This window comes from Bdellovibrio sp. CKG001 (assembly GCF_055397465.1).
This window is the reverse complement of sequence record NZ_AP029173.1, coordinates 1087467-1202485: the sequence shown is the minus strand read 5'-3', so window position 1 is coordinate 1202485 and position 115019 is coordinate 1087467. Positions and strand designations below refer to the sequence as shown.

The following is a 115019-nucleotide window of genomic DNA, read 5'->3' as shown; positions in this document are numbered from 1 at the left end:
TTTCTGCCTTGGACGGATGTTTTCTGCCCCTTCAAAAATGTCCAGGGGTTTTACCACATAGGCAAACACCGGAGAGTTCTCGATTGTAAAACTTCTGAAGTATTTTTCGGCCGCGTTCTTAATACTTTGCAGATCATCCACCACGATTTCGTTGGCAAAGATGCCCAGGGCCTCCGCACCCTGTCCACCGACAGAAACCACCTTCACTTCAACCGAACCAATCTTGTCCAGCTTGCGGATGAATTCTTTGTACTGAACATTGATATCTGCACCGAAGTTCAGTTTAGGAACTTTCAGTTTATTCTTTAGATCCAGGATCTTTTCTTTGACATCTTCGGTGCGGGAATTCTTCACATGGATCAGTACGACCACCTTCGAACGATGAATCTCTTCTGACACAAAGTGAGTGCCGCACCTTCTCATGACCTCCGCCCACCTGCCACTATCCAACAAGGATTGATATTCGGGCTTCAGGGATTCTTCTGTGAGGCCCTTTCGCCCGTAGGAAAATTCCGCCGTCAGCGCGAAGTTCAGACTGTTCTTGTTTTCAAGGAACTTATGAATCACACGATAGGAATTCTGACTGTCGATGTTCACAGCCTTGATTGTTCCCGCCGCATTCAGTTGAGTATCAAAATTCATTTTTCGTTCCAGCTCACTGGAGGTCTCAATCATACTAAGATCAAATGTTGTTGAAACAGGAGTATTTCCATCCAACCATTCTCGATCGGTGTTTTTAACACAATTGGCCTTGGCTTTATCAGGGTGGTCCATATCCACCCCAGCCCCCAGCCGCAAAGAACCATTTTCACTGTAACTGATGGTTTGCGCAAACGTTTGCACCGACACCAACAACATCACCAAAATAATTTTTTTCATAACTTCACCTGTCCCTTATGGAAGTTTCAGTCTGAGTATTTTTAAATTCTTTTCCGTTCCCAGCTCCGGCAGCTTGTCGAAGTAGTCGTCGGGAACCGATTTCACAAATTTGAATTTGGGATCAAGAATTTTGACCCCGGCCAAGCCGTCCTGTCCCAGGCGTCCTTGCGGACCCGCCAGTCCGGGCTTACCATCAAGGCCTCTTTTACCCTGACGACCGTTATCGCCTTCACAAGGTGGAATCTCGCAACGTGTGGTCACCAGAGCCGCCCCGGAGGACCCGCCTTTACCGCCGTCACCGCCTTTGCCACCCATACCACCTTCGCCTCCCATACCTGGCTGACCTCCTGGGCCTCCGCGATTGTCGAACTCATCCCCGGTCAGCTCCAGCGTGTTGAAGACTTCAGCAACATACAAAGCAATCTTCCCGCCGTTACCACCACGTCCCCCGTCACCCCCAGCACCGCCATTACCACCGTTACCGCCGTGTCCACCATCGCCACCGTCTCCGCCATCGCCCGAGCGATTCCAGATGGCGTACTTCTGATGACCCCCACGACCGCCTTCGCCGCCGACACCACCATTACCACCCTGCTGTCCCCGGCCACCTTTGCCGCCAGTGCCACCCTCGCCCCCGACAGCACGTAGGCGGAATCCGACCGTGCCTTCGATTCTGTTGATTTTCAGCACGAGATCCGAGGCATGACCACCAGGTTCCCCCGGAGCTCCATTGTTCCCATCACGGCCGTCCATGCCGTTATAGCCATTTTGCCCACGGCCCCCATCCTCTGGGGAATCCGTCAGGGTCCCGCCCCTTCCATTTCCACCCCGAACCCCGGCAGAACCATCATTGGCAAGCTCCAGAACCGCAGCGGCAAAGGCGCCCTGCTGTCCTTTGACTCCCCGAATGCTTTCCACATTCAAAAAGCCTGCGACAGAATCAGCGACGATCTGCAAATTTGATTGAGTCAGAATCCGTCCGCCGTTTTTGAATTCAATTCGCTTGCAGATCAAATCAACATTCAAAGGTTCTTTGCGAAGGTCCTCATTCTTGCGGGTGAATTCCACATCGCCGTTAATCACCAGAGTCTCATCCTGACCGCAAAGAAATTTTTGTTCTTCAAGCAGTACGCGGGTTTTTTCTGTAGGATCGCCCAGAATCCGGGCCCAGGCAGGAATTGCAAATGTCACAGCCGCAGCCAAAGGGATTAGTTTTTTGAAAGAATTTTTCATAGTCATTTTCCTCACTAAAATTGAAAGCTTTCGATAGAGACATCGTTTGAGATATAAATTTCCGCCTTGGTCACAAGTCCCTCGCGTCCCTCGACACCAGGACGGCCCTCTTGACCATCGTGACCATCTTGACCTGGCTGCCCCGCACTTCCGGCAAGACCCGAGTTGCCCCCGTGTTTGAAGATCGATCCATCGCCTCCGTCACCGCCTTCGCCAGCCAGACCGCCACGCCCACCTTTGCCTGCCAGCCCCTTGGCGCCACCTGGTCCGCCTTTGCCACCTGCCACCAGAACATTGATGTTGTCGTTCACTTTCACCATATCCAGAAAACGCGGTTTCACCACGACGACCACCAGGCCGCCGTCACCACCTTTGCCGCCATCACCGCCAAAGCCGCCGTTGCCTCCGTTGCCACCAGCGCCCCCATTGCCACCACGACCACCGCGACTGGCCTTGCGATCATACTTGGCACCGCCACCACGACCGCCTTTGCCACCATTGCCACCCTGCCCACCATCCTGAGCATTAAGACCTTTGAGGCCGTTTAAACCAGCACCTCCACTGGCAACGATTTCCACCCCACTGCAGAGGTCCACACTTTCAAACTGCATAAAAAGTTTGTGAGCATTGAGTCCCGCAACACCCGGAGCTCCATTGTCGCCGTTGCGACCATTGGCCCCGGTCCCTCCGGATGCTCCGGCACCACCATCAGAGCTGGGCGTGGATTGGGGAATTCCCCACTTTATTTTCCCGCCAGCATCGCGGCCATTGCCCCCCGCACCGCCATGACTTCCACTGGCTGCGGCAAGACCTGCACAGGCCATCAGATTGCACCTTTTAAACGGCTCCGCTTGATCGGGATTGTTCTTTAGTTCAGTCAGGGAAACCATCTGGTTGGCGTGATCGATTTCAGCGGAAAGATTCAGTGCCGCCACATCCAACAATTGCACACGCGAGGATTTCATCACCTCGCCAACAACCAGACGCACATTTTGCGCATAGAAAATCATCGCCTTGTTTTGAACAGCCAGTCTGCCGATTCTTGCCGGAGACTGAGACAGATTTTCAGGCAGCACCAGAAGTGTGTCTTCTTTGATCAGAAGATCCTCGCCTTGAAGACGAACCCACAAGGGCTTTGCTGCCTTGGCACGCTCCTTCAGGGATGGCAGTTGTTCGGCCAGAGTTTCGGACGTCCAATTTGTTTGGTATCGGTCGCTCAGACACAAAGACCTTGAGTGGGCTTGTACCTGGGCCAGAACCAACAACAAGAAGATCAGTTTGGAAAACTTCATGATAACTCCTCCTACGATTCATTTCGCATGAGAAGCTTTTTACAGAAGCGGGCGGAGTTCCGCGAAGTCCGGTTGGTTAAAATGGCCGGGATTCAGTTTACTTTTGGTAAAGTCAGTATTCGTACCAGTCGATATTAAGGCAATAGCCGACCTCGGGGCTTCCCTCGCGCGACAGATTGATGATTTCCTTAATGTTTGCACGCAGATAGTCCCGGATCTTCTCGGCCCCTGCGGCCGACAAGGACATGGGGCTTGTATAATGCACATGGGGGTCTTTGTAAAAATCCATCTTTGAAATGGCTCTCTGACGCCAGTTCTGGTGATGTCTTAAAATCATCGGGTGAGTGGAATCCAGGTGAGTAAATCCCTGCTTATAATAAAGCTGCCCGTTCTTTCTTTCACACAAACCCACTTCGATCAAAAACTGAATGGCTGTGTCCACTTTTTCCAAGGGCACACTCAGTTTTTCGGCGATGGTTTTTAGTTCTTTTCCGGCAGGGGTGGGCAACAGATTTCTGACACCGGTATAAAGCCACGACGAATAATAGGTGGCTTTATCCACATCACTCAGAACAACATCCTTTGGAACTCGAGCACTGATGGATTTAGCCTCGGACTGCAGCACCTGGATCTTACTTTTGAGGCGCGATTGCAACTTAACCGAGCCCGCCCGTCCCAGCTCGATCATCAGCATAAACATATCGGTTTCTTTATCGCCAAAGCCGAAAAAGGCGGCGGCCTCAAGCCCCTGCTCGGGAGAAAGATTCTTTTCACCTTTCAGGATCTGTGAGAACAACGAAGTGCTGATACGCATGGCTTCAACCAGTCGCCCGCGGTACTTCTTATCAACCCGCTCTTGAGACTGAAGAACATCCTTAAAGAAAAGCCTGTAGTCGTCGTAGTTGTAGATATCCAGCATGCCTTTAGTTTACTAACGGTAAACGAAGCCCGACCTGTTTTTTCGGTTTTCCAGCAAAAAATCAGGACCTTGTTCTTGTCTCAGACTGAGATTTCGGGACCTTTGATGAGGCATGGCACTTGCTCCTAAAGATGGCAGGAGTCGAATATGACCATGCAAGCACCGCGAAACAGATTCTTATTGAGCCTGGCCCCCTGGCTTCTTTGTGGCTTCATGACATTTATCGTCGCCTGTCAACCCAATGAGCACACCAGCTCCGGGCCCACAACCGCAACCAGTGGCGGGGGCGGAAACACCGGCGACGGCGGTGGTGGCACGGGCTTTAACTCTAAAATGTACGAGCAGTACATCACCAAACTTGAAACCCTTGGCATCTGGAAAACGGAAATCAGCAAAGTTCTGGAAAGAACCACTTCATTCAACCCGTCTTTACTTAATGTGCTCCAAAAGAAGACCTGGATTTTTGTGCCCCAGAAACTTAATCGTATTGATGCCGAAAAAATGGGGATGGAGTTCCGGGCAAATGACTATGAACAGTATGCCTTTCAGAGTGAAGGAGAAATCTGGATCGATTCCGCCGCCTTCAACACCCTGTCACCGGAAACTCAAGCTTATCTGATTTTCCACGAAACGATCATGGACCTCTTTGTGCTGTCCAAAGTTCGCCAAATCGGCGATAAGAATCCGGAAGATTTCGCACCCTACAAAGAGGCTTACTGCAAACGCCTGAAGGATCTTTTCCCGGAGCCTCAAGTCTGCTCAACCAAAACAACCGCCAAACCAAAATCCCTGTACTCGGCCCTGACCGCCGCTGACTATCCCAAAATCCGCGAAGCGACACACTTGCTGATGAATTCTAATTCAGGAAAGACATCTGACGATATTCTTGTGCATCTTATCGGGCTTGGCTTTGATGAACGAGTCGTGGGTTCCGCACTGCGAATGAATCCTCCAGAAGAAAGCGGAACCAAAGGTCTACAGGATCTCATCGGCTGGATTAAAAACAAAGACATCAAAGAAAACTGCGTCACTAAGGATTTGGAAACCAATCCAGGGAAAAATCAAAAATGCACCGTCACCTTGAGTGCCGACAAGAAAGCCATTGTCATCAACAACGGCGAGTCGTCGTTCCATTTTCAACTTCCTACGGACGAAAACACGTTTACAGTTCACACTCGACACCTGGTCACCCAAGAATCCACAGTGAAGATTTCCTATTGGGCGATGGAACCCGAAGACGCCAATGGCTGGAGTGCAGTCCCCTCTTTCGACATTCTGATCCATTACGCAGGAAACGGGCAACCAACTTCAGTCCGGCTTGAAACCACAAGCAACCTGACGCAGGAGAAAATCTGGATATTTTCAAACATATTCTCTCTAGCTCCAGGGATCGGCTTCAAGTTTTAAGTGACATTACGCAAAAGTGGTGGCGCCCATATGTCCCCTGAGTCTCTAACAACCCCACTCTTTTGTACCAATTCAAAACAACTGCCTTTTGTTTAAATTTAATTTTATTTATATCTGAAAAATGTCGATCAGTTCGCTATGCGATGGCTTCTACGAAAACTCTGGCAGCTCCTGGTGAACACGATTCTTTTCCTATTCACGTCGGTCTTTGCGATGTCGATGATCTTCATTTCAGGAACGAGCTTATTTTCAAGACTATTCTGGGTTGGTTTAGCCACAATCTCTGCATTCATCTTTATAATCTATCTCAAACGAAGTCTTTCAAAAGATGGATCTAAAGACCAACAAGGGTATATCATCCTTAAAGGGACCTACGAATACGAGCATAGATACATTGCCAAAAAAATCTTAAATCGTAATTTGTTCCCTAACGAAGTCGTCCATCACATTAATGGCAAAAGATATGACAACAGACTGATTAACCTGTGTGTGATGGACAGATATCAACACGAATTGTTCCATGCTTGGTTAGATTGGAAGAAAAAGAAAAGCGGTTGCTATCCAAGCTTTGAAGAGCAAAAGCGGCTGCTCAGAGAGAAGCACAACGGCATCCTTTTGGAAAATCCATCCGGCTTTAAAATGAACAATTCCACATTACCAGTCCGACATACTTTCTCGCTTAAAGAAGAAGAGATCCGTCATCCTGAGCAATCAGATGACTATTCTAAAAAACTTTTTCACGATCTGAGACAAGAAAGAAAAAGATTGGCTCTTGAAAGAAATATCCCCGTCTATCTGGTATTCAAAAATTTCACTCTGACAGAGATGGCCCGACGGATGCCGCAAGATGCCCAGACAATGGCAAGCATCACTGGAGTAACATCCGAAAAGCTTCGACTTTACGGGGATCATTTCCTGGAAGTTATCTGTAAATACAAATCAAATACAGAAGAGCTGAAAAGGCGAAATTCGGGCAGCCTCCGGTCTTAAGAGATTCCGGTGGGACCCAAGTCTTGAAATGAGCTTGTATACATTCCGCGTAATCCTGTAATGTGGCCTCATGTACAGACTGCGTGACTATCAACAACAAGCCGTTACGAATACCATCCGGTACTTCCAAAAAACAAGGGAACCGGCTGTCATCGTATTGCCGACGGGCGCGGGAAAAAGTTTGGTCATTGCCGAACTGGCCCGCATCGCCCGAGGCCGCATCCTGGTTCTGGCCCACGTCAAAGAACTGGTTGAACAAAACCATGACAAGTATAGAAGCTATGGCCTGGAAGCCGGTATCTTTTCCGCAAGCCTTGGAAAGAAAGATCACGACCAGAAAGCCATCTTCGGCAGCGTGCAATCTGTTGCCCGCGCCCCGGATGAGTTCTTCAACAATTTCTCACTGCTGATTATCGACGAATGCCACCGTGTCGCTGAAGAGGGCGCCACCCAATATCAGGAAGTCGTCAAAAAACTTCAGGATCGCAATCCCACTTTGTGTGTTCTGGGTCTGACAGCCACCCCTTACCGACTGGGACTGGGCTGGATCTATGAATACAATCAGGGTGGCGAGCTTAAAACTGAACAAAAGCGATTCTTCAAGCAGTGCGTGTACGAACTGCCTTTGTCCTATATGATCCGCCATGGTTATCTAACCATTCCGGTGAAAGTTGACATTCCGGTCACTTGTTATGACTTCTCAGACCTTCTTGGAAAAGACCGCGCCTTTACAACCGCCGAGGTTGAAGAGGTTCTTAAGAACCAAAAACGCCTGACGCCTTTGATTATCAATAACATCATCGACATCACCGAAAAGTACGACCGTCAGGGTGTGATGATTTTTGCCAGCACCATCAAACATGCTGAAGAGATCATGACCTATCTGCCCGCGGATCAGGCCCGGGTGGTCATTGGTGACACTGACATCAAAGAGCGCGCACAGATCATCCATGATTTTAAACAGAAAAAATTCAAGTACCTGGTGAATGTATCCGTTTTGACAACCGGATTTGATGCACCTCATGTCGACGTTATTGCAATCTTGCGTCCAACAGAATCCAACAGTCTTTATCAGCAGATCGTAGGCCGTGGCCTGCGACTGTCCGAGGATAAAAAAGACTGTTATGTTCTGGATTATACAGGCGTGGGCCATGACATCTATGCCCCGGAAATCAGCGACAAGCGGCCTGCAAAAGATACAGTCCCGGTCAAAGTGACTTGCCCCCAGTGTTCATTCGAAAATGATTTCTGGGGATACGCCGACGATGACGGCGTGGTCTTTGAGCATTTTGGCAGAAAGTGCAAAGGGGCTACTCAAGACCCAAATACTTTAAAAATCAAACCCTGCGGTTTCCGCTTCAGATTTAAGCTTTGTCATAACTGTTCTTGTGAAAACGACATCACCGCCAAGTCTTGTGAAAAATGCGAAGCCGTTTTGATTGACGCTGAAGCGAAGCTAAAACAGGCGAAACTTTCCAAGAATGCGCATGTCATGACCCCGGACCGAATTTCATTTGAAGAGCGCAAGGACAAAAACTCTAATCCATACCTGGAAATCCGCTATTACGATGTGGAATCCAATTATCTTAGCGAGGTCCACTTCTTCAACAACACGACGGCTGTTAAGAAGTTCAATATCAACTTCTTAAGGTCCCACCTCAGACGCCCCGAACTGGCCGTGGATTTGACAACCCCCCAGGAAGTCATCAGATTCCAGAAGCTTTTCCGTTCACCGATCTTTGTGATTGCCAGAAAGCAGGATAAGTTCTGGCGGGTCACCGAAAAGGTGTTTGCTGAGGAACTAACACCTTAACTCCTCCAAACTAAAAGGGACATTATGAAAATCAGAACCAGTCCTATCTTACCCTTTCTTCCCCTGCTCGCTTTCATAGCGGTTTTCCTGGGAAGTGGATTCTATTACATCTGGCAAGGCGTCGATTTCGCCTTCTATCAATTGCCCTCTCCTGTGGCGACTTTGCCCGCGGTGATCTTGGCTTTTGTTCTGATGAAAGGAACTTTTGACAAAAAGCTGACAACCTTCATTCAGGGCCTGGGAGATTACAATGTTCTGACCATGTGTATGATCTATCTGCTGGCTGGAGCCTTCGGCTCAGTTGTGAAAGCCATCGGTGGAGTGGACGCCACAGTATATTGGGGAATGAAAGTGATCCCCGACTCACTGATTGTGCCTGGGTTCTTCTTTTTGTCTGCGTTGATTTCGACTGCGATCGGCACTTCCATGGGCACAATCTCGGCATTGGGACCGATTGCTTTGGGTCTGGCGACCTCGGGTGGTCTGGATAAGACCGTGGTGTTTGGAGCCCTCGTCGGTGGCGCCATGTTTGGTGATAACTTGTCGTTTATTTCAGACACAACCATTGCGGCGACAAGATCCCAAGGGGCTTCTATGCGCGACAAGTTCCGCGTGAACTTTGGGCTGAGTCTGCCGGCCGCGATTATAACAATGACATTGCTTTACTTCACTGTTCAGTCAGGCTCTGCCGTGCCGGTTGCTCCGGGGGACTGGTACAAGGCACTTCCTTATTTGGTGGTTCTGATTCTGGCTTTGCTGGGAATGAATGTGTTTCTGGTATTGGTCCTGGGAATTCTTCTGGCGGGGGCACTGGGATTGTTCTTCGCGAATTACACCTTCCTGCGCCTGGGACAAGACATCTATGCAGGCTTCAAAGACATGCAGGAAATCTTCCTGCTTTCGATGATGATGGGCGGCCTGGGGCAGATGATGAAAGAACAAGGTGGCATCGACACTTTGAAATCCGTTCTGAAAAAGATGCGCTTTCGCAGCCCCCAGCTTGAAAAATTGTGGGCCGAATTCAGTATCGGTCTGTCGGTGATCATCGCCAATTTTGCCGTGGCCAATAACACCGTCGCGATCATCATCACCGGAGACTTGGCACGGGAAGTGGCCAAAGCCGAAGGCGTGCCTCCGGCGCGCAGTGCAAGTATTCTGGATATTTTCTCTTGTGTCGTCCAGGGAGTGATTCCCTATGGGGCACAGATTCTGTTGGCCAGCCAGATGGCAAAGCTTTCCCCGCTGGCCTTGGCTGGCAGTATTGAATACTGCTATATTTTGGGAGCGATCACATTTGCCTCCATGGTCTGGAGAAGCTGGCGTCAGCGCTGATCGTCAGGTGGACTTTACGTCGCTGCAAAGAGGGGCCGTATGGGACGAATTTAGAACTCAGTTATATTGCGAACTTCGAGAGCCCTTGAGCTTTTTATATTCCAACACAAACTGCTCCAGCTTGTCCGCATGCCCTTCTTTTTGTGCCCATCTTTTAATTTTATCCAGCGATATAGAATGCTTCTCGCATACCCATAATGCATGAATTAAACTGCGGCGATCATTCCAGTGAAACCAGGCGACAAGACGATCCATCACACATTGGGTTGGTGAAAACATCGTCACAGTTATTTTACCGACTTTCATTTGTCCTTCGGGTTTTACAGGAATTTGTTCCCCAATTGCAACGGGACCTGATGGAAACTCTACATACAGTTATGAATTTGGATGGTGAAAGTATCTGCCCTCTTTCTGAAAGCCTATTGCGGCAAGAGCCTTTGTAATGGCTTCATGAGAATAGGGCGAAATAAAATCAAGGTCGCGCGAAGCATGTTTTTCTTCAGTATAGATTGAAACGCAGGCTCCCCCAACCAACACACAAGAAATACCGTGCTTTTCAAGTTGCTGAACCACGGCCGCTGCAAATTGCTTGCGGTTCATTGATTTTGTTATCTTCATAAAGCCTTATTCTTTTTTCTGGGACGCATGCGCTTCATGAAATACTTTTCTTGTTGGTCCAATGGAATATTGGAAAGTGCCTTTTGCAGAAGTGCGTTGAGCTCTTTAGAAAGAAACCAGGTCTTATTAAGAGAATAGACGCGCGTTCTTCCCTTTTCTTGACCTATTAGAATATCGGCTTGCTCCAGCTTCAGAAGAGTTCTGGTCACCTGGGTTTTACTTATCTGAAAAGTATTGGCGATTTCCAGCGCATAGCTTTCACCTATGGCTGCGATAAATAGAAGACTCTTCTCTGTTGTTTGACTGCCAAAAAGCTCTGCGAGCATATTCACCCCTATTTAGGGCAATATAGTCCTAATTTAGGACTATATTAAGTCCAGCCACAGGGAAAGACCTAATTTAGGACCTTTTTGACCTATTTTAGGACTAAAACAATACCCTGGAAAATAGAACTTACCAGAATATGGTTGATATGAACCACTTTCTGACTCATCGAACTCTTAATTTTGCTCCTACCGATAACGAGCTGCTATGTTGCGATCCCCGCCCGATGGGAAAAACCAAGAAAATAATTTATTGTTTATTATTTAAACATAAAAAAACCGAAGACTTAGCTTCGGTGATTTTGGCCATGTTTTCAGAGAAAAAATGGCGGGGTGGACGGGACTCGAACCCGCGGCCTTCCGCGTGACAGGCGGACGTTATAACCAACTTAACTACCACCCCAGTGGCGTTTTGGAGAATCTTTTATAGCCAAGCTATCCGAGCAATACAACAAGATTTTTTAAAAATCTTGTAACCAGCCGCTTAATGCCTGCTTTTTATGCAAAAACCCACCTCCACCTCCCCAGTTTCACCTATTCAAGGCCCTAAAGTGGGTATAGTCTCAGGAAATATTAAGGAGTATCCCCATGAAAATGCTATTGGCAGCTACAGCCCTACTCTTCTCTCAGGCCGCTTTGGCCGAAACCATCACCTACAATGTGGAAGGCATGCACTGCGGTTCCTGTGCTCGTGCCATCAAAGCCCAGGTGTGCACGATGGAAGGCCTGGAAAAATGTGATGTTACCGTCGGTAAAGTTGTGATCTCCCCTAAAGCCGGAGTGAGTATTTCTCAAGATCAGATTCAGGCGGCGATTTCCAAGGCTGGTGAGTATAAGATCACCAACTCTACAAAAAGCAAATAAGCTCTTAAGCGAATCACACCTCCGAACACGGGGGTGTGATCAAGAAAAATTGACCACTCTTTCGCCTCTAGGACCATGACCCCAAGACCATTCTTTGTCATAATGGGGACATGCTTACGAACTCCTCCGCACCCATGAAGGGGCGCCTTCTTATCATCGACGACGAATCTGAACTTCTTGAGGTCCTTTCCGCCTTACTTGAAGACAGTGCTTCTGAAATTCATCGTGCCAACAACGGAATTGAAGGAATCGACCTTTTGAAGTCCCACCAGTTCGACGCTGTTCTGTCGGACGAAAAGATGCCGAAAAAATCCGGCTTGGACGTGCTGAAATGGATGCGTGAAAACGGCCTGCACATCCCGTTCATCATTCACACGGGCTACGGTCAAAAAGACATGGTCCTTGAAGCCCAGCGCCTGGGTGTTTATGCCTTTATCGACAAACCTTGGGATGAAAACGCCCTGATCACCACGGTGGAGCGCGCCCTGAAAGCTGGGATGGAGCAACAGAAGGCCTAAACCCCTTGTCTCCTGCTGGCCCCTTCCCTCATAATGAGAGCAGCCGAGCCATCAAGAATCTAGTGGCTCTAGAATAGGATACTCTCATGAATAAGCTCTTTTGGATCGACATGGAGATGACCGGTCTTGATGTCGAGAAGGAAGTGATCATCGAAGTGGCGGCCATCGTCACGGATCTAAACTTCAAAGAACTGGCCACTTTTGAAACCGTGGTCAAACAACCGCAAAAATATCTGGACAATATGGATGCCTGGAACACCGAGCACCATAAAAAATCCGGCCTGACAGCCAAGGTGCCGTTCGGTATGGAGCCAGATCAAGTCGAAGCCAAACTGGTGGACATGGTGAAAAAACACTTCCCGGATCCTAACGAGCGCCCCGTTCTTGCTGGGAACTCGATCATGCAGGATCGCCTGTTCATCAACAAGTACATGCCAGATCTGGCTGCCCGCCTGCACTACCGCATGGTGGATGTGTCTTCCTGGAAAGTGATCATCAACAACAAGTTCAAGTACGTCTATCAGAAGTCCAACAAGCACCGCGCCCTGGAAGACATTCGTGAAAGCATCCAGGAACTGCGTCATTATTGCGACAACCTGAAGTTCTAGAAAGTTCAGCGAGCCATGCCTCAGAAAAAATCCACTGAAAATGAATCTGCATTTAAAAACTGGATTAACGAGGCGCTGGTTCGCCGAATGGCCGCGCACATCCAACAGCACTATCCCCATTTCGACTCCAAAGGCTTTATCAAAGTCAGCCATGAACTGCCAAAGCTTGAGATGAAGCCGCGCATGCGCCTGATCTGTGACTTCCTGAAAACTCATCTGCCGGCAGAGTATCCCAAAGCTTTAAAGATTCTTTTGAAAGCAGCCACAAAACCCAAAACTGGCGTGGATCCCTTAAAAGGTTTTGATCTTTGGGCCTTCACTGAGTTTGTGCAGCGTTATGGGCTGGAGCACTTTGAAGAGTCCATGAATGCTCTGCACACGCTGACACAGAAATTCACGGCCGAGTTTGCTGTCCGACCCTTTATCATCCACGACCAGGAACGCACACTGAAGCAACTGATGTTATGGACCCAGGATCCCAGCGAACATGTGCGCCGCTGGGTTTCAGAAGGCACCCGTCCCCGTCTGCCTTGGGGCGAGCTGCTACGAAGCTTTATTAAGGACCCCAGCCCTGCCCTGGAGCTTTTGGAAGAGCTGAAATACGACGACTCCCTGTACGTCAGAAAATCCGTCGCCAATCACCTCAACGACATCACCAAGAGTCATCCCGAACTGGTGATTAAGACTTTGAAGCGCTGGCTGAAAGATTGCCCGAAAGAACATCAAGAGAAAATCAACTGGATCACTCGCCACTCCTTACGCACACAAGTCAAAGCGGGCAATCCCAAAGCTTTGCAACTTTTGGGTTATCACACAGAGGCCGCAGTGAAGCTGCACAACCTGACGCTGAGCCCGCAGACAGTTAAAACCGGCGGTCATCTGGAGATCAGCTTCGCCCTGTCCTGCGCGCAGAATGCAACCGTGGTTGTCGACTATGCGATTCACTATAAGAAATCCAATGGCAGCCATTCTGCCAAAGTCTTTAAGCTTTCAAACAAGGACTTAAAGGCGAAAGAGCGAATGGATTTCACCAAGAAACATTCCTTCCGCCCGGTGACAACGCGGGTCCTTTATCCCGGAGCCCACGTTCTTGAGATCTTCGTCAACGGAAAAAGTCTGGGGAAAGCCTCGTTCACGCTGAAGTAAAACGCGCCAAGGCACCCTTTCTTTAGAGGGACTTTTTCATTTCCTCTAAAGATTTCAGAAGATTTTTGTAGCGCTCCGTTTTAATTTCCGGATCGGCCAAAGCGACCTCGATGGTCTTTTTGGCTTGGTCTTTTTGTTTTAGCTCTTTGTGAATTTCAGCCAAAGTTTTTAGATTGTATAAACGCATGTCCGCGCCCAGCTCCACGGCTTTTTCTGCCTGTGGCAAAGCCTTGTCAAAGGCCTTTTGGCGAACATAGTAATTCGCAAGCTTCATATAAGGCACATAGCTGCTTGAATCTTCTTTGAGCAGCTTCAGCAGCCAGGCTTCTTCTTCAGCGGGCATTTCGGCAGTTCTGAAATAGTAAAGAACGGCCATCACTTCGCCGGGACGCTTTTCTGAAAGATTCATAGTGGCCATTTCTTTTTTCAGCTCACCTTGAGCCAGCATGGCCTCTTCTTTGTTTTCCAAAAGATCCGCCGCCGTCTTCCACATCGACAAAACCTCGGCGCGTTCCGCCGGGCTGATGGCGCTGACATCCCACGCGGCCACCCATTTGACGGTGTCCGACTTTGAAGACGCCAATTTTTTCAGAAATGCCATATTGGCCGTCAACTTTTCTTTTAAGTCTGCCGGAAGTTCCTTTTTATTTCTTTTAAGGTAACCACCCCAGTCGTTCGCTGCCGTCACAGCTGTGAATGTTTGAGGTTTCGCTTCAGACCATTTTTTCAGAACCGCCAAGTATTCAGCGTCTTTCTTTTCCGTTTCGGCCTTGTCCGCCCACAAACCCATCTCAGACATGGCGTAACGATCCGACTCTGCGCCAGCTGCCGCGTACCACTTCACAGCCTTTTCGTAATCCAGAGCATTTCGAGCCTGTTCCGCCAACGCCAGCATCGCGGCCTTATCCCCGACAGCAGCCAGCTTTTCAAGTTCTTCACTGGATTTCAGGTTCTTTTTGGCGGCTTGAAGTCTTTTTGCAAATTCATCTGCAGGAACAAAATCCAAAGAGCGGTAAAGTTCAGACCCGTCGGGTTTTAGAATCAGCACAGTGGGGATGGCCTTGATGCCGTACTTTTTACCGAACTCTTTATTCACCGCCATGTCGGCATTCAAAGCCACCAGAACATAGTCCTTGGCAGCAGCCTTAAACTTCTTCGTGCCAAATACTTCCGTTCCCAAACGCACGCAGGCCGGGCACCAAGGAGCACCATAATCCACCAGCAAGTTCTTCCTGGATTTCAGCGCCAAAGTTTTGGCGGCTTCCAGATCGTTCACGATAAAACCGTGATGATTTTTCTCAATCTTGCTTGAAGACTTCCCGGACACGACGGCTGCGACTTTGGCTGTTTCAACCTTCGCAGCTTCTTTGGCCGTTTTGAGTTTTCCGCCTGCGACGATATAAGCCACTTTATGTTCTTCACAGACAGTTTTTTTGTCATCGCAAACATAGAAGCCCAGCTCGAACACTTCATTTTCTTTAGCGGGTAAAGCAAAGACCAACTGCTGCTCTTCTTTGACCAGCGGAGCAATCTCAGCCCCCTTCATGGCAAAGCTGGCCGGAGCGTCCTTGTTGAAATGAAAGCCTTGTTGGATTGTTCCCAGAATCTTTCCACCTGACACTGCAAAAGAAACCTTGCCGTCAGAAAGACGCGCCCAGGACGCAAAAGAAAATAACATTGTGAAAACCAGCACAAGACTTTTCATAAGTTCTCCTTACCCGGAAAAACCTATCACGTCTTGCGCTCGTGACAATCCTAAAAGCTCCTCAAGATCACAAGAAGCAAAAACTCCAGCTTGGCGGGCAGAGCCTAGGACTTAAAATTGAGTTCCGCAGCACCTGAAAAAAACGGCGATAGCACACAAAGAACTGAAAAGAATAAAAAAAGGGAGCCATGAGAGGCTCCCTTTCACGTAGCGGGTGGATTAGTAGCGATAGTGTTCTGGTTTGAACGGACCCTGCGGGCTCATGTGCAAGTATTTAGCTTGCTTGCCAGTCAACTTCGTCAGCTTCACACCCAGTTTGTCCAAGTGCAATGCCGCCACTTTTTCGTCCAAGTGCTTAGGCAAACGGTAAACAGCGATCTCTTGGTATTTGTCGCGGTTGTTGAATAGTTCCATCTGCGCCAACACCTGATTTGTGAAGGAGTTGGACATAACGAAGCTTGGGTGACCAGTCGCACAGCCCAAGTTCACCAAACGGCCTTTAGCCAGGACGATCACTTGTTTGCCGTTTTTCAAAGTGTGGATGTCCACTTGTGGTTTCACTTCGCGGATTTTGGAATTCTTGTTCAACCAAGCCATATCGATTTCGATATCGAAGTGACCGATATTGCACACGATCGCGTTGTTCTTCATTTTAGTGAAGTGCTTTTCAGTGATGATATCGCAGCAGCCAGTTGCTGTTACGAAGATATCACCCAACGGAGCCGCATCTTCCATAGTGGTTACTTCGAAACCTTCCATTGCCGCCTGAAGCGCACAGATTGGATCGATTTCAGTCACAAGAACGCGGGCACCCAACCCACGCAAAGAGTGCGCAGAACCTTTACCCACATCGCCGTAACCTGCAACAACGCAGATTTTACCGGCAACCATCACGTCCGTTGCACGCTTGATACCGTCTGCCAAAGATTCACGGCAGCCGTACAAGTTGTCGAATTTGGATTTTGTCACAGAGTCATTGATATTGATCGCAGGAACTTTCAACTTACCTTGTTTCAAAAGAACTTCAAGGTTGTGAACGCCTGTCGTTGTCTCTTCAGAGATACCGATGATCTTCTTCATTTCTTTGGCGAAACGAGGCTCGTGCATCATGTTCGTCAAATCGCCACCGTCATCCAGGATCATGTTGAAGCCGTCTTTACCCCAACCAACAATCGTCTGTTCGATGCACCAGTTGAATTCTTCTTCAGTCAGACCTTTCCATGCAAAGACCGGGATGCCCGCAGCTGCAATAGCCGCCGCAGCGTGATCCTGAGTGGAGAAGATGTTGCAAGAAGACCAGCGGATTTCCGCCCCCAGCTCAACAAGCGTTTCGATCAAAACCGCTGTTTGGATTGTCATATGAAGGCAACCCGCAATACGCGCGCCTTTCAAAGGCTGCTGTTTTTTGTACTCTTTACGAAGAGCCATCAAACCCGGCATTTCTGTTTCAGCAATCTTGATTTCTTCACGACCCCATTTCGCAAGTTTTGCGAACACTTCAGGGTTTTCCATCGCCTCTTTGCTGACTCTGTAGTCAACAGTAGCGGCCTTAGCAATCGCAGGAGCTTTCATTTTCGCATTCTTCTTCATAGCGGTTTTTCCGTTCGTCGTAGTCAATGACATTGTTTGAAGTCCTTGTTTTAGTTTAAGTTTTTAATTTCAAATCTGCTTCAGCTTGCGTGCCTGTCTACACTCCGGCTTCGCCGGAGTAGTGGCACTCAATCTCTGCCTGCTAAGGCAGAGTCAAAATTTCGTATCCAGTATCTGTCACAAGCACCGTATGTTCAAACTGTGCCGACAATAGACCATCTGCGGTATTGTAGTACTTAATACTGGAGCCCGGAATGTCGAACTCGATGATCTCGTCCGTCCCTTGGTTCACCATCGGTTCGACGGTGATACAGTGGAAAGGCACCAGGCGCTCGCCCTTGCCCTTTTTACCATAGGATGGAACAAAGGGTTCTTCATGGAACTTGCGTCCCACACCGTGGCCACCGATCTCTTTCACGGCCACATATCCCTTGCGGGTCACCAGCTTGTTTGTTTCAAAGCCGATGTCTCCGGTATAGCCGTTGGGACGAATGGCTTCGATACCCACATCGCGGGCCATACGAGCCGTTTCCACCAAGTCCTTGGCTCCATCAGACACATTGCCGATCATGTACATCTTAGAGGTGTCGCCAAAAAAGCCATCAATCCAAGCTGTTACATCCACATTGATGATGTCGCCATCTTTCAGGATTGTTTTGTCATCAGGAACCCCGTGACAGACCACCTCGTTGATGGAGGTGCAAGTGTACTTAGGATAGCCGTGGTAACCCAAACAAGCCGATTTGGCCCCTTTGGTGGCCATAAAATCGAAGCAAAGCTGGTCGATCTCGTTCGTGGTCATGCCAATTTTAATGTATTTATCGAGGTAGGTCAGAGTGTCGGCTGCAATACGGCAGGCAACAGTCATCTTTTTGATTTCTTCCAAAGAAAGCGGCTTAATTCCCATAGGGGATGGTATAGCATAAGCCCCCCCCCTTGAACAGGCCGAAACGAAAAAACCCAGGATTTGAGCCCTGGGTTTTTTGGTGTTCAACTCAATTTGAGCCTAAGACCTATTTAAGGTGCTTAGAAACCAATTTAGTCATGTCGAACATAGAAACTTGAGTTTTGCCGCCGAAAACTTCTTTCAATTTAGCGTCAGCATTGATGTTTCTTTTGTTCTTAGTGTCTTGAAGGTTGTTCTTCTTGATGTAAGCCCAAAGTTTTTTAACAACTTCAGTGCGTGGAAGTGGAGAAGCACCAACAACTGCTGCCAAAGCTGCAGATGGAGTCAACGCCTTCATGAAAGCTGCGTTTGGTTTACGAGCAGTTTTAGCTTTTTTAGGAGCTGCTGCTTTTTTTGGAGCTGCTTTTTTAGCAGCTGCTTTAGGAGCCGCTTTTTTAGCTGCCTTTGGAGCTGCTTTTTTAGCTGCAGCTTTTTTTGGAGCTGCTTTCTTAGTAGTAGCTTTTTTAGTAGCTTTTGCTTTTGCCATTCGAAATTCCTCCGTTAGGTTTTTAGTCTTGTTTATCTCGAATGAACTTAGTGTGTATCTAAGTCGAGTCGTTTGTCCAAAGGAAAATGCATGGGAAATCATTTTTTTTGCGCTCAGAGAGCGGAAAAGACCCGATTTTACCCCCTTTTCCCCTCGGAGAACGACTTTCCCCCCTGGGAAAAGCCCCCCTCCCCCTCTGAAAAAGTCGGTTTTTTACAGGGAAAACACCTTCTGGACTGAGCCATTCCCCTCTCGTGCCGATAAGAAAAGCATGAGTTTTCAGGCAAGCTTTAAGCAAATTCTCAGAGAGAAAATGGGTTCCGAAACCTTCGTGAACGCCTCCGAAGCCAGCCTGCTCAGTGCCGACCCCTCTCACCTTGCGTACTTGATGGGTCAGATCGGCAAGCGCGAATTCAATACTCCACGCGGCCACTACCCACGTCCGACAGTGCGCCCCCAGCGCAAAGCCCACAGTTTTTCCCCTGCGCAAAAAGAGGCTTTTGATTTCCTAAAAAACTGGATCCTGGATCTGTCCGAAGGTTTCACTGCGAACGAATTGAAGAAAGCTTTCCGTCAGGCCGCGCTGGTTCTACACCCAGATCATGGCGGCAACACCCAGCAGTTCATGGCATTGAAAGAGCACTACAACTGCCTTCGCCCCCTTGTTTCACTCTGAAACAATAAACAAGATTACATTGTTGAAATTTCCTTTCGCCTAGAGTTCCTACGCCGATATGGCATAGTGAGAGCAACCAGGAAAAGCGGCATGCAGGATCTACGTTTCACATCCGAAGACGCCTACAAGAAGCGACTGACTTATTTTAAAGTCATCTACTTCCTAGGACTGGCTGTGACCCTCGTCTACCTGCTGAAGTTCAACTATCAGTACGGTGTGAGCCATTACAACGCCATCCTGATCCCGACCTGGGTGACCCTGCTCCTGCTCCCCCCCTTAAGTCTGAAGTTCAGCAAAAACTATCTGCTCTCCGCCTCTATATTATGCGTCATGGCTGCCTTTATCGTCTCGTACTTCCTCTACCTCTCCGGAGGTATAGACGCCCCGGGGATCTTCTGGCTGACGGCCATCCCACTCATCTGCGGAATTCTTATTGGAGTCTCTGGCGCAGTCCTGGGATATACCATCGTCATTCTGGTCCTGCTCTTCTTCTGGTATACACGTGTCAGTGGCTTTGGCCCCAACATCATCGCCCAGTACGGGGACTACAGCGAGGAGAAGCTTTTTAACATCATTCTGTTCCTGCTGTTCTCAGGGTTCAATACTCACTACTACATTCGCGGCGAGAAAAGTCTGATGAAGAATCTGGAAGAAAAGAACATGGACATTGAGAATCTGCTCCGCGTTCTGATCCACGATATCGCCAACACCCTTTCGACCATGACCTACAATCTGGTTAAAGCCAAAGAGGACCGCGAGGAACTCAGCCTGAGCTCTTTGGAACTGGATAAGATCGAGCGCGCCGTGGACGACATCGTCAACCTTTTGGCACAGGTCCGTCACCTGAAGTCTGTCAAAGACGGAAAAGCTGTTATGCCGCTAAGACCGTTGAATCTTACTTTGGTGCTACATGAGGTCTATGAAAACGCGGTCGCTACGGCCCAGCAAAAAGGCATCAAATTGCAATTGGACATTTCACGCGAGCGCATGCCAATCCAAGGAGAAAAGACCATCCTTAGCAATGTCGTGCTTTCCAATCTGATCAACAATGCCATTAAATTCTCCCACCCCGGGGACCGCATTGAACTGCGCGCGTTCCCCACCGAGTCTGAGGTGGTGATTGAAATCCGGGACTATGGCATCGGCATTCCAAAAGAAATTCTGGCCAACATCTTCAATCTGAATTCCCAAACCACCCGCCCTGGCACTCAAGGCGAAAAAGGCACTGGCTACGGGATGCCTTTGGTGCGGGAGTACCTGCAAATGATGGACGGGACCATCGAGGTCTTCTCCAGCGAAGAGACCAGCTCCTGCGCCTCCAGCGGGACGCGAGTCATCCTGAAACTTCCTCTGACCAAGGTCAGCAATTAAATCGTTTCAAACTAAGACAGCCTAGGCCTCATATTACCAAATAGTACTACTATGGGAGCGTAAACTTCCGATAAGTCTATTATGAAAATTCGGAACGTACTTGCATTCATCGCATTTCTTGCACCCCTATTTACCTTGGCCACCCCAGGCTCCCTGACCTATCAGGGCCGCATCAAGAACTCCCAAGGAGATGCCTTGGAAGTCAACGGGGTTCGCTTTGAATTCACCGTCATGAATCCGACGGGGACCTGCGCCCTTTACCGGGAAACTTCCAGTGCTATCGACATGCGAAACTCTGCCGGGGTTTTTGACGTACCCATCGGCACGGGCACAAAAAACTACCCTGCTGCAGCGGGCTTTAAGCTGCTCGACAGCTTTGACAACACCACCACATTACCCTGTGAAGGGGGCGGTAATTACACCCCCGTGGCCGATGACAAACGTCTTTTACGCGTGCAGTTTCACGACGGCACAGGGTGGAAGCTAATCACTCCCGATAACGAAATCCGCTCTGTCCCGTATGCAGGACATGCCAAAATAGCCCAAAGTGCTCAGCGATTGGGAACGAATGTCGCCGCTGACTTTATTGTTAAAGCATCACTCCCTTTCTGCTCGGCGGGTCAGTATCTGCGCCATATCGCTCCTGCTGGGACCTTTGAATGCACCACTCCGGCCGTTAGCGGCACCGATGTTACCGGAAATATTTCTGGCAGCGCCGCCGGCTTCACAGGAAACCTGAGCGGAGACGTCAGTGGCACTCAAGCTGCCACCAGCGTCGATAAAATCAAAGGTGTTGCCGTGGACATGAGTGGAATTGGTCCCGGCAAAGTGCTGAAGTACGATGGGGCCAAGTGGGCCCCTGCCGATGACCAGGGCACCTCGGGCGCCCTCACGGGTCTTTCTGGCGATGTCACTTCAAGTGGCTCCCCGACCGCAACGGTCACCTTGAGCAACGATGTTGTGACATCCGCAAAAATCGCTGATGGCACTATTATAGACGCTGACATCGCGGCAGGTGCTGCCATTGCTGACAGCAAGCTTGCCTCTATCACAACGGCTGGCAAGGTCTCTGGAAGTGCGATCACTTCAGGTACCATCGGCGGAAGCACCGCCATCAACACCAGTGGCCTGATTCAGACATCCAGCGGACTGCGGGTTTATTCAGGCACCAACTATGTGGAATTGAAAGCGCCGACGTTATCACAGAACACGAGTTACGCACTTCCCGCTGCAGATGGCACCAACGGTCAACTTTTAACCACCAACGGATCGGGCCAGTTGTCCTGGACGACAGTCACCACCAGCGGGGGCACCGTCACCGGCGTCACAGCGTCTGCTCCCCTGGCAAGTTCTGGGGGAACAGCCCCGGTAATTTCGCTCAATGATTCTGGTGTGACAGCGGGAACCTACAGCAAAGTGGTCGTGAATGCGAAAGGCTTGATCACCAGTGGTTCCAATGTCACCGCCACCGACCTTCCAAATCTGGCCGGAGATGTCACGTCCACAGCGGGGCTTAGTAATTCGAAAGTTGAAAAGATTCAAGGGGTCCCCGTGGCAAGCACCACTCCCTCCCTGGGGCAGGTGCTGCTTTATGATTCCAGCAAATGGAATGTTCAGTATCTTGGTTTTGGTGAGCTGCGCTCCACCGTCACTGGCAACACACAACTGCCAGCCTCCTGCTCCACGGCCAATAAAACTTTGAATTGGAGTGCCATCACAGACACCTTTACTTGCGCGGATATTGCCATTGCGAACACTCAAGTATCCGGACTCGGCACCGCAGCCACAAAAAACTTCGGGACGTCTGCTGGTAACTTAGTAGAACTGGATGGCACCGGAAAAATTCCCGCAGCCTTGCTTCCATCCGTAGGCGACAATCTGGGGAATCACACTGCCACAACTCACCTAAATATGGGTACTTACAACATCACCAGCGCCGGGAAAGTTTATCTTTCGGATGGTGCATGGAATGCTCCCTCTTTGTCTTTTACAAGCAGTCCTTCCACGGGGATTTCCAATTACGGCGGAATCATGAAGTTCACTTCCGGCGGAAATCTGGCCATGGATCTGAGCTCCACTTCATTGAGCTTGAATGGTTCTTTTGGCCCTCTCATGCGCTTGGGCGGAGGATCTTTTACCGCAGCCAATCCTTCCTATTCCTTTGGGGGTTACAGTAGCACTGGAATGTTCCCGGGCACCGGGATGTTGGGTTTTAGTGTCAATGGAACGGAACGCCTTCGTCTGGACAGCAACGGCCTGATTGGCATCGGCACCACCTCCCCCACCCGCAGAATTCACATTGTGGGGGATGGCACTGATTACGGAGATGACCTGTTCATGGAGGGCGTGAACTCCGAAACCGCCATCCCGCAGATCAATCTGGCCCGATCCCGTGGCACCACCACGACTCGCAATCCTGCTCTGGCCAATGACACCATCGGGATTCTGGCCTTCCGGGGTTATGACGGAGCCTCTCACTCTTACAGTGCACGTATTACGTCTTCGGCGGAAACAGACTTCAACACTGCTGTGAATGGCAATATCCGCTTCTTCACCGCAACCGCAGGAACCGACACTGAAAAGGTGCGTATCACCAGTAGCGGAAACGTGGGGATTGGCACTTCCACCCCTCTTTCCACCATACACTTGAAATCCCCGGACGCGGATCTGACGATGGATGGAGACACTCCCTTTGTCGTGCAGAGATCCACCACATACCCAACCAGTGGAACTGAAGTTGCCGGCGTCGCCTATAAGTCTGAGTCCTCGACTCCCTCAACGAACCTTTGGCCTCCACAGGCGAATATCAGCTTCAAGGCCACGGAAAATCACACCGCAGCAGCCCAGGGAACCGCCATCAGTTTTTCAACCACACCCAATGGAGCAACGGTTCGACAAGAGCGCATGAAGATTGATTCCGGCGGTGACGTTACTGTGATGGGAAAAATGTTTGGTGCCGTGAAGGACACTTCAGGAAACTCTCTGCGGGCCTGTGTCGGCGAGTCGCCTACCGGAGGCTGGGTCTTTTATACTTTAAATCCTCCAGGAGTCCCCGTCTGTGGTGCTTACAAGGATGTTTCCACGACTGCTTGCGGTTTTAGCTCCATCTTTAATTACTTCCCAACACTCAATGCTGGAGGAAGCCATTGGCTTTCAGCCGGGGTCACATCGATCTATGCCGCAACTCCCACCAGCTTTAGAGTCTACGTAGGTGTCTTCGGCACCTTTGACAGCACCACTTGCAATGCCTCAGCCCTAATTCACAACACTTCAAATTTTTCAGTCAAATGGATGGGCGTGGGACAGTGATAGGCTCACACTACAGAAGATGAATCCAGCCGAGCAGATGCAGAATTAAAAATAACATCGGTGGCGCCAAAGTCATCAAGGCTCGTTTCCGGAAGCCCGGGTTGGAAATCGCCGCTATGAGCGCAAACTTCGAGACGTAACTTGCCAGCAAAGAAGTCTCGATCAGACGCTCATATTGGGCTCCGTCGATTTTACCCGCGGCCAGAAGCTGGGACGTGGAAATCAATGAACCGTGCACCTCAAACAGCGAGATGATAAACGTCAGAAGCATCAATCCCTGACCTCCGGCCCACTCTTGCACAATTTTGGAGGCCGCCAGAATCAGCACGATGAAAACTGTGAGTTTTAGCGAGGATTTTACATCCAAAATGTCCTCGGTCCCAGCCATTGCAGGATGAGGCTGACGCGATTTGCGTCTCCACAACAGCGCAATCAACGCCACGGTGATCAAACCCAAGATGGCGAAGTGAAGTCCTACCAGCTCGAAGGCCTCCAGGCCCCCGGCACTGATCAACACCCCCGCTTGAATCAACATGGCCAGAATAGCACTTTGCAAGGCCGCCATCCGCAATGTTTGAGACCCGTTGGCTTCGTGACTTTCCTTCGCCAAATTCACCGTAGTGGCCGTACTGGAAAGTATACCGCCTAAAAATCCGGTCATGATGATTCCCGCTCTAGGTCCCACCCACAAAGTCAGCACCTCACCTGCAACCTGCAAGGCCGAAAGGGCAAAGAACATAAAAAGAATCTTCTGAGGACGGAAAAGTCCCCAGGGGTCTACCGGATGTGGTGGCACCAGTTTAGAGGCAACAAAAAGAAAGAGCAGGAATAACCCTGCTCTCACCCACTGATTTTTCATCAGGCCTTACACCATTTTGAAGCGAACACGTTTTGGACCGGCATTTTCGCCCAAACGGCGTTTGCGGTCTTCTTCGTATTCGGTGAAGTTGCCAGGGTAGAACTCAATTTTTGAATCCCCTTCAAAAGCCATGATGTGCGTACAGACGCGATCCAGGAACCAACGATCGTGCGAAATCACCACGGCAGATCCACCGAACTCAAGCAAGGCTTCTTCCAGCGCACGCATGGTGTTCACGTCAAGGTCATTCGTCGGCTCATCCAGAAGCAACAAGTTCGCACCTTGCTTCAGAATCTTAGCCATATTCACGCGGTTTCTTTCACCCCCGGACAACTGACCGACTTTTTTCTGCTGGTCAGAACCCGAGAAGTTGAACCAGGACACATACTGACGAGCATTGATTTCACGCGTGCCCAGCTGGATCACGTCGGCCCCACCGGAAAGCTCTTCATAGATCGTTTTGTTAGGATCCAGAGTTTCACGAGTTTGATCAACGTAAGCGATCTTCACAGTGTCACCGACTTTGAAAGTGCCCCCATCAGGCTGTTCTTTGCCCGTGATCATACGGAACAACGTGGATTTACCCACCCCATTCGGCCCGATCACACCCACGATAGCCCCTTTAGGAATCGTGAAGCTGACATCATCCAGAAGAACTTTGTGGTTGTACGCCTTGGTGATGTTTTTTGCTTCGACAACGATATCACCCAAACGAGGTCCTGGTGGGATGTAGATAGACATCTCCTGGATTTTCTCTGGAGAAGCTTCTTTCAACAGGTTTTCATAGTTGGAAATACGTGCCTTGGATTTCGCCTGACGAGCCTTCGCCCCCTGACGGATCCAGTCCAACTCGCGCTCCAAAGTGCGCGCTTTGCGAGCCTGATCTTTGGCTTCGTTCGCCTGGCGTTTGTCTTTTTGCTCAAGCCAGCTTGTGTAGTTCCCTTTCCAAGGGATACCTTCACCACGATCCAATTCAAGGATCCAGCCAGCCACGTTGTCCAGGAAGTAACGATCATGCGTCACCGCGATAACAGTTCCCGGGAACTTGGACAGGTATTGTTCAAGCCACGCCACGGATTCCGCATCCAGGTGATTCGTCGGCTCGTCCAGCAGAAGAATATCTGGTTCAGACATGATCAAACGGGCCAAAGCCACACGGCGCTTTTCACCACCGGAAAGGTTTGTCACCGGGGAATCCCCGTCTGGACAGCGAAGAGCGTCCATAACGATTTCGATCTTTTGATCGACGTCCCAAGCCCCCAAAGCCTCCAGTTTTTCCTGAAGCACACCCTGTTTTTCGATCAGTTTGTTCATTTCATCCGGATCCAGATCCGGGTCAGAGAACTTGTCGTTGATCGCGTTGTATTCTTTCATCACTTTCGGAAGTTCGCCCATGCCTGCGAAGATGTTTTCTTTCACAGTCAGGGTTTCATCCAATTGCGGTTCTTGCTCGAAGTAACCGACTTTCATTGTTTTGGAAGGAAACGCTTCACCCAGGAAGTCCTTGTCCACACCTGCCATAATTCTAAGCAAAGTGGATTTACCAGAACCGTTCAGACCCAAAACGCCGATCTTAGCGCCATAGAAGTAAGAAAGATAAATATCCTTCAACACATATCTTTGTGGAGGATATACTTTACTTACGCCCTTCATTGTGTAGATAATCTCTTGAGACATGATGTCACACTCCTAAAAAGACCGTTTTCGGCAATGGTATTGATATACGCGAAGTAATCTACCAGCCCAAAAACGCTTGTCAAATGGAGTTCCATTTATCAGACTATCGGCCCCAGTGCAGGACGCGCTTTCAGATAGAAAAATCGGATTTCCGGTTTAAAAAGTGAGCAAACAGCTTAAAATAACGGATAGAAACTAGCATTTAATGAGTGGCAGCAACCTAGAACGGCAGCAAAATTTGAATACTGACACGCCGAATTCACCGGAGAAACCGGAGAAGCGTGAGACGTCGTCCAAAAAGTCCCTGTTCGGAAATCTGAACTCAGAGCTGAAACACGCCCTCAATGCCTGGGAAACCCTGACCGAAGAAGCTGCTAATAAGATCTCTCCAGACGAAGAACAGCTGCAGGAAGTCAAACGTCTGTTGGGTGAGCTTAAATCCAAACTGAATCAGTTCGACGAATAACTCGCTTCCTTTTTTGGACCTTGTTTTCACGCAAACTCTAAATAATTTAGGGCCTCTCATCTGCAAATTGGTCAATACTTGTGCAAATTTCATAAGAAGGGATTTGTATGCGTATTGCACCGGCAGTTCTTTTTGTACTTTCCTTGATAGGCTCAACATCTCACGCAACGGTTGACGCCAATACCCGCGTGGCACTCGTCGTGCAAGATATTCAATCAGAAGGCTCTGAGCCTGATGCGTTCTTTATCGAGCGTGCACCTATTATCGGATGCTACGGGTTGCCCCAAGGGCCGGCTTTACAACAGTGGACAGCGGCATATAAAGTGCCAACAAATGTCGGCTGTGGCAGCCCCAACACTAAAGTAAATATCAACGCTTTAACTTGTGCCAAGGTCGTGAGTGCAAAAGAAGCCCCGGACTATCTGTCCTTCTCAGAAATCACTCTCGACATCTCCAGATGTCGCGCTAAAAACAATCCCGGCTTCATTAAAGCCATTCGCACATCAGCAAAAATCAACTTCCCCCAATCCAACAGAAAGAAGGTCGTGAAACTAACTCTAATCAAATAAGTCGAAGATTTCAGCCTGAGTCCAGCACATCATCATGCTTGGCAAGTTTTGGCTGGGGCTTGGGGATGTTTGAAGCGGCAGGGGCCTTTGCCGACGCCACGACGGCACGAACCGCCGAAGGCGGCGGCAACCGAGCCCGGAAGGCGCGCCCCAGAGCTTCAGACAGCCCCAAGACCCAGCCAAAACCGGCGCCCTAGGACCGACGATCGTGCTTGCTTCCGCCCAGGCATTCGGGACTGACGAAGTTCAAGGTGTCTTTTTGAGCTTCCCATTCTTTCGGAGTCAGGGCTTTTTGAGTCAGCGCATGCAGACCTGTCTGAAGTTCAGACTTTAAAAGTTCATTCACCAGCCTTTGACGGTCGATGCGGGATTTGCCTTCGAAGACCTCCGAAACCACCAAAACCTTAAAGTGAGTCTCACTGTTGGGTGGGACTGAGTGCATGTGACTTTCGTTTTCCACCCCCAGCTCCAGCGGAGCCAGGGATTGACTTAAGATATCACGAATTCTTTGTTCTCGAGATGACATGGACCTAGTGATTTCTTTTGTCGATTTTGGACTTGATCAGATCAATGCCCATTTTCGCCATGGCAAAGACACCTTTTTCTTCCAACTTCTTTTCCACGTCCTTGGCTTTGCGCAAAGCTTTTGCCGCAGCGACCTGCGCCAGAGGATTTCCCACCGGCAGACCTTCAAACTGCCCGTCTTTCACCCACTCATCGGCCACAGAGTCCGCCAATTCCATGACTTTGGGAGCCTTCTGACGGATCATCTCACTGCCGTAGAAATCCAGATGAATCTTCTGCGGTTCTTCCGATTTTGTATATTCCGGAGTTTCTTCCGCAAAGACCGGCGCTCCTTCAGAAATCATGTCCTTGGCTTCCAGAACAGTCTCTTGTGCCTTGACGCCTTCGTTCTGAGCTTCCGTGTTGATTTCCTGAGCTTCCTCCATCGTCACAGCAGCTTCGGCTTGAATTTCCTCGGCATCAGCCATGATCTCTTGCGTCTGCGCCTCATGATGAGGGCGACGTTTTTTGGAATGTTGGTGCTTCTTTTTTCCGTCGTAATCTTTGATCTCTGGCATGACACTTCCTTTTAAACAAATCCCAGCATTTCGCGGGTCACAAAATCATAATCGGATTTTACCGGAGATTTTCCGGCAAAAAGACTTTTTCCAGAACGCACGGTGTTTTTCACCTCGGAAGAAGTTCGAATATACCCCTTCATCAGAGAATCTTCAAAAGACTCAATGCACTTTTGTAAAAGCTCATGACTGAAGTTCTCACGACCGTCAAACTTGGTAAAGAGAACTTTCTTTTTAAACCCAAGACCGAAGTCCGCCTTAATATCCTCAAGCTCGCTTAAGTTCTTTTGCAACCCCAAAAACGCAAACTTATCCGGGTTCACCGGCAAAATGACCTCGTCCGAAGCCACGGTCACAGCGGTATTGGTGGCGCTCAGTGCGGGGGCGGTATCAATCAAAATCAAATCGTAGCGGTGTCTGATTTTTTCTAACGGGGCCTTCACAGCCTGAGCCCAGTTGCGATTGGAGTTCAAAAGGACACGATCCAGCACTGAGTTATTCAAACTAGACGGAATCAGATCGACGTGCGGCTCAACAAAGCGAACACACTCTTCGATGTTCTTTTTCTTTTCGACCACATCCACCCACACCGGAAGACTTTCGTCCTCAACTCCCAGGGCGAAACTCAGGTTTGCCTGCTGATCCAGATCAATGAACAACACACGTGCGCCGTACATAGCCGCACGCAAACCCATGTTCAGAACTGAAGTGGTCTTGGCCACCCCACCCTTCAGCATCTGGATGGAAATCACCTTCTGAGGATATTTATAACCCTCTGCCAACAGCAGAGTGCGGACCTCTTCCGGAAGAAGCCATGGGGATTTCAATTTCTTTTGCAGAACCACTTCAGCCTTGGCCTTCACTTGATTGGGAGCCAGCTCCATGAAGGAGGCTAAATCGCTGAGAGTGATGCAAAACTCTTGTTGCGCCAAAGTGGACATGAAAGACCTCCATCAGTCCCTCAAGCGTACAAGCGAGTTTTTGCCTTGAAAACACGCAGCGCACCAACCTGACCCTTCTCGTTATCGGGGTTCGGGAGCGCCCTCCAAATGCTGGGCTTCGTAGCGCAGAAGAGAGCGCATTTCTTCGATATCAAATTTGTAGGACCAAAGTAATTGCTCTCGCATTCGCTGAATTTGCAAGCGTTGCTCGGCACTTAGAGGACGCAGGGACTCGGCCATATGGACCAAGTGCAGATCCACCTCGCGCTTAAAGTCCCCATAATCCGTGTCATCTTCCTTGTCTAAAAACTCTAGAAATTCATCAATACTGGGGTTCATAGATCACCTCACCCCTCTCATTTTGCCAAAGCCGCCAGTCCCTGCACCACTTTGCTGCCCCATATTGCCAACAATCACCCCCCGGGCTAGACTGGCTCCCCAAGACACAAATACCTCCTGAAGGAGCTCCCGTGAATCTGCCGATTTTGGCACAAAGTCCGAAATGGATTGCAATTGATAAACCCGCCGGCGTCTCTGTTCACAACGAAGCCAATGATGTTTTGCACCTTCTGCATCGCCAGCTCGGTGTCCCCTTGGACAAATTGCACCTGGTTCATCGCCTGGACAAAGAAACCAGCGGCGTCCTCTTGGTCGCCAAGGACGCCACCACCGCCGGAAAAATGGCCGAGCAGTTTCAGAACCATCTGACTGAGAAAACTTATTACGCTGTTTTGCGCGGAAGTCTGCCCTTCAGCTCCGACTGGCTGGAATGGAATCAGCCTTTAAGTGACAAAGCCGAAGGGCGAAAGAACCCCCAGGGTATGAGCAAGGATCGTGTTCCCGCACAAACCCGGTATCGCATCACCCAAGCCAATATGTACTTTTCATTGGCGGAAGTTCGCCTGCTAACCGGACGCCAGCACCAGATTCGCAAGCACTCGGCCTTGGCCAAACACGCTATTCTTGGTGACTCCCGATATGGGGATCCAAAGTACAATGAACGCATGGCGGGAATATATCAGACCTCTCGCATGTTCCTGCATGCCGCAAAATTAGTGATCACTTTTGAGGGGGCCACCTTAACTTTTGAAGCCCCCTTGCCGGAAGAGTTCTTGAGACTAGTCCACCAGTGACGTCGGCAGGGCCCTGAAGATCGCACTGAGCATTTCAGCGCCCGCCTCTGGCACCACCTTATCCACTGTGTTGCGATGGGCAACGGGCGCCACTTTCAAATTCGACGTGTAATACCCCAGAGCCATGGCATGCGGCCCATAAATCGGCACGATCAGCTCTTGCAAGCCTGTGTCCGGTGGCAACACCGAAGCCGCCGACTCCACCAGTCAGTCCATCGGCGAGGCTTCCTCCGCAAATCTGTAACTGGGGGTTTTTAAAAAGCCTTCCCACAAACTGCGATGAGTCACCCCATCCAAGCCTTCGGGCACGGCGGGCATGCTAAGCCACTTCATATTCGGGAAAAGGCGTTGAACAGTCTTTGGATCATGACCTTGCCAAGGGTCCTCAGCCAAAGAGGAAATACCCTCTTTGGTCTCGGATCGCCCCGTCACCGTCAGTGTGGTTTTTACGAACCGTGGAATCAGACCTTTGCTTTCCATCACATAGTTCGCAACAAACGACGGACGAATCACTCCAGCCAGGGACACCATCAGCTTCACTTTTTCACGTTCTTGCAACGGCAGGGATTCACCGTGATTCAGGAAGAAGGTGATAAAATCAGCGACACCTTTACTCGCGGCCACCAACACAACTTTCTTCAGCCTTGGCAAGCGCTGCGCCAGCATCCGCTTTAGCATCACGGCATTGTAATCACTGCCAAGCTCAGCATCGACCCTCAGCATTTCAGATGCAAATCCCATCCGCCGCAGTTCTTCGGCGGCCCTTTGGATCAAAGCGGCGTTCTTGCTTTTTTCCCCACCAATGCCCAACACCAGATACACCCCAATGTCTTGGCGTTGATCTAGGGGGATGGTGGCCAAAGAATCAGGATATGTTCTATGAATGTCGCGAGTGGTTTCGATAATACGCTTACGCATCTCGCCCTTGGAAGCATCCCTGTCACGAATCAGATTTACAAAGACATCGCGGGAAACCGCCAGACCATTGTGATAGGCCACGTGGCGGGCATATTTTAACAAATCCAGTTCCCCTTCGCCGGAATAGTGTGTCGGTAGCGGCGAAACGACCTTCTTGCCGCAAGCTCCTCCACTGACGAAAATGCCCCAACATTGCCTTATTTCCCAAGGAGCATCGGCTCTGACAGAAATTTTATTCCAATCTATATTCACCACATGACTGTCCCGGGCCATCAGGCGGTTGACCCGAAACTGGCGCAGAAATTTAGATTCGGCATTGTATTCCAGATGAGAAGCTTTGCTGGTCAGATAAGGCTGAAAGACCGGGGGGATTTCATGCCAGCCTGTTTCCGGTAAGTTCAGCTGGGGCATCGCTGCACTCACGGTTTGACTTAATAACATCGTCGCCATCAATGTTTTCAGATTCCAAATCTTCATACTGCTTTACCAGAAAGAGCGTCTCACAATGAGACACTCTTTGCTACCGCCTCCATAGGGCTTTTAAAACTGCGAAGACGGTGCCAGACAAAATCCTGACGGCAATCAAATGAACGAGGTTTTACTGATGAAGACTTGTTGAACGCCTTGACAGCGGGACGTTTGCAGCGCCTGTTGTTTCAACGGCGCTTGCGAACGGTGATTTATTTTTTGGTGTTACTTCCAAGCTTGCTATCAAGTTTGGACAGGAAACTTGCCACAAGATCTTCGCGTTCTTGCCCCACCACAGGGCGTGCGCCCATGGGGAACTCGGTGTAAAGCTCTTTGGGAAGCTCTAACAGGAATCGCGACGGCGCCACAGGTTTTACAACCCCATTGCGCTTGCGCTGCTGACAGCGGGACATCACCAGACGTTTCTTGGCGCGAGTCACACCGACATAGAACAGCCGGCGCTCTTCATCGATGTCCGATCCCAGATTTTTATGCGGCAGAAGGTCTTCTTCCAGGCCGGCCAGAATCACCACCGGGAACTCCAGTCCCTTCGAGGCATGCAAGGTCATCAGTTGAACTTTATTTTCCAGCTCTTCTTCGGACAGATCATCACGCAGAAGCATTGAGTCCACAAAGGACTTGATGCATTCCACATCATAAGAACGACGACCCAGATAGGAATCCAGAATACGGCCTAAAATTTCGACCACCATCCATTTTTTTTCGGCACTGGTCGGATCCGCGGCCGTCCCATAAACGTACTCGCGATAACCGATATCCTGGAAGATCTGAACCATCTTGGCCCCCGGCGAAGACCCCACCTGAAAATCCAAAATATTCTTGGGAAGATTTTCAATGAACAACATCAGGTCTTCAATCGCAGCACCGGCTTTGTCCTGCACACCTGCTTCTTGCCAGAAACGGCACGCATCAACGAAATTGATGCGTTTTTTCAAAGCAAACTCACCGAGTTTTTCGATCGTCGTGTCACCGATTCCGCGTGAAGGGACATTGATGATACGACGAAGAGACACTTCATTCGGAGCCAGGGCCTGCTTCAGGTAAGCCATCAGATCCTTGATCTCACGACGGTCAAAGATCGAAGTTCCGCCCGAAATATGGTAAGGAATGTTCGCCCGGCGCAATGAGGATTCAATCAGCCCCCCTTGCGTGTTGGAACGATAAAGCACGGCCATGTCCTTGTAGGTATGGCCCTGCCTTTGGAAATTCAAAATTTCACTGACGACGAACTCACACTCGTCCTCTTCCCGCTCCAGAATAAACAGCTCTGGCTTCTGACCAGTGTCTTCTGCGACCTGCGGACGCAGGATTTTTCCGTGACGATTCTTGTTTTTGGAAATTGCGGCGTTAGCCACGGCCAGAATTTCTGCAGAAGAACGATAGTTACGCTCCAGTTTAATCACTTCACAGGGCGTGAATTCCTGCGGGAAGTTCAGAATATTCTTCACCTCCGCCCCACGCCAGCCGTAAATGGACTGATCATCGTCACCCACCACAGCAATGTTGTTGTGGCTTTTTACAATCTGAGCAATCAAATCCATCTGCAGGCGGTTGGTGTCCTGAAACTCATCAACCATGACCTGCGTGAACATCCCCTGCACTTTCTCCAGAATGTCGGGGTTTTCTTTAAACAAGGTGATGGGCTTGATCAGAAGGCCCTCAAAATCCACCACACCCAGATGTTCCAGGCGCTTGGTGAACTTCGGCGTCAGCACTTCGACCATCTCATGGTATTCATCAAAAGCTTCCGTCTGCGGGGCCATGCCCGTACGACGATCATTGATCATGTTCAAAATCTTGTCGGCATCAAACTTATCTTTGCCGGAATTTTTGATGTCTTTGATCAGGTCTTTAACAATGGAATTGCAATCGCTTTGATCGACAATGCCAAAATACGGAGAAAGTCCCGCATGCTTGTGGAACCGACGCAGAATCTGCAATCCGAAGGAGTGAAAAGTACCGGCCCACATACCCGTGCCGGAGCTGCCCAGTTTGGCCCCCACGCGATGCTTCAGCTCGCGCGCGGCTTTGTTGGTAAAAGTCAGCACGCAGATTTCCTGAGCCTGTGCCACACGCTCGGAAATCAGTCGCCCGGTTCTGGAAACCAGAACTGTTGTCTTGCCTGAACCGGCCCCCGCCAAAATTAACAAAGGCCCGAAGTTGTGCTTCACGGCCTTTTGTTGTTCGGGGTTGAGCCCCTTAAACCAATCCATTAATTTTTATTCTTTCAAAAACTACTGACGATTGTGGATCAAAGTACGAACTTCGTCTTCAAACACAACTTCAATTTTATCAGTCAATGCATCCTTGATGAAACCCATACCGAACTTAGGATGTTGAAGCTTGGTGTTCTTTTCGAACTTGCCCTTCATATTGTAAGTCGCGGTGGCTGCGTTTTCATTCGCCATCAGCATTTCGTATTCGTTGCGGTGGCTGGATTTACGTGAACTCATTGTCTGCTCGCGCTTTTTCGCAGCGGCACCAGTCAATGGCTTGCCTGTCTTCGTCTGAGCTTTAGGAAGAGAATACGTCTTTTGAGAGCCACAGATTTCGCATTTGATTTTTGCGGAAGTCGCTGAAGTGTGAGCCAAAACAACGTGGTATCTATCAGCATCACATTTTTTACAGAACGCAAAAAAGGATTTCGCGACGGGTGGCAGGGTATTCATCGACATGGTTTCTTCCTATCTAGTATTGTTGTTTCAAACTGTAAATCATCAACTGTTCATCAAGCTTCTTCTGGGCGATCTCTCCGGCGCTGAGATAGAACGGCCCTTCGTTGCGCTCAATGCGCTGCTGGAAGCTCAACATGCTCTCTTCCTTCTTCGGATCGATAAAGGTGCCGGTCGGTCCGTAGTTTTCCAAGAACGCCAGGTCCGGTTCCTTATTGAAGAACTTTTCCCAGCACTGAGTGTTTACCTGTACACGGTAAGTAATAGTTTTAGCATGAGAATGCACCGGAGCGTAAGCCCCAATTACTTCTAAATGGCCATAATGCGAGTGCAGCTTCAAAGCCGGACTTCCCCACTGAGTCATTCCGGAGCATTGCTCCACGTTCGCGTACCAAAGCCCGAAGGCCTTGGACAGGAAACCTAGACCATAAAACTGTTCTTCCTTTGGCAACAGGGAGTTTATAGAGCACAGGTTGTGGGCCACCCACTCGCCCTTGTGCATGGTCGGGATGATGATAAACAAGGACAACGGAATCCAGTCCATGTCATCCAGGGATTCCACCTCTTTCAAGACGCCAGAGGTTTTAATGGGCGACAACGACGCTGGGAACTTCTTAGGGTCCAGCGCCTCACGCGCCGCCTTGGAAAGTGCCGATGGACGAGCGGCAAAACCCGCCACGAACCCCGGCATCACCGCACAGTCGTAAAAAACCCAACGCGGCATGGCCATGTTCGAGGGCCCGAAAGCACGCTCTTCCAGGGAGTAAATACGGTCAGCAAAGGCGAGTTCTTTGACGTCCAGAGGGTTCTTGATGACCGGAGCCTGAGTAAACCAGTTCAGACGATGCACCGACCCCGGTTGAGCGATCTGATTTTCCGGACGTACAAAGACGTAAGGTCTGATGTCATCCTGATTCATCCAGTTCGCTTTGGCCAATAGTGGGTTCATATCTCTCCAGTTCTTAAGTTGCTTCAGCTTGCGCGCCTACCGGCGCTCCAGCTCTGCCGGCGGGGCCGAGCTTCAGCTCTGTCGGCTGCCGCCGATACCTACCGGCGCTCCGGCGGGGCCGAGCTCCAGGCTCTGCCGGCGGGGCCGAGCTTCAGCTCTGCCGGCTGGCGCCGAGCATGTCCTCTGGTTTTACTATGTTATCAAACTCTTCGCCAGAAAGGAGTCCAAGATTGATGGCTTCTTCGCGCAGTGTTGTGCCGTTTTTATGGGCAGTTTTGGCAATCTTGGCGGCATTGTCGTAACCAATGTGAGGATTCAGAGCTGTTACCAGCATTAAAGACTGCTCCAGGTGCTTCTGAATTTGTTTATGGTTGGCTTCAATGCCAGAAACGCAGTGATCGGTGAAGGATTCGCAGGCGTCTGCCAGCAGGCGAATCGAGTTGAGCACATTAAACACAATCAAAGGTTTAAAGACATTCAGCTCAAAGTGCCCGGTCGCCCCACCGATGCTGACAGCCACGTGATTTCCCATCACCTGGGCACAGACCATCGTCATGGCTTCACTTTGCGTCGGATTGACCTTCCCCGGCATGATGGAGCTTCCCGGTTCATTTTCTGGCAAATGCAGCTCCCCGATGCCGCAACGAGGGCCCGAGCCCAAAAGACGAATGTCATTGGCGACCTTCATCAAAGACACGGCAGCGGAGTTCAGCGCACCACTGACCTCCACCAACGCATCATGCGAGGCCAAAGCTTCAAATTTATTTTCCGCCGAGACAAAGGGAATTCCCGTTTCTTTGGCGATCTCTGCCGCCGCTTCCACGGCAAACTTCGGATGTGTGTTCAGCCCCGTACCCACAGCGGTGCCACCCAATGCCAATTCGTACAGATGAGGCAAAGTGTTCTTCACACGCTGAATGGTGTGCTTTAGTTGCGTGGCATAGCCAGAGAACTCCTGCCCCAAGGTCAAAGGTGTTGCATCCATCAAATGCGTGCGACCGATTTTAACAATGCTTTGGAACTCTTTTTGTTTGTGTTCCAGGGCTTTATGCAGTTTTTCAAGCATCGGCAACAGGCGATGATGAATCTGCTCGCCCACGGCAATGTGCATGGCTGTGGGGAAGGTGTCGTTGGAAGACTGACCTTTATTGACGTCATCATTGGGATGCACTTCCTTGCTGGGAAGTTTCACACCCATCATGTCCATCGCCCGATTGGCGATAACTTCGTTGGCATTCATGTTCGTCTGAGTGCCAGACCCCGTCTGCCACACCACCAGCGGGAAATGAGCATCCAGCTTCCCCTGAATCACTTCGTCAGCAGCCTTCACGATCAGGTCGGCTTTTTTTGTATCTAAGATCCCCAGTTTTTGATTGGTCAAAGCAGCTGATTTCTTCAAGATCCCCAGAGCACGGATCATTTCACGCGGAAAGCGATCCCCGCCGATACGGAAATTCTGCGTGGATCTTTGAGTCTGAGCCCCCCAGAACTTGTCTGCGGGAACCTGCACCTCACCCATGGTGTCTTTTTCAATTCTAAATCCGCTGCCTGACATACCTAAACTCCTTTGCGAGCGACCTGGCCGACATGGGCCTGATCGGTGGGATAAATCACAAGTTCCTGAATGTTCACATGGGCCGGCCGCGCCGCACACCACGCGATGGTTTCTGCAATGTCCTTGGCCATCAATGGCGTCATGCCTTCGTAGACCTTGTCGGCTTTGGCCTGATCTTTCAGTCTCACCACAGAAAATTCCGTGTTCACCATGCCCGGTTCAATATTCGTCACCCGAATTCTGGTGCCGAGCAAATCCATACGAAGTCCCTCGGATAAAGCACGCACCGCAAATTTGGTGGCGCAGTACACGCCCCCGCCCGGATAGGTCCAGCGGCCCGCGACCGAGCCTAAGTTTATAATATGGCCCGAGTTCTTTTTCACCATGTGTTCCACCACTCCGCGGGTCATGAAAAGCAACCCTTTAACGTTGGTGTCGATCATGGTTTCCCAGTCATCTAATGACGCTTCCTGCATTTTTTCGACTCCGCAGGCAAGACCGGCGTTGTTCACCAGAATTTCGACCTGAGGCAGGTCCGCCGCATGCGCCTTCATGAATTCACTGACTTCAAAACGATCTGAAACATCGAAACTGGCCAGCTTCACCTGTACTGCGGGAAATGCGATCTTTAATGCCTTTTGCAGCTCTTGCAATTTTTCGTAGCGACGCCCGGTCGCCAGAATAGAAAACCCCTGCTCTGCCAAAGAGTGAGCCGTGGCCCAGCCAATGCCCGAAGTTGCCCCGGTAATAAGTGCCCATTTTGTCATAATTCACCTCACCCCCCGACGATAGCAGGCAGTGAGGTCCTTGGGTATGCCACATGGTTTTCACAACCCCGCGCGACGCGGCGCCTTAGCAAAAGTTCCGGCGTACCTCTGAGGGGGAAATTCTGATAGTTTCGCGGACTATGAAATGTCCTTGTGGTTCTGAAAAAAATTATTCTGTGTGCTGTGGTGTTTATCATTCAGGTGAGGCTTTGGCCCCAACGGCGGAAGCACTGATGCGTTCGCGCTATTCTGCTTTTGCGAAAAATCAAATGCAGTATCTTCGTGATACGACCGATCCTCAGACTTTGGATCTGATCGACGATGAGGCCAATAAAGAATGGGCAGAGCGTGCCAAGTTTCTAAAGTTGGAAATCGTCAGCGCCGAAGAAAAAGGCACCAAGGGCCTTGTTGAATTTAAAGCCTATTACAGCATCGATGATGAAGAGTACATCCATCACGAAGTCAGCACGTTCCGCAAACAGGCTGGCGAATGGTTCTTTAAGTCCGGTAAAATCAAAGGGGAAAAAACCAAATGAAGTACTGGTTGATGAAGTCAGAGCCTGACGTTTTTTCTTTGGATCAGCTTAAAAAAGACAAAACCACGTGGTGGAATGGCGTGCGCAACTATCAGGCGCGCAATTTCATGATGAAAGACATGCAAGTGGGTGATGCGGTTTTGTTCTATCACTCCAATGCCACGCCCCCCGGAGTTGCGGGGTTGGCTCGTGTTTCCAAGTTGGCAGAGCCGGATCAGGAACAATTCGATAAAAAGTCCGAATACTTTGACCCAAAAGCCACCAAGGAGAAGCCCATCTGGTACTGTGTTCAGGTCGAATACGTCGCGCACTTTAAGAACTTCGTCAGTCTGCAGGACCTGCGCGACAATGAAAAGCTTTCTGAAATGCTGGTTCTGCAAAAAGGTTCTCGCCTTTCCATTCAGCCTGTTGATAAAAAGCACTTCGATATCGTCAAAAAAATGGGCGGTAGCACGCCGTAAAATTCATTTCTTCTTTGTCGCTGCGTCGTCGCCGTACAATAAGTACGACTTCCTCCTCGCTTCGCGAATAAATGAATGTTACAGCATGCTCTTAAGGCAGGAAAATGAAGTTGTTTTTAGCTCCGATGGAAGGTGTGGTGGACTGGGTGATGCGTGATACGCTGACCCGGATTGGTGGCATTGATCAATGTGTCACTGAATTCCTGCGCGTCACCGACCGTCTGCACCCTGAAAGCGTCTTTTATAAAAACTGCCCGGAACTTAAAACGGGTTCCCGTACTCGCTGGGGCACTCCGGTCTTTGTCCAACTTCTTGGCGGTCAGGCCGAGCCTTTGGCGCTCAATGCCCAGCGGGCTGTCAAACTGGGGGCTTTGGGTGTGGATCTGAACTTTGGCTGCCCGGCAAAGACCGTCAATCGCCATGATGGAGGCGCCAGTCTTTTGAAGTCCTGCGATCGGGTTTTTGACATCGTCAAAACAGTTCGCCAGGCCGTCCCCGCAGAAGTTCCCGTCACCGCGAAAATCCGTCTGGGTTTTGACGACCCGACAAAATGTCTGGAAATTGCCCAGGCAGTTGAAGAAGCCAATGCCAGTTGGTTGACGGTTCACTGCCGCACGAAAACCGATGGCTACAAACCACCGGCGTACTGGGACTGGATTCCGAAGATCAAAGAAAAGACCAAGATCAAACTGATTGCCAATGGCGAAATCTGGAACGTCAGTGACTTTAACCGCTGTGTGGAAGTCACCCAATGCGAAGACTACATGATCGGCCGCGGGGTGATGTCCAATCCATTCATCTTCCGCCAGATCAAACAAAGTCTGCAACAAGAACCCGTCGAGGAAATGAGCTGGGAACGTGCGCGCCCCCTGCTGCCACAGTTTTTTGACGCCAGCACCTTATACATCAACGACTACTTCGCTGTTTCACGCACCAAACAGTGGCTCAAAGCGCTGTCTTTGAAAAACCCGGAAGCCAAACAAGTCTTTGACGAAATCAAAGTCCTAAAAAAGCCCTCCGAATTCAAATCAAAACTAGAATCCATCTGCCTCTAGGAAAAGGAAAAGGTGCCTGGTTGTTTTTTCTGGCTACTACGCAGCAGCCACACAAAAAACAAAACAACCTCATCGCCCCTAGCACCGAGAGCACCCCCAGCACGCAAGGACGCCGCCTGATGCGTCGTAGCCAGAAAAAACAACCAGGCACCTTTTACGGAACGGCTTGGTAGGCAGAGGCTGTGCCCTTGGCGCGGGCGTCTTCGTTGAAGCGCTTGATGGCTTCTGCGAATTTCTTTTGAATCAGAGCGCGCTCACCACTGGTGAGTTTAAGATTCTGGGCCTCACCGATCAGCAACTGAACCTGGCCCTTGTTGAGCTCTTTGGTTTTCATATCCACGCCAAACACCAGCCCCTTCAATCGTCGTGGCTCCATGCTGGTGCTCAGAGTCTGGCGCAGAATCTTTTCCACCGACTCTCCATGATTGGCCAGAGCATTACGAGCTTCGGCCACCTTCACCCCGTCAGGGATAAAGGCCATACGGAAGGAACTTCCCATTTCATCATTGGCCATGAGGTTCTTTAAGATCTTTTTCTTTTCAGCCTCGGTCAGGGGCTTCGTGGCCACGGCCACACAATCATCCCCGGAGCAGACGGACTTGAGCTTTCCAGGATCCACCGAGTCCTTTAGAACTTCCTGGAAATACTTTTTCTGAGCGTCGAATCTTTTGGTGACCGCTTTTTCACCCTTGCGCACATTTTCCAAAGCACCATTTAAGTTCTTGGAATTTGCCAAAGCCTCGGCTGTTTCCTTCAAGTTGGCAGAACCCAAGCCAATCACGTCGGCCGACAGTCCACCATTTTGCGCCTTGTTCAGATGCGCAATTTCCCGCTTGCTGACGTGAATCCCCGGCGAAAACTCGTCCACGGACTTCACATACTTTTCCATCTTCTGAACTGTACTGGTGGAAAGCTCCGAAAGACCAAAACGGTTCTTCAAGCCAGCTTTGATCTGTTCAGTGTTCCCGCCCCCTTTACGGACGATATCATAGACATCCTGATGGAAGGTGTTGCCTTGAACCATCGAGGTCTTTGCAACTTCTGAACGCAACTGCGTGCGCTGAGTTTCCAGGGACTTCAAGCTTCCCTGCAAAGCCGTTTGAACAGTGCCATTTTTGAAACTCTGAAGATCGTTGGTACTGGTTTGTCGCGAATAGCGAGCCGCTATATTGGCCTGATCCGCCGACACACCCGTTCCACCGCGGAACCAGGTTTCAGCCTTATCACCGGCTTTCAGGACGCCGGACTCGCGCAGCTTCGACGTGTATTCACTGTTGGCCTCGGCAAAGACTTTCTTCAGTTGAGAATCCAGATCCGCAGGCACCTTTCCTGAAAAGGCAAAACGCGACGACTTAAAATCGGAATACTTATCAATCACCAATCCGGGATTGGCGGCTTCAAGCTTTTCGATTTTTTTGAACAGAATCTCTTTATGATAGTTCGTAAGACCCGTGACAAGGTTCTTATCCTTCAACGTGTCGTTCAAAGTCTTCATCTGGCTGTTTTCAATGTCCAGGAACGTGATCTTAGAGTTCGTCCCCTTTTCCGCCAGGCTGATCCATTTTTCATTCTGAGCCACCGTTGTGGGTGAATAGCTCAGGTACTTTCCCGTCAGCTCGGCGCGAGTGACCTTGCTTCCTGTCGCAGCGACGGCTGTCGCCGCGTGCACTTCACGTTCGGCCTTGCTCAGACGGCTTGCCGCCACAGCGACCCGGGCTCCTTTTACAAAGTAGCCCGCCACCAAGGTCGGATCCACGACAGTTCCGATGGCATAACATTGCAATTCTTCCCGCGCGACGGCGTTGTAACAGGAGTAACGCTGATACTGTTCTTTGATCTTATCACCCACGACACTCATCAGGCTTTTCAGTTTTGAGGCCTGTTCTTTGGTGAGTTCCACCTCGTCACGAACTCTTTCTGAAATCGGGACGTAGGGTTTGGGGCGCATGCGATCCAAAGAGGCCTGATAGGCCTTCATGTCTTGAGCTTGAGTATATAAAAACACCGCTGGCATTTTCGCCAATTTTTCGTCAGTGAAGTCTCGGTAGCGGTGATCGTCTTTCACCAAGTCTCGTTTGCAGGCAATGGACTTGTCACATTCCTTTAGGAAGGCGGCCCGTTCGCGTCGGTTCTTTTTAAAGTCTTCCCAGCTATTTTCAACAAAGCCCGCCAATGAAACGGACATATCCTTCAGGGAAACACCCAGATCAATCATCGCGTTTTTATAGCCACGCAAACAAGCCTGTGCCTGTTCTCGCCCCAGATCCATCTGCTCTTGGCACTGCGCCTGAAAGCTGCATTTGCGCATCAATGGCGCCCAGGTCGGATGCTGTTTGGCCAACTGCTCACAGTTCTGAGCCTTCATTTCAAGCTGGCAGTTCCATTCCTTTTGTTGGCGGAATTTTTTCTGCTGATCGTTGCATTCGCCCTTGATTGAACACTGGGAAAGCAGGACAAGATCCATCGAGGCCTGGACAGGCCCAAACAAAATCGTGACAAAGATAAACACTAAAACACGAGCAACCAAGACATATTCCTTTTACTTCTTTTCGGAATATGGCCTCTTGGTCAAAAGGCGATCAAAAAATTCTCATCTTGAGGCGGCAAGTTTTGTATCACCCGTTAAGGCTAAAACAATTTCTGAAAAATCCAGTAGGGACTTCGCATTTTCACTATTTGCAATTTATAGGTTTTGGCAAACCACTCCATGCTTTTTTCTGAGAAAAATACGACGTGTGTCGTATCCCGGCGATAATGCCAGTCATGGAAAGCGGCTTCTCCACGGTGGGCGGAAGTCATGACTCCCAAAAGGCCCCCGGGCTTCAGAAGACGCAACATTCGCTCGATTTCCTGTCTTGGAGCGTACAAATGCTCCCACACCTCGGTGCTGGTGACCAGGTGATAGGTGCGCCGAAGTTCATCCTGATTGGGATGATAATACAAATCATAATTGTGCGTTTTAAAACCACGCTCGGATAATAGACCGGACAAAACAGGCGAAGGACCACATCCGTAATCCAAAGAGGTCAACTGCGACGGACTGATGCCTGCGGCTTTAAAGTGTTCCTCTAATCCCTGCACCAGCGGCAAGAAGAAATCACGATGACCAGCATTGTTCGTGTTTTCATGCAGATCGTAGCGCTGTTTTTCTTCTTCGGGTCCCAGCCGTTCCGAGGGTTCCATAAAGATCAAATCACACTCTGCGCAATGGAAATAGCTGTGAACAGGCTTTTTATCCACTCTGAAAGGCGCAACATGAGGTGTGTGACACAATAAACAGTCCATAGCTAGTTGAACTTGTCTGCCCTTGCAGACAATGTCAAAATGAATCATGGCAAAAGTATTAATCTACAAGAAAAACCCTTGTCCTTACTGCGATCGCGCAATCAACTTCCTGACTGACAAAGGAATTGCCCACGATATCGTGGATTTGACGGACAAGCCTGAAGAAATTGACAGAATCAAAAACGAAACCGGCTGGAGAACCGTCCCCATCATCATGATCGATGGCAAACTGATCGGTGGCTATACTGATTTGAAAGCTTTGGACGAAGAAGGCAAATTGATGCCTCTGTTGAAGACGGAATAACGCGGCAGTTGGTGCTCACAATGCTTCTACTGACGAAGCTCCGTGCGTAAGCTCATTTCCACGGGGCCTTCGAAGAACTTCTGCACACCTTGGATCATTTCATCGGTTGTGCGTGCTTTGGCACAAACTCCCACCAGGAAATTTCCAAAAGGCAGCCACACGCTGGTGGTGCGCACATAGAAGCGCACTTTTCTCATCGCCAGATCTTCGCCAAAGTAATGACGACTGCGCTCGATCAACTTAATCAAAACACGCCCGTATTCAGCGCCTTCTTCTTCGGAAGTGCGCGGAGCTTTCTGCCCTTCTTTTCCGGCCGGGGCTGCAAAACCCAACTCTTCCCCCAACTGCCATAGCATCCAGGGGCGCGCCGCCAAACCACGGCCGGCCATCGCCATGTCGCAACCGGTTTCACGCAACATCAGAATCGCATCTTCCACGGTTTGCACATCGCCATTTCCAATGACCGGGAAATCCACAGCGCGATGAAGCTGTTTGATTTGTTCCCAGTCCGCACTGCCACGACGCTTTTGCGCGGCCGTGCGCGGATGCAGACACACCCAAGCCGCGCCGGAATTTCGTAAGCCTGAAACAAACGTCAAAAGTTCGTCGAATTCTTTGGTGCTTCCCACCGCCCGCAACTTCACACTGACCGGCACTGTGGAGTTTTTGACGGTCATACGCACCACTTCGGCGGCGTAGGTCGGATCGCCCATCAACGCCACACCATAATTGTGCTTCAGAGCTTTTTGCACGGGGCAACCCATATTGATATCGATGGCTTCAGCACCCCACTCGATAAGGCGCTTAACACTTTCTGCGATGGGTCCTTCTTCATTGCCAAGAATTTGCGGCACCAGTCCGTTTTCATTCGGACTGCGCATGGTTTCAGGAGTTGTTTCAAGATTTTCGCCGGGGACGCGGCGAGAGTTCAGCATTTCTGTGGGCCAGATTGTATAAGCGTCAGCAGGAAGATATTCCCGCATAACCTCACGCAAAGCCACATGAGTCAGCCCCACCATCGGGGCCAGACACAACGGGAAGTTTACTTTTCCACCCAGAACAGGGCGATGCAGACCCAGCTTCATGGCCCCTTCAAGATTTCAAAATTACTTTACGGCCGCTTGGCCAAGAAAATCCGGAGCCCACTTTTTGACAGCCTCGTAGGAACCGAATAACAAACCGGAGAAGAACAAATCACCATAGATTTGATTATCAAAGAATGGCAATCCCGCCACCAGACATTGGAACAATCCCGCTGGAGTGGGCGCATACATGGTTCCCATCACCCAAACACCAAAGTTGGAGATCAGGAAGAACAACGAACTGGTCACCAATGAAAGGCCGGCAATTTTCGCCGCGCCCTTTTGATCACGCAAGTTCCAACCCAAAATTACAACTATCGCGAAAGCCAGATACACAAAGACCATCGTGTTATGGAAGCCCAACACCAGATCACTTAGGAACAAAGCCGCCAAAGGAATCAACAAAGACTGCTTTTTGGATGGGAAGTAAGCCCCGCCAAACAACGCCATCGCACCAATCGCGGTGAAGTTCCAAGGGTGAGGAATCAATCGGCTGAAAGCCGCGCCAAGAACCATCAAGATCAAAGTCATTAATCGTGTATTCATGACGCGCAAGCTATCACCTATTCATACGATTGTCCACCAGTTCTTGAACCACCCCTGGCTCAGAAAGTGTTGTAATATCGCCTAGTTGATCCGGGTGGTTTTCAGCAATCTTGCGCAAAATACGACGCATGATCTTGCCCGAACGGGTTTTTGGCAATCGTGGTGCCCACTGAATCAAATCCGGTGTGGCAATGGGACCAATCTCTTTACGAACCGTTTGCACCAGTTCTTTGCGCAGATCTTCGCTCGGAGTTTCCCCCGTGCGCAAAGTCACAAAGGCATAAATCCCCTGCCCTTTGATGTCGTGCGGGTACCCAACCACTGCGGCCTCGGCCACTTTCGGATGAGCCACCAGAGCCGACTCAATTTCAGCCGTCCCCAGTCGGTGCCCAGACACATTGATCACATCATCCACGCGGCCCGTGATCCAGTAATATCCATCCTCATCACGACGACAGCCGTCTCCCGTAAAATAGAAGCCGGGATAGTTCGAAAAATAAGTGTCCTCAAAACGCTTATGATCGCCGAAGACCGTGCGCATTTGTCCTGGCCAGGAATCCGCAATCGCCAAAACGCCCTCTCCCGGGCCTTGGATTTCCTGCCCCTCATTCGTCAAAAGCTTCGGCTGAACACCGAAGAAGGGCAAGGTCGCAGAACCTGGCTTTTGCGCTATGGCTCCAGGAAGTGGCGTGATCAGGATGCCTCCGGTTTCTGTCTGCCACCAGGTATCCACCACCGGACAGCGCCCTTCCCCGACCACGTCATGATACCAGGCCCAGGCTTCGGGATTGATGGGTTCGCCGACCGAGCCCAACAAACGAAGTGTCTTGCGGGATGTGGATTTCACATGCGCATCCCCCTCACGCATCAAAGAACGAATTGCCGTCGGAGACGTATAGAAGATCGTCACCTTGTGTTTATCCACCACTTCCCAGAAACGGGACGGGGTTGGATAATTCGGCACGCCTTCAAAGAACAAGGTGGTGGCTCCGTTTGCCAGAGGTCCGTACACAATATAGCTGTGACCGGTGACCCAGCCCACGTCCGCTGAACACCAATAGATGTCATCTTCGTGATAATCAAAAACATACTTGTGAGTCACACTGGCATAGACCAGATAACCACCCGTCGTGTGCAACACCCCTTTGGGCTTTCCGGTCGAACCGGAGGTGTAAAGAATAAACAGCGGATCTTCCGCATCCATCGCCTCTGGTTCACACTGATCACTGACGGACTGCACTTGCTCATGATACCAAAGATCACGACCCGGTTTCATTTCAACATCATTGCCAGCATATTTTACGACCAGGACACTTTTTACATCCGGTGTCTTCAAAAGAGCTTTATCAATATTTTCTTTCAGCGAAATCACCTTGCTGCCGCGATAACCGGCGTCCCCAGTGATTACAAACTGACAGTGTCCATCCAAAATACGATCCGAAATTGAGTCCGGAGAGAAACCGGCAAAGACCACAGAGTGAACCGCTCCGATCCGTGTGCACGCCAGCATTGCGATGGCTGTTTCAGGAATCATTGGCATGTAGATAGTGACAACATCGCCTTTTTTTACGCCCATCTTTTTTAGGACATTGGCGAAGCGGCAAACTTCACGATGCAGTTCCTTATAAGTGATCGAGCGGGCTTTGACCGAAGGATTGTCCGGCTCCCACAACAGGGCCACTTTATCCCCGCGCGTTGCCAGGTGGCGATCAATGCAGTTGGCCGACACATTCAGCTTTCCCCCCTGAAACCACTTGATGTGCACAGGCTTCTTAAAGCTGACATCTTTGACTTTGTCCCACTTTTTGATCCAGTCCAAGCTCTCTGCCTGCTCTGCCCAAAAGGCTTCGTTATTCTTGACTGAGCGTTCGTACATTTCCTTGTACTTTGACTCATCAATCCAGGCCTTCTTTGCCACCTCAGCGTTTACGGGATAAATCTCTTTGTGCATAGTCACCTCAGTATCTATTTATCGTAAAACAAATGAGAATCAGGTCAAACACTAACGCTGAGGATAGTTGGTAAAAGCACTTCCGCTTTGAACTCAGCCTGAATATACTAAGCACAACCAAGGAAATTTCAGACGGGAGCACACGTGGCTTTGCAGATTCAACATTTCTTCGATCCTGGAACATCGACCCTGACTTATGTGGCCTATGACACGACATCGAAAGACGCAGTCATCATCGACCCCGTGTGGGACTTCGATGCAGCCTCAGGGCAGCTTTCAACCAAGTCTTTGGAAGCAGTCATGAGTTTTCTCACAAACAAGGATCTTCGTCCCCACTATGTGCTTGAGACCCATGCTCACGCGGACCATATTTCCAGCTCACAGCTTTTTAAAAAGCACTTTCCCCACATCAAGGTGGCCGTCGGCAAGAGGATCACCGAAGTGCAGGGTATTTTCAGCAAAACATTCAACATGAAAGACCTGGACACCACGGGCAAAGATTTTGATCGACTGTTATCGGAAAATGAGGAGTTTTCTGCTGGCACCTTAAATATTAAATACTTCCAGACACCCGGGCACACTCCGGCCTGTGGCTGTTATCTGATTGCGGATGCCGTCTTCACGGGGGATGCGATCTTTATGCCTGATTCTGGAACGGGCCGCTGCGATTTCCCCGGGGGAAGCGCCGAAAGCCTCTATGATTCTGTCACCCAGAAGATCTACAAGCTTCCAGATGAGACTCGCATCTTCGTTGGCCATGACTACCAACCTCAGGGACGCGAACTTCAGTTTCAAACAACTGTCGGAGATCAAAAAAGAAAGAACATTCAACTGACGGCTGAAACGGCCCGCGAGCAGTTTCTTAAGTTCCGCAAAGAGCGCGATGCCACGCTGAGTGCTCCGAAGCTTTTACTTCCCAGCATTCAAGTCAATATCAGAGCGGGTCACCTGCCCGCCCCTGAATCCAACGGGCAACGATATTTAAAAATTCCTGTCAGCTGATGTGCTGACAGGAATTTCCTAAGCCGTTTTACATTTTCTGAATTTGATCGATCAGGATAAATGTACCCATTAAAAGAACGAAGACGCCGAATCCTTTTTTCAGTGCGGTTTCAGAAACCTTCTTAGAAAGTTTCATACCGATAAACAGGCCGACGACTGCAATTCCAGCAACACTTAACAACAGTGTCCAATCAATCACGGTCCCCTGCTGCAAATCGCCGATGAATCCCAACAGGGATTTTGCGGCAATAATAAACAGGGAACTTCCCACGGCCAGCTTCATTGGCAGACCGACCAGCAGAACCAAGGCCGGAATGATCAAGAACCCCCCGCCAGCTCCGACGAATCCAGTCACACCACCAACCAACAAACCTTCCAAAGCGATCAGGCCAATTCTTGCCTTCAAGCTCATGTCAGATGCCGTCTTAGGCTTGCCCTTGGATCGAATCATGGAAACCGACGCAGCCACCATCAGCACGGCAAAGATCGCCATGATCAAAAGCGCCTTTGAAATTGTATGCTCTCCAATCGAAAACACCGGATCAGGCAGATTGGGCATAACAAAGGCCCTGGTCAGGTACACACCGACGAAGCTTGGCACAGCAAAGATCATCGCGGTTTTGAGATCCACCTCGCCGCGCTTCAAGTAGAAGGCACCGCCCACCAAGGCCGTCAAGCCCACGATGAAAAGTGAATAGGCCGTTGAAAGGACCGGATCCACGCCAAACAGGTAAACCAGAATCGGCACCGTCAGAATAGAGCCGCCGCCGCCAATCATGCCCAGACTCAACCCCATAAAGATAGACGCTATGTAGCCGAGGATTTCCATAACCAACCTCACTTCTGAAGCTTAAGCTTCTTATCAACCAGACGGAACAGATACATTCCGACCAGCATGCTGATGACAAAATAGACAACACGCGGTTCAAAACTTGCCAGTGATGTCACCGCTGGTCCCGGACAGAATCCCGCCAGGCCCCAACCCGCACCAAACAAAACAGCTCCCACCATCAACGCCGGCGTTAGTTCCGTTTTCGTCGGCACGTGCCATTTCGTATCCAACAAAGGAGTCGGTCTTCGGCGAATCAGTCGGTACGTCACAAAGTGCACGGCGATAGCCCCCGCCATGACAAACACCAAAGAAGGGTCCCAGTTACCAAAAAGATCCAGGAAGCCCACAACCTTTTGAGGCTGAGTCATCCCCGAAACACCAAGACCAATTGCAAACACAAAACCTACAACCAAAGCTGCCAACGCATTTTTCATGACAACACCCCCAAAGCTCTAAACAATGCCACTGCACCCATACCCGCCGCGATGAAAGCCAGCGTAGCCACCAAAGATCTTGGTGACAGACGACTGATTCCACACACACCGTGTCCGCTGGTGCAACCGCTGCCCATGACTGTTCCAAATCCGACTAACAAACCTGCAGCAACCACCGTCCAATCGGCCGTGGCCAGCTGCCCGGAAAAGACCTCTGGATGAGATACTTTCATCGCCAATCCACCCAGGAAAAGTCCTCCGACAAACATCACTCGCCATAAAGTGTCTCCCTTCAAGGGCGACAAGATCCCGTTGATGATGCCACTGATGCCCGTCACACGGCCATTCCAGTAAAGCATCAAGGAAACAGCCATCCCGATGATGCCTCCTCCAATAAGTGCGTTTATCCATTCTTGCTGCATATTTACTCTCCTTTATTTCTTTCAACTAAAAACTTTTTTTCATTCCAACGAATCATCCCACCGGTCATGTTCACTGTAAACCGATAGCCTAACTTTTGACTTTCAGCGGTTGCCTGCCCCGAGCGTCCGCCACTGCGACAGATGAAGACGATTTCTTCACTGCGATCCCCTTTTTCAAGGAATGCCGTCAGTTCAGGCCCCAGCGTCACCAGCTCCGCTCCGGCAATGTGACCATACTCCCCATTAAATTCATCGGGGCGTCGCACGTCGATCAAACGAACGTTGCCAGCCACCGCCGCTGGTAATTTGTTATGAACATCATCCACACTGACCTCTGGAATTCCATCTACCGTTTGTGGATGAAAGACCCTGTGATCCCGTGGAACCCCGCAAGCCAAATTGGCTGGCACCGCTTCATGGATCTTGCGAGGATTGGCCAGCTTCAGATCTGACATGATCTGCTGAAACTGCTCTTTGCTAATCCGCTCATTCAGGCGCGGGTTGTGCATCTTCTCGGTGCCAATCGTGGAAGAGGTCATTCCTCGATAGTCATGCCCGGGATAGACGATGGTTTCTGCCGGAAGCTGGTACAGCTTACCCGTCACACTGTCATACAATCTTTCAGAAGATCCTTGTTGGAAGTCCGTACGGCCACAGCCCCGGATCAACAGGGCATCTCCTGTAAAGGCCCGACCTTCAAATACGTAAGTCATACAGGTGTTGGTGTGACCTGGAGTTGCCAGTACGTGGATCTTTTTATCCCCCAACAGTAGCTCTTGTCCGTCTTCCAGCGGGATGTCCACGCAATCAACCTGGGCATCTTTGCTGACCGCCGTTTGCACACCGGTCCGACGGCGAATTTCACCCGCCCCCGTGATGTGATCCGCGTGAATGTGGGTGTCGAGCACATACATCAGACGAAGCCCCAGCTCTTCAATCAGCTTCAGATCACGATCGACAGTTTCCAGAACCGGGTCAATCAAAGCGGCTTCTTTGCTTTTTGGATCCGCAATCAGATACGTGTATGTGGAAGATTCGGCATCGAAAAGCTGATGAAAGATGATGTCGTTTTTCATGGCTTCTCCTTTATTTAAGTATTGTTCAACGATGGCCTCAACGCCATTTCCGGCCAGAGGCTTCTTCAATTGGGCCCATCTTTCGCACCGGGACAGCAGAACACAGTTCTCTGTTTCTCCACAGCGGCGTCCCAGTTCCTCCAGAAGATGTTCTGGAGCCACCAGCACCGCCAGTCGATTTCCCAGGGATCCCACTTCTTCTTCCAGGTGGGTCAGGGGCACCCATTGGGCTCCAGGAATATGTCCCTGCAGGAAAACTGCACGATCTCGAAGATCCAGAATCTTCAACAAGTGCGGCTCGGTCGCCCAGATGTTGTAAACTTGCTCACAGCTTATTTGGTTTAATGACTTCGTTTCCATGGGCTCATAATGGCATACCGATGTGTTCTGGAGTGATGTCCTAGGACATAATGAACCTTAAAAAAATCAGCCCCCGTCCCAGATCGAGATCCAGTCCAGGAATCCAGCAAATGACACACAACAATTATGTCCTAGGACATCACGACACGGGGCCGCTTCGGGATATAGTCGTTTTATAAAGATTCCGATCCTGAAAGGAGATACTCACATGAAACCAGCAGTAAAAGAATTCTTCGATAGCGCCACATGGACACTGACTTATGTTGTCTACGACACCGCATCTAAGGATGCTGTGATCATTGACCCTGTGTGGGACTATGATCCCGCAGCTTCGAAGATGAGCACCGCCTCGGCAGATGCTGTTTTGGAGTTTGTGAAAACCAACAATCTGAAGGTTCACTATATTCTGGAGACACACGCGCACGCCGACCACGTGTCAGGATCCCAGGTCCTGAAAAAACACATCCCCGGAGCGAAAGTGGGAATTGGCGCCAAAATCACAGATGTTCAGAAAGTCTTTAAAAATGTTTTTAATCTGGACAAAGATTTTCCAACGGATGGCAGTCAATTTGACCTGCTTCTTGAGGAAGGTAAAGCCCTGAACGCGGGGACTTTGAAAATTGAAACACTTTACACCCCCGGCCACACTCCGGCTTGTGCAAGCTATGTCATCGACGACAATGTCTTTACCGGAGATGCGCTTTTTATGCCTGACTATGGCACCGGTCGCTGTGACTTCCCCGCAGGAAGCGCCGACGCTCTTTACACCTCCGTCCACGAGAAGCTTTACACGCTGCCAGATCACTACAAAGTTTTCGTCGGACACGACTACCTTCCCAACGGCCGTGAACTTCAGTTCCAAAGCACCATCGGAGAAGAAAAGGAAAAGAACGTACAACTGGGCATGAAAACGACTCGTGAACAATTCGTTGAGTTTCGCAACAATCGCGACAAGAAACTGGCGGCCCCCCGCTTGCTTCTGCCCAGCGTTCAAGTGAATATCGATGCGGGCCATCTGCCTAAACCCGAAGACAACGGAACCCGCTACTTAAAAGTTCCTTTGAAGGAGTAACCATATGAAATCTTTTTTGGGCCTGCTCAGTTTGATTATCGGCACGAATACGGGAGCCGCTTCGGCTTCCCCAACAACGACAGTGGATCGAAGCAATGTTGTCATCATTGATGTCCGCACACCTCAGGAATACAACCAGGGACATGTCGATAAGTCTTTAAATATTGATTTTCTGAACGCGGATTTTAAAACGCAGATTGCAAAGCTTGATAAGAACAAACTTTATGGCCTGTACTGTCGCAGTGGAAACCGCTCTGGCCAGGCTTTGAAAGTGATGAAGCAGATGGGCTTCACCCAGGTGGAGAACCTGGGCAGTTTGGAACAGGCACGTCGTGCACTTACTTCGGGATGGCCTCGTTAAGCAGGTCATCCTTTTTCAGCAGAACAATCTCGCGCCCTTTTTGTTCGATCAAGCCTTCATCAGCAAAACGTGCCAGGGTGCGAATCACCGTCGGGGTCGTTGTCCCACAGAAATCGGCGATTTCCTGACGAGTCCATGAATAATCTGGATGCAGCTCTTTCAAGTACACCAAAGCCTCAGCAATGCGAGCCGGGGCGTCTTTTTCACTAAGAACCAACTGCTTGGCTTCAGCCTGACGCAGCTCCTTGGACAAGGTTTCCAGCAGCTTTTCCGCCAGATCACAGTTCCCCTTCATCAAAGTGCGCATTTCACTTTTGCTCATAAAACGAATTTTAGACTCATCAATAACGGTGGCTGTGGCGTGATACGGTTCATTGGCAAAAAGGCTGCGATGGCCAAAAATCTGTCCTGCCCGGAACAGACGGACCAGATGATCCTTGCCGGATTCACCCCACAAACCCAAACCCACCAGTCCAGATTCGACAAAGTAAAGATTCTGAGGGGTCTCCCCGGAGCGGTAGATCACATCCCCGCGGTGATAGGTCTTCCAGGCAGCCTGAGCAAAAAGATCTTTGAATTCCATGCCTGACAGCATAACACGGGCCCCGACCCCAAAAACAAACAAAAAAGGCCGGGTTTCTGACCCGGCCTTCTTCGTTTTTGACTATCTAAGTCTTAGTTGACGTCTTTGTAGTCAGCGTCGATCACATCGTCGCCGCCTTTGTTCGCAGAAGAGTCCCCTTCGGCTTGATCAGCCTGCTGTCCTTCAGCACCTGGTTGCGCGCCCTGCTTCTTATACAGATCAGAAGTCAGTTTGTGTGTCAGGTTCTGAAGTCTTTCGAAGGCCCCTTTCAACTCATCACCAGAAGCGGCTTTGTTTTCAAGGATCTTCTTGGCATCAGCCAGAGCTTCATTCGCAGATTTGACCTCAGCTTCAGGCAACTGAGAGCCGGAATCTTTGATCAATTTTTCAGTCTGGTAAACCAAGTTGTCCAGATTGTTTCTTTGCGTTGCCGCTTCTGCTTTACGTTTATCTTCTTCCGCATGGCCTTCAGCGTCCGCGACCGCACGTTTGATCTCGTCCTCAGACAAACCGGACTGAGCCGTGATCTTGATCTGCTGGGACTTGCCAGAAGACATGTCTTTCGCAGAGACGTGCAAGATACCGTTGGCGTCGATATCGAAGGTCACCTCAACCTGAGGCACACCACGTGGAGCTGGTGGAATACCTACCAACTCGAAGCGACCCAAAGTTTTGTTGTCGCTAGCCATCTTGCGCTCACCTTGAAGAACGTGGATATCAACTGCTGGTTGATTGTCGGCTGCTGTCGAGAACACCTGGGATTTCTTGGAAGGAATCGCCGTGTTTCTTTCGATCAGAGTCGTCATCACGCCACCCAAAGTCTCGATACCAAGGCTTAGTGGAGTCACGTCCAACAGAAGAACGTCTTTCACGTCACCGGCAAGAACGCCCCCTTGAACCGCAGCACCTACGGCCACAACCTCATCCGGATTCACAGAACGGTTCGGTTCTTTACCGAAGAATTCTTTAACCGCTTTCTGGATCGCCGGAATACGAGTGGAACCACCGACCAAGACAACTTCGTCGATTTCAGAAGCCTTCAGACCAGAGTCTGCCAAAGCCTTCTTACAAGGCTCCATGGAGCGTCTTACAAGGTCTTCTGTCATCTGATCAAACTTCGCGCGAGACAGTTTTGTCTGCAAGTGTTTAGGACCAGACTGATCAGCTGTGATGAACGGAAGATTGATCTCTGTTTCCTGAGCGGAAGAAAGTTCGATCTTCGCTTTCTCGGCAGCTTCTTTCAGACGTTGCAAGGCCATTTTGTCATTTTTAAGATCGATGCCCTGGTCTTTTTTGAACTCAGAGATCAACCATTCCAGGATCACTGTATCGAAGTTGTCACCACCCAGGTGAGTGTCACCGTTGGTTGCGCGAACTTCAACAACACCGTCCCCAACCTCAAGGATGGACACGTCGAACGTACCACCACCGAAGTCGTAGATAACGATTTTTTCGTCTTTTTTCTTATCCAAACCGTACGCCAATGCCGCCGCTGTCGGCTCATTGATGATACGTTTGATTTCCAGACCTGCGATACGACCGGCATCTTTTGTCGCCTGTCTTTGCGCATCGTTGAAATAAGCAGGAACGGTTACAACCGCTTCTGTTACCGGCTCACCCAAATAGTCTTCAGCGACTTTTTTAAGTTTAGCCAAAACTGCCGCACCAATTTCTTCCGGAGAAACATTTTTACCCTGAACCTTGAACGCGCAGTCGTTGCCTTTAGCAACCACAGTGTAAGGAACAAGTTTGATTTCTTCCTGAACCTCTTCAAATCTGCGGCCGATGAAACGTTTCGCAGAATAGATCGTGTTCTCTGGATTCGTCACAGCCTGACGTTTAGCGATTTGACCCACCAAACGGTCACCATCTTTGGTGTATGCGACGACGGAAGGAGTGGTACGAGCGCCCTCTTCATTCACGAGAACTTTGGGCTCACCGCCCTCCATGATCGCGACGCATGAGTTCGTCGTTCCTAAGTCGATACCAATAATTTTACCCATACCTTATCTCCTTAAAACAGCTGCTTGAGGACTTGCCCAACCAGCTAAAAATACTATCCAATTCAGTCATTTCTAATGTGGGTCCGGCTTTGAATTCGTCAAGGCGAGGGGCTCACTTTTTTATGACAATTATTTAATGAATAATTTCAATATCTTACAGGGTTTTAACTCGCTAAAAGAGTTGCTTCTGGGCATGATGTGACCTCGCTCCTCTCTTAAAACAAAACAAAAACAAAGCCCCTCTAGGCCCTGGCGTAACCCTTCTGCGCCGGGGCCGCAATTTTTGCGGGACCTTATTTCTTCTTGCTGAAGAAGCCACCTTCAGAGGTCACATTCAGACCTCTTGCCTTTGCAATTTCTCGCAAAAGTTTCTCTTCGTCTTTATGTAATTTCTCTGGGAACTGCACTTCCACATGGAAGTAGATATCCCCACGGCGATTGCCGCGTAAAGAAGGCAAACCCTCACCCACCAGCTTCACATTGTCGCCATTGTGAGTGCCCTTTGGCACCTCGAGCTTGGCTTTACCCGTGACTGTCGGAACTTCGATCTCGGCCCCGAGGAGCATTTGCACATAAGGCACGGAAAGCTCTGCCACCAGGTCATCCCCGCGGCGCTCAAAGTGATTGTGTGGTTTCACGCGAATTTCAACATACAGATCCCCTGGAGGACCCCCCATGTACCCGCCTTCACCTTCGGTCGCCACACGCAGACGCGTGCCGGTGTCCACCCCTGCCGGGATGTTCAGGCGGATTTTACGGTGTTCAGCCACACGGCCTTTGCCTTTACAAGGTTTGCACGGATTTTTGATCACAGTCCCCTGCCCATGGCATGTCGGGCACGTGGACGCCATGGCGAAGAAGCCCTGCTGACGCACCACCTGGCCAGAGCCACCGCAGGTGCCGCAAGTGCTGACTTGAGAGCCTTTTTCAGCTCCTGTCCCTTTACACTCTTCACAGTTCTTATCTGTGTCGAATTCGATTTCTTTTTCAAGACCCGTGATGACGTCTTTGAGTGTGATCTCTGCCACATAACGCAGATCCGATCCACGACGAGGCTCATTGCGATTGCGACGCTGTCTTTGCTGACCGCCCATGCCGCCACCGAAGAAGTCGCCAAAGATATCGCCGAAGTGAGAGAAGATATCTTCGACATCCGTGAAGCCTCCGGCACCGCCGCCGCCACCGCGCGTGAACGCATCGTGGCCGAAGCGGTCGTACTGCGCACGTTTTTGAGTGTCGCTCAAAACTTCGTAAGCTCCGGCAGCTTCCTTGAATTTTTCTTCGGCCTCTTTGTTGCCGGGATTTTTATCCGGATGGAACTGCATCGCCAGCTTGCGATAAGCTTTTTTGATGGTGTCCTGATCGGCGCCTTTTTCGACGCCCAGAATTTCGTAGTAATCTCTTTTGCCAGCCATAGTGTATGGAACCTAACGTTGTGCGCTATTTTTTGTGTCGAATATGACAAAATAGGGTGCCAAAACCGCTGCCGTCAAGGTCTCCTCGTAAATTCCTTATGCAATACGGCCACAGTGGTTTTCTTCCGGCGCGCGGGGCGTCGTCCAATCTTAGCCGGTCGTTTTCAGGCCCAGCTTTCTAAGTTTAGCTTTAACTGCGGAAAGTTTAACCATCGCCAACCCGCCAAACGCACAGAAAATCGCCATCGACGGCAACCAGGCGTCCCAGCCATACCAGTCGATCATACTGCCGACAAAGGGCATAGCGATCGCGGCTCCATAGTACTGGAAGGAGTCAATCACACCCGCGGCAAAGCCCGCCATTTTCTTACCACCAATATCCATTGGGGCCGCTGAACCGATGATCGAGTGAGTGGCATTCACCGGAAGTGCGATCATGAGCAGAATAAAGCCACTGAGCACAAGTGATCCGGAGAACCAGTGCATCAGGAAAGCCCCCACAACCATCACCCCTGCTGCCGAGAAGTACAACTTTGAGGCCACCGGCCCACGATGCCCGGAAAACATTTTATCTGAAATCCAGCCTGCGCCGAACGACCCCAGAACCCCCACAAAAGGCATCAACGTGAAGATCCACTTTAAGGTGCCGTCGCCTTTTGCATCCACTGACAGTTTTTCCACAAAGAACAAGGTCGCCAACTGATCCATACTGTGGCGCGCGGCCCCCGTACAGGCATAGGCCATCGCATAAAACCAGATCAAGGGATGATTGAAGATGGTCATGAAGCTTTCTTTCAGAGGAACGCGGACCCCGTTGGTGTCATCCACTTCATCGACGATGACTTCGGGGGCGTAACCCGCAAGTTCCGGCGATTCCTTTACCAAAAGGGCTGTGAGGATCATCATGACCCCCACGACAAGAGGTGGGACGCGGAACAACCACTGCCACTGATGTTCAGCAACGATGAAAGCCCCAATGGCAAACCCTGCCAACAAAAAGGGCGACAAATGGGCCGACACAACCTGCCCCAGCTGCACCATAAAACCAAACACACCGGCGAAGACTCCACGCTCAGAGCGTTTGAACCAGGCGGCGTTGATTTTAATCATTCCGGGGGCACCCCAGGACTGAAAGTAACCATTTAACAACAGGATGCTACTGAATGTTGAAAATGAGGAAATGATCGGACTGAAGCCGCAAATCAAGTTGACGATAACGGTACCAACGGCCCCAATCAGCATGGCGTTCTTCCCACCGATGCGATCGGTGAACAAACCGTTAATGAGCTGCCCCGTCCCGTAGGCGAAACTAAAGGCGGCCCACAAGGCAGAGATGTCGGACTTCGTGAACTGGAACTCTTCCACCAAAAAAGGGGTCGCTGCCCTGAAATTGTAGCGGGCAATATAATAAGCACTGTACATCAATCCCAAAGTTAACCAATTCAGCGTTCTTCTTTTACGAAAGCCTTTGGGGTACGGGTGCTGCATTGAAAATCCTTTGGTAATAGGAACGGGGTCAACCCAAAGGACAATGCCAGAACTACGGGCAAAGACATATGACGGGAATCATGCTTTTGCCACGATGTTTTACTGATTTTTCTTCAAACTTTGGATTTTATCCTGAAGGCGCTTGATAAGCACAGGATCCTGCTTGGTCTGGATCATGTCCTGAAGTACGGACTCTGCAAGTTCTAAATTTCCAGCATCGGAATACAATCGACCGGCGAGTGTGAATACCCAAGGAGGAGCGCCATTTTTTCCCGCTTGAATAAGCAGTTCGGCAGCTCGTTTGTTGTCCTTTACTTCATACATGTAGTGATAGGCGGCCCGGTACAAAATGGGCCAATCGTTGGGGAAAGCCTTCGCCCCCTTATCAAAAAATTTCGCAGCACCTTCTATGTCACTAACCAGCACAGACAAAGCCAATCCACCAGTTGCATAAGGCATCCGAAAATGTGGTGACAAATTGGTGATCGAATCGAGCATTCTATACAGCCACGAATTGTTTACACAGATTCTCTTTGAAATCTCTGCTTCGCAATAATCGAAGTCTTGCAGAGCCCTAATCCACATAGAGTCTGCTATCACTTCCGAATATCCAAAGGTCATATGGTCAAGCATCGCCGGAGGAGGCAGTAAAGTGCGCCGCTGATCAAGAACCTGCACATAGGATTGTTGTGCACTAACCAGCAGCGCCAAAGCAAAAATCCCCACTAATATAGTGGGGATTTTTCGCTTCAAACAAAAATTAAACTTTGTCAAAGTTAACATTGAACCTTAGTTGATACCTGGTGTTGGATTTGTCAGGTTTTTATTGTTATCAATTTGCCAAACATCCATCCCAGTTCCGTAGATATTAGCCTGAGCTCTCACTACAAATCCTGTAAGAGTCATCGATGTACCTGTTGGAGCCGCTGGAGCTGCACCACTCAAACCGTAAAGGATTGTACAACCGTTCGCGATTACACCATTCGCTCCACAGTATGAACCCGTGTTAATAGTATTTCCTGGAGCAGCTGTTGGCGGATTGTTGTAACCTTGAGCAGCACCAGCCTTCATGTTGGCAGCAATAGCAGCTCCAAATCCAGCATTATATCTCAACTTACCTTCTGGAGAGTACCCGATAGCACCAAACATATCATGGTAAGCGGAGTACTCAGCAAAGAATGCCTTTTCAGAAGTATAAATTGATGACAATGTCGTCTTAGCTTCAGACTGACGCGCTTTCGCGATGTATTTATTTACTTGTGGCACTGCGATAGACGCCAAAACACCAATGATCGCCACAACGACCATCAACTCAACAAGCGAGAAACCGCTTTGAGATTTTCTCTTAGATGAAAACATTTAAAGACCTCCATGGTTCTTTTTTAAACTGTTTACCCACATAAGTGTGTCAAATGTGATCTTGTATTGCAAGGTCCTGTATCGAATATGACTGCATAATTTGTTTCATGTTTATTTCGTAAGGGACCGATGATTTTCCCTCTGAGCAGGACCTATAACCAGCTTTTATGGCCCCGCTAGACTTGCCAATGCTGAAAGAGTGCTCAAATTGAGTCATAAGGTAGAATAAAACTCATGGGTAACAATAAAAAAGACAACAACAGCAACTATCCTTTTTCCTCGACAGAGGGGGAAGCAGGCGTCCAGCTCGTCCCGAAACTGGACACTCCGAAGATGTACAAGGTGATTCTTCTGAACGACGACTACACACCGATGGATTTCGTCGTCCTTGTATTGCGTCGTTTTTTCGCAAAAACAGAAGAGCAAGCCACTGAAATAATGTTAGATGTTCATAAGAAGGGTGCAGGAATTGCCGGGGTTTTCAGCCTTGAAATTGCCGAAATGAAAGTGATGCAGGTCAATCAGTTCGCGCAACTCAATCAATACCCCCTGAAAAGCACACTGGAGGAGGAAGCATGATGAGCCGTGAACTTGAGCGCAAGCTCGCCGAAGCCACTGAACTCGCCAAGCGCAATCGTCATGAGTTTGTCACTCTGGAGCACATCCTTTTGATCCTCACCGAGTCTCCAGTCATGGTCGAAATTCTTGAGGCCTGCGCCGTCAATGTGCAAAAACTAAAACAGGATTTACGCGATCATTTGAAAACCGGCATTCCTCAGATCACCGATGAACAACTTGGTTCCTATGGTGGTTTTGAATCCTGGACACCTGAATTCACACTGGCCTGCCATCGCCTGATTCAACGTGCGGCCATTCAAATGAAAAGCGCCGGTCGCAATCAAATCAGCGAAGGCAGTCTGCTGGTATCTTTGTTCTATGAACAAGACTCTCACGCGGCTTTCGCGCTGGCCCGACAGGGTCTTACTCAATTTGATATCATCAATTTTATTTCCCATGGGATCACAAAGGACGGACGAGATCACGACATCCCTCCAGCCTCCACTCCCCGCCCCGCAGATTATCAGGGCGATGGCAGCGAGGAAGTTCGAGGATCCCCCTTGGAAAGCTTCTGCATCAATCTGAATGAACGCGCCAAACAAGGAAAGTTAGATCCTTTGATTGGACGCGAAGATGTGATTGAAAGAACTATCCAGGTGCTTTGCCGTCGCACAAAAAACAATCCCCTGCTAATTGGTGAACCCGGCGTGGGTAAAACCGCCATCGCGGAAGGACTTGCACAAAAAATCGTCAACAATCAGGTTCCAGAAAAGCTGAAAAATGCGGTGATTTACTCATTGGATCTGGGGGGATTGCTGGCCGGAACAAAATTCCGCGGTGACTTTGAAGGTCGTTTAAAAGCCGTCGTCAAAGAGATCGAAAAGCATCCCAATGCCATCTTGTTCATTGACGAAATCCACACGATCGTCGGCGCTGGTGCCACCAGCGGCGGGTCGATGGATGCCTCTAACTTGCTAAAACCAGCCTTGGCAAACGGTGATATCAGCTGCATCGGTTCAACCACCCACAGCGAATATCGCCAGTACTTTGAAAAAGATCGCGCCTTGAATCGTCGCTTTCAAAAGATCGACATCCATGAGCCCAGCAAAGAAGACTGCGTCAAAATTCTCAAAGGATTGCGCAAGTCCTACGAAGAATTCCACCAGGTGCAGTTCTCGGATGAAGCGCTGCAAGCCGCCGTTGAACTTTCGCAAAAGCATATTCACGGCAAACTTCTTCCTGACAAGGCCATTGACGTTTTGGACGAAGCCGGAGCTTACTTCCGTCTGAAATATGAAAATGCGGAAGACATCAAGATCGACACGCCCGAGATCGAAGAGGTCATTGCAAAAATGACGGGGCTTCCTGTGGCCAATATTTCTTCAAGTGAAAAAACACAATTGCGTGATCTGGATAAGAAACTCAAAGCGCTGATCTTTGGACAAGACGAAGCCATTGACCGACTGGTGGCCAACATTAAGTATGCCCGAAGCGGCCTGGGTCGCCCGAACAAACCCATCGGAAGCTTCCTTTTCACCGGCCCCACAGGTGTCGGTAAAACCGAAGTCTGCCGCCAGCTTGCCAGCATCATGGGCGTTCATTTCGAACGCTTTGATATGAGTGAGTACATGGAGAAACACGCCGTGGCCCGCATGGTGGGGGCTCCTCCGGGTTATGTCGGTTACGAAGAAGGTGGTTTGCTGACAGAAGCGGTCACCAAAAATCCGTACTGTGTTCTTCTGCTGGATGAGATCGAAAAAGCTCACCCCGACATCACAAATATTCTGTTACAGGTGATGGATGCCGGAAGACTGACCGACAGCAACGGACGCGTGGCTGATTTTAAGAATGTGGTTCTGGTCATGACCTCCAACGCGGGTGCCCTGGAAACTTCGCGCGGCACCATCGGAATGGTCGACGAAAATCGCAGTTCCTTGTCTTTGGATGCGATCAAGAAGGCCTTCTCTCCGGAGTTCATCAACCGTCTTGATGCCGTGGTGTCCTTCCGCGACCTCACCGAAGACATGGTTATCCGCATTACTCAGAAATTTGTGGATGAACTGAAGATGACCTTGCTGGAAAAGAAAGTGGAACTGAACGTTTCTCAAGATGTAATTAAGTGGCTAATGAAAAAAGGCTACGACAAGGTTTACGGAGCGCGTCCTTTGGCCCGCTGTGTGGACGAACATCTTAAAAAAGCCTTGGTTGACGAACTTCTTTTCGGCCGATTGGTGGATGGTGGACGCGTAAATGTTGAACTTGAAAAGGATATGCTCAAGTTCCATTTTAGCACCACCCCCAACAATGGGGCGGGTCAAAAAAATCAAAAGCAACCTGTCACAACGTGATGGCATTGACATTCCTTTTAGAGTTATCATTATTAGTGGTGACTCTAAAAGGAGTGCATAAATGGCATTTTTAAAACGTATTGGTCTTTTTATTCTTACAAACGTTCTGGTGATCGTCACGATCGGTATCGTTTGGTCTATCGTCAGCCGCTTCCTGGGCTTGGCGGGACTTAACTCTTACATCCCGTTCTTGATGGCGTTTTGCGCCGTTTGGGGTATGGGGGGAGCGTTCATTTCCCTGTTCATGTCCAAATGGATGGCGAAGATGTTCCATGGCGTGAAAGTCATTGATTCTAACAATCCAAATCCTGAACTTCGAGCGTTGGTCACAAAAGTTCACGAACTGGCTCGCCGTGCGCAACTGCCTAAAATGCCAGAAGTTGGTATCTACGAATCCGTAGACATCAACGCCTTTGCGACTGGACCTTCCAAATCCAACTCTTTGGTGGCGGTCTCCACAGGTCTGTTGCAAAGAATGAACGACAAAGAAGTTGAAGGCGTTTTGGCACACGAAGTGGCTCACATCGCCAATGGTGACATGGTCACCATGACCTTGATCCAAGGTATCGTGAATGCGTTTGCCATGTTCTTCTCTCGTATCCTGGCAAACCTTGTGGCTTCCAACGTGGATGAAAAATTCCGCGAGATCGTTCGCTTCGCTGTCACAATCCTGGGCGACATTGCCTTCACGATGCTGGGCTCTATCGTGGTGAATTACTACTCACGCAAACGTGAATTCCGTGCGGATGCTGGTGGCGCGAAGTATTCTTCCCGCGAAAACATGATCGCAGCTTTGCAAAAACTGCGCTCTGTGTATGAATTGCCAATCCCACCGGAAGAAGGTGCGACAGCCACTTTGATGATCTCCAACCGCGACAAAGGTGGAATCGCCAAATTGTTCATGACTCACCCGCCTCTGGAAGTACGTATCGAAGCCCTGCAACGCGGCCGCGTTTAAGACCACTTGCAGCGGAAAGCCAACTTTAGAACGGCTTTCCGCTCTCGGGGTTGTTTCTTCACTGAAATGGGCATAACCTAACTGGGTTATGCCTCGTATAGTTCTTGCCCTCTCATTTTTCTCTGTTCTTTTGGGTTGCGCGACCACCTCGCGTTTTGACACGCGTATCGACAAGCGACTGACACCTCCCCTGCCAAGCTTTATGGCGAAGTGGAGATCTGCTCCTGTTTCAGATCTTGAAAAACTTGAAGTGGGCGCCAAAGAAAACAACATCCTTTGGTGGAAGACCTATATGGTGTCCATGGCGCATAAGGAAAAAAATCCCGCCGTGGCATGTGAAGGCTTCAGTCAGCTATCTGCCGTCATGGAATTCCCACTGCACGATCTGGCATTGCTCAGAGCTTATGAAACCTGCCCTGCAGACAAATTGCTGGCCAATCTGCCGGAAAGTGTCGCCCCTTGGTATCGCGATCTTTCCATCGACATCAATCTTAAAAAAGCATTGCAGACACCAGAACTTCAGGATGACCTGACGGCCTATGTTGAAAAAGCTCGTAGCGAAAGCAATAAAAAGAACAAGGAAGAATACTATCTTAAGGCCCTTTTGCTGGCACAAAAACTGGAACTTAAAGAAGACGCCGCCAGCATCCAGGCCCAGCTTTATAAAAATTCTCCGCGCCTGAATCCTGCGCCCGCCTATAAAGAGCTCAGCGCTGTGGCTTCGGACTATCGCTTCCATCGGGAGTTCGACAAAGCTCTTAAAACTTACAGACAAATCCTGGATGCCAAAGAGGCTACGGCCGACGAACAATTCCAGGCTTTGAAAAACATCCGCCAGACTTATAAGGTCGCCCAACGCCGCAACGATTATATCAACGCCACGGCCGATGTGGTGAACTGGGCCAAAAATCAGCTACAAAAAAATAAAAAGGACCGCCGCACAATCGCGCGTTTCCATGATTCGCAGGTTCTGTTTGCGAAAACCTTGTGGACGGAAGATCAAACTTCCCGTGCGGTGCAGGTGTTAAACGAAACCCATCGCCGCTTGCGTGGTGTTTATCCGATGGATGAAGTGTTCTTTATCCTGGGCCGCATAGACGAAGAAAAAGGCAACTTCAAGAAAGCCCTGGAATACTTTGAAGCCAGCTATCAACAGCCTGTCAGCTTTTCGGGCCTGCGCGATAAGATCTCGTGGTTGAAGTCCTGGAACTATTTCAAACTTGGCAAATGGGCGGAAGCCCGCACCAGCCTTGAGCAGATGAAAGAGCTGGTTAAAGACCCTTCCGATAAATCCCGTGCACGTTTCTGGCTGGCTAGAACACTTAAGAAACTAAATCTTGAGCCTGAAGCCCAAGCCGAACTGCAAACTCTGAGCAAAGAAGATCCGCTGGGATACTATGGGGTCATGGCCTATCGTGACCTGGGCTGGGAGTTCCCTCCCCTGTCCGTTGATGTCAACGAGCTGCAGGGCTTAAGTTTATTTTCCGTGGAGGAGCTATCCGTTTCCACCCGTTTGACGACTGAGTGGCTGATAGCCGTTAATGAAAAACCTTTTGCAGAAAAAATCTTGAACATCGCCGTTGATGACCTGAAAAAACGCAATGTCACAGCGGAGAAGACCTGGCTGGCGGTATCTTCTGGATACGCACGTGCGGGCCTATACTTGCCGCTATTCTCTGCCATTGGTGCTTTACAACCAGAGGTCAAAGACCGCTTGCTAAATGATCATCCCGATCTTTTGTTCCCACAGGCTTACGGCGATATCATCGCAGAAGCTTCCAAGAAAAGCGGAATCCCACAAGAGTTTATTTTCTCTATCATCCGCCAGGAATCCGCATTTAATCCCGAAGCCCGCAGCCCCGTGGATGCCTTCGGTTTGATGCAACTTCTGCCAAGTGTCGCCAAACAACTGGCAAAACAGAACAATCTACCCTATAGCGAAGCCAGTGACTTGTTTAAGCCCGAAATCAATGTCCCGCTGGGGGCCTTTGAGCTGAAGAACCTGATGCGCAAGTATAACAACCAATATATTTTGGCTGTGTCCGGTTACAACGCCAATGACAGTGCCATCCGCGGTTGGCTCAAGACCCGCTTCCGGGATGACTCTGTCGAGTTTATCGAGGAAGTTCCGTATGAAGAAACCCGGGCTTACATCAAGCTGACGATGCGAAACTACGTCTTCTATCAACGACTGCTTCATCAAGGCAAAGGTTCCCGCTTCCCGGAAGAACTGCTCAAGTTACAACGCTAGTCCCAAAGCAAAAAGCCACCTTCCCAAGGTGGCTTTTTTTATTTCAAAGATCCAACCCTAAACTGCGGTGAAATCGTTTACGACGTTCTAAATCAAAAATATATCTAAGCTCTACTAAAGAGCGAAAGCGTTCGTGAAAATGCATCCCCGTTATCACGAAACCCTCCTTTAATTTCGGGATCAAGACTCCGGGATTATTGGGGTGGTGCAGACTTGTGACCACTTGAAATTCTTCATGGCGCACTTTCTCCAGAACACAACTCAGAAGTTTTCCGTAAAGCCCCTTTCCTCGGAACTCCGCCAAAACTGCCGAATTTTGCATATAGTAGGTTTCTGCATCCGTGGCATGTCCAAAGTGCCAACCTATCATTCGATCCCGAGAGAAAACCCCCATGCGTAGAATAAATCTTTGTTCCGTTTTGCGGCGATCAGATAACTTCCCCTGACTCGGACCGTCGCCTGCCCCCGCCGCTTCTGCTTCTAATCTGTTGAAGAAAACCGAATCGAAATTTTCCGCCAAACAGGTGCGCAACTCCGATGCAGAGACCTCTCTTACGTAAAAACCATCGCCAATATCTTTGGAAAACATACGTCGTCCTATTTTAGAAGTTCAGGATAAATAAAAAAAATTCGTCTAACAAAATCCACACCAAGCCGATCTTCAAGCAACTTCATTTGAGAAATTATAACTTCACCGTCGTTGCCTGCCTCTTCCTTCTTTGTATCTTCCAAGGGAATTCCCACATCATGATGCAGATATTCACCAAACTCAGAAATACAAAAATCACAGTAAGCTTTAGTATGCAGAATAAAGTGGTGCCACATCTGATCCAGATATTCGATTTGATTCGTAAAAAGAAAGGGCCCTTGCAGAAAGCCTTCCTTTTGGGACTTATGAATAAAACGTAGCAAAGTCACAAGATCGTCATAGACCATTTCAAGCAGCACTGTCGATTTGGAGTTTGAAAATTCTTTTAAGTTCACAATTCTTGCAATGATATTTTTCATAAATCCCCCACTTAAACGTTACACAGGATCGCCATCACCACCATGCGAACCAGCACCACAGGTGCGATAGATGGAGCCATCCAAAGCTTTTTCCTGAAACTCTGCTTTTGATTTCTCGTAAGAACGAATCTCATTTCCTTGATTCCTCAAGGCCTCAATATCTTGATTGGATAGCTGAGATTCATCGACATTCAATGCCCGCAACACCCCTCTCACTGAGCTAATCTCAGAAGCACTCAACGAAGCCGCGTGAGCAAAGGGAGCCGTCGCCAGTACAATCGCCATAGCCAATAACTTATTAATTTTTTGCTTTTCCATTTCTTTCTCCTTTTCCGTAATTCGGATGCTGAGACGTATTGCGAATGCGATACCAGCGTCAGATCGAATATATTCGATCTCATGGGTGTAAATAGCTTTAGCGCCCTATAACCTGGTCCGAAATCCGAGAATCAAGATCCGGCTTCTGACCGTCCCATTCTGCGACATCCCCCATCAACAGTCCCTCTTTTCGTCTCATGCTGCCGGACTATTTGCCGATAAGTTCTTGTGGAGAAAGGGGAATACTTCATGTTTTCTCGCAAAGTGGTTATTGCAGCTAGTTGTGTCGGTTTGACTTTCTTTGGCGGTTTGGGGCTTTACCTTTACTCCACACAAGAAAGCTCCCCTTCCCGCACACAAAGCTCCAGCAAAAAGGACAGCAGCCTGCGTGCGCTGGAAAAGTCCTTCATCACATCACAAACTGACAAAGTTGTGGATGAGCCCAGTGCCCTTTTCAACGACCCGGCCATCAGTCAGGCCTGGGGCTTAAAGAAGTCTGATGCAGCCCGCGCCTGGTCTGTCACCAAAGGCAGCCGTGATATCGTCATCGCAGTGATCGATACCGGCATTGACATCAAACACGAAGACTTGGCCGGAAACCTTTGGCGCAATCCCGGAGAAACCGGTTTGGACTCTAAGGGACGAGACAAAGCCACCAACGGCATTGATGACGACGGCAATGGTTTTGTTGACGACGTCTATGGCTGGAACTTTGTTTCCAACAATCCGAAGCTTGATGACAATCACGGACACGGAACCCATATCGCAGGCATCATCGGTGCAGAAGCTGGAAACGGCAAAGGTATCACCGGGATTGCCCCGGAAGTCAGCCTGATGATTTTGAAGTACTACGATCCTAAAGTTCCAGGAACAGACAATCTCAAAAACACGGTGGCTTCCATTCGCTATGCCGTGAAGATGGGTGCGAACATCATCAACTACTCCGGCGGGGGCACAGAGTTCTCACAGGAAGAACATGACGCCATTGCCGAGGCCGAGAAGAAAGGCATTCTGTTTGTCGCAGCGGCTGGTAATGAAAGATCCAACTCGGATCAGCATCACTACTACCCGGCTGACTACAAACTTAAAAATATTATCTCTGTGACGGCCATTGACCCCTCTACCCAAGTGCTGGCGTCGTCCAACTATGGTGTTGAAACCGTGGATATCGCAGCCCCAGGACAAAACATCCTGTCCTGCCTTCCGGGGAACTCTTATGGTTATATGACCGGCACATCGCAAGCCACAGCCTTTGTCACTGGGGCCGCCGCTTTGGTGATGGCTCATAAGCAGTCTTTCCAGGCCGAAGATGTTAAGAAGTACATTCTTGCCACAGGGGATGCCCAGTCGCAGTTGGCTTCCAAAACCAGAACCTCCCGTCAGTTGAACCTTTATAAAGCTTTAACGATTCTGGATCAGGGCGTGGGAGCTTCCGGGGTGATTGCAGTGAACACTCAAAACATGAAAAGCTTCAGCGGTGATCCGAACGACAGAAGATCCCGTGCAGCGGAAGAAGGCCTAGATGCCACCGCCACCGAGATGAGCATGTTCGGCAAGTCCTTGATTGATGCCATGGGCTCAAAAGCTCGTCCAAGCAAGCTCGGTACAAAACAGGAAAACGAAGGTTTCTAGCAGGCCGGCGGCAATCCCCGCCTGCTCTTGATTTTCATTATCTTACAAATTATTAAGAGTTGTTTTTTAAATGTTAGTAAATGGCAGTTCTCGATATTATCACTGCCATGCGCTTTCATCCATTACTCCTCTCCGTTCTTTTCTGTTGGTGCCTGTGTGGGAAAGACGCTCTGGCAAGTGAAACTCTCACAATGGATGTGTGGGAACCCTACGCGCCCGAATGGGCCGTCGCTGATTTTAAGAAAATCATAAAGCAAAAATACAACAAAGAAATCAAGGTGGTGGTCAAATATGTTTACTCACCGAATGACTTCTTTGATCGCGTTCGTGGCAACGAAACCGATATTATTTCCCCTTCCCACAACCTCATCCACGACGATAGATTTTCATTTATCCAAAAGAAGCTTGTCATCCCCGTCAACAAAGAACTTCTCCCCCATCTCAAGGAGGTCGAGGACAGCTTTATCAACAATGACTTCATTGTTGATAAGAACCTTCTTTATGGAGTTCCATTTGCTTCTGGCGCCTACAGTCTTCTCTATAAAAAAGCGCATTTCAAAACAGCTCCCGACAGTTGGAAGATTTTGTGGGATTCGAGATATCGCCAGCAGTTTGCGATCTCCAAGGAGTTTTACGAGAGCAATATCTACATAACAGCCCTCTCTCTGGGCATACCCAAAGATAAAATTGCCGACGTTGAATCCCTTAAGTCCGAAGCATTTTCCAAAAGACTGAAACAGTTGTTAAAAAATGCGACCTACTGGCAAGGCGTCCCCCACGACAAAGAGGTTGAAAAAAGTGTTCTCACCACCGCATGGGGCTTTTCGCACTCTGTCCATGACGACCCAAAAAAAGAATGGGTCTTTGCCTTCCCCAAAGAGGGCATCACCATGTGGACAGACTACCTCCTAGTGACCCGGGCCGTAAAAAGATCCGCCTTTGCTGAGACTTTGGCGATGGAATGGCTGAATTTTTCCCTATCGCCGGAATTCCAAAGAAGATTAGTGATTGATCAGCTCAAATGCTATTCGGCCGTCCCCAGGGCTTATGTGGCAGAGGGGTACAAACCCCTGACGATTGCCCCCAAGGAAAAGGAATTTCTCTTTAAAAATGCCATCTACTGGCCGACCCTCTCCGCACGCAATCGCAATGGCATGAAGCTTATCTATGACAGGGTGGAGAAGGAAATTCAGAAAGAAAAAGCCGCCCGGAAATAACAGGGGTCGCGGCTGTCTAGATTCTCGACAGCCCTTTCCTTTTTCCCCAACGAGTGCCCTTACCTGGATAACTCCGCCTAGCTGTGGCACATTGCCCCCAATCCGTTCGGGGGACCTCACTTATGACAAAAATTCTGTCTTCATTGTTTGTACTATTGTTTTCAACTTCTGCTTTGGCAGACCTGGCGGCCAGTTTCGACAAAATCCGCAACCAAGCCCGCCACTATCGCGATCCAGGCGCCGTCTGTGAGGAAGTGGCCCGCGCTGAATTCTCTGAACAGTATCCCGCACCTCAGTATGAAGTGATTGTAGGCGTAGCCTATAACTTAAAAGGCCGCACCGTTGGCGAACTGGATATGGTGCTTCTGGATAAGAACACTCAAAAAGTCGCCATGGTGGGTGAAGTGAAATGCTACAGCAACCTGAAAAACGGCCTGACCAAAGCCAAACAACAACGCAAAAGATTCCTGACTCACCTGGGCTCCGGCCAGCCGTTGGAGTTTATCAACACCGCCACCGGAGAAAAGTACGCCTATGAGCAGTTCCAGTACGTGACACAGTTTATTTCTGTCTCCCAGCGTGGCGGCAAAGCCGTCGGATTTGATTATGAGTTAGAACACAATCTGGATGAAATGACCCAACTGCGGGACCAGATCATTCACTGTCAGAAAGAAAGACTCTGCCCAATTCCGTAAAAGGCTCTCCTGGCTTGCTATCCAGGTCCGGTAATGCCAGACTTGTTTGCAAAGGAAGGGGAACTTTTATGAAACCGGTACTATCTGTCTTCATATTTTTATTTGGCCTGAGCACTCAGGCCGACGTGGGCTTCAAAAACGGAAATCAAAAAACAGCGGTCCTAGCACAAGGACGTATCATCGTTCACTGCCAATCCAATTCTCCCGGGGGACCAACTTACGGCTCTTTTATCTGTCGTGAAGAGATTCTGACCTCGGGCGAATATGACTACTTCGTTGGTCCCACGGGTGTAAAAGGTGACTCCGTCACGCTGACAGCTCTACACCAAGATGGCTCGCAAAGAACCAAAACTATTGCCTATGACAGCACCAAAGGACAAAGCAAAAAATCCATCAATCTGTGGATCGCAACATTGCTGCAAAAACCTTTACTGGATCCGGGCAAAAACGTTGTGAGATACAAAATCACATTGAATGACAAAGTGACCGCTACAGGCGAGTTCCTAGCCGAAGTCAAAGATGGCGGCACCAAAACCTGCTCCAGAACGGGCACTTACTGGTCCAACATGCCATCGGACTGCCAGAACGGTTCGTCCATGTGCAACCGCTACTTTAACGAAAACAACTATTGCCTTTAAATGAAAAAGGCTCCCGGTCGGGAGCCTTTTTTAATCCAGAAAATCAGAGGCAGAGATCTTGCCTTTAATCATCACAATCAAGCCCGCCGTCATGCAAGCCAGCGCCACACCGACGCCAATCAAGTTGCGATGCCCTAGATTGATCATACCCAGCAAAATCAAGAGGGCACTTAGACCAAACGGCCCCCAATAAAGGTACTTGTTCCATTTCGGTTTAGCGGCCTCACCGGCCACCGGTTTTTGAGACAAACCGATCATCATCAAGGAATTGATTCGCGCGATCATCTCGTCACACTTCGGGTCACCCCCCTGTGCCGCTTTCAGATCCTCGTATTTTAGCACCGCAAAACGCAACGCATCCAACTGATGGCAGGAACGGATGAATTCATCATGCAGATCTTCGTTTTCGAAGTTTTCAACCAGGTTTTTCCATTTACGCACCAGACTTGGCTGCGCTTTCAAGGATGGATCCTTTGGCAGACCTTCCAGCTTTTCGAAAATCACATGGCAGGAATAACATTCCTTCGCGCGACGCCCGTTTAAGGCTCCACACTTCGGGCAGGATTTCATCTCTTGAGTGCCCGGCTCGACGACTGAATTAGCTTGGCGCTCAGCAGCAAGAACTCGTTCGCTCTTCTCCATGATCGCAGAAAGGGGCTCTTCCCGAGTCTCTTCCGGCTCCAACGAAACCTTAAAGCACATCACATTCAGAGGGTCCTGAGGAGGATATTCGAAACTGAATCTGCTTTCACAGGAAATGCACTGAAATAGAGGCGTTTCCGACTGGATATCGTCACTCTCAACTTCGTACAATTTCGCGCATGATGGGCATCTGATCTTCAATTTCACGTGGACTCACTCACTCTTTATGTTACTAATACCATGATGAAGAGATGGTTTCAATTTTTCAAGCATAAAGCCTACGATTTTCGTTGGGCGATTCTCTCTGGAATTCTCGTCGGCACAAGTTACATCCCCTTTCCTCCGTGGGCATTGATCTTTTGCTACACTCCGCTTTGGCTTTCTGCGACTGAGGAAAACAGTTCTGTTAAGAAATCTTTTTGGGCGGGCTGGGTCACACAATTCATTCTGACTTTGATTGGCTTTCACTGGATTGCCTACACCGCGCACGAGTTCGGGCAACTGCCGTGGGCCGTGTCCTATCTGGCATTGCTTCTTTTTTGTGCGTTTATGCATCTGTATATTCCTGTCGCCGTGGCCGCAGGAACGTGGTTGCGCCTGCGTTTTTCTTTAAGTGGCGGGCAAAGCCTGTTTGCCATCGCTTTGTTGCACGCGCTTTTGGAGCGCATCTGGCCGGTCATCTTTGAGTGGCATTTAGGATACACTTTCATCTGGTCGAAGATGCCGGGATATCACCTTGCCGACCTCGTGGGCTTCCATGGACTTTCCGCAGTGGCTTTGCTTTTCAATGCCTGGATGGGATACATCTGGCTGAAGCAAAGCTATATCAAAAAGGCCCTGACTCAGCTTTCTGTGCTCGCGATGACCTTTGCAGCCCTGATCGCTCTGGGGTACTGGCACGGCCAAAAGTGGAACCACTTTGACAGTGAAATCCGCGCCACTGTGGTTCAAGCAAACATCGGCAATCTGGAAAAGATCTATGCCGAACAAGGGCGTGGTTATCAGGAAGTCATCACACGTAAGTTCCTGGATCTATCCTTCGGGGCATTACAAAAGTTCCCGCAGACCGACATCCTGGTCTGGCCTGAAACCGCCTTCCCAGACTATCTGGACCAGCATCTGCTGGATCGCAAGAATACTCAGATTCTGATTTCCGGACTGGCTCCGCTGAAAACACCGCTGATCACCGGAGCTTATTCCAAAGATCCTAAAACGGATGAGAAAAAAGACACTTCCACCTACAATGCCCTGTTCCTGATTGATCCCAACGGAAACAACCTGGACAAGCCGTATCGTAAAACGGAACTGCTGGCCTTCGGCGAATATCTGCCTTTGAGCGAACAATTCCCCTTCATCCTGAAGCTTCTGCCGTTCATTTCAAATTTCGGGCGTGGCCATGGTCCCGAAGTCATGACCTGGGAGCGCCCGGAAGGAAAAATCCGCTGGGGCGGTCAGATTTGTTATGAGGGTCTTTATCCGAACTTTACACGCGGATTGTCCCAAAAAGGGGCCGACATTCTGGTCAACGTGACCAATGACTCCTGGTTCGGGAAAACATTTGAACCTCATCAGCACCTCTATATGACACTGGCCCGGGCGATTGAGGTGCGCCGCCCCTTGGTCCGTTCGACCAATACTGGCATCAGCACCGCCATTCTTGCCAATGGTGATGTTCTGCAAAAATCTCCGCTCCATGAAGAATGGAGCGGTCAATTTGTGATAAAGTATTTAAAAAATGCTCCCGTCACGTTCTATGTCCAATGGGGTCATTGGGACTGGATCGTGTTAATTCTGATTTTGGGAGCCATTATTGTCCGAGGAGCCCTCAATGCAAGATCTCGTCGTTCTTGATTGGATAGAAATTCTAGAAAAAATTAAGACTCACGCGACCAGCGATATGGGGCGTGAGGCCGTCATGCAAACCGGTCCGCTGAATTCCCGCGAAGAAGCTTATGCGAGCTTCCAGGAAATCAGCCATGCCACCGAAGTATTAAATCAGGGTGTGCGTCCGTTCATGACCAGCTTGGATTTATATTCGACCTGGATTTCGCGCCTGAAAAAACGGGCGGTTCTAAAAACATTGGAAATGAAAGACGTCCGCAGCTTCTGCCTTGAAGCCCTGGCGTTGAAAGAGGCCCTGCACCCGGTACAAAACGACTGGGCTCAGCGCCTTCACGGAAGCCTGATGAAGGCTGAAGAACCGATTTCAGCCATTGATCAGATCCTGACCCCCAGTGGAGACATCCGATCGGATGCCAGTGAAACACTTTTCCGTCTTTTCCGCGAAAAAGAAAGACTGGCGCGCGAGGTGCAAAGCACCCTGGATCGCCTGGTGCGCGATCATCAAATGGAAAATGTCCTGCAGGATAAATACGTCACCACTCGCGAAGGCCGCTGGGTTCTTCCCGTGCGCAGTGGGATGCAACACCATCTGCCAGGGGTGATCCACGGGTCGTCCCAAACCAAACAGACTGTTTTCATTGAACCCGAAAAAGTGATTCCGTCCAACAACCGTTTGCGCCAGATCGAGGTGGAGATTGAAGACGAGATTGAAAGGCTTCTGACTGAGCTTTCACATTATCTTTCTTCAAAGTCCCTGGACATTGAAAGCTCCCAGGTTTTAATGCGAGATGCGGACCTTCGCTTTGCGCAGGCCCAGTTTGCCAACATGGTCAACGCCCACCCGATTGAGTTTTCCACCGACAGCATGGAGCTGATCGAGGTGCGCCATCCCCTGCTGCAATTGACCGGCAAACCGGTCGTTGCCAACACGGTTTTGCTGGAAGGACAAAAAAGCATTTTGCTGCTGAGTGGTCCCAATGCCGGCGGTAAGACGGTGCTTTTAAAATCCATCGGCCTTGCTGCCCAGATGGCTCGTTGCGGGCTTCCGATCTGTGCCAGCGAAACATCCAAGGTTCCGTTCTTTAAGAATGTTCTGATCGGCATTGGTGACGCCCAAAGCGTCGATGAAGAACTCAGCACCTTCGCCGCGCACTTGAAAATCCTGGGCAAAGCGGCCTCCGTCAAAGGCCGCGACAATCTGATCCTGATTGATGAAATCTGTGGTTCCACCGATCCTGAAGAAGGAAGTGCCCTGGGCCGTGCATTTATTGAAGCTTACTCTGCTAACGACGTCTTTGGTGTGATCACCTCACACTTGGGGCCGTTAAAAGCGGGCTGGGATGAAGGCAGCCGGGTACTGAACGGAAGTATGGAGTACGATCCCAAAACGGGCCGTCCAACTTATCAGTTCTTAGCCGGAATTCCCGGTGATTCCATGGCTATTCAAACTGCCAAACGTGTGGGTGTGGCTCAGACCATCGTGCAGCGTGCTTTGGACGTGCTGGCGCCAGCTACTCGCGCACGTCTGGAAGGCCTGGAACAGATTGAACAGTTGAAAGCAGACATCTCGCTTTTGCAGGACCACCTGCGTAAGGAAACAAAAAAAGCCACCGAGATGAAACGCAAATACGAAGGCATGCTGGAGCAATTCAACAAAGACAAAGACGAATGGTTGCAGCGCACTTTAAAGAAAGCCGAGCGCAAAGTTGAAGAAGCCATCGCGCACGCCAAGGCGGATGAGACCTTCAAACGTCACACGGCTTTGCAGGAAATCAAATACAAACTTCCTGAAATTGTAAAAGCAAAACCGATCACACAACCAGGAGCACCGGAAACGGCCGAGGAATTTGGCAAGAAGTTCCCACCGGGATCAAAGATTTTTGTACCCAGCCTGAACCAGGACGGTATCGTGCAGAGCACGCCCAACTCCAAAGGAGAAGTCCTGATCCTGTCCGGATCAGTGCGTCTGCAGATTCCTTGGACGGTGCTCAAAGCACCGGGCAAACCGTCCAATCCAACTTCGCAGTTGGTTCGTCAAAGTTCCAACATCACTGTGGCACTGGCTGATGATGACCGCACACTGGATCTGCGTGGAAAAACTGTCGAGGATGCTTTGCAGGAACTGGAGCTGGCTTTGGATAAAGCCGCACAAGCACGCGAAGACCGTATTAAGGTCATCCATGGACATGGCACTGAAGCTCTGAAGCGCGCCGTGCGCACGTACTTGTCTCGCTCGATTTACGTGAAGAAGTGGAAAGCGGGCTCACCTGAAGGTGGCGGCGACGGCATCACTTGGGTGGAAATTGGCGAGTCTTAAAATAGCAAAGCCCCCGATAACATCGGGGGCTTTTTCTTTTTAATTTTCAAAGTGAGGTTCTGGTACCGGTGGTGGAACCTCCCTTTTCGGATGACAAACCACTCCGCACTTCACAAAACAACCTTTGCCTGTGTTCCAGCAGTACTTGGCAATCGGTGTGGTCTCTGCCGGGCAGCTTAAACGTTCGGCTTCAAAGATAGGTTCGACCACAAAGGGGCCGGGCCCCGATTGAAGATCAAAAACTTCTTCTGCCGCAAACACGCTGGCGCTTGACAAGGTCAGGGCTGCAAAGAGAGATAGAACAAATGCTTTCATAGATTCTCCTGGGTTATAGTTAAAAAAATCGCACCCAGATAAGGCTAAAAGAGACGATGTTCCGCAGGGTATTCTTTTTCAGACCACCTGCCGGAAATCAAGAGTGGAAAGGCCCCTTATGTTAATTGAGGACTACAACATTTCAAGTTGGATTGTATCCAAGACGCTGGCTCTGTCCTACTTCATCGCGTTTTTGTCTTTGTTGCCTCAGGTCCTCGGACTTTTTGGAACTCAAGGTATTCTGTCCATCGATCATCTGTTAAATATTCTGGATAAAGAACTGAAAGCGGATCGATTCTATCACATTCCAAGTCTGTTCTGGTTTTCTTCCAGTGATCTGACGCTGAAGCTGTTTTGCTTTGTCGGAATGACGGCTTCATCTCTGGCATTTCTGGGGTTCAGCCAAAGTATCATGTTCCTGATCTGCTTTGTCTGTTACCTTTCATTCGTCAGCTGCGGTCAGATTTTTTTAAGCTATCAGTGGGACAGCCTGTTGCTGGAGTTCGGTTTTCTGGGACTGTTCTTCGCCCCCTGGAAGTGGGAGTGGATTCCCCTGGGAACTCACAGTTTGCATCCGGTGATTCTGGCGTTGGTCATTCTTCTGCTGTTTAAACTGATGTTCCTGTCGGGTGTGGTGAAGCTGACCCATAAGGATGCCAGTTGGAAAAATCTGACAGCCTTGACCTTTCACTACTGGACTCAGCCACTTCCGACTCCGTTGGCCTATTTTGCACACAAACTTCCGCTGTTCCTGCAAAGGCTGAGCGCCGCAGTCATGTTCACTATTGAGCTTGTGATGCCCTTCTTCATATTGATTCCCGGCAAAACTCAAGTGGTCGCAGTCGCACTTTTAGTGCTGTTGCAAATTCTGATTATCTTCACTGGCAACTTTGGCTTCTTCAATCTGATGACTCTGGGGCTGTGCCTGGCGGTGCTGCCGGATTCTTCATGGGGGTTTAAAATCAACTGGGTTGAGCACAGCACAATTCCGACGGAGGCGGCTCTTGTTCCTGCGCTGATCTTGGTGCCAGCGTCCTTGTTCTGGATTTTGAAAACGCTTTGGGAAAAAAGCGAGAAACTGAACTTCATGCTTCCTTATATGCGCCTGCTCTACCCTTTTCGTATCAACAATCCCTATGGACTTTTTGCCGTGATGACTAAATCCCGCCCCGAGATCATTTTACAGGGCAGTAACGACGGCCATCACTGGCAGGACTATGAGTTCTTTCATAAGCCCGGCAACCTGAAAAAGATGCCGACCCTGGTGGCTCCTCATCAACCGCGGCTGGACTGGCAGATGTGGTTCGCAGCCTTGGAAGGGTTTAATGAAAACCTGTGGCTGCAAAACGTGGCTACAAGGATCTTCGAACAATCGCCGGATGTCCTGGCTCTGCTGAAAACCAACCCCTTCAAGGGATCGGCACCACACTATTTGCGATTTGAGCGCTATGAGTATCGCTTCACTAACTTGAGTGAACTTAGAAATTCAGGCTCATGGTGGCAGCGTGAACATCTGGGCTCTTACGGCCCCACCTTTACGCGGGACACTGACTAGAAGAGGCTGGGGGCGCAAAGTGACACGCAGAGAGCGGCACCTCTGCAGAAGTTTGACGTATCACCTTGGGAACGTATCACCCTGAGAAGAGTCTTTCTTTCAAGCTACTGAATTCACGGTGTTTTTTTCTTTGTCTCAGTCTGATCTATGGCACCGGGCTTGCTTTATAGATTGGCAACAGGGGGCTTTATGAAAAATGCGAAACAAATCTTCACAACTCTTCTAACACTCGGTGCACTGTCTCTTTTGACAGCTTGCGGTTCCAGCAACCAGGTCGCTGGTTCCACGGACTCCTCCAGCCGTACACCGGTTCAAGATATCGGAAGCGCAAATTCTAAAGCTCTGGCCTATTGCAACCAAGGTTCCGCAAATGGCATCACTGGTAAATTGAAAGTCTTTGTGGATTCTTACAAATATGTTCGCATGGAATATGTTTATCTTCGCCTGACCGCTTTGCCTGAATCCTTCAAAACCGGTGGTTCCTATATCTCTATGTGGAAATGGTTGGCAAATCCATCCGGTTACACAAACCTGGATTCTTCTGCATTGAATTTTGCTTTGATGAACCCATCCACAGGTCAATACCTGACAGGCTGGAAAACAACTTTGAAATGGAGCGAAGTGGTTAACGTGGCTTCCAGCATGGGCTACACAGATCCACAAAACTTCTTCAACAACGTCAACATCCTGGTGGATCTTAAAGATCAAAATGGTGATTACGATGTCTTGAAAGTGGCTAACTACGACGCCTCCACAAACAAAGCCATCAACACTATGGACGCCCTGTTGCCACTGTTCGCCGCAAACCCTGCCGACTACGCTAACGACAACGGCGCAAGCCGCGCGGGTGTCTTGCAAGCCCTGCACCCCTTCAAAAACAGCGCCGGCCAATTCTCCACTTCCCAATACCAATCCATGGCCAACAACTTCTGCTTCTAAAAAAGCCCACCCCCTAAAAACAAAAAAACCACTCTTCCCCCAGAGTGGTTTTTTGTTTTTGGTCAGTGTGCTGACTCCTGACTCACTTCTTCGGCCTGCAGGTTTTCGCCCTGCCGATACCGATCAGCCAAAGTCTTGTCGGTGGTCGGGAACGAGAACAGCAGCGAATGCACATTGGACTCTTCATCTTCCTGAGTCACCGCAATGTAGGTTAAATCTTTCGTGGTTTCGTGATCCGGGAATTCACGGATAAAGCTGACCAGAATATTTCCATCCAGGTCGTTCTTTCTCCAGATTTCGTCGGCATTTTCGATGGTTTCCTCACGCAGATTTGCATATTCCTGGAACTTTTCCTGAGGAATATCTTTTTCGCTGCGCACTTTTAACATGGCCTGATAAAGGCCCACGGCCAAAGGATCCCCTTCGCCCATGGCATCGCCTTCGACAGAGGCTCCGGAGACTTGTTCGAAGTTTCTGTCATAAACCATTTCGCCGCGCTGGTAGTTCTGCCAAACCCGGCTGTCACGTGATGGGAAATGGATGAAAACGAAGGTGGGGTACTCGTCTTCCGTGGAAACATAGGCCACGGCGACATACTTGAAAGCTTCGTCCCCCTGCTCATAGCCACGAATGAAGTGATAAATGGCAAAGTCCTCGAAGGTTTTGTCATCCATCCAAACTTCATCTGGCTCATCCAAAGTGGATTCCAGGTAGTTTTCACGAGCAATTTGCTCTTCGTCAGAGAAATCCTCTGGCGAACGAAGAGAGGAGTACTCTGTTTCCAGTTTATCTATGGCTTCTCTGAAATACCCAAACAGATCCTCTTCATTCTCAAAAATGAGTCCCGCCGCCTCATCAACGATGATGTACTCTTTTTCAGAGGAGGAGGTCGTGGTTGTTTTCTTCTTAGCCCGGGTCTTTGTCTTCGCCATGTGTATTCGTATCCTTCATTTTGTATTATCGAGAGATTCCCTTGTCCCAACAACTAGAAAAAGGACACTTTCGACGAACCCTGTCATAGTTCGCTTTTTGGTCTTGCAACAGTGGGTTTTATTCCTCAACATCGGACTTAAGAGGTCAGCAGGAGGCTCTCTTGGTCAATCTAGAAGAAACAAGTTTGGAAAGAATGGAAGCTTTGCTGTCACATTCAGCCATGGGTGTTCATGTTCTTTTTGACAACCAATCCATCGCAAAAGTGCTCAAGGAAGTGAGCGACGATAAGGACTTCTACAGCTTCGATAAGATGAAGAAGGTCCAGGACGTCATGACAGAGCTAATTGCGAAGAAGACTTACTTCGAGAAAATGGCCTATCTTCAGGCTCTCGATACGGAGTCTTATCAGATGCTGGTTCGCGCGTATTTCCATATTGTGGAAAATACCGTTCGCGCCAATCACGAACACAGCCACTAAGTCGGCATATTAAAGTTCTTTTTTTCGTCTAAAGCTTGAGCAGTTCAATCAAGCTTTAGTGACCTTGTTTGGGAAGTTCAAATTTCTGTCTAAAGCTTAGAGTCCTAATTCGACATCAATCGACAATTTTGCTGCACCCATCCCCCGCAATGCTATCCTGAAAAGGAAGAAAGGTGCCTGGTTGTTTTTTCTGGCGAGCCTGCGTCAAATGGAATTAATGCGCTATAGCCAGAAAAAACAACCAGGCACCTTTTAGGTTCCCACCGCAAAGCCGATAGGAGAACTTGTGAAATATCGGGTTTTCTTATCGGCTTTCTTTTTTGTTCTGCTGCCCAGCCTGGGAAAGGCTGAGTACCGCGTCTTTCTCCTTAAGATCAGCAAAAGAGCACCAGCCAACACACCAGCTCCTCCTCCGGGGACACCCCCGCCAGCGCAAGACTTTCGTCTGGTTGAAAGTACATTAGATCATATTCAATATCGCTATTATCATCAGGTGGCGCCGGATGAAGATGTCACCTACATCGATACTTGGCGCTGCAACGGACGCACGGGGGATTTCAAACCCCACTGCCCCAACCCCAAAGGCCAGATTCCTACCGAGGAGTCTCCGGCATCTTAATAGTCCTGTGTCTTTTTGATACACTTAAGGAATATGTCGTCCATAGACAGTTCCACGAGAAAAGCCATGCAAGCGGATTTGAACGAGGTTCAAGCCGATCACGCACGCAAAAAAAAGCAGCTCGTTAAAGAAAATGAAAACGAGCTCGCCGATCTGAAAGAATACTACAGCGACAAAAAAAGCGGCCTGCAAGAGCAGAACGAAGCTGCCATCAATCATATCCGCAAGCGCCAGCAGGAGACTTCACAAGACGCTCATCTGGAACGTCAGCAACTGACTGAAAAGTACAATGCCAAAACCCGTGCCCTGCAGGAAGACTACGATCAAAAACTGTCCACCACCCGCGACAAAAGAGCCGAACAACTGGCGCAGGCAAAACAAGATGCTAAGGCTCAGGTGGCCCGTATCGAGCAGAACGCCAGCGATCGCATTGACTATGTTCGCGCCAAAACCGAAGAGGACCTTCGCGGTGCCAAAGCCAAGTACAACAAAGACATGGCACAGATCAATGAATTCAGCGGCAAACGCCTGGAGCAACAACGCCAGCTGAACGACACCCGCCTGCAAGGCGAGGTCGAACGTGGTCAGGTCAATCAGGAACGGCTGCGTACACGCAACGAAAAAGAATACAACGAACTGCGCGCCCGGGGTGAAAACGAAATCGCCCACGAACACGAACAGCAGGATAAAAAACTGGAACGTCAGAGCAACGACTTTACCAAGCGCTATGAACAGCAGCAGAAGCACTGGGAATCCCGTGAAGAACGGCTCAACACCCAGTACAGTGACCGGCTGACTCATCACAAAAAAGCCTATGAAAACGAGTTGAGCAACCAACACGAGCGTTTCCAAAGCAACTATCAAAAGACCGAAGAGGCCCAGCGCGAGGCCGCCAATATTCAAAAAAAGCGCTACGTCCGTGAACTTGCTGAAACACGCAAAGACTTTGTCAAAGCAGCTTCCAAATACTCTGATAAAGAATCAGATCCCTTTTATAAAGTTGAAGATCGCGGCAGTTACCTGCGCGAGAATCCAGATTTCTATATTTTAAGGGCATTTGTTCCTGAGCATGAAAAAGACGCCGTGAAAGTCACGATCCAAAAAGACCGTGCAACGATTTCCGGTCAGCGTTCATTCAAAGACAAAGTGGAAGACGATGGCAAAACGGTCAGCAGTTCCAACTTCCAGACCTTCCGCGAAGAATTTACTTTTGATAAGCCCGTGATCACCGAAGGCATGACCCGCGAACGCGACGGCGATTGGGTCACCTACCGTATTCCAAAAGGTCTTACGAACCGCTTTGAACGCAAAGCTTAGTATACTCCTGAAACCGCACAAGCAGGTGCTCCAGGAAGTACGCCGCCAACTCATGACGACCATCCACGCTGGCTTTTTTGTACAGACTGAGAGCTTGTTGTCTGGTCGTGGTCTCGGACGTGCCACGCAGATCGGCAATTTCACGAAGGCTCATGCCTGACAGAATCAGACTTCCAACTTCGCATTCGGTTTTTGTAAGGCCCCATTGGTCAAAATGAGATTGGAAGTAAGTCTGAAATTCCGAGAGTTGCCGTTTCATATGTGAGATTACATCGGAATGCAAACCATCTGTCATCATACACAAGTATGCTCGACATCTTTTTTCCACCTAGGCTGGAGACATCGCTGTTCCGGCCGAAACGACTGGGAATCACTATGCTTTCATCAAATAGCGTACTTCACGCATTACAAAAGCAAGACGGGACTGAAGATCTTGAAGCATTTCAAGATTCGTGTGCAACTGCGCCAGAGCATCGCTCTCCACTACCGGAGTATCTGCCAGCTCATGATAAGACTTGTGGGTCACAGGAGAAATAGAGGGCTCAAAAGATTCTGCAGCGGTTGTTTCCACTTGTGCATTTTCAAGATTGATCACTCTCATTTTAGTCTCCTTCACCCGTTTTCTCAGGCGCGAAATCAAAGTCTAGTTAGCTTTTTTCTATTCCAACAACTTAAATAAACTTACATGGACATTTTACACGGCTTGCTAGTATTCACACTGCAAGGACGTGCTGTCTGTCGCCGCCAAGTTGATGCGCTCTTCACCGCTAGACAGGTAAGTCGCCATAACAGAGCCATCAACATCTTTGTGCTTCAAGCCGAGAACATGCCCCATTTCATGAAGCACCAGAGCCTCAATATTCACGCGAGACGAGCCTCTAGAACCCGATTTTACAGCTGTCGTAAGGGGAATTGTTTGCCACTCAAAGCTAAAGTCTGCGGCATTCAGGCGGATATCGGCTTCCTTGATCAGGTCCCCAATCCAGTAAACACTGGTGCGCCCTTGCTCAGAGGAGCGGTTCGCTTCCCATGTATTCATGAAATAGATCACATTACGGCCATCTTTGTGGGGGTTCAGAGGACCGGTCTCTCGAGGGTATTCCACGATTTTAATGATGTCGCGCCCGGCAGTGCGAGCCCAGGTTGCAGCGGCACTGCGAATAGCCGGAACCATCGAGTCAGGAACAGACTCATGCAGATGCATCGTCACTGGAACATCACTTTTCCAGGAGATACGCTCGCCATACACGTTTTGCACGAATCCGCAGTCTTCTTGAGACTTCGGTGCACAGGCTTGAATGGATAAAGCTACAGTAAGGATCAAACTGATCCCAAGCCACTTCAACATGGAGCGACCTCCTTTGCCTTCATACCAATACAAGGAAAGGGCCACTGGCGCCGAGGTCCGAGCCAGCCCCTAAGATGCTGTATTCACGACTGTTTTCACCACCCGACCATCAAGGCCCGTAAAATGAGCATTGGCCAGAAAAACCCGTCTGTTTTACAGACAGCCCCCCGAAAAACTCGTAAGTTATTGATTTTATATGACCTTTCACCTGTCCAAGCTTTGCACACCCCCTCGCCGCAAAGTGTGGTGCAAAAGGGCTCCAACAGGTGTGGCCCGCGCCTTGCTTTAGTCCTAAGACAAGTCTCGAAATGAGACCATCGGGCCCCACCCCAACCGGGGATTCCTTCGTGGCCCACACAACCCACCCCACATCCTGCCTTTCCTGGTAGGGAGCCTAAAAAAGCTCCACCTACCAGCTCGCGCGCGATGCTGTGGCCCTTGGAAACAGGCCGCGTTTTTGATAAAACAGGGACCTTCAACGAAAGGCCGAAATAATGATGAAACTGACTGTGATCCCCGGTGATGGCATCGGTCCTGAAATTATGACTCAGGTGGTGCGCGTTCTTAAACATGTGCATGCTCCGTTTGAATATGAAGAGCATCAGGCCGGTGAAATCGCCTTAAATTCTGTTGGCGAACTTCTGCCACAAACCACTCTCGACTCCATCAATAAAAACAAACTGGCAATCAAAGGCCCCACCACGACTCCAGTGGGCGGCGGTCACAAGTCTATCAACGTGACGATGCGACAGAAGTTTGATTTGTATGCCAACGTTCGCCCTGTTCGCTCCTTGCCTGGCGTTCAGTGCGTGTGCTCGGATGTGGATCTGACCATCGTGCGCGAAAACACCGAGGACCTGTACGCCGGTATCGAGCGCATGGTTGATGAAAACACCGCTGAAAGCATCAAACGTATCACACGCAAAGGTTCAGAACGTATTGCCCGTTATGCTTACGACCTGGCACAAAAAACCGGCAAACAGCGCGTGGCGATTGTCCATAAGGCCAACATCATGAAGTTGTCCGACGGCCTGTTCTTGAAGGTTGCACAGGAAGTCGGCTGGCAATACCCGGAGATCACCACCAAGGATGTGATCGTGGATAATGCCTGCATGCAACTAGTGATGAAGCCTCAGCAGTTCGATGTGATTGTCACCGAAAACCTGTATGGCGATATTCTTTCTGATATCTGCGCGGGACTTGTCGGAGGCCTGGGTATTGTTCCGGGTGCTAACATCGGCGCCAACCACGCGATCTTTGAAGCTGTTCACGGCTCTGCTCCGGACATTGCAGGACAAAACAAAGCCAATCCAACCGCGCTGTTGCAATCTGCAGTCATGATGCTTCAACACGTGGGCGAAAACGGCAAAGCCGACGCGATCATGAAAGCCTTGATTGCCGCCTTGTCTGACGTCAATGCCCGCACCGGCGATCTGGGCGGTCGTGGCACCACGGTGTCCTTCACTGATGCGATCATCCAGCGCCTGGGTGCCCAGTAATATGGCACAAGCCCTGACGATCTCGCCGATTCAGACTGCGATCTTCCATCAAGGTGATGATCTGGCCGAGTTCGTCGTGGCCCAGGTTCCAAAGTCCCTGTGGCAGGAAGGAGCCCTTCTTGCCATCACTTCCAAGATCGTGAGCCTGGCGGAAAATCGTCTGCAGGCCCATGACAGCATTGATAAAAAAACTCTGATCCGTCGTGAGGCGGATCATTATCTGGGCGAGATTGGCCACGGCGTCAGCCTGACCATCAAACACGGCCTGCTGCTGCCCGCAGCTGGTATCGATGAATCCAACTCTGAAAGTGGTGACTATATTCTTTACCCGCAGGATCCCTATGCCTCTGCAGAAAAACTGCGCCTGGATCTTTGTGCGAAACTGGGCTTAAAGAATCTGGGAATTCTTGTTACGGACTCTCACACCAGTCCCCTGCGCCATGGTGTGGTTGGGGCCGCCCTGTCTTTTGCGGGATTTGATCCCGTTCGCAATATGATCGGTGAAAAAGACATCTTTGGTCGCGAACTAAAGATGACTAAAATCAATCTGGCAGACAGTCTGGCCACAGCCGCCGTGCTGATGATGGGGGAAGCGGCGGAAAGATGCCCATTAGCTGTGATTCACAATGCCCCTGTCACATTCAATCCCCGACCATTGCGTTCGGATCTGGAAATCCCGCCGGCCGAGGACATGTACCTGCCCCTTTACCAACATCTCATGAAGTAGCATTTGCCTGAAACAGGTTTTAAACTTAGCATTGATTATATGAAATCAATGTCTTTGCTTCTTGGATTTTGCTTCTTGCTTTCGTCTTGTGCCACCAACCAAAAAAGTCGCCTTGCGACCACGGGGATCGGAATCGGCGTCGGAGCCGTTATCGGCGCGGCCACGGCCCCGGCAGATGAACGCCCCGAGCTTCACGCAATGTATTGGGGTGGTATTATCGGTGTGATTTCGGCAGTGGCTGCAAACTTTTACTTTAGCGATGAAAAAGACATGGAAGTCATGCGCCTGGAAACAGAGAAAATGAAGGCGCAGCTGGACTTTTTCCAGAATGGACCGGCCACCCTGCTAAAGGAAACGACCGGCAAGGCTGACAAGAAGTATTTCCAAAGCGGTAAAGCCAAGATCAAACTTTATAAAATCGACCAGTGGGTCGATGAAGGCCCGAACAAAAAGTACCACCGCGATCAGATGATTGAAATCCTTCCCTTGGACAAGGCCGAATAATGAAGACACGTGTTTTGCTTCTGCTTCTTGGCGCCAGTCTTATCTGGGCCGGCACTGTGACTTACCTGTACTGGCAGCTGAAGAACAATCCCCGGGTTGTCGCCGTCACCATGGATGCCGGCAAGGAATCCCTGCAAAACATGCAACTGGGCGAAATGGAAAAAATGACTTTCCTGCGCCAGTATCTGGAGCGCTATTTCAACTACGACTCCAACAACTTCTGGCAGTCCCAAACTTCTTTGGCTTTTTTGATGTCCCCTAAATTAAGCGAAGAACGCATTCGTGAAGTCAGTCGCCTGCGGGAAAAAATTCAGCAAAAAAACATGTCCCAGGCCGGTCGACTGCTGGGCCTGAAGCAGCTGCCTGATGGCTCCTACCAAACCCAGGTGCATCTGCGTATCACCGAAAATTCCCAAAAAAATGACCTGTACATCCAAACACAGATCCGGCTGAACAACACCGAACGAACCCTGGAAAATCCCTGGGGTCTGGTGGTCAGCAGCATGCAACTGACATCCGCCCCCACCGCGCCTGATTTCAAACCTCTGGTGCACATCGGATCACAAAGTCCGGTTCTGCTCACATTCCCCTGCGCCATTGAAAATATTGAAAACCCACAAGAGTCCGAGCTGAAAATAAAAATCACGACCCTGAATATCAGCGAGCTGCAAATCACACCTGCCAAAACATTTAAAGGCCCCGTGTCTTTGCTGGCCTCGTGCAAAGGCCTGGAGTTCAAGTTTGATTTGACCACGGAAGGAAAGGAAAAGGATCTGTTCGTGGCTTTTCCAGAATCCGCTGGTTCTGTCCGAAGAAAAGAGATCGCCCCCAGCAAAACTCATAAGAAGGACATCTACGAAAAAACCATCGAGAACGTTCTGGGGATCGAGCTGGATAAATAGACGTTATAGTTTCATTTTGCTGCGTTTAAGTGCCTCGACAATAACGTCATGATCAACACCCACTAAAATGGCCACCTTGGGGTTGTTCTTGCGACACAAAAAGTATGCCGATATCGGCAGTGTGGCCCGCTTCCCCTTGAGATCATACCAGTCGTCTCCTTCCAGAATCTGCCGATCCTGTTCTGGAGTGGTGAATGGCCATATAGAGGAATCAAAGAATTCACTCACGAACAAAGTCTCTCTGACAGGTCCTTCAGCTTCGCCTTGAACGTGGTAGCGGGACATGCTTCGGTTGTCTCCGGTCATATAAGAAAACTCTTTCAGTGTCCCTTTTATGAACGCATAGTCGTTCGGATGCAGCAGGTATCCACGCAGAATATCGGACTTGCGTGCGCGATGAAAAACCCGGGCCGCAAAAACAAACACCGCAGCCAAAAGCAACATCATCAACGCCGAACCGTAACCCGACCACCAATGCAGCCCGCCTTCTTGAACCAAAGAAACAAAAAAAGCACTGCCAACAACACAGATTAGGGCACAGACCGAGAAAAACCAGATCATGATCCATCCGGGGGTGCCACGATGAAGCGCCAGCTTCTGCAGTCGCAGGTAATCTTTAAGTTCCTGTTCGTTTTTTACAGCCAGATACTTCCACGTCTTGTGCATGGATTAAGAATGAGCAGCTCCCAGATCAGGGTCAAGTTCGGAATGAGCCGGTTTGGGAATGCTGAGCACCACCTGAGTGCCGACCCCCACACGGGAGCGAATCTGCAAATCACCACCCACGGACTGCAAAGCTTTTTTGGCATCATACAAACCCAGCCCGTTGCCTTTTTCTTTTCCGTAGCTGACCCCTTCCTGAGTCAACTGTGGCAGGATCTCTTCGGGGATCCCACATCCGTTGTCCATGATCTGCAACAGCCAATGATCCTGACGTTCCATCAAAGTCAGATTGATCGACGCCTCTTTTTCAGGAAGGGCTTCCAATGAGTTATTCAGCAGATTGCTCACAACACGCTGAAGCTTGATGGAATCCAAAGTCACTTTCACTTCAGGCGAATGTATATGCTTGTGCCAAGTGAAGTTGACTTGCGGATTTGAGAAACGGTATTCCTTCAGCAAAGATTCCAGCAAAGAGGTTAAATCCTGCTGATTCGCAGTGACCACCACAGCAGCACTGCCAGTCACAGGGGGTTTGCGACTGCGACTTAACAGATCTTCGGCAATGCCTTTAATCCGGGAAACCGCATGGTCAAAAAGTTCTTTTTTCTCTGAGCTCATTTCGTGAGAGAGCTGACTTAATGTGGTCAACGCCATCAATGGACCACGAATATCGTGAGCCACCTGACGTGAAATCTGAGAAATTTCACGGGACAGAGCCAGTTCCGCTTCCAACTTTTGTTCATGCAGCCGCGCCATAAAGTCACGGCGGTAAGACCAGCCCAAAAACATCAGGCCCAGCACCAACCCCAACATAAACAGCGGCGAGGTCATTGCTTTGATCGCCAGTTCAGATGTCCCGAAACAGACCGCAATGTTTCCCGCAGGCAACGAGTTCAGGGTGATGGGAACCTGGGTTGAAAACAGGCACTGCAAGGACTCGGGCTTTTGCACTTCACTTTTCACCACAGCCGGGTGAACTTCCTTCAACTGACTCAAAATTTTATTCTGCAAACTAGGATCGCCCTGAAACAGCTTCGCACGGGCAATGTCATCTTCCCAAATGCCGACGTATTGCTCCACCGAACTGCGGGCTCTTTGCACTTCAAAAGTAAAACTCAAAACAGCCACGGCGATGCTTACCAGCACAAAGACCGTAAGCCATTTTCCCGGCATCCCATTTTGAGACAATACTTTTGTATTTTCCATATCATCACATCCAGCAAACCGTGAACCAGCTTGCCCGGGCCACTGTGAGGTTTCGAGGTGTCTAGGAAGTTGACAAGAGACGTGCGTGGTCCACATTACTTTTTTGAATTATCTTGGGGAAAATCGTTAACTTTTCAGCGTCCTGAACCGTTTTAGTAAATATGAAATTGATGTGGTTGGGTGGCCTTGTCGCTGCCGTCAGTCTATTTTCCGCTTGTACGGGTCCTCAGCGGGCCCCAAGCTCCATCATGTACGACGATGAACGTGCCAATCGAATTCAGGAAATTGATATTGAGCTTTCCCATTATTGGAACAAAGACTGGGAATACAACCAGGAGCTCTTCCAAAAAGGCCTGCCGAACGCCACGTTTGATCGCAAGCTGAACCCCAATGACAAAGACTGGGGTCGAGTGGAGTCTTTACTGACAGAAAGAAGTCAGGAGATCCGCCAGCTGTCTTCAAAACTATTCCTGCGGGAATGGTCCGGTATCGGGCCTTGGTTTGCAGCCTCTTTCCGCCCTCGCCTGTTTGACAAAGAGGAAGTCATCACCATCAAGTCCATGGATGACTTTAAACTTGGCCTGCCTCAGGGCGCCTTCCCTATTGAACACAACTTCTATAATAGCTACACCCTGCGTTTTGAAAATGATCTGCCTGTTAGCACGCATTTTCCCCATGATCGGCAGGATAATCAGAAAAAATATCTTAAAGCCCGTCTGGAATGTGATGCCGACATCATTCATCCGGGGAAATGGATCTTTTCAGGCGAAACACGCAGCCGGGTCTATGAATTCAACTGGTACTATAATCAGGAAAACGGTCAGCGTGTGCGCGTGAAGTTCTCCCCGGCCGTGAATTACTGCAAGTTCTATTTCCGCGATCCCGAAAGATCCAAAACGTGGTCCAATGGCCTGCAACTGGTCGATATTGGTCGCGCCACCAATGAGTGGATCAAACTGACCAATCACATCGACATCTGTGCACGCCCCGAAGGCAACTTCGGTAAAGACCCTTCGGCGTTCTTCTGGACTCAGGACTTTAACTACACCACTTGTCCTCAGACTTTCGATAAGCTGGTGAATCTGCGTGACCCTTATAATTCCATGAACCAAAAGATTCTGGCGCTGACGGGCTCTCCGCTGAAACGCAAAGACTTTGACCGGAAAAATCCGATGGCGGAGCTGGATTTTTCAAAAGCCCCGAAGTTTGATGTCATCTGGGTTTCTTCACTGAACTTTTCAGCTGACTTCTATGGCATGGTCATGTCCAGTGCTCTTCGCTATCATGGCCAGCAAGGCACCCAGATTCGCATCCTGGTTCCGGAAGTGACCATGACCCGCAAGGACAAGGCGATTTTAAGTCGTCTGCAGCAGGGCCTTCCAAACATCAAAGTACAGTATTACCGATACACAGTGTCTGACCAGAACAACGGTGGCTGGCTGGATAAGTTCCACCGCGTGAACCACACAAAACTGATGATCGGACATTCATCAACGGATCCTAAAGCAAGCTTCCTGATCACCGGGGGACGCAATATCCGTGATTCCTACATTTTCAGTGATAGACCTTTCTATAAAGCCTATAAGTTCCTGAAAAATTATGGCGACGGAGAAGAGGACTACATTTACTATGACGACTTTGAAATCGAAATTCGCGGTTATAACTTCGTCAAATCCGTCATGGCGCAGATGTTGGCTTTCTGGATGCGTGATCCGGAATCACAGCGCTATCGCTCAACCAACGTGAACGTCCCGAAAGAGGCTTCGTTGGATCAAGTCGCAAGGCTGCGAGCCCTGCCCGAATCAACTCCTGTGGTCCGCCATATCACGTCCATGCCTTACTTTGACGGCTATCAGTTGGAAAAATTCTATATCGACATGTTCGATTCAGCACAAAGTGAGCTGCTGCTGACCACGCCTTACTTCCGCCCGTCTGTGGCTATCAGTGCGGCGCTGGACCGTGCCGTGCAACGAGGGGTGAAAGTTAAAATCATCACCCGTATTCATCTGGCTGGCGATGGCACTCCGAAAATCGCGGAAGACGTCAACAAACAGGGCATCAATCGACACTTAAAAGATGTCGAGATCTATGAGTGGACTCAGGACAATTCCATCATGCATGCCAAAATTCTGGTGATTGACAAAAAATTAAGCTTCATCAGCAGCGTGAATATGAATCGTCGCAGCTTCATCCACGACACCGAAAGTGGGGTTCTGATTCTGCATGGACCAACCGCCATGGAAATGCGCAAAGAAGCCCTCGACTATATCAGCAAGGGCCGTCGTATCACCGCTGCGGAAAAAGTGGGCTGGATCAACTCCACTTTGATCGACTGGGGGGACTCTTACTTCTAGTGAAGGGAGTCCTTGTACAGTTTTTCTTTCAACGCCTGAACCTCAGGAATTGAGATATCGTAAGGGCGACCGCACACCTGACAGGTTACGTGCACGGGTTCTTGTTTTTGGATCATGTCTTCCAGATCCTCATTGGACAGAAGTTCCAACGCGCGCATCACACGATCTTTCGTGCAAGGACAGTAGTATTCCACTGGGTGTTCATGTTCCAGCTCTTCATACGCAATGCCATCTAAGAACGGCTTGATCAGATCTTCCGCCGATGCCCCATCCAAAAGCATTTTCGAAATATTCGGTTTTTTGTCCTCGTAGTTTTTCTGGATTCTTTCCACCATCGTTTCATCCACACCCGGCATGACTTCGATCAATACGCCGCCCGCAGATTGAACTTTCCCGTAAGTATCCAGATAAACACCCAAAGACACCAGTGAACGGATCTGGTGAGACTGGTGAAGATAGTGAGCAATGTCCTGCCCGATTTCACCACTGACCAGTTCCACAGTTCCCTGGAACGGCTGCTTTTGGAATGGCTGATGTCGGGCAACACTGAGAAGTCCGATGCCGATGGCTTCCTTTAGACTTAAACCATTGTCATAATTTTCAGGCTGATATTGTGGATTGGCTGTATAGCCGCGCACATGGCCGTTATAGGAAGCTTCCGCATAGACACTTCCCAAAGGACCATTACCACGGAACAACAAGCCCACCATTTGATCATCTTTCAGTTGGGCCGCCATCAAAAGCGCACCCACCATGCTGCGCCCCACAGCCACCGTGGCCAGAGGATACGTGTTTTGCAGGTTTTGCATATGTCGAACGACTTCTGTGGCATTGACTGCGGCAATACGCAAAGTCAGATCTTTGGATACGAAGCGATGAACCCGTTCTTTACTCATGACAAACTCCCGGACTTTGTGGAAAAATGAAACCTAACAAAGCAAGTCCCTAATTTCAAGTGAAGAGAGCTTATTCCCATGAAGATCTACGTCTTTAGACACGCCCAAAAAGCCATGGATTTTTCCGGAGATCCGGATCTGACGCCGGAGGGACATGCTCAAGCTTCCAAATTACTCGACAAGGTGCTTAAAGAGGAACTGCCCCGGCCGACCGAACTTTGGGTGTCCCCAAAAAAACGCACGCATAGCACCTTTCGTCCCCTGTCTCAGCATTTCGGACTTCCCCTCGTGATTCAAGAGTCCCTGCTGGAGCAAAAGTCCGATGAATCGGTCACCGAGTTCCGACTGCGCATCAGTAAAACCCTGGAAAACGCCGCGATTCAAAAAGACGCTGTGATCTTCATGTGTTCCCATTATGACTGGGTGGTGGAAGCCATGGCGGTGGCTCCGGCCGACAAGGATCTTTCTGATTCCGAATTTTCCCAATGGAGCCCGGCCCAACACGTGGGTTTTCACGTCAATGCCGACGGAGTTTTTGAATTTATCGAACTCAAAAGGATTCAACTATGATTCAGAATATCTGGGCCGTAGGCCGCAACTATGCCGATCACGCCAAGGAACTGGGGAACGAAGTCCCGACTGAGCCGATGCTGTTTTTGAAGGCCGGAAGCACTGCCACCCTGGCTGCGAAAGAAATTCATCTTCCCGAATGGGCCACGGAAATTCATCACGAGGTGGAGCTGGCATTGCAATTTGATGAAAATCTGCAAATTGACGAGGCCTGCATCGCTTTGGATCTGACAGAAAGAAACAAACAAAATCAGCTTAAATCCAAAGGCCACCCCTGGACTTTGGCGAAGAGTTTTAAGGAATCCTGCCCGCTTTCTGGCTTCTTTGCCGTGAGTGATCTGGAGGAGCTAAGAAACCTTGAAATTATTCTAAAGATCAACGGCGAAGTCCGCCAAAAAGGCAACACCTCTCAGATGATTTTTGGCTATGAAAAGCTGATTGATTTCGTTCGCCAGCACTTCCCTGTGGTCCCGGGCGACCTACTTCTGACCGGCACCCCCGCCGGAGTCGGTCCTATTCGTCGTGGCGACGTTTTGGAAGCCGAGATCGTGGGCAAAATAAAACACACCTGGAACGTCCGCTAGCCATTTGCGTCAAGCGCCTGTTTCCGGGCGCTTTTGTGGAACACTAAAGCTTGAATTTTTGAATTTGCAGAGCGAATATGCGGCCCTCTATAGAGGTAAATGCATATGAACGACATTCAGTCGCAAATTGTCTCCCGTGGCGAAGAAATCCTTAAACGCATGGAAAGCCAATCCAAGGCTTCCATCTTCTCCAAAGATTTCTGGTATGGCTCCATCATGGAATGGAGTATGAAAAACGAAAAATTCAAAACCAACATGTTCCGTTTCGTGGATGTGCTTCCTTCCATCAACTCCGGGGATGAAGTGGCGCGCCACCTGAAAGAATACTTCTCTGAAGACGGCGGCACCCTGCCACCGGTATTCAACGTGGGCTTGGGTTTGGGTTCTTTGGCTCCGGGCCTGATGGCGGGCGCGATCAAAAAGAACGTCATGGGTATGGCAAAAATGTTCATCACTGGCGAAAGCCCGGATGAAGCTCTGCCTGTTCTAAAAAAGGCACGTAAAAACAAAATGACCTTCACCGTCGATATTTTGGGTGAAGCGACTTTGTCTGAAAAAGAAGCGCAAGATTACAGCAGCAAGTACATGGAGCTGATCACTTGGCTGGCGAAAGACGCCGAGAAGTGGGATGAAGTTCCCCAGATCGATCGCGATCACGAAGGCGCTTTGCCGAAAGTGAACGTGTCTGTGAAAATGACAGCCCTTTATTCCCAGATCAAAGATGCCGCCTGGGATGAATCCAAGAAAATCCTGAAGGACCGTCTGCGCCCTGTGTTCCGTCTGGGTATGGAAAAAGGCGTGTTCGTGAATCTGGATATGGAGCAGTACTCTGTCAAACACCTGACATTGGAAGTCTTCACAGAGCTGATCAACGAACCTGAATTCAAAAATTATAAATTCTTCGGTATTGTGATTCAGGCTTATCTGCGCGATTCCTTCGAAGACGTCAAATCCCTGACAGAGTTCGCGCAAAAACGTGGCACTCCGTTCTGGGTTCGTCTGGTGAAGGGCGCTTACTGGGATTACGAAACCATCGAAGCCGAACAGCGTGGCTGGCCGATTCCGGTTTACACCAACAAAGCGGAATCCGACGCAAACTACGAACATTGCGCGAAATACCTGCTGGAAAATATCAAATCCATCCGCCCTGCTTTTGCATCTCACAACGTCAGAACTTTGGCGGCGTGCATGCTTTACGCAGAAAAACTGAACATCCCGAAAGAGGCTTTGGAATTCCAGATGCTTTATGGAATGGCAGAGCCCATCAAAAAGACCATCGTGGACATGGGCTACCGCATGCGTGAGTACGCTCCAGTGGGTGAACTGATCCCGGGCATGGCTTACCTGGTTCGCCGTCTTTTGGAAAACACGTCCAATGAGTCCTGGTTGCGTGGCAAATTTGCTGACAACAAATCCATGGCGGAGCTTTTGAAAGATCCGGCACAAGGATTGACTCCGACGTCTGCAACCATCCAAAAGAAACCAGGCAAGTTCTACAATGAACCGCTTTTGGATTTTGCCGTGAAAGCGGATCGCGAAAAAATGCAAAAAGCCCTGGCGGACGCGAAAGCCTCTTTGCCAGTGAACGTGAACATCGTGATCAACAACAAGGAACTTCAGTCCGGCAAAGTCTTTGACCGAGTGAACCCATCCCAGTCTGACCAAATCGTTGGTAAGATCCAGATGGCCACCACCGAGCAAGCCGAACAAGCCATGCAAGCCGCGCAAACGGCCTACAAAACATGGAAGAACGTTCCTGCTGAACAGCGCGCGGCTTTGGTCGACAAACTGGCTGACATCATGACTCGTGATCGCTTCAAGTTGATCGCAACACAAGTTCTGGAAGTCGGTAAACCATGGGCGGAAGCTGATGGAGATATCGGTGAAGCGATCGACTTCTGCCGCTACTATGCCCGTCACATGCGTGAGTTGCAAAAACCACTTCGTGTGGGTGGATTGCCTGGCGAAGTGTCCCAGTACATCTATAAATCCCGTGGGGTCACTGCGGTGATCGCTCCTTGGAACTTCCCTCTGGCGATCCTGGCTGGCATGGTGACGGCGGCCGCTGTTGCGGGGAACACCGTGGTTATGAAACCTGCAGAGCAATCCTCTGTGGTTGCCTGGGGTCTAATGAAGATGATTCAGGAAGCGGGATTCCCTCAAGGTGTGATCAACTTCCTTCCAGGCTTCGGCGAAGAAGTTGGTGAATACATCGTGAACCACAAGTACACGACAACCATCGCCTTCACAGGATCCAAAGCCGTGGGTCTGCATATCATGAACCGCGCGGCTGTGGTTCAACCGGGTCAGCAGCACGTTAAGAGATGCATTATCGAAATGGGCGGTAAGAATGCCGTGATCATCGACAACGATGCGGATCTGGATGAAGCCGTTGACGGCGTGATTTATTCTGCATTTGGTTTCAGTGGTCAGAAATGTTCTGCTGCCAGCCGTGTGATCGTATTGGATGAAGTTTACGACCGTTTTGTAGACCGCTTGGTTGAAACAGCAAAATCCATCGAAATCCACCCGGCTGAAAATCCAAAAGCGTACATGGGTCCTGTCGTGGATAAAGAAGCCTATGACCGTATTTTGGGCACCATTGCAGAGGCTGAAAAGAATCACAAATTGTTATTCAAAGGCTCTGTGCCAGGTGGTGGCTTCTTTGTTCCTCCAACGATCTTCGGTGATGTGCCGGGTGATGCAAAGCTGGCGCAACAAGAAATCTTCGGCCCGGTTGTGGCCGTGATCCGCGCGAAGAACTTGGATCAAGCCTTAGATATCGCCAACAGTACAGAGTACGCTCTGACTGGCGGTGTGTTCTCCAGAAGCCCAGCGAACATCGCTCGCGTGAAAGAGGAACTGGAAGTGGGTAACTTGTACGTGAACCGTGGTATCACAGGCGCGATGGTGGACCGTCATCCATTTGGTGGCTTCAAAATGTCTGGTATTGGCTCCAAAACAGGTGGTCCGGACTATTTGAAACAGTACATGGAACCTGCGTGCGTGACAGAGAACACTCTTCGCCGTGGTTTTGCTCCAGCGGAAGAATAGACCCTCACCAAACTGAAATTCCCAAAGCCCTCAGTCAAAAACTGAGGGCTTTTTTTTTGCCGAAATTCAATTCCCACTTTGAGACACGAACCTTACAGAAATTAAATTCAGGACTCCGGTCTGTATTTAAGTGAGATTTCCTAGAACAAAACCGAACAGATCTTTGTTAGAAATTTCACAAAAAACCTTTTGGATTCCGATAAATATGAACATGGGCCACCACGGAGCGTTCATTATCAGTTTTCGAAGAATCATTTCTTCATACACCCCGGTATTAATATCAGCACTGCTGATAAGCGGATGTACTTTGGACTCCGTCATTGAAACCCTGACAAAAGTAGAATTCAAACTTATCACCAACATCGAAGACAACTATGTGGATCTGAGTGGCTCCACACTGACCCTGGAGGGTCAGTGTGACAAAGCCGAGGGACCAATCACTTTCAAACTCAACTCGGTCGAGCGCAGTAAGATGAACTGCCCCTCCACCGGCGTCTGGCAGTACTCACTGGACGTTCATGAACTGGGGGAAGGTGAAGCCTCACTGATTGTTGAACAGGTGGAGTTGGCTGACACTTCCAAAAAGGTGAAATCAGAAACGGTCACACTGAACAAGGACACGACTCCACCACAGTTGTTAAGCATGCCAGATATTATTCTGAATGATAAAGGATTCATTAGTTGGGAGTGCCAGAATCTGAATGACAGATGCACCTTCCGATCCTTTGTTTCCGTAACGGATCTGTTTACTTTTGCTGCTGAACCTTACACAAATCTGAAAAGCAACATGACTTTCCCCGAGGGGAAAAGCTATTTGTTCCTGCAGGCTAAAGATGCCGCAGGAAATGTTTCTTCTGTGAAAAAGATTGAAGTCTATTCCGGTACCATGGGCATTTTGCTCAATCCGATGCAGATGAAACTTGCGATGGATCAATCAGTGACTCTGCGATTCTATATTCCCCAGGTGTTCAGCGAATACACTCTATTTAATAACGACAGCTGCACGGGTTCAGATAATTGGCTGACACGCACGACTGGTGACCATCCTTGGAATTTGCCGTCTTCAACCCCCGCCAATTATTTCGTATCAGCTAAGTTCCGAACATCCACTGGAATCGTCAGTCAGTGTTTCACTGACAGCATACCCATCATCGACACGATCACTTCTCATGATATTTGCTCGAGCGGTTCTTCCAATGCCGTCTTTGGTATAGTACGAAGCAGTCTTTACTCGCAGAATCCCGGATACAATAACAACGAAAACTGCTCCTTTACCGTGAACACGACAGCCGCCATGGATATCATGCCGGCAACAACTCTATCCACCGAGACCGATAAAGATATTTTATCCATCCGACAAAATGGTCTGACACTGTATTCCTTTTCAGGCATGTTTACCCCTGTGGGACTGCAGGCTTTCACCAGTACAGAGCCTGGGCCTTTCACATTCAATTTCAACTCGGATGCCCAAAACGCACAAGACGGCTTTCTTCTGTACTGGATGCCCAAGGACGCCATCCGCCAGGAAATCATTATCAATGATGGCGCAACACAGACCAGTTCAAAAACTTTGCGTGTGTCCTTTGATGTCCCCTCTTACATGAAAGAATACTATCTGACTGAAGACTCTTCGTGCACCGCCGGGGGGACGTGGAAGGCCATCGCGGCTCAGAACCAGTTTACGGCGTTGACCAACAATTCGACTCTGTCCTTAAAAGCCCGCTTCCGCGACGTCTTCGGCAACGAGTCTGAATGCGCTTCGGCAGCCATTGCCTACGTGCCACCGGAAGTCTCAATTATAGCTCCAGTCACCGTGGCGGACATCACCAACTCCGTGGACCTAAGCGGAACCTGCAGCGATGGTGGCGCTACAGTTAAAATTTCTGGATCCTATTCCGGTGAAACCACTTGTACGGCACAAAGCACCTGGTCCAAATCCTTCGCGCTGGGAAATGTCCCAAACAACACAACCATCACCGTCACGGCTGAGTTGATGCTGGCAGGCACGGCTCAAGCTTCGGCAACAAGATCTTACACCATCAATCGCCATGTCACCCCGACATCCCCCGTGGCCAATGGCTATGTGGGCCCGACCTTCACCATGCGCGGAACCTGCTACCCGAACAGCGCCACGATTAACATTACGGCTCCAAATCCTGCCACTGTCACTTGTACCAACGGGGAATGGCAGTCCGTTCAAACCGTGACCGGAAACAACGAAGACGTCATTAACATCGCCGGAAATCTTGTTTTCAATTCGACCCAGCAGGATTCCTTTGCATTCACTGCCAAACTTTCCACCCAAGCAACGCTTGCCACCATCTTTGGGGCGCCTGTTGGGAAATCCTCTGAGGCCAGCCATGCCTTCACGGTCAGCGGAGTTGGCATCAGCGCCTTTAAATATAAATTCGGTAAAGATGCCGTCTGCTCGAATTCCTCGGGTTATAGCGCTGAAATCAGCTCCTCCACTGGCATCTTCGCCAGTCAAAGTACCAACGCCGACGGCGACAATATGGTGCTCTGTGTGGTGGGACTTAACGGACTCAATGGCCTCTGGCAGGACTATTCCATCGCCACCACCCGCACTTGGAAAAAAGCTTTACCAAAATCCGTGAACTTCAGTGCCTCCAGTAAAAAGTTTACGGAAGGTCAGACCGCCATCGCAGTGAGCGTGACTCTGGATGCCGTATCCACGGTTCCAGTCCGTGTTTACTACAATCTTTCCGGGGATGCGATCTACATGGTCGATCACAATCTGGGACTGGGTTATATCGAGGTTCCTGCAGGTCAGCTTTCAGCGCAAATCACCTTTGATACTCTGAACAACACAATGGATTCCAACGACAAGGATCTGGATGTCTATATCACGCACACAGACCAGCCAGACATTGTCGTTGGCATTAACTCACGACAAAGATTCGTCATCAAAAATACAACCAACAGTTACAAAAAGATCCTCAGCTTCGCCCATGGTTCGGACTACACCCAGCCTTCTTTCCTGGCCCTGGCTGATGACGGTAAAATCCGTGTCTGGGGCGAGGCCAATGCGACCACCGCCGGAATCACAATCACCCAGGCGGGTACAAACTTTAAACAAGTCACTGGAACGCGAATGAATTTCTGCGCCCTGAGTGAGGCTAATCAAGTGTACTGCGGTGGCGTGGGCGGCCTCAGTGGCACCATTGTCGACTCCGGTGTGACTTACAAGTCCATCAGTCTGAAATACTACACAGCCTGTGGCATCACCTCCGACGACAGGGTTCGCTGCTGGGACGTTTCGGCGTCCCCTATCACGCCTTACTATATCGATGACGGTGTGGTGAAGTTTAAAAAAGTCGTGGCTGCTCAATCTTCCACGATCTGTGCGATTTCTCTGGCTGATGATTTGTACTGTTATGGCAATAACACCTATAAACAAATCGCCAACAATGGTACGGCCTCCTATAGCGTCCTGACCCAGGTCGACCCTGGGGTGAAATACAGTGATGTGACTTCTTATACCTATGTCTGCGGCATCACCCGCGACACTCAGCAAATCAAATGCTGGGGGCGCAACAATCTTTACCAACTGGGCAACGGCTCGACGATCAACAATCCAACGCCGACGGTTGTGAATTCAACCACGAAATACCTGCAAATCAGCGGATCTGACAATCACGTGTGTGCAATCACTGAAAACAATGAACTGAAATGCTGGGGTTCCGGAATCAAGGGTGGTTACAACAGCGCACAGACAGACCGGACCTATATGACACCGACTCTGCTGAATACGAACATCGTCTGGAAGACCATTCAGACCAACGATGGCTCCATCTGCGGCTTGTCGGACGATGATATGCCTTACTGTTTCGGCGATGGTACGAACTATGGGGATATCCCTAAAACGGCAACTCCAGTCCTTGAGGCTGTCGATCTTTACTCATCCTATCGCGACTTTGCCACGGCCTATGGCCGCGTCTGCGCCATCCGCAATGATGGAGGAGGCTACTGCTCTATGCTGGGTCATCCCCTCTTGCGAGCTCAGCCCAATGTGGACTTCAGCAGCGGCAAAGTCATATCCTCTCGAGGTGTGATCTGCCTGAGTCTTGCGGATTCTTCCTACTGCACAGGGGTGAATACCAATGGACTTTTGGGCGACAACGACACGACGAATACTAAATTGGATCTGGTACACACGGGAGGCCTGGCAATTCAAGCCCTGGCCACGGCGGAAAACTACTGTGTGCATGCCATCAACAGCGCTGGCAGCTTGTACCGATGGGGCTCTAGTTCCGCGCCTGTATGTGCCTCCGTCTCCAGTCAGATCCCGACATTGGTGGCCACCAGCGTGAAGTTCAAACCCATCATTCAAAGTACGACCTACGCCGCGTGCGCCCTGAGTTTAGACAATGAGGTGTATTGTTGGGGATCTGGCTCGATCATGCGCACAGGCGCAAGCTCAACCCCCATCAGCGTGGATCCAGGCTATAAATACACTGACATTAAACTGAGCGACGACCGCTTCTGCGGTATTCTGGAAAACGCTCAAGTGCGGTGCTGGGGTACGGGTTCAGCCGGGAAACTGGGACACAACAGCACTGCCAACTCCACAGGCACCCTGACCGATGGCGGTCGCACTTACAGCCAACTGGTGCTGGGCAACTCGATTGCCTGCGGGATTAGTGGAACCAATCTGGAATGTTGGGGCGGTGGCTTTAGCAATGTCCCTGTGGTGGTGAACAGTCCGACCAGCTATAAAGAAGTCGCTGTTGGCAACGGAGAACTGATCGCTCTGACAACGGATGGCGCCGTGCACTTCTGGCAACTGGGTGACTACTTGAATCCACCGACTGTGATTTCTGGCGGTGTGACCTTTGCAAAACTCAAAGCCACGAATTATTCCGGCACCACCAGGTCGATGTTCTGTGCGCTCACAACCGCAGACAAACTTTATTGCCGAACTCCAATGGGTGCGGGCACCTCGATCAATATGCTGCACCAGGTTCGCGCTTCCCGGTTCTAGAAAAAGAAAAAGGCCACTGTTTCCAGTGGCCTTTCTTAATCTAATTAAAATAGAGGTGAGAACATCATGCTCCCCGAGACCTTCCGTGGTATCACCCCTCCCGTAAAAATGATTGCAGCATAACAAAAACACGATTGCAAGAGTCTTATTACAGATTTTTTAAGAATTTCGCCCCTGCGCCAAAAAATCCACCCTATTTTGCAAAGAACTTAAGCAAACGGCCCCAAGCCTGCCCCGAAAACGAAAAAAGCCAGCTCAACGCTGGCTTTTGAAGCTCATCAACTTTAATGAGTCTTAGAAATCATTTAATCGGTCGGCCAATTCTGGGAAGTCCACGAACGGATTTCTGTTGCCCTGAACTTTGTAGATTTCGATATTACGTTTCATCTCGTCTTCATCAACAGGGTCTTCCTGATTCCATTTACGCAGAACTTGCTCCTGCTGAGGGTCGATCGGAAGATCATAGCGCAAAGAGAAGTAGAACAAGGCACGGGCCACGTTCCCACGGTGGTTTTGTGGTGGTTCAAACACCTCATCAGAACCCGAAGTTCCGATACCGAAGCGAGATTCCGGGCATTTCAAATCCATCAGATCTTTCGTCACTTCACCAAAAGGATGATTGCCGCGAATCGCATTGAGCTGGGAATCTGTCGGGAACAAGTGATGCAAGTCAGACTTTTGAACATCATCCGGGAAACGGCGTGTGAATTTACTTTGAGGCCAGGTGTGCTCAACATTGATCACCGTGTTATTCGGAATCTTGCCAGGAGAGGGTTGAGAGCTCTTGAAATCCTCAGGGCCACGTTCGGTGTTGCAATAAACATCGCGAACCGCGTACTGATTGCCTTCTTTCACCAAGTAGTAGTTCCCCATTAAAAACACTCTTGCGGCATTGTACCCGATCGCCGTGTGAGCATAGCAACGACCTTGTCCCTGTGGGCAGGCCTTCACGATTTGATCGTAAGAACCTTTCACCAGCATATGATAGTTGCGCATCACAGTTTTGATTCGATTTTGAAGGGTCTCACCGGAAGCCCCCGCTTTTAGATCGCGATAGAACTCTTCCCCGTAATATGGGACCAGTTGAGAAGACGGCGCCGCATTCGCAACACCAACAAAAGATAACAATGTAAAAACAATCACTGACTTAATGAGCAGCATTTGCTTCATTCAGGTCCACCATTCGGTTTGGGGGTGATCTACAGCCTCTGCGAAGTAAGATGTCCTAACCGTAACGATCCTGTCAACGGGTATATAGAAATTACAATATCAATTTTGAGATGCAGGTTGAATCGAGCGCCCACGATAGGCCCAGCCAAGAACAGCTCCTAAAACACTGCCGCCGATATGAGCAGCGTAAGCCACGCCCCCGCCAATCCCCTCAGGGGTCGCCCAAAGATTCGCCACATCGACCACCAGGAATAAAGGGATAATCAACAAGGTCGGTAAAAAAATCGCGCCATAGTGCCCGGGCATGGGCGAGGCAAAGTATAGAAAACGAACTCGCGCTCGCATTTCAGCCAGACAATAAAATGCCAACAGCGCACTGATAGAAGCACTCGCCCCCACCATCGGCACAGTTCCATGCAGATCTGAAAGCAAAAAGCCCATGCCTCCAGCAAAGCCACCCAACATATAGACGATGAGCAAGACTCCACTGCCGGCCATCACTTCCACCGCCGCGCCAATCAGCACCAGGAAACCCAAGTTGGAAAGAAGGTGCATCCAGTTGGAATGAGAAAACTGATAGGTGAACCAGGACAGCGGCCCTTTGGCACCGGAGCTTAAACCAAAGCGATACAACAGCTGCTCTTGATACTTCTTACGAAACTCAGAGATATCTTTACGCCACGAAGTCACTTGAACCTCGTCCCCGCGATAGGTCAATGCCTCAGCCTTTTGCAGAAAACGGGAATCCCGAAGCGCATAGGCTCCAAGAAGCCCCATGTGATCCGTGTTCGATGAGCCCATCTGCAAGACCCATTCAGGTTTGTCATAAAGCTCTTGGGCCGGCAGAGTTTGCAAATACTGATAATAAAGGCGTCCCGTCAAAATCAGCCCGTCTTTCTGCAACACGGGTGAAGAACTCAGACTTGAACCCACTCCGCTGAAAATCAAAATAAAAATGAAAACGTTCAGCACCGCCAGCGTGATGGTCAGCGGATAGCGGGAATAGTCTTTAAAATCTTCAGGACATGGAATGATCATGGAACCTCATAGCGCTCTTTGAAGTCATCAATCCAGGTTCCCGGATCTACACTGGCCGGAGCCCGGCCCTTTTGAGGTGTGAATTCAGTGTCGCGCAAAGCCCAGACCGAGCGCACATAGCGCTTTTCCAGAGCGGATTTCAAGACAGGATTTTTCTGCATCTGTGCAATCGCTTTTAAGCTTCCCACATAGTCCTGGGCAGCAAAAAGATCCTCAGACTTCAGGAACTGCGTCACCAGCAAACTGGAATCCGCCATTTCAAGATCCTCAAGATCGCCATCTTCTGCCATATAACGTGCCAAAGCGCAGGCAGCAGAAGAAGAGTCTTCACAAACCCTGGCAAAGTAGGCCTCCTGGGCTTTACCGTCGGCCAGTAAATATTTCGCCAGATAAGCCAGGGGCTGAGAATTCACCGGGTCTCCCCACAGGGCCACGTCGGCTTCTTTTTCCAGACACTCTCCCGAAATTTCATTGAGCAGGAATAACGACAAGGCGGTATCCAGTCGCGCCGCCCCCTCTAAGCCCTCAGTCCCTTTGACTTCCCGACAGGCGGTCACCGTTGATTTTCCAACGGTGGATTTAAAGGCTCCGGTTTGCAGACCATGATAGGCCTTCATGAAGCCTAGAATTCCAAACAAAGCCAAAAACAGAAAGCTCATGCGCATCCACGAGGATATAAAACGAGACTCGATAGGCATCGGCCCGTCATCATGTTCTTTCTTAAGCGTGATGACCAGCGTGTCTGCTGCGCGGTCCGGAAAGGCCCGGCGGAACGGATGGCTAAGGATTTCCAAAAACGGTAACGCCAGAAGCAAGAATCCAAAGCTCCAGCACACCGAACGGATCAAACACTGTGCGTAAGTCAAACGAGGCTGATAGATCGGATAAGAAATCACCCTGATCTGCATGAACAACTGTCCTGGTGTCGCTTGCCAGAAGTACAAAAACACTGACTGCAGGATGGTGACCAGCACAACAATGCAACTGATAACCAGTGACGCCGCAATCACACCTTCCGCGGACTGCATATCCAGCAAAAAGAATGTTTTTGTCTGACGAACCAAACCGGCAATCAACAGACTGATGATGGGGGAAAAAATTAAAAAATCCAGTATCAACGCCACAAACCTGTCCGCCACGAAAGCGACAGGCACGGAACTGGATTTCGGATAATGAGGCTTCACTTCAGGAGCCGATAGATCTGGAAACACCATAAGGATCGTATCGGCTTGAAACAGGAAACACTAAAGAGATTAGTGCGCGAAATGGATCGCCTGGACCCGGCCCTGATCGTCAGTCACGAACTGAGCTTTGCCGACGATCTCTTTGGAAGAGTCAATCAGACTATAGACTTGCTCCCCGGCCGAGTTCTGCGCCAAGCTGACTTCCGCAAACTGCACACCAAAGGCCTCGGAATACTTCTTCAGGAATTCCGCTTTATCCTGGATCTGCATGGGCTGTTCGCCGGCTTGCGCATCGATGAATTCAAGACTTTCAATACGGCCTTCGACGGTTTTCATGCCGTACTTGCCTTCCAGGAAACCAAATACCAGCTCATCACGCAAGGTCGGCGCTTCCGCCAGGCTTGCCGCCACGGTGGACTTTTCCCGCGCCATGCGCTTGGCAAGATCATGCTCCCACTTAACGTCTTTGGCGAAAGTGGAAGGTGCGAAGCTTGCAACGCCACGATTTCCCGCCGTCGCCACACCCTGATCCGGACTGCGCACCAGCCATTGATTCAGGAAAACTGTCATAATCAAAACAGAGGCAATGGACAGAACCAGGACCGCTTTTTGTTCTTGCGCTTTGTCCTGCAATCTTTTTCTTACAGATTGTGCTTTTGGAAATTCGATCACGTTTGCGTTCCTCATTATTTCACCCCTCAGAAGTCACGACAGTTCGAGTCCTGATGACTTCCATTGCGAAGGGCATGCCGTTTAAAAACCGCACTTATTCATTCTAGCTGAACAAGGCCTGAACAGACGTACAAAAGATGTTAGACGTATCATTCTGATCATCTCATCCTGACACATAAAAATCCAAATTCCGAGGGTCTAGTCGAGGGCCTTTTTTTCCCAGGAATCAATCCCCGCCTGCATTTCCGGCAAATGATAATACAGGACCCGGTCCAACTCCACGCCCTGACCCTCAATGCGATGCTTCTTCTGGCTCAGGTAAACTGCTTCAGGAATGGAGACTTGCACCCCTGGAGCCACTTCATCCAGTGGATACCAAACTCCCACCAGAAGCTGCCCGCGACTGGGGCTTCCCAACAACGGCGCTTTTCTGAATTCTTTTAATGCCTGTGCAACCATTTCCGCCACGGAGGAACTCTTTCCATCCACCAAAACCCGTACATCCCCTTCATAGCAGTTTGTCCGAGCGAATGTTTTTAAAAGAACTTCGCTGTGCGCATCCAAAACCGCCAACTGCGCCTGATCATCCAGTTCATTGGGCAGTTCCGCAGAACTTTTCACCGTCACACGCGGACGTTCCAGACTTCCCACCAACTCGGGTCTGCACAAAAACAGGGATAAAAATCGAAGGCCCGCAACAAAGTTTCCTCCGGCATTTCCGCGCAAGTCCACAACCACTCGCTTGAAAGAGCGAAGATCTGCTTCAAGCTTTTGCATTTTTTCATCTGCGAAGAAGGCGGCACGGAATGACGGCACTTTCAAGACCGCCTGCCCTGGAGCCCTTGCTTCCAGAGTCATTTCTTCAGAACGGATAATCGACCGAGGTTTCATTTTCACGGAAAACTCTTTGTCTTTGCGAAGAATCAGGTAAGAGCCCGGCTCAGTCTGAGCGTCCCAGGGATTGGGTTGTTCCGCGTTGATTGTCTGAATAATATCCCCACGGCGCAGCCCCAAAGCCTCGGCTGGAGAGTTGGGATGCACCTTGAAGATCACGAGCTCTCCATCCACAAACTGGCTTTCAATGCCCGTTTCCAGACTTTCCCCCCGCCAGATACTGGCGACCTCTTTGGAATCATAAACTTCCAGATGGGACACTTTTAAAAGGGCCAGCACATTGTTCATGTCTTTGATGATCAGATTTTTTTGAGAATAAGGCGTGACCAGACGACTGCGACGATGGCAGGTCTTTTTCCAGTTTTTTATTTTGGCATCATCCAGGAATATTTTTTGCGACACCAGATCGCAAAGCACCGGGTACGGGTTTACAAAACTCTTTTTTAGAGTGAAGTGGTAGGCCGCATAGGCACAGCCAAGTGCAAGTAGAATAGCGAAGAAAGTACGGGTCATCTTAGTCCTGTAAAAGCAAAGACCGAGTGCTTTATCACCCGGTCTTCGTTTTTCAATTCAAAAGGAGACTAAGCCGCCACTTTCTTCTTGCGAGCCGCAGAAGGATCAATGTGGTATTGCTTTACTTTACGATACAAGGTTGCTCGACCAATGCCCAAAGCTTTAGCAGCTTCAGTCAGGTTGCCTTTGTATTGAACAATCGCGTTTTCGATGGCTTGAGCTTCAAGCTCTTCCATTTTTTGTACGCTAGTTGCTGTTGCAGTCGGTGTTGGGAACTGAATAACGTTGCCGCCACCCACGTCAGAGTTGATCGGGCTTGTGCCAGAAGCCAAAGCCGGAACACCTGCTACCAGTTGCTGTCTGAAAAATGCATTATCAAGCCCTTCTCTGAACTGTGCAGAAGAATATGCTTGAACTGTCACATCGTGATTCTCCCAGTACTTCTTTGTGTTCTCGATGGTTTCCTGGTTATCGCTCACCACGATCATAACTGTACGTGACATTTAGTCCTCCCCTTTTGAAACATTATCAAAGCTTAATTGACTCACTTTGTACCTATCGGCGTATCACGCTGAGAATTAAGGGCCAGTTGCAAATATTTTTTGAGACACTTTAAACAGTCCAAAACACTGGACTTTTGTCGGTCTTCAAAATGCCTCTTGACCGCTATTTCTATTTAAAGGGTGTTATCGAAGTCCTGATTTACATCTGTCGGGGCTTTGATATAGTGTCCGGCACCAGACCGGGATACACCTTGAACAAAGTACTTCTAGTTTTTCTTACAATGGCCCTGATCGGCCCAAAAGCCTTTGCAGACACTCTGCGCGTGAATGTCTATGATTTCCCACCCCACATCTTTGTGGAAAAGGGCACCCCTCGGGGGCCGGGCATCATCTTTTTTCAGAAGTACTTAAATCCCCCACCGGGGGTGACAATCCAATGGATCCCAACTCCGTTTGCAAGGGTTCTGCAGGATCTGCAAAACAACAAAACCGATGCCGCCCTGTTTTTGGCACGCACCCCGGAGCGTGAAAAATTCCTGCGCTTTTCAAGCGTCGCCCTCTTCACAACCTCCTCGGCCATCATCGTTCGTCGAGACTCCCCTCTGGCCCGGGTCCGGTCCTTGGCGGACTTCCAAGGTCTGACGCTGGGGCACTCAAAAGACTCCATTACCCCCCATGAATTGATTGAACAGGGAATCAAGGTGGAATCCCTTAGTGGCGAAGATGTTATCGAACGTAACATTCAAAAGTTGCGCTCTCATCGACTGGATGGAATTTTTATCCCCACCGCCTCCAATGGAGAATACATTCTGCATAAACTAAAGGCGGAAAAAGAATTCCAGATCTTTGTGGTGCCGAACTCAAAACTGAATCTGCATATCGCTTTTCGCAAGAACATCGATGAGCAGACTTTTCAAAGAATTGAAAAGGCCCTGAAAAAGAATCAGACCGCTTACCCCAAGATCCTGGATCTGCAACTGGGAAAATAAAAAAGCCTCCGCTTGCGGAGGCTTTTGACCAAGTATGGTGATTTTAAAGAACTACTCCAGCAAACTGCGAAGCATCCAAGCCGTTTTTTCGTGAAGCTGCATTCTTTGGGTCAACAGATCCGCACTGACTTCATCCCCGGCCTTTTCAACCAGTGGGAAGATGGAGCGCGCCGTACGCACGACAGCTTCCTGTCCTTGCACGAGCTGTTCAATCATCTCCGTCGCAGAGGGAACACCAACGGGTTCTTCGATGCTGGTCAGTTTCGCAAATTCTTTATAAGTACCCGGAGCCGCGACACCCAAAGAGCGGATACGCTCAGCGATCAAATCCACGGCGGTTGCCAATTCTGTGTATTGGCCTTCGAACATCACGTGAAGTGTTTGGAAGTGAGGTCCCGTAACGTTCCAGTGAAAGTTATGGGTTTTAAGATAAAGAGTGTAGGAATCCGCCAGCAAACGGGACAAGCCATCAGCGATTTTCTTTCTGTCCTTTTCGTTGATGCCAATATTAATGCCTACACTGCTGCTATTTTTCTTTGCCATGGGATGTTCCTTTCACACGTTGAAACTTCTAGAGTTAGCTTTCCAAGAGTAAACTATTTTTTCCTGGGACTGTAGTGATGTGTGGACCTTTGGGAGGCATCCTCGACTTTTCCTGACAGCTTCCTCACAAAACTGATCCCCCAAATGTACTAAGCAAACCTAAGTTTAATTAAACGTTTGCAAGTCTCAGGACCTAGGTACCTGAAAATGTGAATATTCGCGTGTTGCTCTCTCAAGATGACACATTTTAGGTCCGATCTTCTTACTATGAGATCAAATTTTCTTTACACACATTTGAATATGGCTCAAATCTCGCTGACTCTGGCAATGGTGCTTCTCTCGAGCTGTACTGGCGGCGGAGGCAGTAAGTTCAGCGATCTCTTGGATGTGGATCCTCAACAAGCCGGCGTGGTGGAAATCACCGCATTGACTCCCACTGGTTCACCAGTCGTCATGAGCACTACAAGCGAAACCACCTTCGCCATCACCGTGGACCCTCAAGCCGGCAACAATCTGAACTATGTGTGGACCTTGGACGGAGCCCAACTGAGCTCCACTAACTCGTTCCATATTCTGTCTGGAGCCTCGCTTCTGCCCGGAAATCACACCCTTGCCGTCTCAGTCACAAATGGAAAATCCACGGACAGTCACAACTTCGTTATTCACAGAAATACGCCTCCGGTAATCACCGCACGAAGTCCTGCAGCCACCGGAGCCTCTGTCACCTGTGGCTCTGGAAGTCTTGCCCTGTCCGTGTCCACTTCTGATGCAGATAACGATGCCAGAACCTATACCTGGAAAGTCAACGGGATGGCGGGCACGACTTTCTTCGTCAATCAAAACTCCAACGGTGCTGGTGCCACGGCTGATTTCGTCCCGAACTGCACTTTGTCCGGCACTGCCACAATCAGTGTCGAGGTCCGAGACGGGCATGATGTCACCAGCATCTCTCCGGCCTGGACTGTTTCCATCATCAACTCCGGCGTGGCCAATATCGGTGGAGTTTCCCCCAACTCCAGTCCTTATGTCATTATCCCCTCCTCAGGATCGAAGGTTTTCAACATGCTGGATGTGACTGGAGTTCCACCGATCTCCTACAGTTGGGAACTGGAAGGCACCCCTCTTCCAGGAGAGGTCAGCACCTCTTTAACTTTGCATGCCTCGACTCTGGACCCTTTGCCGGGACTGGGGCCTTACACCCTGACCGCCAAGGTTTCTGACGGCACGGGGGCAGAATCAAGCTTCAACGTGCAGGTGTTGCTGAATAAAGCCCCGGTTCTTTCCGGCCCGGCTCCTTCAGCCACTTCTCTTGCGCGCAACTATGACACACCCAATATGACCTTCTCAGTGAACAGCACTGATGAAAATGCCGATGTCCTTCGCTATATCTGGATTATCGACGGTGCCACCTATGAGCCTCCCTTCAGCGGACTTCCCAACTATCTAAGCATCAACAATGCAAGCCCGCACCAGTTGATCTTTAATCCGAATTTATCCCTGGTGGGAAGCCACACGATTTCGGTCCGTGCCCGCGAGGATCGCGCCACGGATTTCGAATTTTCCAACACCAACACCTGGACAGTTCAATTCAATCACTTCAGTGATGCCTGCAATCAGTTGCAGGCCGGACAAATCTGCACGCTGGTCGGCGCTCCCGGTATCATGACAGACACCAACAACGACGGCTGGATCAACGCCCTGACCGAACCCTACAAACTGCGCATCAACTACAGCCTGATTCACAAAGTTCTGAACAATGACGGACTGACGGTTGTGAACAACTTTTTCTTCTCTGATTCCTCCAATCACGCTGTCTGGTATTACAACAGATCCGACAAAGCCCAGTCGGTCCTGGGAAAAACCCTGCAGCCCGGGGAAATCAAGATGCTCGTCGGTAATGGTGCCAGCGGACGCTCTGTCGACAGCAGTCCGTCTTACAGCTACAATCTCTACAAACTCAGTTCCCCCCAGGGAATGTATTATGATGGCACTGCCAACATGCTTTACATTGCCGATCGGGGAAATCACCGCATCGTTCGCATCGACAGCAACGGACAAGGTCTGCGCGTCTTTGGCAATGAAACCAACTTACAGTGTGCTGCAGGATTCACCAACTGCAATACCGATAATGAACTGGCCACAAATCATGTGTGCGGTGGCCCGGTTGAAATGGCCTTTGATAACACCGCAAAGCGCATGTACGTAACCTGTTCCAGTACTCATGCCATCAAAGAGGTCAACATCACCAACGCCAATCCGGCAACCTGGACGGCGCGAATTCTTGTCGGACGACTGAATGGTTCCAATCAATCCACCGCCGCGACTACCAATGGAACAACGCTGGCTGCTGGCACAGGTCAGGTTAACACACCCTGGGCTTTGGCTATGGACAGTCAGCGCAACCTTTACTTCACACAATCCAACGGCGGCGCTTGCTATGTTCGGGCCATCAACCTAAACAGTGCCGGTGGCATCACGCTGCCAAACTCTGCGGGTTCGGGCACTCAAGTGTTGGCACAGAATCAGGTGCTCAGTGTGTTTGGGCAAAGCACTTGTTCCGCCCCTGCGGGGGGCACACAAGTTCCCAACACAGTCCGATACTTCTATCCCCGGGGACTGGCCATTCATGAGGTGGCTGGAGTCCTTGAGGGCTTTTTCGTCACCTCCACCGATGCTCACCGTGTGATTTATTCCAATGCTCGCAACACCACCAAAACCTTTGGAAGCGTCGCTGTAGGGGCATATCTGTCACAAACGATCTGGGGTAACGGCACCGGAAACTACAGTGGAAACACGAAGCCCGCGAGTACCAATACCGTGTTTAACCCCTATGGCATTACCATCGACAACAACTCACTGATTCTGGTCGACTTTTCAAACAACCGCCTACGCACTCTGGATATTGGTACAAACGACGGAAACATCGACACTCTTCTTACGATTACAGACCCCAAATCCAACTCGTCTCCAGACTCACCTGCGGTAGACGCTGCCAAAGCCCGTTTGAACTTTATTTCCGATCTTCTTTTCAGAAGCAGCGACAACAGTCTGCTGGTGGCTGACACAACAGAAGCGGGACTCAACATGCCAACCCATTTCCAACCCGACGGAAAGACAACCGAAAACAATCGCGTGCGCAAGCTGGATCTGAGCACTGGACTGCTCGACACAGTTCTGGGAATGGGCTACGGAACCTACACCAACATGCAAAGCGCCCACGAGGTTCTGCTGCATGGACTGCGCGGCCTGGGGCTGGTGGCCGACAATCTTCTTGTCCTGGACCGTCACTGGGTTCCGGGGGGCACAAGATCCTGTGGTTTCTATCTATACAATCAGAACAGCCCGTCTGGCACATTCTATGGCAGCCCTGTCGACAACGGAAAAGTCGGCTTGATTGCAGGGAACTACACCCAAGGTTGCGGCACGGAATCCGCCAATGGAACCGCAGCGGCCGCAGCTCGCATGGAACCCTTTTCGATGAACACAACCCAGGATGACACGATCTACTTCACCCAGTTCCGCCGCCACTGCATCATGAAGGTGGATGTGACCGGAAATCTGACTGCGGTCGCAGGCCTTTGTGGCGCGGCCGGGAACGCCGAGGGCGCTCTGACCTCTGCCCGCTTCGAGTATCCTCTTTCCATCGTCAAAGACCCAAGATATCCGACGAACATGCTGGTGATTGACCAGTCCAACAAAACAACCAGCGAAATCAAATACATCAATCTGTCCGGCAGTGATGTTGAAATCGCCGGAGTCAGCGCCCTATCCAATGAGGTCAAAAGAATCATCACCATCAACGACGGCTATGCCATTGGTTTGACGGTCTATGCAGACCCCAGCGATCCCGGCAAAGACATGATCTGCTACACCAGTGGATCAGGCATGAATACGATTAATGCCACGAATACGAACACCACTAATCCGAACTTGCTGACGGTCGCTGAAAACCCTGACGGACAAGTGGGGTTCCATCGTGTCACCTGCGTGAAAAGATCCGATGGGGCCAAAGAAATCGTCATCGGGGCGGACAGCTCGGCTCTTCGCGCTGGCAGCCAATTGACAACCGAACATGAAGGACTGGGTATTGATTCCAGCTCCGGCATCAAAAAAATCAAAGCCTCTTTGTTCACCCCTTACGGCCTGACCTTCGACAGCGAAGGAAATCTGTACATCGGTGAACGTGACGGCAAAGTGATCAGAAAAGTTAAAAAATGGTGGTAATCAAGGAGTGTTTACAATGAGACGCGGAAATTTCGGAACAATCATCGCAACCATCCCACTGCTTTTGTCCTTCACCGGGTGCGCATCACCGGGACTGCACGTCCAATCAGAGCCAGGAGGCGCCGAGGTGTACTTCAAGTCCTCAGAAGGCACTTTGACCAAGATCGGTACAACACCGATCAGTGTGGAGGCGAACAAGCTGCCACCTACTCGGAATGCCTTTCAAATCACCCTGTCAAAAGATGGCTACCTGTCCGAGAACTTTGTCATCCCTGCTGCGAAAGTGCCACAAGACACCCAGATCTCTGTGTCTTTGCGCGAAAACAGCAAAAAAACTGAAGACCGGCTGGATCACGTCGCCAGTAACGTGGCCTTGATCCAACAACACATCCGAAACAAGGATCTGGAACGTGCCGAACAGACACTGCACTTGATGGTGACACAGTATCCTGACGTGGCCACATTCCATGAACTCTTGGGTAATGTCTTCTATCTTAAAAAAGATTTGACGCAAGCCCTGGACTCTTACAGACGGGCCGCAAATCTCAATCCGAAAAACATCGAAACACGCAACATGATTCAGCGTCTGAGCCAGTACCAATCCGGAGGTGAACTGTGAGCATCTTCCCTCTTTCCATCCTGGTGGCCGTCGGCTTCTTTTCGGCAGCCATCATGTATCTTAAACAAAACGTCCATTCCTACCTGGATATCGTCGCGCTGCTGATGGTTCTGGGAGGCACCTTGTCCGTCGGTATGATGACCATGCCCTGGGATCTGCGCAAAGACCTGAAGCTGGCACTGCAGAAACTTTGGAAAAAGACGGCCCCGAACTATCAGTCCGCTCTGGAGGACTGCCTGGCCACCATGAAGGGGCAAGTGCCCACCACAACCGAGGGACAACTGCACCGTCGCATTCTTTTGGATGGGATGGAACTGCTGTCTCTGGGGGTGCCCTCGGAACGACTGCAAAAAATTCTTGAAGAACGTGTGCATCAATACGGTCGCCGCCAAAAGAAAATCGCCAATGCCCTGCGCAGTCTGGCGAAATATCCTCCGGCATTCGGCCTGATGGGAACAGTTCTTGGGCTGGTGAACGTGATGAATGGTGTATCAAAAGGACTTTCCGGAAAACAAACTGCCTTTGAAATGGCCCTGGCCCTGGTCGCCACCATGTATGGACTGGTGCTGGCCAATCTGGTTCTGAATCCTGCGGGCGAATTGATTCAAAAGAAAGCCGCTGATGAGGAGGATCTGGGACATCTGGCAGTTCAGACACTGCTGCTGATGGCCGAGAACACACCTTTGCTGGAGGCCCAGGAAACATTGAATTCCTATGCTCCAGAGGAGCAGCAACTTCATTTGAACTCGGCAGGATTGGAGAGCTAATGAGACGCACTGACGAAGTCGATGTGGATAGTGAAGGTACATGGGCGATCAGCTATGGTGACATGGTCACCCTGCTGCTGACCTTCTTCATCGTGTTCTTCTCTATCAATCCCAACGAACAAGAAACCGAATATCGCAACGGGGTGCGAATGGCTTTGCTAAAACATCTGCAGAGTCAGGAGGACCACAGCGTCGCTTATGACCAGGGAAATCACATTCTGGTGGAGTTCCCGGGCATCTCATTTTTTGATTCAGGAAAAATTGAAATGACGGACTCTGGTCGT

General features: G+C 49.8%; 108 protein-coding genes and 1 tRNA gene (2 of these 109 cut by a window edge). 50 read left to right on the top strand and 59 right to left on the bottom strand.

Features of this window, described 5'->3' with window-relative positions; all coding sequences use genetic code 11:
- The 4 genes from ACZ50P_RS05970 to ACZ50P_RS05955 form a co-directional block, all read right to left on the bottom strand.
- A protein-coding gene (locus ACZ50P_RS05970) for a hypothetical protein (RefSeq protein WP_464134254.1) crosses the window boundary here: on the bottom strand, positions 1–879 show its 5' portion. 696 nt of this gene lie to the left of the window's left edge; the window shows 879 of its 1575 coding nt (coding positions 1–879); its start codon is at positions 877–879; its stop codon lies beyond the left edge, outside the window.
- A gap of 15 nt (positions 880–894) precedes the next feature.
- Positions 895–2112 carry a hypothetical protein gene (locus tag ACZ50P_RS05965; protein ID WP_464134252.1) on the bottom strand — a complete coding sequence of 406 codons (1218 nt, stop codon included), beginning with the start codon at positions 2110–2112 and terminating at the stop codon, positions 895–897.
- 14 nt (positions 2113–2126) lie between these two features.
- Entirely contained in the window at positions 2127–3404 is a 1278-nt protein-coding gene (locus ACZ50P_RS05960; RefSeq protein ID WP_464134250.1) for a collagen-like triple helix repeat-containing protein, read from the bottom strand.
- A 112-nt stretch (positions 3405–3516) separates the two neighbouring features.
- Entirely contained in the window at positions 3517–4323 is an 807-nt protein-coding gene (locus tag ACZ50P_RS05955) for a TIGR02147 family protein (protein WP_464134248.1), read from the bottom strand.
- Positions 4324–4470: 147 nt separating this feature from the next.
- Here ACZ50P_RS05955 and ACZ50P_RS05950 point away from each other — a divergent pair, with 147 nt between their 5' ends.
- From ACZ50P_RS05950 to ACZ50P_RS05935, 4 genes are all read left to right on the top strand, one after another.
- A complete protein-coding gene (locus ACZ50P_RS05950; RefSeq protein WP_464134247.1) occupies positions 4471–5730 on the top strand; it encodes a hypothetical protein in 1260 nt (419 codons plus the stop codon).
- A 174-nt stretch (positions 5731–5904) separates the two neighbouring features.
- Positions 5905–6720, top strand: coding sequence for an HRDC domain-containing protein (locus ACZ50P_RS05945; protein WP_464134244.1), 816 nt, complete (start codon positions 5905–5907; stop codon positions 6718–6720).
- 70 nt (positions 6721–6790) lie between these two features.
- On the top strand, positions 6791–8533 hold the full coding sequence (locus ACZ50P_RS05940; RefSeq protein ID WP_464134243.1) for a DEAD/DEAH box helicase: 1743 nt from the start codon (positions 6791–6793) through the stop codon (positions 8531–8533).
- Between the two features lie 24 nt (positions 8534–8557).
- Positions 8558–9865 carry a Na+/H+ antiporter NhaC family protein gene (locus ACZ50P_RS05935; RefSeq protein WP_464134241.1) on the top strand — a complete coding sequence of 436 codons (1308 nt, stop codon included), beginning with the start codon at positions 8558–8560 and terminating at the stop codon, positions 9863–9865.
- A 57-nt stretch (positions 9866–9922) separates the two neighbouring features.
- Here ACZ50P_RS05935 and ACZ50P_RS05930 read toward each other — a convergent pair whose 3' ends face one another.
- The 4 genes from ACZ50P_RS05930 to ACZ50P_RS05915 form a co-directional block, all read right to left on the bottom strand.
- Positions 9923–10171, bottom strand: a complete 249-nt coding sequence (locus tag ACZ50P_RS05930; protein WP_464134239.1) for a hypothetical protein — start codon at positions 10169–10171, stop codon at positions 9923–9925.
- A 69-nt stretch (positions 10172–10240) separates the two neighbouring features.
- Positions 10241–10483, bottom strand: a complete 243-nt coding sequence (locus ACZ50P_RS05925) for a nucleotidyltransferase (RefSeq protein ID WP_464134237.1) — start codon at positions 10481–10483, stop codon at positions 10241–10243.
- Positions 10480–10809, bottom strand: coding sequence for a winged helix-turn-helix domain-containing protein (locus ACZ50P_RS05920; RefSeq protein WP_464117611.1), 330 nt, complete (start codon positions 10807–10809; stop codon positions 10480–10482). The genes ACZ50P_RS05925 and ACZ50P_RS05920 overlap by 4 nt, the downstream gene beginning before the upstream one ends.
- A 323-nt stretch (positions 10810–11132) precedes the next feature.
- A tRNA-Asp gene (locus ACZ50P_RS05915) sits at positions 11133–11209 on the bottom strand.
- A 185-nt stretch (positions 11210–11394) separates the two neighbouring features.
- On the opposite strand from ACZ50P_RS05915, the gene ACZ50P_RS05910 reads away from it, so the two are divergent.
- From ACZ50P_RS05910 to ACZ50P_RS05895, 4 genes are all read left to right on the top strand, one after another.
- Entirely contained in the window at positions 11395–11670 is a 276-nt protein-coding gene (locus ACZ50P_RS05910) for a heavy-metal-associated domain-containing protein (protein ID WP_464134235.1), read from the top strand.
- Positions 11671–11780: 110 nt separating this feature from the next.
- Positions 11781–12188: a response regulator gene (locus ACZ50P_RS05905; protein WP_464117614.1), complete on the top strand. Its 408-nt coding sequence runs from the start codon at positions 11781–11783 to the stop codon at positions 12186–12188.
- Between the two features lie 86 nt (positions 12189–12274).
- Positions 12275–12796 (top strand): oligoribonuclease, encoded by a 522-nt coding sequence (gene orn, locus ACZ50P_RS05900; protein ID WP_464117615.1) that lies wholly within the window; start codon positions 12275–12277, stop codon positions 12794–12796.
- Between the two features lie 15 nt (positions 12797–12811).
- A complete protein-coding gene (locus ACZ50P_RS05895) occupies positions 12812–13942 on the top strand; it encodes a DNA alkylation repair protein (RefSeq protein ID WP_464134233.1) in 1131 nt (376 codons plus the stop codon).
- 22 nt (positions 13943–13964) lie between these two features.
- On the opposite strand, the gene ACZ50P_RS05890 is transcribed toward ACZ50P_RS05895, so the two are convergent.
- From ACZ50P_RS05890 to ACZ50P_RS05875, 4 genes are all read right to left on the bottom strand, one after another.
- Positions 13965–15647: a thioredoxin family protein gene (locus tag ACZ50P_RS05890; protein WP_464134230.1), complete on the bottom strand. Its 1683-nt coding sequence runs from the start codon at positions 15645–15647 to the stop codon at positions 13965–13967.
- A 219-nt stretch (positions 15648–15866) separates the two neighbouring features.
- The gene (gene ahcY, locus ACZ50P_RS05885; protein ID WP_464134228.1) at positions 15867–17270 is read right to left on the bottom strand and encodes an adenosylhomocysteinase; all 1404 of its coding nucleotides are present in this window, start codon (positions 17268–17270) and stop codon (positions 15867–15869) included.
- 109 nt (positions 17271–17379) lie between these two features.
- Positions 17380–18144 (bottom strand): type I methionyl aminopeptidase, encoded by a 765-nt coding sequence (gene map, locus ACZ50P_RS05880; RefSeq protein ID WP_464134225.1) that lies wholly within the window; start codon positions 18142–18144, stop codon positions 17380–17382.
- Positions 18145–18250: 106 nt separating this feature from the next.
- Positions 18251–18670, bottom strand: coding sequence for an SWIB/MDM2 domain-containing protein (locus tag ACZ50P_RS05875; RefSeq protein ID WP_088565741.1), 420 nt, complete (start codon positions 18668–18670; stop codon positions 18251–18253).
- Positions 18671–18941: 271 nt separating this feature from the next.
- Between ACZ50P_RS05875 and ACZ50P_RS05870 the strand changes: the two genes are divergently transcribed.
- From ACZ50P_RS05870 to ACZ50P_RS05860, 3 genes are all read left to right on the top strand, one after another.
- The gene (locus ACZ50P_RS05870) at positions 18942–19346 is read left to right on the top strand and encodes a J domain-containing protein (protein WP_464117621.1); all 405 of its coding nucleotides are present in this window, start codon (positions 18942–18944) and stop codon (positions 19344–19346) included.
- A 90-nt stretch (positions 19347–19436) separates the two neighbouring features.
- The gene (locus ACZ50P_RS05865; RefSeq protein WP_464134223.1) at positions 19437–20717 is read left to right on the top strand and encodes a sensor histidine kinase; all 1281 of its coding nucleotides are present in this window, start codon (positions 19437–19439) and stop codon (positions 20715–20717) included.
- Between the two features lie 81 nt (positions 20718–20798).
- Positions 20799–24026 carry a beta strand repeat-containing protein gene (locus ACZ50P_RS05860; protein WP_464134220.1) on the top strand — a complete coding sequence of 1076 codons (3228 nt, stop codon included), beginning with the start codon at positions 20799–20801 and terminating at the stop codon, positions 24024–24026.
- 10 nt (positions 24027–24036) lie between these two features.
- On the opposite strand, the gene ACZ50P_RS05855 is transcribed toward ACZ50P_RS05860, so the two are convergent.
- Together ACZ50P_RS05855 and ettA are read right to left on the bottom strand one after the other, a co-directional pair.
- Positions 24037–24885 carry a DUF4010 domain-containing protein gene (locus tag ACZ50P_RS05855; protein ID WP_464134218.1) on the bottom strand — a complete coding sequence of 283 codons (849 nt, stop codon included), beginning with the start codon at positions 24883–24885 and terminating at the stop codon, positions 24037–24039.
- Positions 24886–24891: 6 nt separating this feature from the next.
- Positions 24892–26562 (bottom strand): energy-dependent translational throttle protein EttA, encoded by a 1671-nt coding sequence (gene ettA, locus ACZ50P_RS05850; RefSeq protein ID WP_464117625.1) that lies wholly within the window; start codon positions 26560–26562, stop codon positions 24892–24894.
- 205 nt (positions 26563–26767) lie between these two features.
- Here ettA and ACZ50P_RS05845 point away from each other — a divergent pair, with 205 nt between their 5' ends.
- The gene (locus tag ACZ50P_RS05845; RefSeq protein WP_464134215.1) at positions 26768–27028 is read left to right on the top strand and encodes a hypothetical protein; all 261 of its coding nucleotides are present in this window, start codon (positions 26768–26770) and stop codon (positions 27026–27028) included.
- A gap of 107 nt (positions 27029–27135) precedes the next feature.
- Positions 27136–27597: a hypothetical protein gene (locus ACZ50P_RS05840; protein WP_464134214.1), complete on the top strand. Its 462-nt coding sequence runs from the start codon at positions 27136–27138 to the stop codon at positions 27595–27597.
- Positions 27598–27790: 193 nt separating this feature from the next.
- Here the strand turns inward: ACZ50P_RS05840 and ACZ50P_RS05835 are convergent, their stop codons facing one another.
- The 4 genes from ACZ50P_RS05835 to ACZ50P_RS05820 form a co-directional block, all read right to left on the bottom strand.
- Entirely contained in the window at positions 27791–28123 is a 333-nt protein-coding gene (locus tag ACZ50P_RS05835) for a BolA family protein (protein ID WP_464134211.1), read from the bottom strand.
- Positions 28124–28127: 4 nt separating this feature from the next.
- The gene (locus tag ACZ50P_RS05830) at positions 28128–28679 is read right to left on the bottom strand and encodes a hypothetical protein (protein WP_464134209.1); all 552 of its coding nucleotides are present in this window, start codon (positions 28677–28679) and stop codon (positions 28128–28130) included.
- 11 nt (positions 28680–28690) lie between these two features.
- Entirely contained in the window at positions 28691–29620 is a 930-nt protein-coding gene (locus ACZ50P_RS05825; protein WP_464117633.1) for a ParA family protein, read from the bottom strand.
- 81 nt (positions 29621–29701) lie between these two features.
- Entirely contained in the window at positions 29702–29959 is a 258-nt protein-coding gene (locus tag ACZ50P_RS05820; RefSeq protein WP_464134207.1) for a hypothetical protein, read from the bottom strand.
- A 131-nt stretch (positions 29960–30090) separates the two neighbouring features.
- On the opposite strand from ACZ50P_RS05820, the gene ACZ50P_RS05815 reads away from it, so the two are divergent.
- Positions 30091–30753, top strand: coding sequence for an RluA family pseudouridine synthase (locus ACZ50P_RS05815; RefSeq protein ID WP_464134205.1), 663 nt, complete (start codon positions 30091–30093; stop codon positions 30751–30753).
- Here ACZ50P_RS05815 and ACZ50P_RS05810 read toward each other — a convergent pair.
- From ACZ50P_RS05810 to ACZ50P_RS05780, 7 genes are all read right to left on the bottom strand, one after another.
- Entirely contained in the window at positions 30739–30957 is a 219-nt protein-coding gene (locus tag ACZ50P_RS05810) for a hypothetical protein (RefSeq protein ID WP_464134203.1), read from the bottom strand. The two genes, ACZ50P_RS05815 and ACZ50P_RS05810, sit on opposite strands and share 15 nt — an antisense overlap.
- 3 nt (positions 30958–30960) lie before the next feature.
- On the bottom strand, positions 30961–32148 hold the full coding sequence (locus ACZ50P_RS05805) for a hypothetical protein (protein ID WP_464134201.1): 1188 nt from the start codon (positions 32146–32148) through the stop codon (positions 30961–30963).
- 203 nt (positions 32149–32351) lie between these two features.
- Positions 32352–34373 carry an ATP-dependent helicase gene (locus tag ACZ50P_RS05800; protein WP_464117638.1) on the bottom strand — a complete coding sequence of 674 codons (2022 nt, stop codon included), beginning with the start codon at positions 34371–34373 and terminating at the stop codon, positions 32352–32354.
- A gap of 21 nt (positions 34374–34394) precedes the next feature.
- The gene (locus tag ACZ50P_RS05795; protein WP_464117639.1) at positions 34395–34835 is read right to left on the bottom strand and encodes a hypothetical protein; all 441 of its coding nucleotides are present in this window, start codon (positions 34833–34835) and stop codon (positions 34395–34397) included.
- A gap of 13 nt (positions 34836–34848) precedes the next feature.
- The gene (locus ACZ50P_RS05790) at positions 34849–35781 is read right to left on the bottom strand and encodes a hypothetical protein (RefSeq protein WP_464117640.1); all 933 of its coding nucleotides are present in this window, start codon (positions 35779–35781) and stop codon (positions 34849–34851) included.
- 151 nt (positions 35782–35932) lie between these two features.
- Complete coding sequence (fumC, locus tag ACZ50P_RS05785) at positions 35933–37336, bottom strand: class II fumarate hydratase (RefSeq protein ID WP_464134199.1); 1404 nt, start codon at positions 37334–37336, stop codon at positions 35933–35935.
- A gap of 2 nt (positions 37337–37338) precedes the next feature.
- Complete coding sequence (locus tag ACZ50P_RS05780) at positions 37339–38106, bottom strand: SDR family NAD(P)-dependent oxidoreductase (protein WP_464135187.1); 768 nt, start codon at positions 38104–38106, stop codon at positions 37339–37341.
- Between the two features lie 137 nt (positions 38107–38243).
- On the opposite strand from ACZ50P_RS05780, the gene ACZ50P_RS05775 reads away from it, so the two are divergent.
- The 3 genes from ACZ50P_RS05775 (at position 38244) to ACZ50P_RS05765 (ending at position 40155) form a co-directional block, all read left to right on the top strand.
- A complete protein-coding gene (locus tag ACZ50P_RS05775) occupies positions 38244–38639 on the top strand; it encodes a YchJ family protein (protein WP_464117643.1) in 396 nt (131 codons plus the stop codon).
- Entirely contained in the window at positions 38636–39100 is a 465-nt protein-coding gene (locus ACZ50P_RS05770) for an EVE domain-containing protein (RefSeq protein ID WP_464134196.1), read from the top strand. Before ACZ50P_RS05775 ends, ACZ50P_RS05770 begins: the two co-directional genes overlap by 4 nt.
- Before the next feature lie 104 nt (positions 39101–39204).
- Positions 39205–40155, top strand: a complete 951-nt coding sequence (locus tag ACZ50P_RS05765; protein WP_464134194.1) for a tRNA dihydrouridine synthase — start codon at positions 39205–39207, stop codon at positions 40153–40155.
- A 154-nt stretch (positions 40156–40309) separates the two neighbouring features.
- Here ACZ50P_RS05765 and ACZ50P_RS05760 read toward each other — a convergent pair whose 3' ends face one another.
- Together ACZ50P_RS05760 and ACZ50P_RS05755 are read right to left on the bottom strand one after the other, a co-directional pair.
- On the bottom strand, positions 40310–42619 hold the full coding sequence (locus tag ACZ50P_RS05760) for a hypothetical protein (RefSeq protein WP_464134191.1): 2310 nt from the start codon (positions 42617–42619) through the stop codon (positions 40310–40312).
- A 164-nt stretch (positions 42620–42783) separates the two neighbouring features.
- Positions 42784–43338, bottom strand: coding sequence for a class I SAM-dependent methyltransferase (locus ACZ50P_RS05755; protein ID WP_464117649.1), 555 nt, complete (start codon positions 43336–43338; stop codon positions 42784–42786).
- A 148-nt stretch (positions 43339–43486) separates the two neighbouring features.
- On the opposite strand from ACZ50P_RS05755, the gene ACZ50P_RS05750 reads away from it, so the two are divergent.
- Entirely contained in the window at positions 43487–43744 is a 258-nt protein-coding gene (locus tag ACZ50P_RS05750) for a glutaredoxin (RefSeq protein ID WP_464117651.1), read from the top strand.
- Positions 43745–43770: 26 nt separating this feature from the next.
- Here the strand turns inward: ACZ50P_RS05750 and ACZ50P_RS05745 are convergent, their stop codons facing one another.
- The 3 genes from ACZ50P_RS05745 to acs are packed head-to-tail and all read right to left on the bottom strand — an operon-like array spanning position 43771 to position 47323.
- Positions 43771–44829: a tRNA dihydrouridine synthase gene (locus ACZ50P_RS05745; protein ID WP_464117653.1), complete on the bottom strand. Its 1059-nt coding sequence runs from the start codon at positions 44827–44829 to the stop codon at positions 43771–43773.
- 21 nt (positions 44830–44850) lie between these two features.
- Positions 44851–45372: a DUF6580 family putative transport protein gene (locus ACZ50P_RS05740; protein ID WP_464117654.1), complete on the bottom strand. Its 522-nt coding sequence runs from the start codon at positions 45370–45372 to the stop codon at positions 44851–44853.
- A gap of 13 nt (positions 45373–45385) precedes the next feature.
- Positions 45386–47323 carry an acetate--CoA ligase gene (gene acs / locus ACZ50P_RS05735; protein WP_464134190.1) on the bottom strand — a complete coding sequence of 646 codons (1938 nt, stop codon included), beginning with the start codon at positions 47321–47323 and terminating at the stop codon, positions 45386–45388.
- 144 nt (positions 47324–47467) lie between these two features.
- Between acs and ACZ50P_RS05730 the strand changes: the two genes are divergently transcribed.
- Positions 47468–48325 carry an MBL fold metallo-hydrolase gene (locus ACZ50P_RS05730; protein WP_464134187.1) on the top strand — a complete coding sequence of 286 codons (858 nt, stop codon included), beginning with the start codon at positions 47468–47470 and terminating at the stop codon, positions 48323–48325.
- Between the two features lie 28 nt (positions 48326–48353).
- Here the strand turns inward: ACZ50P_RS05730 and ACZ50P_RS05725 are convergent, their stop codons facing one another.
- The 4 genes from ACZ50P_RS05725 to ACZ50P_RS05710 are packed head-to-tail and all read right to left on the bottom strand — an operon-like array spanning position 48354 to position 51449.
- Entirely contained in the window at positions 48354–49154 is an 801-nt protein-coding gene (locus ACZ50P_RS05725) for a sulfite exporter TauE/SafE family protein (RefSeq protein WP_464134185.1), read from the bottom strand.
- A gap of 8 nt (positions 49155–49162) precedes the next feature.
- Positions 49163–49591 carry a DUF6691 family protein gene (locus ACZ50P_RS05720; RefSeq protein WP_464134183.1) on the bottom strand — a complete coding sequence of 143 codons (429 nt, stop codon included), beginning with the start codon at positions 49589–49591 and terminating at the stop codon, positions 49163–49165.
- The gene (locus ACZ50P_RS05715; protein WP_464134181.1) at positions 49588–50013 is read right to left on the bottom strand and encodes a YeeE/YedE family protein; all 426 of its coding nucleotides are present in this window, start codon (positions 50011–50013) and stop codon (positions 49588–49590) included. Before ACZ50P_RS05715 ends, ACZ50P_RS05720 begins: the two co-directional genes overlap by 4 nt.
- Before the next feature lie 2 nt (positions 50014–50015).
- Complete coding sequence (locus tag ACZ50P_RS05710; RefSeq protein WP_464134180.1) at positions 50016–51449, bottom strand: MBL fold metallo-hydrolase; 1434 nt, start codon at positions 51447–51449, stop codon at positions 50016–50018.
- A gap of 208 nt (positions 51450–51657) precedes the next feature.
- Between ACZ50P_RS05710 and ACZ50P_RS05705 the strand changes: the two genes are divergently transcribed.
- On the top strand, positions 51658–52521 hold the full coding sequence (locus tag ACZ50P_RS05705; RefSeq protein WP_464134177.1) for an MBL fold metallo-hydrolase: 864 nt from the start codon (positions 51658–51660) through the stop codon (positions 52519–52521).
- 4 nt (positions 52522–52525) lie between these two features.
- The gene (locus ACZ50P_RS05700) at positions 52526–52882 is read left to right on the top strand and encodes a rhodanese-like domain-containing protein (RefSeq protein WP_464134175.1); all 357 of its coding nucleotides are present in this window, start codon (positions 52526–52528) and stop codon (positions 52880–52882) included.
- Here the strand turns inward: ACZ50P_RS05700 and ACZ50P_RS05695 are convergent.
- From ACZ50P_RS05695 to ACZ50P_RS05670, 6 genes are all read right to left on the bottom strand, one after another.
- Positions 52860–53465, bottom strand: a complete 606-nt coding sequence (locus tag ACZ50P_RS05695) for a Crp/Fnr family transcriptional regulator (RefSeq protein WP_464134173.1) — start codon at positions 53463–53465, stop codon at positions 52860–52862. The two genes, ACZ50P_RS05700 and ACZ50P_RS05695, sit on opposite strands and share 23 nt — an antisense overlap.
- Before the next feature lie 92 nt (positions 53466–53557).
- Positions 53558–55468: a molecular chaperone DnaK gene (gene dnaK / locus ACZ50P_RS05690; protein ID WP_464134171.1), complete on the bottom strand. Its 1911-nt coding sequence runs from the start codon at positions 55466–55468 to the stop codon at positions 53558–53560.
- A gap of 293 nt (positions 55469–55761) precedes the next feature.
- Positions 55762–56883 (bottom strand): molecular chaperone DnaJ, encoded by a 1122-nt coding sequence (gene dnaJ, locus ACZ50P_RS05685; RefSeq protein ID WP_464134169.1) that lies wholly within the window; start codon positions 56881–56883, stop codon positions 55762–55764.
- Positions 56884–57033: 150 nt separating this feature from the next.
- Positions 57034–58371, bottom strand: coding sequence for an MFS transporter (locus tag ACZ50P_RS05680; RefSeq protein WP_464134167.1), 1338 nt, complete (start codon positions 58369–58371; stop codon positions 57034–57036).
- Positions 58372–58470: 99 nt separating this feature from the next.
- Positions 58471–59154, bottom strand: a complete 684-nt coding sequence (locus tag ACZ50P_RS05675; protein WP_464134165.1) for a tetratricopeptide repeat protein — start codon at positions 59152–59154, stop codon at positions 58471–58473.
- Positions 59155–59160: 6 nt separating this feature from the next.
- Complete coding sequence (locus tag ACZ50P_RS05670; RefSeq protein WP_464134164.1) at positions 59161–59730, bottom strand: type IV pilin protein; 570 nt, start codon at positions 59728–59730, stop codon at positions 59161–59163.
- A 234-nt stretch (positions 59731–59964) separates the two neighbouring features.
- On the opposite strand from ACZ50P_RS05670, the gene clpS reads away from it, so the two are divergent.
- From clpS to ACZ50P_RS05650, 4 genes are all read left to right on the top strand, one after another.
- The gene (clpS, locus tag ACZ50P_RS05665) at positions 59965–60309 is read left to right on the top strand and encodes an ATP-dependent Clp protease adapter ClpS (RefSeq protein ID WP_262553862.1); all 345 of its coding nucleotides are present in this window, start codon (positions 59965–59967) and stop codon (positions 60307–60309) included.
- Positions 60306–62636: an ATP-dependent Clp protease ATP-binding subunit ClpA gene (gene clpA / locus ACZ50P_RS05660; RefSeq protein ID WP_464117679.1), complete on the top strand. Its 2331-nt coding sequence runs from the start codon at positions 60306–60308 to the stop codon at positions 62634–62636. The genes clpS and clpA overlap by 4 nt, the downstream gene beginning before the upstream one ends.
- Positions 62637–62697: 61 nt before the next feature.
- A complete protein-coding gene (gene htpX / locus ACZ50P_RS05655; RefSeq protein ID WP_464117681.1) occupies positions 62698–63594 on the top strand; it encodes a protease HtpX in 897 nt (298 codons plus the stop codon).
- An 88-nt stretch (positions 63595–63682) separates the two neighbouring features.
- The gene (locus ACZ50P_RS05650) at positions 63683–65845 is read left to right on the top strand and encodes a transglycosylase SLT domain-containing protein (RefSeq protein ID WP_464134161.1); all 2163 of its coding nucleotides are present in this window, start codon (positions 63683–63685) and stop codon (positions 65843–65845) included.
- 43 nt (positions 65846–65888) lie between these two features.
- On the opposite strand, the gene ACZ50P_RS05645 is transcribed toward ACZ50P_RS05650, so the two are convergent.
- The 3 genes from ACZ50P_RS05645 to ACZ50P_RS05635 are packed head-to-tail and all read right to left on the bottom strand — an operon-like array spanning position 65889 to position 67171.
- Complete coding sequence (locus ACZ50P_RS05645; protein WP_464117685.1) at positions 65889–66434, bottom strand: hypothetical protein; 546 nt, start codon at positions 66432–66434, stop codon at positions 65889–65891.
- Positions 66435–66442: 8 nt separating this feature from the next.
- A complete protein-coding gene (locus tag ACZ50P_RS05640; protein ID WP_464117687.1) occupies positions 66443–66853 on the bottom strand; it encodes a hypothetical protein in 411 nt (136 codons plus the stop codon).
- Positions 66854–66871: 18 nt separating this feature from the next.
- Entirely contained in the window at positions 66872–67171 is a 300-nt protein-coding gene (locus ACZ50P_RS05635; protein ID WP_464117688.1) for a hypothetical protein, read from the bottom strand.
- A 249-nt stretch (positions 67172–67420) separates the two neighbouring features.
- Here ACZ50P_RS05635 and ACZ50P_RS05630 point away from each other — a divergent pair, with 249 nt between their 5' ends.
- The 4 genes from ACZ50P_RS05630 (at position 67421) to ACZ50P_RS05615 (ending at position 71353) form a co-directional block, all read left to right on the top strand.
- Complete coding sequence (locus ACZ50P_RS05630) at positions 67421–68803, top strand: S8 family peptidase (protein ID WP_464117690.1); 1383 nt, start codon at positions 67421–67423, stop codon at positions 68801–68803.
- 80 nt (positions 68804–68883) lie between these two features.
- Positions 68884–70020 (top strand): ABC transporter substrate-binding protein, encoded by a 1137-nt coding sequence (locus tag ACZ50P_RS05625; protein WP_464134159.1) that lies wholly within the window; start codon positions 68884–68886, stop codon positions 70018–70020.
- A gap of 122 nt (positions 70021–70142) precedes the next feature.
- Positions 70143–70715, top strand: coding sequence for a hypothetical protein (locus ACZ50P_RS05620; RefSeq protein ID WP_464134157.1), 573 nt, complete (start codon positions 70143–70145; stop codon positions 70713–70715).
- A 68-nt stretch (positions 70716–70783) separates the two neighbouring features.
- Positions 70784–71353 (top strand): hypothetical protein, encoded by a 570-nt coding sequence (locus tag ACZ50P_RS05615; protein WP_464117696.1) that lies wholly within the window; start codon positions 70784–70786, stop codon positions 71351–71353.
- Positions 71354–71383: 30 nt separating this feature from the next.
- On the opposite strand, the gene ACZ50P_RS05610 is transcribed toward ACZ50P_RS05615, so the two are convergent.
- On the bottom strand, positions 71384–72202 hold the full coding sequence (locus ACZ50P_RS05610; RefSeq protein ID WP_464134155.1) for a hypothetical protein: 819 nt from the start codon (positions 72200–72202) through the stop codon (positions 71384–71386).
- Between the two features lie 33 nt (positions 72203–72235).
- On the opposite strand from ACZ50P_RS05610, the gene lnt reads away from it, so the two are divergent.
- Positions 72236–73846 carry an apolipoprotein N-acyltransferase gene (lnt, locus tag ACZ50P_RS05605; protein ID WP_464134154.1) on the top strand — a complete coding sequence of 537 codons (1611 nt, stop codon included), beginning with the start codon at positions 72236–72238 and terminating at the stop codon, positions 73844–73846.
- The gene (locus ACZ50P_RS05600) at positions 73824–76154 is read left to right on the top strand and encodes an endonuclease MutS2 (protein ID WP_464117700.1); all 2331 of its coding nucleotides are present in this window, start codon (positions 73824–73826) and stop codon (positions 76152–76154) included. The genes lnt and ACZ50P_RS05600 overlap by 23 nt, the downstream gene beginning before the upstream one ends.
- A gap of 39 nt (positions 76155–76193) precedes the next feature.
- Here the strand turns inward: ACZ50P_RS05600 and ACZ50P_RS05595 are convergent, their stop codons facing one another.
- Positions 76194–76469, bottom strand: a complete 276-nt coding sequence (locus ACZ50P_RS05595) for a hypothetical protein (RefSeq protein ID WP_464134151.1) — start codon at positions 76467–76469, stop codon at positions 76194–76196.
- A gap of 118 nt (positions 76470–76587) precedes the next feature.
- Between ACZ50P_RS05595 and ACZ50P_RS05590 the strand changes: the two genes are divergently transcribed.
- Positions 76588–78024, top strand: coding sequence for a lipase maturation factor family protein (locus tag ACZ50P_RS05590; protein ID WP_464134149.1), 1437 nt, complete (start codon positions 76588–76590; stop codon positions 78022–78024).
- 189 nt (positions 78025–78213) lie between these two features.
- Positions 78214–78963 (top strand): hypothetical protein, encoded by a 750-nt coding sequence (locus ACZ50P_RS05585; RefSeq protein WP_464134146.1) that lies wholly within the window; start codon positions 78214–78216, stop codon positions 78961–78963.
- A gap of 62 nt (positions 78964–79025) precedes the next feature.
- Here ACZ50P_RS05585 and ACZ50P_RS05580 read toward each other — a convergent pair whose 3' ends face one another.
- A complete protein-coding gene (locus ACZ50P_RS05580) occupies positions 79026–79895 on the bottom strand; it encodes a PBECR2 nuclease fold domain-containing protein (RefSeq protein WP_464134144.1) in 870 nt (289 codons plus the stop codon).
- Between the two features lie 161 nt (positions 79896–80056).
- Between ACZ50P_RS05580 and ACZ50P_RS05575 the strand changes: the two genes are divergently transcribed.
- From ACZ50P_RS05575 to ACZ50P_RS05565, 3 genes are all read left to right on the top strand, one after another.
- A complete protein-coding gene (locus ACZ50P_RS05575; RefSeq protein ID WP_464117707.1) occupies positions 80057–80374 on the top strand; it encodes a hypothetical protein in 318 nt (105 codons plus the stop codon).
- Between the two features lie 286 nt (positions 80375–80660).
- The gene (locus ACZ50P_RS05570) at positions 80661–80993 is read left to right on the top strand and encodes a hypothetical protein (protein ID WP_464134141.1); all 333 of its coding nucleotides are present in this window, start codon (positions 80661–80663) and stop codon (positions 80991–80993) included.
- Between the two features lie 66 nt (positions 80994–81059).
- Positions 81060–82310 carry an Hsp20/alpha crystallin family protein gene (locus ACZ50P_RS05565; protein ID WP_464134138.1) on the top strand — a complete coding sequence of 417 codons (1251 nt, stop codon included), beginning with the start codon at positions 81060–81062 and terminating at the stop codon, positions 82308–82310.
- On the opposite strand, the gene ACZ50P_RS05560 is transcribed toward ACZ50P_RS05565, so the two are convergent.
- The 3 genes from ACZ50P_RS05560 to ACZ50P_RS05550 all read right to left on the bottom strand — a co-directional run bounded on the left by ACZ50P_RS05560 (position 82282) and on the right by ACZ50P_RS05550 (position 83658).
- Positions 82282–82569, bottom strand: coding sequence for a helix-turn-helix transcriptional regulator (locus tag ACZ50P_RS05560; protein ID WP_464134136.1), 288 nt, complete (start codon positions 82567–82569; stop codon positions 82282–82284). The two genes, ACZ50P_RS05565 and ACZ50P_RS05560, sit on opposite strands and share 29 nt — an antisense overlap.
- Before the next feature lie 114 nt (positions 82570–82683).
- Positions 82684–82911 carry a hypothetical protein gene (locus tag ACZ50P_RS05555; RefSeq protein WP_464117713.1) on the bottom strand — a complete coding sequence of 76 codons (228 nt, stop codon included), beginning with the start codon at positions 82909–82911 and terminating at the stop codon, positions 82684–82686.
- A gap of 105 nt (positions 82912–83016) precedes the next feature.
- Positions 83017–83658: a matrixin family metalloprotease gene (locus tag ACZ50P_RS05550; protein ID WP_464134133.1), complete on the bottom strand. Its 642-nt coding sequence runs from the start codon at positions 83656–83658 to the stop codon at positions 83017–83019.
- 491 nt (positions 83659–84149) lie between these two features.
- Here ACZ50P_RS05550 and ACZ50P_RS05545 point away from each other — a divergent pair, with 491 nt between their 5' ends.
- Genes ACZ50P_RS05545 through ACZ50P_RS05530 form a run of 4 tightly spaced genes read left to right on the top strand, consistent with a single transcriptional unit; the run spans position 84150 to position 87290 of the window.
- On the top strand, positions 84150–85157 hold the full coding sequence (locus ACZ50P_RS05545) for an isocitrate/isopropylmalate dehydrogenase family protein (protein WP_464121422.1): 1008 nt from the start codon (positions 84150–84152) through the stop codon (positions 85155–85157).
- Position 85158: 1 nt separating this feature from the next.
- Complete coding sequence (locus tag ACZ50P_RS05540) at positions 85159–85884, top strand: coenzyme F420-0:L-glutamate ligase (protein ID WP_464117716.1); 726 nt, start codon at positions 85159–85161, stop codon at positions 85882–85884.
- A gap of 39 nt (positions 85885–85923) precedes the next feature.
- On the top strand, positions 85924–86388 hold the full coding sequence (locus ACZ50P_RS05535; RefSeq protein ID WP_464134130.1) for a hypothetical protein: 465 nt from the start codon (positions 85924–85926) through the stop codon (positions 86386–86388).
- A complete protein-coding gene (locus tag ACZ50P_RS05530; protein WP_464134128.1) occupies positions 86388–87290 on the top strand; it encodes a hypothetical protein in 903 nt (300 codons plus the stop codon). Before ACZ50P_RS05535 ends, ACZ50P_RS05530 begins: the two co-directional genes overlap by 1 nt.
- A gap of 3 nt (positions 87291–87293) precedes the next feature.
- On the opposite strand, the gene ACZ50P_RS05525 is transcribed toward ACZ50P_RS05530, so the two are convergent.
- Both ACZ50P_RS05525 and ACZ50P_RS05520 read right to left on the bottom strand, forming a co-directional pair.
- Positions 87294–87956 carry a hypothetical protein gene (locus ACZ50P_RS05525; RefSeq protein ID WP_464134126.1) on the bottom strand — a complete coding sequence of 221 codons (663 nt, stop codon included), beginning with the start codon at positions 87954–87956 and terminating at the stop codon, positions 87294–87296.
- A 3-nt stretch (positions 87957–87959) separates the two neighbouring features.
- On the bottom strand, positions 87960–89159 hold the full coding sequence (locus tag ACZ50P_RS05520; RefSeq protein WP_464134124.1) for a sensor histidine kinase: 1200 nt from the start codon (positions 89157–89159) through the stop codon (positions 87960–87962).
- A gap of 161 nt (positions 89160–89320) precedes the next feature.
- Between ACZ50P_RS05520 and ACZ50P_RS05515 the strand changes: the two genes are divergently transcribed.
- Positions 89321–91513, top strand: coding sequence for a phospholipase D-like domain-containing protein (locus ACZ50P_RS05515; protein WP_464134121.1), 2193 nt, complete (start codon positions 89321–89323; stop codon positions 91511–91513).
- On the opposite strand, the gene ACZ50P_RS05510 is transcribed toward ACZ50P_RS05515, so the two are convergent.
- Complete coding sequence (locus tag ACZ50P_RS05510; protein ID WP_464134120.1) at positions 91510–92409, bottom strand: Hsp33 family molecular chaperone HslO; 900 nt, start codon at positions 92407–92409, stop codon at positions 91510–91512. The genes ACZ50P_RS05515 and ACZ50P_RS05510 overlap by 4 nt on opposite strands.
- Positions 92410–92487: 78 nt before the next feature.
- Here ACZ50P_RS05510 and ACZ50P_RS05505 point away from each other — a divergent pair, with 78 nt between their 5' ends.
- The 4 genes from ACZ50P_RS05505 to ACZ50P_RS05490 all read left to right on the top strand — a co-directional run bounded on the left by ACZ50P_RS05505 (position 92488) and on the right by ACZ50P_RS05490 (position 101619).
- Positions 92488–92979 carry a SixA phosphatase family protein gene (locus ACZ50P_RS05505; RefSeq protein ID WP_464134117.1) on the top strand — a complete coding sequence of 164 codons (492 nt, stop codon included), beginning with the start codon at positions 92488–92490 and terminating at the stop codon, positions 92977–92979.
- Positions 92976–93563, top strand: a complete 588-nt coding sequence (locus tag ACZ50P_RS05500) for a fumarylacetoacetate hydrolase family protein (RefSeq protein ID WP_464134115.1) — start codon at positions 92976–92978, stop codon at positions 93561–93563. The genes ACZ50P_RS05505 and ACZ50P_RS05500 overlap by 4 nt, the downstream gene beginning before the upstream one ends.
- A gap of 105 nt (positions 93564–93668) precedes the next feature.
- On the top strand, positions 93669–96617 hold the full coding sequence (gene pruA, locus ACZ50P_RS05495; RefSeq protein ID WP_464134113.1) for an L-glutamate gamma-semialdehyde dehydrogenase: 2949 nt from the start codon (positions 93669–93671) through the stop codon (positions 96615–96617).
- A gap of 307 nt (positions 96618–96924) precedes the next feature.
- Positions 96925–101619 carry a hypothetical protein gene (locus tag ACZ50P_RS05490; protein ID WP_464134111.1) on the top strand — a complete coding sequence of 1565 codons (4695 nt, stop codon included), beginning with the start codon at positions 96925–96927 and terminating at the stop codon, positions 101617–101619.
- A gap of 294 nt (positions 101620–101913) precedes the next feature.
- Here the strand turns inward: ACZ50P_RS05490 and ACZ50P_RS05485 are convergent, their stop codons facing one another.
- The 6 genes from ACZ50P_RS05485 to ACZ50P_RS05460 form a co-directional block, all read right to left on the bottom strand.
- Positions 101914–102789, bottom strand: a complete 876-nt coding sequence (locus tag ACZ50P_RS05485) for an endonuclease I family protein (RefSeq protein ID WP_464134109.1) — start codon at positions 102787–102789, stop codon at positions 101914–101916.
- 99 nt (positions 102790–102888) lie between these two features.
- Entirely contained in the window at positions 102889–103827 is a 939-nt protein-coding gene (locus ACZ50P_RS05480; protein WP_464134107.1) for a rhomboid family intramembrane serine protease, read from the bottom strand.
- On the bottom strand, positions 103824–105041 hold the full coding sequence (locus ACZ50P_RS05475) for an RDD family protein (RefSeq protein WP_464134105.1): 1218 nt from the start codon (positions 105039–105041) through the stop codon (positions 103824–103826). The genes ACZ50P_RS05480 and ACZ50P_RS05475 overlap by 4 nt, the downstream gene beginning before the upstream one ends.
- A gap of 39 nt (positions 105042–105080) precedes the next feature.
- Positions 105081–105698, bottom strand: a complete 618-nt coding sequence (locus tag ACZ50P_RS05470; protein WP_464117737.1) for a hypothetical protein — start codon at positions 105696–105698, stop codon at positions 105081–105083.
- A 183-nt stretch (positions 105699–105881) separates the two neighbouring features.
- Positions 105882–107090, bottom strand: coding sequence for a S41 family peptidase (locus ACZ50P_RS05465; RefSeq protein ID WP_464134103.1), 1209 nt, complete (start codon positions 107088–107090; stop codon positions 105882–105884).
- Positions 107091–107158: 68 nt separating this feature from the next.
- Positions 107159–107593, bottom strand: a complete 435-nt coding sequence (locus tag ACZ50P_RS05460; protein ID WP_262553912.1) for a helix-turn-helix domain-containing protein — start codon at positions 107591–107593, stop codon at positions 107159–107161.
- Positions 107594–107742: 149 nt separating this feature from the next.
- Here ACZ50P_RS05460 and ACZ50P_RS05455 point away from each other — a divergent pair, with 149 nt between their 5' ends.
- A complete protein-coding gene (locus tag ACZ50P_RS05455) occupies positions 107743–108582 on the top strand; it encodes a substrate-binding periplasmic protein (protein WP_464134100.1) in 840 nt (279 codons plus the stop codon).
- 51 nt (positions 108583–108633) lie between these two features.
- Here ACZ50P_RS05455 and ACZ50P_RS05450 read toward each other — a convergent pair whose 3' ends face one another.
- On the bottom strand, positions 108634–109125 hold the full coding sequence (locus ACZ50P_RS05450) for a Dps family protein (RefSeq protein WP_464134099.1): 492 nt from the start codon (positions 109123–109125) through the stop codon (positions 108634–108636).
- Between the two features lie 267 nt (positions 109126–109392).
- On the opposite strand from ACZ50P_RS05450, the gene ACZ50P_RS05445 reads away from it, so the two are divergent.
- The 4 genes in view from ACZ50P_RS05445 to ACZ50P_RS05430 are tightly spaced (at most 16 nt apart) and all read left to right on the top strand, a layout consistent with a single transcriptional unit that may run on beyond the window.
- On the top strand, positions 109393–113349 hold the full coding sequence (locus ACZ50P_RS05445) for an NHL repeat-containing protein (RefSeq protein ID WP_464134096.1): 3957 nt from the start codon (positions 109393–109395) through the stop codon (positions 113347–113349).
- Between the two features lie 16 nt (positions 113350–113365).
- The gene (locus tag ACZ50P_RS05440) at positions 113366–113968 is read left to right on the top strand and encodes a hypothetical protein (protein ID WP_464134094.1); all 603 of its coding nucleotides are present in this window, start codon (positions 113366–113368) and stop codon (positions 113966–113968) included.
- Positions 113965–114735, top strand: a complete 771-nt coding sequence (locus tag ACZ50P_RS05435; protein ID WP_464134092.1) for a motility protein A — start codon at positions 113965–113967, stop codon at positions 114733–114735. Before ACZ50P_RS05440 ends, ACZ50P_RS05435 begins: the two co-directional genes overlap by 4 nt.
- A protein-coding gene (locus tag ACZ50P_RS05430) for an OmpA/MotB family protein (protein ID WP_464134090.1) crosses the window boundary here: on the top strand, positions 114735–115019 show its beginning. 333 nt of this gene lie beyond the right edge of the window; the window shows 285 of its 618 coding nt (coding positions 1–285); the start codon lies at positions 114735–114737; its stop codon lies off the right edge, out of view. Before ACZ50P_RS05435 ends, ACZ50P_RS05430 begins: the two co-directional genes overlap by 1 nt.

What these genes read in the sequence shown, in the direction of transcription:
- ACZ50P_RS05635 (WP_464117688.1), bottom strand. Translation starts at nt 67,171, where the DNA reads ATGGAAAAGCAAAAAATTAATAAGTTATTGGCTATGGCGATTGTACTG.
- ACZ50P_RS05595 (WP_464134151.1), bottom strand. Translation starts at nt 76,469, where the DNA reads ATGAAAGCATTTGTTCTATCTCTCTTTGCAGCCCTGACCTTGTCAAGC.
- ACZ50P_RS05540 (WP_464117716.1), top strand. Translation starts at nt 85,159, where the DNA reads ATGGCACAAGCCCTGACGATCTCGCCGATTCAGACTGCGATCTTCCAT.
- ACZ50P_RS05795 (WP_464117639.1), bottom strand. Translation starts at nt 34,835, where the DNA reads ATGTCGATGAATACCCTGCCACCCGTCGCGAAATCCTTTTTTGCGTTC.
- ACZ50P_RS05870 (WP_464117621.1), top strand. Translation starts at nt 18,942, where the DNA reads ATGAGTTTTCAGGCAAGCTTTAAGCAAATTCTCAGAGAGAAAATGGGT.
- ACZ50P_RS05705 (WP_464134177.1), top strand. Translation starts at nt 51,658, where the DNA reads ATGAAACCAGCAGTAAAAGAATTCTTCGATAGCGCCACATGGACACTG.
- ACZ50P_RS05910 (WP_464134235.1), top strand. Translation starts at nt 11,395, where the DNA reads ATGAAAATGCTATTGGCAGCTACAGCCCTACTCTTCTCTCAGGCCGCT.
- ACZ50P_RS05740 (WP_464117654.1), bottom strand. Translation starts at nt 45,372, where the DNA reads ATGAATACACGATTAATGACTTTGATCTTGATGGTTCTTGGCGCGGCT.
- ACZ50P_RS05600 (WP_464117700.1), top strand. Translation starts at nt 73,824, where the DNA reads ATGCAAGATCTCGTCGTTCTTGATTGGATAGAAATTCTAGAAAAAATT.
- ACZ50P_RS05525 (WP_464134126.1), bottom strand. Translation starts at nt 87,956, where the DNA reads ATGCACAAGACGTGGAAGTATCTGGCTGTAAAAAACGAACAGGAACTT.
- ACZ50P_RS05520 (WP_464134124.1), bottom strand. Translation starts at nt 89,159, where the DNA reads ATGGAAAATACAAAAGTATTGTCTCAAAATGGGATGCCGGGAAAATGG.
- ACZ50P_RS05440 (WP_464134094.1), top strand. Translation starts at nt 113,366, where the DNA reads ATGAGACGCGGAAATTTCGGAACAATCATCGCAACCATCCCACTGCTT.
- ACZ50P_RS05805 (WP_464134201.1), bottom strand. Translation starts at nt 32,148, where the DNA reads ATGAAGATTTGGAATCTGAAAACATTGATGGCGACGATGTTATTAAGT.
- ACZ50P_RS05800 (WP_464117638.1), bottom strand. Translation starts at nt 34,373, where the DNA reads ATGGATTGGTTTAAGGGGCTCAACCCCGAACAACAAAAGGCCGTGAAG.
- ACZ50P_RS05835 (WP_464134211.1), bottom strand. Translation starts at nt 28,123, where the DNA reads ATGTCATCTCGAGAACAAAGAATTCGTGATATCTTAAGTCAATCCCTG.
- ACZ50P_RS05865 (WP_464134223.1), top strand. Translation starts at nt 19,437, where the DNA reads ATGCAGGATCTACGTTTCACATCCGAAGACGCCTACAAGAAGCGACTG.
- clpS (WP_262553862.1), top strand. Translation starts at nt 59,965, where the DNA reads ATGGGTAACAATAAAAAAGACAACAACAGCAACTATCCTTTTTCCTCG.
- ACZ50P_RS05770 (WP_464134196.1), top strand. Translation starts at nt 38,636, where the DNA reads ATGAAGTACTGGTTGATGAAGTCAGAGCCTGACGTTTTTTCTTTGGAT.
- ACZ50P_RS05480 (WP_464134107.1), bottom strand. Translation starts at nt 103,827, where the DNA reads ATGATCATTCCATGTCCTGAAGATTTTAAAGACTATTCCCGCTATCCG.
- ACZ50P_RS05465 (WP_464134103.1), bottom strand. Translation starts at nt 107,090, where the DNA reads ATGACCCGTACTTTCTTCGCTATTCTACTTGCACTTGGCTGTGCCTAT.
- ACZ50P_RS05460 (WP_262553912.1), bottom strand. Translation starts at nt 107,593, where the DNA reads ATGTCACGTACAGTTATGATCGTGGTGAGCGATAACCAGGAAACCATC.
- ahcY (WP_464134228.1), bottom strand. Translation starts at nt 17,270, where the DNA reads ATGTCATTGACTACGACGAACGGAAAAACCGCTATGAAGAAGAATGCG.
- map (WP_464134225.1), bottom strand. Translation starts at nt 18,144, where the DNA reads ATGGGAATTAAGCCGCTTTCTTTGGAAGAAATCAAAAAGATGACTGTT.
- ACZ50P_RS05710 (WP_464134180.1), bottom strand. Translation starts at nt 51,449, where the DNA reads ATGGAAACGAAGTCATTAAACCAAATAAGCTGTGAGCAAGTTTACAAC.
- ACZ50P_RS05715 (WP_464134181.1), bottom strand. Translation starts at nt 50,013, where the DNA reads ATGCAGCAAGAATGGATAAACGCACTTATTGGAGGAGGCATCATCGGG.
- ACZ50P_RS05720 (WP_464134183.1), bottom strand. Translation starts at nt 49,591, where the DNA reads ATGAAAAATGCGTTGGCAGCTTTGGTTGTAGGTTTTGTGTTTGCAATT.
- ACZ50P_RS05475 (WP_464134105.1), bottom strand. Translation starts at nt 105,041, where the DNA reads ATGGTGTTTCCAGATCTATCGGCTCCTGAAGTGAAGCCTCATTATCCG.
- ACZ50P_RS05940 (WP_464134243.1), top strand. Translation starts at nt 6,791, where the DNA reads ATGTACAGACTGCGTGACTATCAACAACAAGCCGTTACGAATACCATC.
- ACZ50P_RS05565 (WP_464134138.1), top strand. Translation starts at nt 81,060, where the DNA reads ATGCAAGCGGATTTGAACGAGGTTCAAGCCGATCACGCACGCAAAAAA.
- ACZ50P_RS05550 (WP_464134133.1), bottom strand. Translation starts at nt 83,658, where the DNA reads ATGTTGAAGTGGCTTGGGATCAGTTTGATCCTTACTGTAGCTTTATCC.
- ACZ50P_RS05590 (WP_464134149.1), top strand. Translation starts at nt 76,588, where the DNA reads ATGTTAATTGAGGACTACAACATTTCAAGTTGGATTGTATCCAAGACG.
- ACZ50P_RS05890 (WP_464134230.1), bottom strand. Translation starts at nt 15,647, where the DNA reads ATGAAAAGTCTTGTGCTGGTTTTCACAATGTTATTTTCTTTTGCGTCC.
- ACZ50P_RS05825 (WP_464117633.1), bottom strand. Translation starts at nt 29,620, where the DNA reads ATGTCCACTTTGGCGCAACAAGAGTTTTGCATCACTCTCAGCGATTTA.
- dnaJ (WP_464134169.1), bottom strand. Translation starts at nt 56,883, where the DNA reads ATGGCTGGCAAAAGAGATTACTACGAAATTCTGGGCGTCGAAAAAGGC.
- dnaK (WP_464134171.1), bottom strand. Translation starts at nt 55,468, where the DNA reads ATGGGTAAAATTATTGGTATCGACTTAGGAACGACGAACTCATGCGTC.
- ACZ50P_RS05935 (WP_464134241.1), top strand. Translation starts at nt 8,558, where the DNA reads ATGAAAATCAGAACCAGTCCTATCTTACCCTTTCTTCCCCTGCTCGCT.
- ACZ50P_RS05445 (WP_464134096.1), top strand. Translation starts at nt 109,393, where the DNA reads ATGAGATCAAATTTTCTTTACACACATTTGAATATGGCTCAAATCTCG.
- ACZ50P_RS05670 (WP_464134164.1), bottom strand. Translation starts at nt 59,730, where the DNA reads ATGTTTTCATCTAAGAGAAAATCTCAAAGCGGTTTCTCGCTTGTTGAG.
- ACZ50P_RS05470 (WP_464117737.1), bottom strand. Translation starts at nt 105,698, where the DNA reads ATGAGGAACGCAAACGTGATCGAATTTCCAAAAGCACAATCTGTAAGA.
- htpX (WP_464117681.1), top strand. Translation starts at nt 62,698, where the DNA reads ATGGCATTTTTAAAACGTATTGGTCTTTTTATTCTTACAAACGTTCTG.
- ACZ50P_RS05675 (WP_464134165.1), bottom strand. Translation starts at nt 59,154, where the DNA reads ATGTTAACTTTGACAAAGTTTAATTTTTGTTTGAAGCGAAAAATCCCC.
- ACZ50P_RS05860 (WP_464134220.1), top strand. Translation starts at nt 20,799, where the DNA reads ATGAAAATTCGGAACGTACTTGCATTCATCGCATTTCTTGCACCCCTA.
- ACZ50P_RS05645 (WP_464117685.1), bottom strand. Translation starts at nt 66,434, where the DNA reads ATGTTTTCCAAAGATATTGGCGATGGTTTTTACGTAAGAGAGGTCTCT.
- ACZ50P_RS05905 (WP_464117614.1), top strand. Translation starts at nt 11,781, where the DNA reads ATGCTTACGAACTCCTCCGCACCCATGAAGGGGCGCCTTCTTATCATC.
- ACZ50P_RS05775 (WP_464117643.1), top strand. Translation starts at nt 38,244, where the DNA reads ATGAAATGTCCTTGTGGTTCTGAAAAAAATTATTCTGTGTGCTGTGGT.
- ACZ50P_RS05700 (WP_464134175.1), top strand. Translation starts at nt 52,526, where the DNA reads ATGAAATCTTTTTTGGGCCTGCTCAGTTTGATTATCGGCACGAATACG.
- clpA (WP_464117679.1), top strand. Translation starts at nt 60,306, where the DNA reads ATGATGAGCCGTGAACTTGAGCGCAAGCTCGCCGAAGCCACTGAACTC.
- ACZ50P_RS05650 (WP_464134161.1), top strand. Translation starts at nt 63,683, where the DNA reads ATGCCTCGTATAGTTCTTGCCCTCTCATTTTTCTCTGTTCTTTTGGGT.
- ACZ50P_RS05555 (WP_464117713.1), bottom strand. Translation starts at nt 82,911, where the DNA reads ATGAGAGTGATCAATCTTGAAAATGCACAAGTGGAAACAACCGCTGCA.
- ACZ50P_RS05925 (WP_464134237.1), bottom strand. Translation starts at nt 10,483, where the DNA reads ATGAAGATAACAAAATCAATGAACCGCAAGCAATTTGCAGCGGCCGTG.
- ACZ50P_RS05760 (WP_464134191.1), bottom strand. Translation starts at nt 42,619, where the DNA reads ATGGATCTTGTCCTGCTTTCCCAGTGTTCAATCAAGGGCGAATGCAAC.
- ACZ50P_RS05580 (WP_464134144.1), bottom strand. Translation starts at nt 79,895, where the DNA reads ATGGCGAAGACAAAGACCCGGGCTAAGAAGAAAACAACCACGACCTCC.
- ACZ50P_RS05950 (WP_464134247.1), top strand. Translation starts at nt 4,471, where the DNA reads ATGACCATGCAAGCACCGCGAAACAGATTCTTATTGAGCCTGGCCCCC.
- ACZ50P_RS05625 (WP_464134159.1), top strand. Translation starts at nt 68,884, where the DNA reads ATGGCAGTTCTCGATATTATCACTGCCATGCGCTTTCATCCATTACTC.
- ACZ50P_RS05750 (WP_464117651.1), top strand. Translation starts at nt 43,487, where the DNA reads ATGGCAAAAGTATTAATCTACAAGAAAAACCCTTGTCCTTACTGCGAT.
- ACZ50P_RS05960 (WP_464134250.1), bottom strand. Translation starts at nt 3,404, where the DNA reads ATGAAGTTTTCCAAACTGATCTTCTTGTTGTTGGTTCTGGCCCAGGTA.
- orn (WP_464117615.1), top strand. Translation starts at nt 12,275, where the DNA reads ATGAATAAGCTCTTTTGGATCGACATGGAGATGACCGGTCTTGATGTC.
- ACZ50P_RS05560 (WP_464134136.1), bottom strand. Translation starts at nt 82,569, where the DNA reads ATGAAACGGCAACTCTCGGAATTTCAGACTTACTTCCAATCTCATTTT.
- ACZ50P_RS05840 (WP_464134214.1), top strand. Translation starts at nt 27,136, where the DNA reads ATGCGTATTGCACCGGCAGTTCTTTTTGTACTTTCCTTGATAGGCTCA.
- ACZ50P_RS05875 (WP_088565741.1), bottom strand. Translation starts at nt 18,670, where the DNA reads ATGGCAAAAGCAAAAGCTACTAAAAAAGCTACTACTAAGAAAGCAGCT.
- ACZ50P_RS05930 (WP_464134239.1), bottom strand. Translation starts at nt 10,171, where the DNA reads ATGAAAGTCGGTAAAATAACTGTGACGATGTTTTCACCAACCCAATGT.
- ACZ50P_RS05790 (WP_464117640.1), bottom strand. Translation starts at nt 35,781, where the DNA reads ATGAACCCACTATTGGCCAAAGCGAACTGGATGAATCAGGATGACATC.
- ACZ50P_RS05615 (WP_464117696.1), top strand. Translation starts at nt 70,784, where the DNA reads ATGAAACCGGTACTATCTGTCTTCATATTTTTATTTGGCCTGAGCACT.
- ACZ50P_RS05585 (WP_464134146.1), top strand. Translation starts at nt 78,214, where the DNA reads ATGAAAAATGCGAAACAAATCTTCACAACTCTTCTAACACTCGGTGCA.
- ACZ50P_RS05725 (WP_464134185.1), bottom strand. Translation starts at nt 49,154, where the DNA reads ATGGAAATCCTCGGCTACATAGCGTCTATCTTTATGGGGTTGAGTCTG.
- ACZ50P_RS05745 (WP_464117653.1), bottom strand. Translation starts at nt 44,829, where the DNA reads ATGAAGCTGGGTCTGCATCGCCCTGTTCTGGGTGGAAAAGTAAACTTC.
- acs (WP_464134190.1), bottom strand. Translation starts at nt 47,323, where the DNA reads ATGCACAAAGAGATTTATCCCGTAAACGCTGAGGTGGCAAAGAAGGCC.
- ACZ50P_RS05530 (WP_464134128.1), top strand. Translation starts at nt 86,388, where the DNA reads ATGAAGACACGTGTTTTGCTTCTGCTTCTTGGCGCCAGTCTTATCTGG.
- ACZ50P_RS05505 (WP_464134117.1), top strand. Translation starts at nt 92,488, where the DNA reads ATGAAGATCTACGTCTTTAGACACGCCCAAAAAGCCATGGATTTTTCC.
- ACZ50P_RS05620 (WP_464134157.1), top strand. Translation starts at nt 70,143, where the DNA reads ATGACAAAAATTCTGTCTTCATTGTTTGTACTATTGTTTTCAACTTCT.
- ACZ50P_RS05920 (WP_464117611.1), bottom strand. Translation starts at nt 10,809, where the DNA reads ATGCTCGCAGAGCTTTTTGGCAGTCAAACAACAGAGAAGAGTCTTCTA.
- ACZ50P_RS05680 (WP_464134167.1), bottom strand. Translation starts at nt 58,371, where the DNA reads ATGCAGCACCCGTACCCCAAAGGCTTTCGTAAAAGAAGAACGCTGAAT.
- pruA (WP_464134113.1), top strand. Translation starts at nt 93,669, where the DNA reads ATGAACGACATTCAGTCGCAAATTGTCTCCCGTGGCGAAGAAATCCTT.
- ACZ50P_RS05515 (WP_464134121.1), top strand. Translation starts at nt 89,321, where the DNA reads ATGAAATTGATGTGGTTGGGTGGCCTTGTCGCTGCCGTCAGTCTATTT.
- ACZ50P_RS05485 (WP_464134109.1), bottom strand. Translation starts at nt 102,789, where the DNA reads ATGAAGCAAATGCTGCTCATTAAGTCAGTGATTGTTTTTACATTGTTA.
- ACZ50P_RS05455 (WP_464134100.1), top strand. Translation starts at nt 107,743, where the DNA reads ATGCCTCTTGACCGCTATTTCTATTTAAAGGGTGTTATCGAAGTCCTG.
- ACZ50P_RS05845 (WP_464134215.1), top strand. Translation starts at nt 26,768, where the DNA reads ATGAGTGGCAGCAACCTAGAACGGCAGCAAAATTTGAATACTGACACG.
- ACZ50P_RS05965 (WP_464134252.1), bottom strand. Translation starts at nt 2,112, where the DNA reads ATGAAAAATTCTTTCAAAAAACTAATCCCTTTGGCTGCGGCTGTGACA.
- ACZ50P_RS05895 (WP_464134233.1), top strand. Translation starts at nt 12,812, where the DNA reads ATGCCTCAGAAAAAATCCACTGAAAATGAATCTGCATTTAAAAACTGG.
- fumC (WP_464134199.1), bottom strand. Translation starts at nt 37,336, where the DNA reads ATGTCAGGCAGCGGATTTAGAATTGAAAAAGACACCATGGGTGAGGTG.
- ACZ50P_RS05755 (WP_464117649.1), bottom strand. Translation starts at nt 43,338, where the DNA reads ATGGAACCCTCGGAACGGCTGGGACCCGAAGAAGAAAAACAGCGCTAC.
- ACZ50P_RS05640 (WP_464117687.1), bottom strand. Translation starts at nt 66,853, where the DNA reads ATGAAAAATATCATTGCAAGAATTGTGAACTTAAAAGAATTTTCAAAC.
- ettA (WP_464117625.1), bottom strand. Translation starts at nt 26,562, where the DNA reads ATGTCTCAAGAGATTATCTACACAATGAAGGGCGTAAGTAAAGTATAT.
- ACZ50P_RS05510 (WP_464134120.1), bottom strand. Translation starts at nt 92,409, where the DNA reads ATGAGTAAAGAACGGGTTCATCGCTTCGTATCCAAAGATCTGACTTTG.
- ACZ50P_RS05855 (WP_464134218.1), bottom strand. Translation starts at nt 24,885, where the DNA reads ATGAAAAATCAGTGGGTGAGAGCAGGGTTATTCCTGCTCTTTCTTTTT.
- ACZ50P_RS05820 (WP_464134207.1), bottom strand. Translation starts at nt 29,959, where the DNA reads ATGAACCCCAGTATTGATGAATTTCTAGAGTTTTTAGACAAGGAAGAT.
- lnt (WP_464134154.1), top strand. Translation starts at nt 72,236, where the DNA reads ATGATGAAGAGATGGTTTCAATTTTTCAAGCATAAAGCCTACGATTTT.
- ACZ50P_RS05500 (WP_464134115.1), top strand. Translation starts at nt 92,976, where the DNA reads ATGATTCAGAATATCTGGGCCGTAGGCCGCAACTATGCCGATCACGCC.
- ACZ50P_RS05535 (WP_464134130.1), top strand. Translation starts at nt 85,924, where the DNA reads ATGAAATCAATGTCTTTGCTTCTTGGATTTTGCTTCTTGCTTTCGTCT.
- ACZ50P_RS05955 (WP_464134248.1), bottom strand. Translation starts at nt 4,323, where the DNA reads ATGCTGGATATCTACAACTACGACGACTACAGGCTTTTCTTTAAGGAT.
- ACZ50P_RS05450 (WP_464134099.1), bottom strand. Translation starts at nt 109,125, where the DNA reads ATGGCAAAGAAAAATAGCAGCAGTGTAGGCATTAATATTGGCATCAAC.
- ACZ50P_RS05695 (WP_464134173.1), bottom strand. Translation starts at nt 53,465, where the DNA reads ATGGAATTCAAAGATCTTTTTGCTCAGGCTGCCTGGAAGACCTATCAC.
- ACZ50P_RS05765 (WP_464134194.1), top strand. Translation starts at nt 39,205, where the DNA reads ATGAAGTTGTTTTTAGCTCCGATGGAAGGTGTGGTGGACTGGGTGATG.
- ACZ50P_RS05630 (WP_464117690.1), top strand. Translation starts at nt 67,421, where the DNA reads ATGTTTTCTCGCAAAGTGGTTATTGCAGCTAGTTGTGTCGGTTTGACT.
- ACZ50P_RS05830 (WP_464134209.1), bottom strand. Translation starts at nt 28,679, where the DNA reads ATGCCAGAGATCAAAGATTACGACGGAAAAAAGAAGCACCAACATTCC.